The following is a 115343-nucleotide window of genomic DNA, read 5'->3' as shown; positions in this document are numbered from 1 at the left end:
TTGTTGATGATGTAGCATCAACCATGCGGATGTTGCCGGCAACTGCAAGCTTATAGCCTGCCAAGGGTACAGTACCAATGGCAACCGAGCCATCAGATGCAATCTGCATTCTTTCAAGGTTGTTGGTAAAGAAGCGCAGCGGATTGGCATTCACTTCGGCTATACCCACAATGTTGTTTGAATTTGTGACGCTGGTGTTGCCACCTAAAAGCCACCCACCGGCACCCAGCCACGACAATGTAACATCCTGTCCACTTACTGCGGTTGCAGTAAGCACCTGATTTGCTGCCGGTACAGTTAACGGGAGGGTATATACAATGGTTGCACCCTGAGTTCCCGCTTTAAACGCACTGTAATCGGAACCACCGGCAACAGGCTCTGCAAACCGGAATTCACCGGCATCGTGGTTGGTTATTGCATTACTGGCTGCAACCAGGGTTAATCTGTTGTTTGAGCCCCCTCCGGCTATCAGGATAACATCATGGGCCGACGTAGAACCCAAACGGTTATCGGCAGGTCCGGCCAGGTTATTACCTCCACGCAACCACGCATTCGAAACCCCCGAACCTTCGTTCACCAGCAACGTCCCGCTACTTGCCGGCAACGTTAGGTTAATGTTGCTTGGCAACGGCGTGAACGGTGACAAGAACATTACATACGGTGTTGCAGCATCAAAAACCTGCAACTTGCCGCCGATGAGTGTCTGTGCGTACAGACCGGTTCCGGCCAGAAACAAGAACAGAGTTGTCGTAATTCGTACCGAAAATTGCATAGAATCCTCCGTAATGGAAATAGTATTCACGATGTTTACCACCGTAAATACGCCCTCGTGTATTTTGAAGCGAAACTATGCGAGGTATGAACAGTCCCTGTAATGATTTTAAGTGCGTAGAAATACGTATTTTTAGGTCGGGCGACCCTACGTGGTATGGTGGGCGATCATGCGGGGTCGCCCGTACGGGGTTTGATCATTTTTGTGATGTTTCGTGCGGGCGGGTTCGAAACCTGCCCATACGGTTTTACATCCCCCATCACCTGCCACACATTACAAGCCGACGCGTGCGTCGGCTTGTAATGTGAAAGTACGGGTGACCGCTGCTACAATACCATATATAGTACCCTACAACTCGTAGTAAGTGATATACGAGTTAGTTGCGTTGATAACTAAGTTTCGACTATTAGCACCACCACCAGCGGAGCGCCGCATTCTAAGCTGGAAGTTTGAATTAGCAGTCCCTGAATACATTATAATTCCAGTTATTCTTTCTGTTACAGTCTGCTGTCCCGCTGATGGAATATAAGCAATGTCCTGATTATCTGTAGTTCTTGTACCAGTTTCTCCAAGTGAGGTTACATAGTTTAAAACTGAAGTATTTGGTGTACCACCCCACTCGAGTTGACCCTCAACTGCATTTCCGCCAACATTATTCTTTGTCATCTCTAACACAATGGTAAATTTATAAAACTTACCCGGCTTCATTGTAAATCCAAGATCTGTAACATTAGCATATCCATTATTGCTAAATATCTGGTTGCTACTTTTCTCTACTGTTACAGGTGTCAACCCTCCACCACCACTAGGTGCTGCCCATCCGAGAGTTACATCGTTCCCCGATACGGCCGTGGCCGTAAGCACATCATTTGTACCGGGTGTGGCTGCAGGCAGCGTGTAGGTGATATCATTCCCCTGGGTACCGGCCTTAAAGGCAGAGTAGTTCGAGCCACCGGCGGTTGGTTCGGCAAAGCGGAGCTCGCCGCCATCGTGGTTGGTAATGGCATTTGTGCCGGAGAGTATTGTAAGTCTGTCATTAGCAGGGGCTGCTCCGGTGCCTGCAATCAGGACAACGTCATGCGCCGTTGTGGATCCAATTCTGTTGTCTGCCGGACCCGACAGGTCATTCCCGCCCAGCAGCCAGGCGTTTGATACGCCCGAACCACTGTTTACCAGCAATGTTCCGCTGCTTGTTGGCAGTGTGTAGGTAACGTTACCGCTTAGAACCGGCGGTGTTATTATTAGCGTGTGCGACGTTGCACCACTACTAAACAATTGGATCTTCCCGCCAATCAGCGTCTGTGCCTGTACGACAGTTCCTAAAAACAGTAGTGTGATACCGGCAACAATACATCGTAGTGCAATTTGCATACGTACTCTCCCTATGAAAAACAGCAGAGTGCTTGGCTCCTGTCCAAGCCCCTTTATTAAGTACCCGAAAGTAAGAGGTTATAATTAAAGTGTTGTAATGATTTTACGTACGTAGAAATATGGATTTTTTAGGTCGGGCGACCCTACGTGGTATGGTGGGCGATCATGCGGGGCCGCCCCTACGGTTCACATTTTTTTCGTTCCGTTTTTTATGATGTTTGCGGCGCCCACACGGGACCGCCATTCGGGTGGGCGGCCACGTGGGGCCGCCCCTACGGTTCACATTTTTTTCGTACCGTTTTTTATGATGTTTGCGGACGGGTGTCTACGCGGGGCCACCATACGCCGGGCGGCCACATGGGGCCGCCCGTACGGATTTGCATATCCAAAATTTTATAAACCTGCTCCCCCTCCCTAAACGCGCGTGCGCGTTTGGGGAGGGGGCCGGGGGTGGGGTCGGGCCGCCCGTACGGTCCACATTTTTTTCGTTTCGTTTTTTACGATGTTTGCGGACGGGTGTCTACGCGGGGCCACCATACGCCGGGCGGCCACATGGGGCCGCCCCTACGGTTAACGCGTTGTTTTGTGATTCGCTGGCGGGGGTGCAGGGTTGGGGGAGGGACCCGGGAGGGCCAGGGTCGCCCCTACGGGTTTATCCCGCCCACTGCGAACTGCATTGGTTCAAGGTCCTGGGGGGCATTCCCTGAATTCATAAACTTTATCATCACCACACAGTCGATGGGGGCCCAGGCGTATGCCGGGTGCAACGTACTATTCATTTCGCCGGCAGGTGATACGGTGATTGCGGCACCGGCGCGAATACCGGGGACGGCAACGCGGGCAATAAAGCTGCCGGTTGGCTCAATAACCGGAAGGTCGAGTTCGGTAAGAGCGTGAATCACCGAGGGGGCCGGCTGGCTGGACGTGGGTGATACCGATGCGTCGGCAGACGATAACGTCTGCGATGTAGCTGGTACATCATACGAGAGAACCGTGCCGGTATCGGTTCCCTGCGCCATAAGTTGCAGCACCATCTGCTGTCCGGGCGCCAGGGTAGGAATCTCGGGCAACTTAAGCACAAAGTTGCCCGAGGTGTTTGGATTCCGGATTTCTACGATACTGCTGCCATTGTGCAGCATGATACCGCTGGTAACAACCCGCTGAGCTGTGGCAGTGCCAACAGCAAGCAGGATTGTTAATAAAAGATAGGAAGCAGACCGTGAGCACATGGCATAGCCCCTTTCAATAATTATTTAGCAGTTTTCTTCTCCGTTGTGGTAACGGTTGGTTTTTCCGGTTTTTCACCCGGGTTTACAACTTCCACCATGCCCATGCATTCGTAATAATTAGTCAGTGCTGTAGCACGGCACGACGCTCCGGGAGTTTCACTCTGGGTGGTATTTGCATCCTTTGCACTGGTGACAGCAAATCCTTTTCCGGATTTTGACGGGTCAACCGCACCAGGTTCGCCCTGGCGTCCACAGTTACGCATATCGGCAACAAGCTGTCGAGCGCATTGCCGGGGCGATACAGGCGGACCTCCAGCCTGAATGGCGGCCGAGGCTACCAGCAGCGTGATGACCGTTGTCGCGAGAACATTCAGTTTCTTCATACAACATCCAATTGATAGTGTGTTGGTAAGTGTTATTCTGTGTTAAGGGGCTTATGGCTGACCAGTTATTGATACGAGCAGCCACTTAGTGCCGTTGTGGATTGCGGTAACTAAGACGGTTTGGCCTGAATTGGCAGATCCAAGTACAGCAACATTGTCTTCGTTACGAATGTTCAGCGTTTGTGTACCATTGTTAATGACTTCAACATAGACGATTTGTCCGGTGGTACCGGCCGGCATCGTGATGTAGTCACCTAATGTTGCGGTCGTTGATGTAACCTTTACGTACGATGCATCAAATGCGGCAAGGGTTGCATTCAATACTGTCTGTGCGGTCCCTGCACCTACAACTACCTTGCTGCCAAGTGTGGTGGTGTTAGCGGTATTGCCAATGGTTACGTTACCGGTGGCAGTACCGGTTCCAATGTTAGTAGCAGCAGCAAGTGACGTATTGATATTGGTTACACCGAGTATTGTATGCACGTCTGCAGCATTATCGCCAAGGTTTGTGCTTCCGGTAGAAGTAACTGTTCCGGCCAGCGAAATTGCACCTGCGTCCGTTTGCGTTAAACCGCCGGCTGCAGGAACTGTCCAGCGTGTTGTTCCGCCGGTCTCAATGTTTAATTCATAAGTGTCATTGGTGCCCAGTGTACCTGTTGTGCCAAAGCTGTTACCGCCATTTACCCAGGCACTACTGCCAAGCATGGTTGCAACACTGGTTGTGCGGAGATTACCTGACCCATCTACGGTTACTAAGTTGTCGGTAGCGGCACCGGCAGGGATATTGGGGGCGGTGATGGTAGGTGAGTTTATAGTCAGAGCGTTACCAGCAACGTTGTACCCAATGGTGGTTACCAATCCTGTATTAACGGTGTTAATGTTGGTTGTACCGGTAATGGTGTTGGTACCACCTTCTATAGTTACAGTATTGCTGCTATTGCCAACGAGTACGTTTCCAGTAGCACTGTTGGTAGCAATTTCTGTCATCGCTGAACCGCCAAAGTTGATCCGGGTTCTGCCTGTGAGAATGTTGAAATCACCGATCATGTTGTTTTGAAAAGCTTGAATGGTTACCTGATTATTTGTGCTACCAGTATTATAACCAATAACAGTTTGACCAGCTTGGTTTAGATTGTTAATTCCTACAGAAGGTGAAGTTACATTCAAGTTGCTAAGAGCATTGGTTCCGGTACTGAGCGATATCGTAGCGGCTGCTGTTGCATTTCCCAAAATACTTATTTGACTTCCGCTAATTGAGTGGGTTTTGTCTAAACCGCCAATATTGGTACTTCCGGTAGCAGCAATATCACCAGCGAGGGTAATAGCACCCGTACCGGTTTGGGTTAACCCGCCGGCTGCAGGAACTGTCCACCGTGTTGTTCCATTGGTTTCAATATTAAAATCGTGGTTGCTATTGGTACCAATTGTCTGGTTGTTATCGGCAACGGTATTCCCGCCCAGCAGCCAGGCAAGGTTACTAGCACGTACCCATTCGGGTGCCGTACCGGAGCTGTTCATTTGGAGTACTGTGCCTGGTGCTCCTGCTGTTAATACAGTAGGCACATTGCCGACACCATAGACCAGGCCCCCTGACCCTAAATCCAATGTGGCGGCATTACCAGAGCCATTGGTAACCATTAACCGGCTTGGGGTGAGTGTGCCCGTGGGCGACACAACCAAAGTGCCACCGGAATTTGGAAACACAATGTTATGCAATCCCGTAGGTGCAGTACCGGGCTTTAACAGCCAGGTGCCGCCTACAGCACCGGCATTGATATTGTGAACTTGAATCTGGGTTGGCTGTTGTGCAATGGCCGTGGTAACGACGAGTGCGGCTGCAGCAAAACCGGAAAGAAATTTTAGTATTCTGTTTTTCATGTGTTTGCCTTTCAATTTTCGTCGTTATTAGTTACCAATTACAAACCAGTTTGTACCATCGCTTACAAGTGTGCGGGATGTGTTACCGCCACCGGCTATGGTAATCGTTGCTACACCGTCAACCGTTACGGCACCCGGTGGGTCGATGGTAACATTATTTGTGTTGGCCGACTTGATAACCAACATGCGTCCGGCGGCTGCTGCGGGTAGGGTTACTGTAATATCAGCAGTGTTGTTACAGATCACAACATAGTCTGCATCTGTTAGTGTCACGTTTGCGGTTACTGTTTGTACCTGTACATTCACTGCCCGACCAAACGTGGTTACAGCACCCATCGAAACTGTGTTCGCACTGTTACCAATGGTTACAGCACCGGTTGAACCTGTACCAACGTTGGTAACTGCTGTTCCAGATGCGTTAATGTTGGCTGCTCCAACAACGGTTGTGGCACCAAGTGTTGAGAGTCCGGTAACGCCCAGTGTACCGGCTATTGTTGTGTTACCGGTTCCGGGTGCAACCGTAAAGTTTGAACCACCCACCGTGAGGTCTGCAGTTGTGACATCCAATCCGTTGGTTGCGTCAACATTACCGGTAAATGTTACCTGACCTGCGGATGCTGCTTGTGTTAGCGCCCCGCCAGAGGTCAGGGTGAAGTGCGTGGTGTTGTTCGTGCGAATGTCAATACCTGTTCCATTCAGTGTACCCAGGATGTTATTTCCGTCAGTAATGGTGTTACCTGTGCGCAACCATGCGAATGTGCCAATGAGAGTAGCTTCATCCCACTTGGTCATGTCGCCATTTGCATCGGCCGTCAGGATACCGTTATTGGCATCGGGGTGTGCGTATGCGTTTGTGATGGCAGCACCACCTAGGTGGTCAATACGTACGTTAGGTGTGGCAACTGCTGCTGTTTGTTGTGTACCATTAATGGTGAGCAGGTGCGTTCCAATGGCTGCTTCACCAATACCAACGTTGGCATTAGCACCGGTACCGTTTCCAATTTGGGTCGAGGCAGTACCGGTTGCATTGATATTGGTTAAACCGAGCACGGTGTTTGTGCCGGCAGCATTGCCGATGTTTACGTTACCTGAACCGGTATTTACGTTGGTAGTTGCCGAGGCGATGTTTGCCGTTGTTCCGGCTGTTAAGCCAACGGTTGTTGCACTCTGAGCCGAGAATGTACCGGCTGTTGCACTACCGATTGTAGTTGCTGCTGTAAGCGTGGTGTTGATATTCGTGGCACCAAGGATGGTGTGGCTGTCGGTTGCTGCATCACCAAGAGTGGTGCTGCCATCAACATCAAGGTCACCATCAGTGTGCGTGTTACCGGTTGCATCATCAACGGTGAAGCGCGTACCGCCAACGGTGAGGTCTGCGTTCGTGACATCCAGGCCGTTGGTTGCGTCAACATTGCCGGTAAATGTTACCTGACCTGCGGATGCTGCTTGTGTTAGCGCCCCGCCAGAGGTCAGGGTGAAGTGCGTGGTGTTGTTCGTGCGAATGTCAATACCTGTTCCATTCAGTGTACCCAGGATGTTATTTCCGTCAGTAATGGTGTTACCTGTGCGCAACCATGCGAATGTGCCAATGAGAGTAGCTTCATCCCACTTGGTCATGTCGCCATTTGCATCGGCCGTCAGGATACCGTTATTGGCATCGGGGTGTGCGTATGCGTTTGTGATGGCAGCACCACCTAGGTGGTCAATACGTACGTTAGGTGTGGCAACTGCTGCTGTTTGTTGTGTACCATTAATGGTGAGCAGGTGCGTTCCAATGGCTGCTTCACCAATACCAACGTTGGCATTAGCACCGGTACCGTTTCCAATTTGAGTTCCTTCGTTACCAGTTGTATTGATGTTTACCAAGCCGGTACCGTATGATTCGATACTTACTGCACCATTGGCACCGCCGGTAAGGGCTACAAGATTATTTGTACCGGCATTTGCGGTAAATGTTAAGTTGTTTGCGTTAAGGTTTACAAAGCGGTTAGCCGTAAATGGTACATCGGTGTTTGCCAAACCGCCAAGGCGCCAGCGGGTTGCACCGCCTTCAGGCGTAAGTGATACACCTTGTTCGGCTGCCGGGTTGAAGCCGCGGAGTACACCGTTGTTATCAGCGATTACGAACTGGTCAATTGTAGCATCATAGATTGGTGCAGAAGCTGCGCCCAGCGATGCAATGCGAACGTTCGGAGTTCCGGCAGAACCGTTAACGTCCAATACAACGTTTGCAACAAGCGGAACACCGTGACCCGATGAATACGGTCCTGCAGGTACCATGCCGATACCAACGTTTGAACCGCTACCCGTACCGTTGCCAAGCTGCGTTGTCGCATTGCCGGTTACGTTTACGCTGGTTACGCCAAGAATGGTGTGTGTATCCGTTGGAGCATCACCAAGAGTGGTGTTGCCATCAACATCAAGATCACCATCAGTGTGCGTGTTACCGGTTGCATCATCAACGGTGAAGCGCGTACCGCCAACGGTGAGGTCTGCGTTCGTGACATCCAAGCCGTTGGTTGCGTCAACGTTGCCGGTAAAGGTTACCTGGCCGGCACTTGCTTCTTGTGTTAGAGCACCTGTTGCTGACAGTGTGAAATGCTGTGTATTGTTTGTAATGAAGTGAATCGGGTTGTTTGAAATTGTACCAATCAGGTTATTAACGCCATCGGTAATCGGATGGTTATTACCAATCACACGCCATGCGAATGGATTCAGGAATGTATTTTCATCCCACTTAATCATGTCGCCGTTGGCATCGGCCGTCAGCACACCGTTGGTAGTATTGTCAGCATACGCTGTTGTATAGGCATCACCACCCAGGTGGTCAATGCGAACGTTTGGCGTTGCAACCGCTGCTGTTTGAGCTGTACCGTTGATGGTGAGCAGGCGCGAAGCAATGGCTGCTTCACCGATACCTACGTTGCCGTTGGAACCAATACCGTTACCAATTTGAGTTCCTTCGTTACCATTTGCATTGATGTTTACCAAGCCGGTACCGTACGATTCGATACCTACTGCACCGTTGGCGCCGCCGGTAAGGGTTACAAGATTATTTGCACCGGCATTTGCGGTAAATGTTAAGTTGTTTGCGTTAAGGTTTACAAAGCGGTGTGCGGTAAATGGTACATCGGTGTTTAGCAAACCGCCAAGACGCCAGCGGGTGTTGCCTCCTTCGTTTGCAAGGGAGACGCCTTGTTCGGCTGCCGGTGCAAATGAGCGGAGGACGCCGTTGTTATCGGCAATGACAATCTTGTCAATCAAGACATCAAACCCTGTCGGAGAAGCTGTTTGAAGCGAGGCTAGACGCACGTTCGGTGTTCCAAGGTTATCGCCATTAACATCAAGAACAGGATTTGCGGTGTAAGGTGTGGAATGACTAGAGGTGTAGCCTGAACCCGGTACCATGCCTATACCTACGTTTGTTGAACCGCTACCCGTACCGTTGCCAAGTGCAACATAGCCCCCTGACGTTGTTTGAGCATTAATCTCTACATTGCCAAAATAATTATCATTAATGTACACATCGCCTTCAGCGTCGATAGCTGTTGCACCGTTGGTGATAAGGAGTGATGTATTCGAAACATTATCCATCGAGATGCCTATTGTAGGCGTAGAGCCGCTTATACCAGGTATTAAAACACCAATGCCGGTAGCAGAGATTTCTGCACCGTTAATTGGTGAAGTGACAGAGCCAACAACGACACCGGCATCAGATGCATCGGCAGTGATTGCTACGCCGCCGGAGTTTAATGCAAATGCAGACAAGCCGACGCCGTTCGCTGCAGTGGTTTGAACGCCGAGTCCATTCGATGCAACGTTGTTTGTTACTTCTACCTGGAAGGTTCCCGTGGGCAGTGCGCCAATACCGAGTGTCTGGTCGGTGCCGGACATCGTCATTACAGGAAGATTGTTTGTAATGAAGTGTACATGGTCAGATGTTAGCGTACCCATCAGGTTATTAACGCCATCTGTAATCGGATGGTTATTACCAATCACTCGCCATGCGAATGGATTCAGGAATGTATTTTCATCCCACTTAATCATGTCGCCGTTGGCATCGGCCGTCAGCACACCGTTGGTAGTATTGTCAACATACGCTGTTGTATAGGCATCACCACCCAGGTGGTCAATGCGAACGTTTGGCGTTGCCGTACCTGCTACTTGAGGAATACCGTTAATTGAAAGAAGGTGTGTTCCGATTGCCGGTTCTCCGATACCTACGTTGCCGGTACCGCCGGTGCCGTTACCGATTTGGGTATAGTCATTACCGGTATTGTTTACAAAGGTCGGACCCATGATGGTGGTTGTACCGGTGCTGTTACCAATATTGGTGTTAAAGGCACCCACGGTGTTAATGTTTGAGAGTGCTTCTACAGTTACCAGCGGGGCACCGCCGTTATCGCCATCGAACTGTACAAAGGTTGTGCCCGGGTTACCAAGCGAGCCGTCGGTAAAGTTGATGCCGAAGGTATTCAGGTTTACATATCTGTCTTCCAGATAGTGTTTGGTTTCTGTCGGATTTGGTGTGGAAGCACCCGAACCCAGGCGGAAGGCACCGTTTTGATACTGGATGCCTTCGTCGGCCATGTCGGCCAGCAGTTTCTTCTTGACTTGTTCAAGTGAGTTTTCTGTTACCATGTACAGCGGCGTAGCGTCGGTCTTCATGTTGTGCATGTAGTATTCACCGGTTGTCGGACCCACTGCCATGATTAAGTTTTGTGCGCCTGCACCCGTACCCGGCTGATTGCCGATGCGGGTGTCGAAGTCGGTGCCGACGTTGATTTCGGTTGCGCCGATAATTTTTGTTACGTCCTGGATGACAACATCACCCACTGTGTTTTGGATAATGCCGCGCGGATCCAGCAGACCGCCAATAACGGTGTTGCTCGTTGGCGAACCGATGGTGGTGAGCTGTGCTCCGATTGTATTGATGTTGGTAGCAGCGGTAACCCGAAGTTCATTGCTGCCGGCATCCATAAACATCATTTCACCGGTACCGCCAAGGCGTGTAAAGGTTAAACGGTGAACGTCCAGGTTAACAAACCGGTCAACCAGGAATGGATTTGCTGTTGTTGTTGTGCCGCCCAGACGGAAGGCGCTGTTTTCGAAGACGATGCCTTCCTGTGCCAGACCTGATGCGGCTGCGGTCCGTACATGGTTCGAGGCATCAAGGAACAGGAAGTTGCTTGGCGGACCATTGACGATACCGTTCAGTGTAAGGTTGCCTGCAGAGCCAACGCTGATTGTTGTGCTTGAAGCAGGATTTGAGATGTTACCAATATTGGTTGCTGCATTGGTCAGGGTGTTGATGTTGGTTACACCGTGAATGCTGTTGGTTGCCGTTGGCGAACCAATGGTATTATTGGCATTGGCACCTGTACCAAAACCGTTCATGGTATTGGCGTTGGAACCTACCGAGCTGTTGCCCTGCAGATTTGTTGTGCCGGTTACAACAAGATCGGCTGCCGTGAGAAGGCCTGCTGCCGTACCGGTGATGTTTGCGTTGGGTACCCATTGCTGGTTCAGATGATCCCAGCGTACTGTTTGGTTATCTGCCGATCCCGGAAGGATACGGGCGCTGGTGCTGGCTACCACAAGGTTTGGTGCAGTGTAGGTAACACTGATACCGTTACCTGCTACAACGGTACCACCTGCCGGAGCCGTTGTTGGTGACGTGCCAATAAAGAACTGTCCGGCCGAGAGCGGTGGAGCTTCAACAATCTGACCGCTGCTTGACCACATCAGCCGGTTGTTAACAAGTGATGAACCGGAGTTTGTACCGCCATACTGGATGGGAAGGACACCTGAGGTGACATTATTGACGTTAAGGTTGGTAATCAGCGAACCGTTTGCGGCCGGGAGCCTACCTGAATTGTCCAGAACAACAACGTTGTTTGGCGTGTTAATATCGGTGTTACCGTTTAGGTAGGTGTTCCGAATACCGGTTACCATACGGCCACCGGCTGCTGCCGTCGGGTTTAATACCGGGTTGGGATAGTTACCTGCAAGGTCGCCGCCGGCGGGGCCTGCAGGGATGGCATTCATAATTGCCTGTTCTACGATGGTGGTAATTCTACCGTATTGGTCAACCTGCAGACTTGGTACCATGCCGGCAGTTCCGTTACCGTAGGTGCCGGGTGTAACACCGGAGAGTGCAAAGCGTGACAGGTTGATGGTACCGGTGGCACTGGTATTTAAGGCATTCAGAACGCTGTTGCCAGCGTTCACGTTAATTGTTGGTGCCGGGTAGGAGCCTGCAAGATCACCACTTGCCGGGCCTGACGGCGGTAATGTTGTTGGGATAACGCCCGAAGCAATATCGCCTGCCTGAATTGTACCATCCTGAATGATTGTGGATGTTACTGCACCGGTAGCAAGTTTTTGCTCTGTTACAGCACCATCGGCAATCTTGGGTGTGGTTACCTTGCCGGCGCCAATTTCCGGGTTGGGGTATGTGCCTGTAAGGTCGCCACCGGCAGCACCACTTGGCGTTGCCGATGAAATTGTTGTTGTGGTAACGCCGGTAATGCGGCCCTTTGCGTCGGTGGTAATCACCGGAATAAGTGACGATGAGCCGTAGGTGCCGGCAGTACCAACATTGCTCAGGCGTGCATCGGTTAAGGTACCGGTGGTTGTACCGGCATTTAATGCTGCCAGGACCTGATTGCCTGATGTGGTTGCCAGATCCGGATTGGGGTATGTTCCTGCAAGAACACCGCCGGCAGGGCCACTGGGCGGCAGAGTGGTGGGGATAACACCAGGAGCAATGTCAACGGCGCCAATGGTACCGTCCTTAATATCATCAGTTGAAATCGTTCCGTCAAGAACCTTGTCAGATGTTACAGCATCTGCAGCCAGTTTGGTATTGGTAACCTTACCATTGCCAATCATCGGGTTGGGATAGGTACCCGTCAGGTCACCGCCGGCAGGGCCGGTTGGTGTGGACGGTCCGAGTGTTGCCGTGGCAACATTGGTTACCCGCCCCTTGGCATCGGTGGTGATGATCGGAATTTGAGAAACGCTCCCGTAGGTGCCCGGGGTGCCAACGTTATTTAAACGGGCATCGCTCAGCGGGGTTGTGGTGGTACCGGCGTTGATGGCCGACATTACCTGGTTGCCCTGGGTAACGTTAAGTGACGGGTTGGGATAGGTACCTGCCAGAATACCGCCGGCGGGACCACTTGGTGGTAACGTGGTAGGAATTACACCAGGAGCAATGTCGGCGGCGGTAATAGTACCGTCAACAATGTTCGATGATGTTACCGAGTTCACGCCCAGCTTGCTGTTGGTAATAGCACCATTGGCAATCTTATCGTTGGTGACGATAAGGGGCTTGAGCACGGGGTTGGGATAGGTGCCGGTAAGATCACCGCCGGCAGGGCCGGTGTATGGGATGTCGGGGATCGACACCTGGGTTACGGAGGTGATCCGACCGCGGTCGTCAACCGTAATTCTTGGTACCAGCAGGTCAGAACCGTAGGTACCGGCTGTTACACCACTCGGTTGCAGTTTTGCGTTGGTCACCGAGAGGTCTGCAATTTTTGATGTGGTTACCGATCCGTCAATCAGCTTAGCCGTTGATACCGAGTTGTCGGCAAGGTCGGCAGTATTTACAGAGCCGTCGGCAATCTTGGCCGAGTTCACGGCATTCAGTGCAATTGTCGGGTTGGGATAGGTACCTGTAAGGTCACCACCGGCAGGACCGCTGGGTGGCAGTGTGGTCGGGATTACACCGGGAGCAATTTTGGTAAGTGTTATTGCTCCGTCCTGAATGTTGGTGGTTCCAACAGAATTCACTGCCAGCTTAATGGAGGTTACTGCTCCATCGGCCAGTTTGTTGGAGGTTATACCGCCGTCGGCAACATCCACGCTGGTGGTGGGGCCATTGGGATTTGTTATGGCCACCGTTCCCTGAGGCGAGTTAATGGTTTGAATGGCATTCACAACAATGTTGCTGCTCAGCACAATGGTATCGCCGCTTGATGTTACGGTGATACCGCCTTCGCCTTTAATGTGGACGTCGCCCTGCAACGTGTTCAGACTTTTCACAAAGCCCGAGGCATCGTCCGACAGTTTGTGTGCAACATCGGCATGCTCTGCATGGATGGCATAGGGCACAACTGCCAGTCTGGTGCGGGGTTCAAAGGGCCCGGAGCCCACAATGCCCACCTCAAGCCAGTACTGGGTGTCAAAGGTTATCGGGGCAAGTGACTGTACACTGCCTAAGTACACATTGAACAGACCCCGCGTAACCTGTACGTTAGCCTGTGTTTCTTCCCAGGCAAGGTTTCCGCCGGTGGCTGCATCGAATAGCCTGAAGTACAGTTGGTACTGTCCGTCGGCTACCGGCAAACCGGTGGGCTGCGTTAGCAGACCCTGATACGAGACCTGTCTGGTGATCTGGGCTTGCGCGGGAAGCGCTGTCCATAGTAACGCACTGCACAGGAGCATTACCAAACCAAGGCGAAGTATTCTTTTTGTCATAATAAATCCCAAAACGGCTGTGATAAATTAATTTCTTTTCTTGCTTGATAAACGGAAACGAATTACCGAACGATGGTGAGTCGCTGAATCTTACGGAACGGCTGGCCGTCGAGACCAATGCCGGTTACCTCGTAGAGATAGGTGCCCGACCCGAGGGGAGCACCGTTGTCGGTTAATCCGTCAAACACGATTTCCTGACCACCGGCAAGCGACAGCTCGGTGCGGATTGACCGCACACGGTTGCCGGCCAGGTCATAAACATTAACCTGGATGGCGCCCTCAAGAGGCGTACTGAACCGGATGGTGGTGGTACTGGAAAACGGGTTTGGATAGTTGGTAACATCGGCAGCCAGTTGGGTGCCGCCGTCACTTTCGGAAACTGAAACCAGGGTGTCAGGAATGGGGAGCCAGAAACCCTGACTAAGCTTGCTGCCATTGGTAACGGCAACAATGCCGATAAGGGGCTGGCCTATTGTCCCCGACAGCAGACGCTGTCCGGCCTGGGCTCCTATACCACCGCCACTGCCAACAACACTCCACGGGAGTTGTGTTTGCGCAAGTGCAGCCGTGGCAGCAAAGCAGAAAACGAAAAGAAAACGTAAACAAAGTTTGTTCATAGTCCCTCGCTTCAGTTATGATGGCAAGGCTCCGTGACGTATGTACCATAAATCTCAGGGCCCCCCCAAAAATCAGAGAGCAAATATTGAAAATTCAAAATCCCCAGCGTTCAGTATTTATACGCGTATTTTTCAAACAGTCCGTAACTTTTTTTCAAAGGCAGCCGGAAACCTGAAATTTCGGGTCATGACACAATACCCGAAAGGCGGTATTTTTACTGAAGCGTTCCGGTTTAGGGCTGATATACAATACTGTCGGTCATACCGGCAGCGGCGAAGCCTTTCAGGCGGAGCATGCAGGAGTCGCACGTGCCACAGGCATAGGTGTTGTTCTGGTAGCACGACCATGTTAGGTGCAGAGGAGCACTCAGGCCGATTCCCATTGTTACAATGTCGGCCTTGGTACGGTGGAGCAGCGGGGTGTGGATGCTTATGGTACTGCCGGTGGCAGAGCCGGTGGCAATAACCTGCTCAAAGGCGCGGAAGAAGACTTCACGGCAGTCGGGGTATCCGCTGCTGTCTTCCTCTACAGCACCAATAAAGATAGCGTCGGCGCCGAGAACTTCGGCCCAGCTTACCGCAATGGCAAGGATGTTGGCGTTCCGGAAGGGTACGTAGGTTACAGGGATGCGTGCAGATTCGGGGTCACCCGGCGGAACATCAATGCCGGTATCGGTAAGCGCAGAGCCGCCAATCTGGGCAAGGTGCGAGATGTTAACCACCAGGGTGCGGCTGATACCGTAGTATTCGCAGATATCGGTAAAGGCCTGAAGTTCGCGCTGCTGCGTGCGCTGGCCGTAGTTCACATGGAGTGCCGCGATACCAAAGCCCCTTTCAATGGCATGGGCAAGGGTTACACAGGAGTCCATGCCACCGGAGAGGAGTACAACGGCAAGTGGCGTGTTCGGAGTGCCGGCGTCCGACATGTTATTCGTTCATGACCTGCTGTTCTTTTTCGGCAAGCAGGTGGTCAATGTCTTTTACAAAGCGGTCGGTGTTTTTTTGGACGTCGTCTTCACCGCGTTTGCGTTCGTCTTCGGAGAAGTGCTCGGTTTTTTCGGCTTTCCTGAGGTCTTCGTTGGCATCACGGCGGACGTTTCGTACGGCTAATTTGGCATCCTCTGCCATTTTTTTGCACTGTTTAACGATGTCTTTCCGACGTTCCTCGGTCAGTGGCGGCACGGTAATGCGGATTATCTGTCCGTCGCTCTGCGGGGTTAAACCAAGGTTGGCCGCCAGGATGGCTTTTTCGATGGCCGATACGGTACCGGCATCCCAGGGCTGAATAACCAGTGTGCGGGCATCGGGTGTACTGATACCGCCCACCTGACTGATTGGCGTGGGCGATCCGTAGTAGTCCACGCGCACCGAGTCCACCAGTGCTGCCGACGCCCTGCCGGTGCGCACCTTGGCAAACTGTTGTTCTAAGTGTTCCACGGATTTTTTCATCAGGTCTGACGAAGCTTTTACAATATCCTGTACTGGCATGGTAGTTCCCTTTTATCGTTGACAGTAATCAGTAGGTGCGGGCGGGCTCAGAGGACGGTTGACCCAACGTCGTCGCCCGTAACCAACTTGCGCAGGTTCCCGCGCCCGTTAATGTTAAAAACTACAATGGGTTTCTTGTTTTCCTGTGCCATGGTGATTGCTGTAAGATCCATAATCCGGAGGCCGCGCTGCAGCGCATCGGAATACGAAATCGTGGTAAACTTCACGGCATCAGCATGCTTTTCGGGGTCTTTGTCGTACACGCCGTCAACCCGCGTCCCCTTGAGCACCACATCGGCATCGATTTCACTGGCACGGAGTACGGCAGCGGTATCGGTGGTAAAGTAGGGATTGCCGGTACCGGCGCCAAAGATTACCACCCGGCCTTTTTCAAGGTGACGCAGAGCGCGACGGCGAATAAAGGTTTCGGCCACCTGCTCCATTCTGATTGCCGTCTGCAGTCGTACCGGCACACTAAGAGCTTCCAGTGCATTCTGCAGTGCAATGCAGTTAATGACGGTGGCAAGCATGCCCATGTGGTCGCCCGATACCTGGTCGATCCCAGCAGCGGCAGCCTGTACACCTCTAAAGATATTGCCGCCGCCCAGCACGATTCCCACCTGAACGCCTAATTCCACGATTGAGCGGACCTCTTCGGCATAGCTGCGAATTACGATGGGGTCGATCCCAAAGGACTGCGACCCCATGAGTGATTCTCCGCTCAGTTTTAACAGTACCCTGCGATATCGTGGCTGCATCAGTGGTGGTTCCGGGTGTTAAACAGATTCGCCAACGTTATATCTGCGGAAGCTCACAACCGAAATGGTGCTGCCTTCCAGTTTGCCGATTTCAGCTACAACATCACTGACTTTTTTGGCAGAGTCTTTAATAAAGGTTTGCTCTACAAGGACGTTTTCTTCATAGAATTTGCCAAGCCTGCCCTGGGCGATGCGCTCGGCAATATCTTCTTTTTTACCTTCTTCCATTGCCTGTTGCTTGTAAATCTCGAGCTCCTTGGCAAGCACGTCGGTGTTTACCTGACTGCGTTCAACAAAGCCGGGAGCCATGGCGGCAACCTGCATTGCGATGTCACGGGAAAGGGGCTTGGCATTATCGTTCGATATTGCGGGTGCAAATTCTACCAGTACACCCAGGCGCGAACCCATGTGTACATAGTCGGTCAGGTAACCGCTGGTGGTAACGTGTTCAAACCGGCTCAGTTCGATCTTCTCAGAGAACTTTGCCAGAATTTCGTCACGCATATTCTTCAGGGGTGTTCCGTTGTAACTCAGCGCCCACACGTCGTCTTCGGTTTTCACCGGGTTATCCAGAACGCACTGTGCGATGGCATTGGCAAAGGCAACAAAATCTTCGTTGCGTGCCACGAAGTCGGTTTCGCAGTTAAGTTCAATTATTGATGCCGTCTTACAATCCGGCGTTGTTAATGTAACCACAACACCTTCTTTAGCCTGCCTGTCGGCACGCTTAGCCATCGAGGCAGCACCGCGTTTGCGCAGCCATTCGATAGCTGCCTGGGTATCGCCGTTCGATTCTTCAAGGGCTCGTTTACAGTCCGCCATTCCGGCGCCTGTTTTATCGCGCAGTTCTTTTACATCTGCTGCAGTTATTGCCATGGTAGTTATTCCGTTGTGATAATCGTTAAAACTTGTTGAAGAGTAATGCCGTGCCGGTGGTACGGGTTGCGGGTGCCGGCCCGGCGTTTGGGTCGGGGCTTAGCCCTCGGCTTCGCCCGACTCTGCCTTGCGTCGGCCGCGCATCTGACGGCGTACCTTGCCGTCATCTGTCTGCTCGGTTTCCTTGGCGAGCATTTCGCCGGAAGCTGCGGTATCGGCGGCTTTTACGCGGGCAATTTCCCTGCCCTGGAGCACGGCATCGGCAATCACCTTTGCCATGATGTCAATTGTATGAATCGAGTCGTCATTGGCAGGTATCGGATAATCAACTTCTTCGGGATCGCTGTTGGTATCAACGATGCCAACCACGGGGATGCCCAGGATTTTGGCTTCCTTGATTGCCAGGTGCTCACGCTTGGTGTCAACCACGAACAGCAAACCCGGGATCCGCGTCATGTCTTCGATACCGCCAAACACCTTACGTAAACGTTCGCGTTCGCGGCTCAGCATCAACCGTTCCTTCTTGGTAATCTTCTCAAAGGTGCCGTCAACTTCCATTTTGTCGATGGCGCTCAAACGTTTGATGGACTTGCGGATGGTGCTAAAGTTGGTAAGCATGCCGCCCAGCCAGCGCTCGCTGACGTAATTCGAACCACTCCGGCGTGCTTCTGCTTCAATGGCGGGACGCGCCTGGTTCTTGGTGCCTACAAAGAGAACACCGCGACCGTGCGATGCCACATCGTAGGCAGCCTCGCGTGCTATATCCAGCAAGAGCTGGGTTTTCCGTAAATCAATGATGTGGATCCCGTTACGCTCCATGAAGATGAAGTTGCGCATTTTGGGATTCCAGCGGCGCGTCAGGTGTCCAAAATGGGCGCCGGCTTCCAGAAGAGCTTCGACGGTGACAACCGCCATAGTAAACCTCGAGTAAATTGGTGGATAATCGTGTGCCTGCTTCGTCAACGCAGCCGCACCCCCGAGGGGCGTCCGTGGCTTTGTCTCCACAGGCATGGTGTTGTAATTTCTGTGTAAACGCACTGTCCGCAGGGAAACCCGGCGGACAGTGCAGGTAAGCATTACCGCTTGGAGAACTGGAAGCGCTTCCGTGCTTTTTTCTGACCGTACTTTTTACGCTCAACCATACGGGGGTCGCGGGTAAGTACGCCCGCCGGACGCAGCACGGTACGGAACTCTTCGTTGTAATCCAGCAGCGCCCTGGCAACGCCAAGGCGTACGGCTCCTGCCTGACCGGCCTTGCCACCGCCGCGAACGTTCACGTTCACGTCGAACTGCTTATTGGTGCCGGTTAATACCATGGGCAGCAGTGCGTCCTGCCTGTATGTTTCAATTGGAAAATAATCTTCCAGAGCTGACCGGTTAATCAGTACGTTGCCTGTACCGCTCATCAGCCGTACCTGGGCTACGCTTGTTTTCCGACGTCCGGTTCCTGAATATGTCTTCATGCTATTCTCGTTCAGTTAATGTCGGTATCAGGCCTTTAGGGCAAATGGTTTGGGCTGCTGTGCTTCGTGCGGATGCTCGCTGCTGCGGTACACCTTGAGCTTCTTGCCAATGGCACGGCCAAGGCTGGTTTTCGGCAGCATGCCACGTACCGCCAGTTCTACGATCTCTTCGGGTTTGTTTTCCTTAAGATCCTTAAACGTCCGCACCCTGCCACCGCCCGGGTATCCGGTATAGTGGAAGTACGTTTTCTGCTCGGCACGCTTCCCCTGCATAACAATCTGCTCTGCATTAATAACAACAACAAAGTCGCCGTTATCAACGTGAGGGGTAAAGTCAGGTTTATGCTTACCGCGTAAAAGTGTGGCTACCTGGGTTGCCAGGCGGCCTACTGTCTGCCCTGCAGCATCTACCACCCACCAGTTGTGCGTGGCATCTTCCTTGCGCAGTGAATTTGTGATTTTCTGGTTATGTGACATACAAGTCCTCCCCACGGGGAGCTTTGATAATACGTTGAAACGATTAGAGCCTGCAAAAGTACGGAAAGTTTGGATAATCGGCAAGGAGGGAAAGGAATTTTTGGAGGGGGCTATGGTTTCGTTACCATGACATCACGGCAAAGCTGACGGCGCTGCCGGTTTCGGCATCGTTCCATAGTGCATGGTGCATGGTTGTGCCGGTGCCGGCGTTGCAGGCTTGCAAACCTACCATCAGGGGTACGTAGCCGCAGATGTTGGTGTAGTTTCCGCTGTTGGAGATACGGGTATGGAAGCTGCTGGTATCACCGGATGCAAGCAGGTTCAGCAGTTCGGCGTCGGTATCGTGGACGCCTTGCACCATGGTTTCAGCGGCTTGGTTATGACCAAACCGGAGGCCATAGTGCGACATATCGCCGCTGATAAGCCAGCCAACTTTCCCGGTGCACCGGCCGGCAACGGTCCGGCATGCTTCGGCAACAGCCTGCATCTGTCGGGCTGCTTCATTAGGGTCCAGCCCGGTGTCGGCAACCAGGACGGGTACAACTCTGATCGGGCGTGACGGGTACACGTGCTGGAGGAGCACTGCGTGGAGTTCAAGTGAATGTTCGGGTTTATGGGCAACATCAGTGGAGGCAAGCCCAAGCCCCTTTCCCAAAAGTTCTGTGCGAAGTTCATCAACAACGTGGGTGTCGGTCTGCAGCGTCCCCAGCGGAGTGGTGTATGATTTGTTGGTAAGGATCACCATGGTATCGGCCCAGTAATGCGAGGTACCGATCATGAAAACAATGTCGGCATTCAGGCCACGAATTGCCTGAAGTCCGTGGGCGTATGCCTGGCCTGCTACCCGAAAGTCAATATGCGGGACAAGTGCGGCGGAGCAGGGCTGTGCGGGCTGACTGTTCAGGGAGTCCATGGTATCCAGCAGTTGTTTCAGCTCGTCGGGGTCTGCGGGATAGGTACTTCCGGCGCAAACGGGAGGTCTGAGAGAACTGCTGTTCCAGGCGTTTTCCATGTGTGTGCGGAGTTCAGCCAGACGGGGTGTTTCAAAGTAGCCCATGGTATCCAGTTGCCGGATAAACATCCTTGCATTGGCAATCTCGGCACTGTCGGCCGGGATTCCCATGGCGTCAGCAAATGCTTCCCAGGATGTTTCGCCATCGCAATGTTCCAGAATATGCACCATGTCGGGGTGCAGCATGATGGGTCCGTCGGCAATACCATACGGATCGTTCAGGATGAGCATCTGTTCCGATTCAGCAGTGTGAACGGATATGCTTACCTCAGATCTGAAATTGGGCAGCAGTGAATTCATTATATTTATTGTAACCTATTTTGTTTTTATCCTGGTATCGCTTACTTGTTCTTTTCAATGGTAGCCCGCAATGCCCTCACAACAAACACGCCGCTTACACCGCTAATTGCAAAGAGTCCGCCGGCCACAAAATACAGCCATTCACCGGTGTAGAAGCCGGCGAACGCCATTCCAAGCACACCGATGGCAGTAAAGATTAATATCGTGGTAAGTGCTCCGCCGAGCGATGCTTTTGTTTTTTTCATTGGTGCCCCCGTTGAGTTCTAACGTTGTAATGATTTCGGTAACTGTGAATGTAGTCGATATAGTTTTGCGCACTTTCATCAAGAAACGTACGTTCCTGCTGCGTAAGCTCACGGATGATCTTGCCGGGTACACCGGCAACCAGAACACCGTCAGGCACAACAAAGCCCTGCCGTACAACGGTACCTGCGGCCACCATGCTGTAATTCCCGATCACCGATCCATCAAGCAACGTAGCCTGCATGCCTACCAGAACACTGTTGCCAACGGTACATCCATGCAGCATCGCATGGTGTCCGATAGTAACGTTGTTGCCTATATGCAGCGGATGTTTGTTATAGGTGGTATGGCACATGGTAAGATCTTGGATATTGGTACGGCTGCCAATACGGATTTCGTGTACATCGCCACGCAGCACGCAGTTAAACCATACCGAGCTGTGTTCACCAATCTCAACGTCGCCCAGAATAACGGCGCCATGAGCCACAAATACCGATTCATGCAGTTTGGGAGTAATGCCACCGTACTCTATTATCGATGCCACGATATTCCTTCAGTGATTCTCACTAATCTGTTGTACAAAGCTACTTATCCGACAGAGTGAAGTGACTATAAACCCTCCGGTTTTACGCGTACAGTGTGACAAAAGTCATTGTTCCGGACAGGAGCAAAATCTAACTTGTAAGTATCGTTCACACACCAAAATCTCGCATGCGTACTACCATTTCCGCTTTTGCAATAGCGATAGCTGCACTGTTACTTACAGGCTGCCCCACCGACTCTCCGGTTTCACCTTCCGACCCGAATGCGGGCACGATCACCGTAGGCGACCGTGCGGCATCCGAATCGTTTTCGCTTCCGCCGGGAGGGGGCTCAGTTTCATCGTCACCAGCCGCCGGCGGTATTACCATCACCACTCCCGCAGATGCCTTTTCGCAGGGTGTCCATTTCACGGTTTCGGCGGCACCGGTAGTAAAGCATACGTTTGGTACCGCATTCAACCCGTTAACACCACTGATTCGGATTGATAACGGAGGGGGCTATGCCAAAAGCCCCTTTACCATCACCATTCCGATATCACTGCCGCCAAACCACTTTGCAATGGGCTTCTTTTATGACGAAGAAACAGGCGAGCTGGAAGGCATTCCGGCATCGTCACTCGCAAATGATGCCATCACCCTGCTCACGGCCCACGTAGAAGGCAGGCGTCTGTCTGATGGTACCAAGGGGGGAATTCAGGGCTCAAAGTCATACGTCGATCTTATTGTAGCCTCGGTAGATAAGAATGAACTCTCGGGAATCCAGAATACGAATTTTACGCCGGGTGTAGACGACTGGGAGTTCACCAACTACGGGTCGTATATCGCACCGGGCGGACACTGTGCCGGGCAGTCAATATCGGCAATGTGGTACTTCACGATGAAGAAACAGCGGGAACACCTGCCGGCACTGTATAACCGCTACAGTATGACTGAAAACCCGAAGCTGTGGCAGGACAACTCACGCGGTTACCGGCTCGCATCGGTTGTACAGTCGAAACTCGACTGGGATAACAGAGTTGTATGGCTGAAGCGGTTCGATAGTGTTGGTACGTCGGCGTACTCGGCCGACAGTTTGCACTACCTCTCGTTTGTGTATGGAATGAAGATTACCGGTAAGCCTCAATATGTGACAATTCGGGGCGAAGTGGGTGGTCACGCACTCATTGCCTACAAGGCGGGTCAGGGAAAGGTATGGGTTGCCGACCCGAACTATCCCGGAAAAACTAATCGCGAAATCACAATACCGGCCGGCAGTACCTTCTCACCTTATTACAGCGGGGCTAATGCAAGCAGCCTTGGACACCCCTTCCCAAGAATACGTTACGTAGCAAAGACGGCAATGATTAACCACGAGGGAATAGATGCCGAATGGAAGAAATTAGAAAAATCTACTATCGGAGATGATATCTTTCCGGAATGGCAGCTCTTCCAAAAAAACCCTGAAACAAACGAGTTTGAGGCAGCCGCTCGTGATACCCTGTTTACCGATGCCGACGGAAAAATCTCACTGCAGGTACGATGTCCGTCATGCGAGTACCAATACCCGTCCGACAACCTGATCGATGCCGTACTCTACACGCCTGACGGCAACAAATTTGGTTCGGCATCAGCCGGCACCATAACAGCAACTCTGACAAACACCGGCGAAAAACTCGTCGGCCTGTATGCGTATGGCTCGGTTAACGCCCCAACAAAGAAAAGTGATAAATATATTGATTTCAAGTGGTTCACAATTATGAGAAAGGGGCTTACCATAACGCCTGCAGATACGACTGTGGATGTCGGAGCCAAGGTAAAATTCATCGCCCGCACCAACGGCACTGCACCCAAACGTGCCAGATTCGACTGGTACTTCCCGGAATCCGAAAAACCAATATCGGTAACCGGCGACAGCACAATCAGCCACATCTTTGAGGAGGGCGGTCAGTTCACGATTGGCATTATTCTGCACGACCTTGACAAAGGCAAGGATATCGACACTGCAACCACAACCATCACTGTTGGTGCACCGTGGCGGTATCTCTTTATTCAGATAGCCGACTATTCAATTAAACCGACGGAAGAAAATAAGGGTCCGATTCTAATGTCCGACGGTAGCCGTTCCAACTTTTTAACCTTTCTCAATGCATACGCTCTGACTCGTGAACCATGCGATGCACTGGTCTGGAACGGAGATTCATTTTCGGCAACTATTGAGTGCAGAGATAGAATCACCAGTCAGATGACATCACTTAAAACCGGAACAATTTCCGGCACATTGTCGAAAGACAAAAAAATGATAACTACAGTAACGGTAACCATGTTGCAGGCAGTAGAGTTTACAGACGGTGACGTAGTCGAATCAATGAACTCATCAATCACTCTGAACAACATACCACTTGGTCCGGTCAACGACGAAGACGTACTCCCCGGCACCGGTGCCGTTATCTACGGTACCAAGGCGGTGCAGTACGTCAAGTCGCTCACCTACAACCTGCCGGCAAACAAATCATCGCTGGAACGCATTGACTGGGGCAGCGGAAAAACAAAGCTGATAGTAAATTTCCGGGATTAGGCCCCGGCCCCACCCCCGCCCTCCCCAAACGCGCAGGCGCGTTTAGGGAGGGGGAGCCAGATTCATTATTATTGACGAGGAAGACGTGCTGGCGCACGGCCGCACGCCAGCACTAGACAGTTCAATGGTTTTTAACCTGGTTTTTGATTGTGTTTCGTGAGGGCAACCACGTGGGGTCGCCCCTACGGTTTCGTGTGATTCACGGTGTGTACCGTACACGCTGGGCAACCACGTGGGGTTGCCCCTACGGTTTAATGGTAACATTGCGGTTTAACACAAACCATTGAACACAACCCATCTGCATATCAAAAACACGCCAACATTCCAAACGGACGGACTACGGCCCTTTGGGTCCCACCTCTTCCACCTTCATGCATCACCACCTACCTTCACAGCTCGGCCGTCCGGTTGCGTTGCGCAGCCTATAAAATAACTGACAGACAGTTCAGATCGTCAGCCGTGGCTAAGAACATTCACTCGTCCTTCATGGTTCTCAATAATCCGATATACGTTGGTATTTGATAACGTCAGGCACGTGCTATGATGAACTGCAAGTATCAAATCTTGCAATTCCTGATCATCTTCCATGAGGGTCACACAAATACCTAACTCGAGTAACTCAGCTATATGGATATGCCGATCATGAGCCATGTTTGCATCGGAGTCAGAAAGCTGAGTAACGATATGGTTGACCATAGTGTCAGCATCCGGACCTCTTCCCTCAAACATATTCGAAAGCAACCACTGGCGAACGTTTTCTTTTGCTCGCCGGACTGCAAGTTCTGCTTGATAAAACCAGGTTGCTGGATACTTAGCAAGGCGTATTTGCCAGTATGGCGTACGACTGGGATCCTGGCTCAGTTCCTGCTGCGCCTGTGTAAACTCCTTGATTATCAAGTTAGCAGGTATACCATTAAACTGTGGGTCTATAGGACCCAGACTGGACTGTTTTCCGAGGATAATTTCTTTTGATGCCAGGGCGATCATCGTTCCAGCCGACATGGCGATTTGTGGTACAATCACTCTGATATTGCAACCAAACATCTGGCGTAGATAATGAACAATAGCCTCAGTTGCGCCAATGCTACCACCCGGTGTATGGAGGATTAGATCAAGACCCGTTTCTTTCTTGGTGGCCAAACCGTGGCATGCGTTCATTAAACCTTCTATGTCACCATCGTTAATAGAGGCTGTAAATGGTAACGGACTTTTGGTAAATGCACCAGAATAGAATGTAATTGTATGTCTGCCCGTTTTTTGTTACAGTAACTGTAAATAGCGCTGCCTGGCGACATCAAATGGTGACCGAGATATATCGGTAAAAATCTCTGTCCAACCGTTGCTTAAGCTCATTGCTTTGCATATTTGTAGGTAACGGGGACACCGACGGTAGCGGATGCCCCTACAAGTACAGCCTGCTGCTCATCAAGTTCAAACAGCGATTGAAGGCGTAAGATCTCGTCGATTCGCCTCTGGCTGTCAATAAAATGGGGTTCATTGAGAATCTTCTCAACAAGAGGAATCTGACCACTTCCGTTATTATTTTCGATCATCTTTTCGTTCGTGTCGTTGTTCATACTTGTATCCCCATTAAAATTGTTTTCTTTGCTGGATTTTCTGCAAAAAACCAATTGCACTTTGTTAGCAATACTCTTTATACCACGCAATACTACGAAAATCAAGCAATCTTGGCTGTATCACTCAAAGTCCTCGATACCTTTTGGATATAGAGTGGTGAATGGCATGAAAATGTGACGTGAATCTATTCGAGCCCTGTCTTCACGTTCTTTTTCTAAAACAAGTTTATTGGGATTTTAAGACCAACTTACCATAATGTTAAGGCGCATGGCCGCTCCATACCCCAGCGGCTTTGGGGGGCAGGTTTACAGGATTTTGGATAAGAGGACCGTAGGGGCGCACGGCGGGCGCCCGGTGCCGGATGTGGTGGTGGTTTGTTTGGGCGACCACGCGGGGTTGCCCCACCGGATTATCGTTTTGTTGTTTTGTGGAGGGCGGATGCCATCCGCCCCTACGGGGTTTCGTGTGGGCGACCGCTACCCCCTGCGTGAAAACCGTGCGGTGGGGGCCTGTGCCATCCATGTGTCGAGATTTGCGAGCATGTACTTTCTTGCTGCATCGTGATCGTTGGGGATGATGCCATCTAAAATTGCTTCTTCGATCATCCACTTGATGTAGCCTACTGTGCGCGACGGATCCAGTCCGGTGATTTCCATGATTTCCTCTCCACGAACGGGGCTTTGGAAGGCGCGCAGGTTGTCGCGCTCTACAACATCGTGAACTTTTGCCTGGACAATGTCGTAGTTCTTCAGGTATTGCTGTGCCCGGCGTGGGTTTCTGGTGGTGACGTCGGCCCTGCAGAGCATAAACAAGTCATCAATAGCGTCGCCGGCGTTTACGGCAAGCCTGCGGATTGCACTATCGGTTACACCTTCGTCAACCAGTTGCATTGGACGCTGGTGCAGCATAACTAATTTCTTTACGTAATCAAGCTGGTCAAGCGGCAGTTTCATCCGCCGGAAAATTTTATCCTGCCACCGGGCTCCAAGGTCTTCATGCCCGTGAAATGTAAAGCCATGCCCATCTACAAATTTCTTGGTACGGGGCTTGGCAATATCATGCATCAGTGTTGCAAACCGCAGCCACAGGTTGTCCGACATACGGCTTACATTATCAACAACTTTAAGAGTGTGCAGGAACACATCCTTATGGGCGTATTCCTGAGCCCCCTTCATCACTAAGTCAACACCAGCAAGGTTGTGGACTTCAGGGAAGACGTGCTGCAGAAGACCTGTGTCGAAGAGAATTTTAAGTCCTACTGACGGACGTTCGGTTTGCAATATCTTTAATAACTCATCTGTTATCCGCTCCTGAGAGACGATGGTAATTCTGGACGCCATCATACGGATAGCTCTGAGAACATCGTCGTCAACATTGAACTGCAACTGAGAAGCAAAGCGTGCAGCCCGCATCATCCGGAGCGGATCATCGGACATGGTAACTTCCGGATCAAGCGGCGTTACCAGTAGCCCCCTGGCGAGATCTTCGGCTCCATGAAACAAATCAACAACATCGCCAAGGGAATCGGCCGAGAGCGAGGCTGCCATAGCGTTCACCGTAAAGTCACGCCGGCGCAGGTCGTCTTCAAGTGTCCCCTCTTTAACAATCGGCTTACGCGACCCCTCACGGTACACCTCCTGCCGGGTTCCAACAAATTCAATTTGCTTACCAAAGGCCGGAACCATCGCTGTCCGAAACCGCTCGTACTCCACCGTCTGCGACTTAAAAGCATCGGCCACCATCCGAGCGAACCGAACTGGATCACCAATAACCGTAATATCAATATCGCTACGATCTTTCTGGAGCAGGGCATCGCGTACAAAGCCCCCTACCACGTAGCATTGCACACCTGCATCGTGAGCAATTGCCGCGATACGCAACAAAACCGGATCTGTGATTGCGATGTTATTCGAAAACCGGGACATCTTTAATGGCCCGAACGCCGGTGCTGCCCTTGTCGCGACGCTGCATGGCTATCTTGGCCGAAGCCACGATTTCGCGCCAGGTAAGACCAAACTTCTCCATCAGCTCTTCGGGCTCGCCGGAGCCGCCAAACGTATCTTTTACGCCAACAAATTCAATTGGCACCGGGAAGTTCTTTGCCGTACATTCGGCAACAGCACCGCCCAAACCTCCATGGAGCTGATGCTCTTCGGCCGTGACAATACAGCCGCATTCGCGGGCTGCCGCAGTGATGGTTTCAAAATCAAACGGTTTAACTGACGGTGCATTAATGACCCGTGCCTGAATACCTTGTTTTGCCAGGTAATCGGCGGCGGTGAGGGCTTCCCATACCATCGCGCCATTGGCAACCAGTGCAACATCGGTGCCATCGCGGTACACGTATGCCTTACCAATTTCAAACGGAGTGTTCTCGGTGGTAAACATCGGCACCGGCGACCTGCCAAAGCGGATGTATGCCGGACCAACCATCTCGCCCATAGCCACCGTTGCCTTGCGGGCCTGCTCGTAGTCACACGGAACCAGCAGCGTCATGTGTGGCAGCGTACGCAGGAACGATACTTCTTCCAGAACCTGGTGGGTAGCACCGTCAGGACCAACGCTGATACCGGCATGTCCGCCGCCAATTTTAACATTGGCTTCGTTATAGCATACTGAAATCCGCAACTGGTCAGCATTCCGGAAGGCGCAGAAAGCACCGTATGAGGCAAAGAACGGAATTTTGCCGGTAAGGGCAAGACCCGCCGCAATGGTCGTTGCATTTTGTTCAGCAATTCCAACCGAAAAAAAGCGGTCAGGCCAGCGATCTTTAAACAGCGACGTCATCACCGAACCGGTGATATCGCCACCAAGTACAACAACGTTTTCATACTTTTCGCCCAGGTCAACAAGTCCGTCACCAAAGCCAAAGCGAGTAGGTTTTTGTCCAAGAAGTTCCATGATCAAGAATGAAGTAGGGAATAAAATCCGGTGAGGAGAAAATCAATCGTGTAAACCGTCATTATGCCAGTTCGGCAAGAGCTTGTTCAGCCTGTTCTTTTGAAGGGGGCTTACCATGCCACTCAAACTTGTCGTTCATAAAGCTCACGCCATGGCCCATGAATGACCGTGCGATGATGCAGGTAGGCTTGCCGGTTTCCTTTTTGTGGTTATCCAGGAAGAAATCAAAGCCCCTTACCAAATCGGCATGGTTGTGTCCGTCCACAACAATCGTCTCGAAGCCGAAGGCCTTACACTTGTCGTCGATGGGATACACATTCATCACATCGGGCAACCGTCCGTCGATCTGACAGTCGTTATTATCAATAATCCAGCAGAAATTGTCCAGATTGTAGTTCGACGCCGCCATTGCAGCCTCCCACACACTGCCTTCCTGCAGCTCACCGTCACCCGTTAATGCAAACACTTTCCGGCTGTTTCGATCCACCAGCTTATCGGCCATTGCCATACCCACGGCAATGGAGATTCCCTGTCCAAGCGAACCGCTTGATGTTTCGATACCCGGCAGATGCATATCACGTCCGGGATGCCCTTGCAGGCGCGACCCGAATTTGCGCAGTGTACCCAGCTCGTCCTTGGGGAAGCACCCGGCATTTGCCAGCGACGCATACAGGACCGGCGCCATGTGTCCTGCCGAGAGAACAAACCTGTCGCGGTCCGGCTGATTCATATCTGCGGGATTATAGTTCATCACACCGCCAAAGTAGAGTACCGCAAAGATGTCGGCCGACCCCATGGGCCCTCCGCTGTGCCCGGACCCTGCGCGCACCAGCATTTTAATGATGTCGCGGCGGATTTCCTTGGCAATTGGCACAAAATCTTCTGCCTGACGGCGTTTGTTTGGAAAAGTAATGGTAGAAAAATCCAGGTTTGATGCGGTATTTGTTTCCATGTCACTCACTAGAATAAACGTAATGTGAAAGCCAAGCACAAAGGTACGAAGTACCGGCCACCTAATAAAGTTTGCCGCACCCATTGAAATATCGTAACCCGAATGGAAACTTTTTGTTATAATGCACAATGGTGTGGTATTCCTAGCCCGTATACCCGGTGTTGAATGTAACTTATTCAGCGTCGGTGAATTATACTTTTGGCAGCATGGTGTAGCATCCGTAACTACAATCTGAAACCGGAGGATTTCTATGTTTCATAAAATGATACGCATTTTTATTTTTTGCATTTCCGTGGCGATTGCCGTTCAGGTGTCCGCACAAAAGAAGGACGACGGGCACATTCAGGTTGTTGGCGGCTCACAGGGGACAGAATTCTGGATAGCAATACCAGCCAACGACTTCCCGCAGCAACCGGTAACGTCACTCGACGTACAGATCGCATCCGCCTATTCAACCGAGGTAACGGTATATGATGCCGCCGGTGATAAAACCTACCGCCGAAATATTGAGCCGTATGTTGTTCGGATCCTGAACGACACACGGGGCGAAACCAACTGGTCGTGGGAAGTGCGCGAGATCGAACGCGTGGTAAAGAAAGGGATTCGCATTACGGCGCCGCAGCCGATTTCGGTGTACGTGCTGAACGGTAAATACGTTACGTCGGACGGGTTCCTCGCCATTCCTACGTCGGCGTTCGGCAAAAAGTACATAGTTACGTCGTACTATGACTTCGCTGAATACTACCAGTGGCCGGCAGGCTTCGTAATTGTCGCCAAAGAAAACGGCACCGTCGTCAACATTAAACTGCGCGGTACCGGTAAGGGTTATGCCAAAACCATGGGGGGCAAGCAGATTGGTGATGAATGGCAGGTTTCCATGGAAGAGGGTGACGTGTATTGCGTTACCGGTGATGGAACCACCCGTGGTCTGTTTGATATTACCGGCACCGAAATCACAAGCAACAAGCCTATCGGCATGCTCTCGTATCACAATCGGACCACCATGCCCAATCTCCTGGTAAACGGCAACGGTCGAGATCACATGGTTGAGATGACGCCACCGGTTGAAACCTGGGGTAAAAAATATGTTACCGTGGAATATGCCAGAAACGGCTCCAACCCTAAGGCAAAAGGCGATGTTTTCCGCGTAATCTCATCACAGCCCAATACAACGTGGACGCTGAAATACTACGATAAGAAGACAAAGAAATTACTTGGACAGGGTGGTGGCAAGCTGATGAGTGCCGGTGATTTTGCCGACCTTGCCCAGGCTACAGCACCATCGGTGCTAACAAACGGTTACAGCGTGTGGGAAGCCGACAAGCCCATCTTCGTGATGCAGTACGCTTGTTCTGCCAGCTTTGACGGCGATGATTTCCACGACCCGTTCATGATTAACGTGGTGCCACAGGAACAGTTTATCCCTAACACAATCTTCCAGTCGCCTACCGATCCCAAGTACATGGTTCATAAACTAAACCTGATTGTTTGGGCTGACACCGCTGACCCTAATTATGTTGACAACCTGAAAAGCCTTGAGATTGACGGGAAGGCCGTGTGGAATCACCCCCGCGCGGCAGCTCCGACACTGCTGTACAATCACATGGGCAATAACCTTCACTGGACCCAGATCGACTTCAACTCTGAAGCAACAGCTCACCACATCACAACAAACGGTAAAATTAAATTTGGCGGTTATATCTACGGCTTTGGTAATGTTGACTCGTATGGCTGGCCCGCAGCTTCAGGGTTCAGGCCTACAACATCCGTAGACACATTACCACCGCTTCTTACCTCAACAGATCTCTGCGGCGACTTCACCTACGAAGCCACCGAATTACGCAACATCCCGGATCCGCCACTTGCAACACCAAGGGACACCGATCAGGTGGAAACAGGCGTCTTCAGCATCGACACGGTGTTCGGTTCGAACAGTACAAACTACCGGCTTGTATATATCACCGCTGACCCGCCGCTGCCCAAGGACAACTCGTATAAGCGGTTTAGCTTTAAGTGGGAAGTGATCGATAAATCCAAGGATGCCTACTGCGAATTTGATGTAACTGACTGGGCAGGCAATTTCACCCGCGATACCATTCAGTACTTTGCACCAAAGCTCAGCTTTGAACCACCGATCCTGGACTTTGGCAAACTCCGACTCGGAACCAATAAAACATTACAGCTCACCATCCGGAACACTACGGGTGGTAACATTGAGCTCCGGCGCAGCAGAGTACTGGCAGGAACGTATTTCTCGATTACCGCTAATGGTATTCCGCCGGCGGTTACACTTAAGGACGGTGAAACCGTAACCCTCGACGTCACCTATCAGGGAACCCGCGAAACCACCAACCTGCTGTCTGACCTTGATATTGACACCATTGAAATCTCCACCGAATGTGCCCCCTTCCGGCTTCCCCTGGTTGGCGTTGCCGCCATACCACGCATCGAAGTTGACAACTTTAATGCCGGCATCGTTGGCGTAAACGAAAAAGTGTGCAAGCAGCCCGGCATTACCATAAAGAACCCCGGATCGGATACTCTTGTGGTAACCGCACTTACGGGATATAACGGACAAAACTTTACGGTATCGTCACCCACAACACCGCCATTGCCCATCCGCGTAGCACCCAAGCAGGAAGTTGTTGTCACAGAAATTTGCTATGAGCGTGGCTCTGTGGGAACCGATTCGATAGACGTTGTATTTGAAAACAACGGCGACGGACCTGACAGCGTAAGTACCTGGACAGGCCGTACGCAGGAGCCTGGACCGCGCATCACCGGTTACAACTGGCTGAAACGTCGGGTGAACACATTGCACCAGGCCCTGATTGAAGTACGCAACTCCGGTAACCAGGCAATTACACTTACCGATGTCACATTTATGGATGGCTCCAAATACTGGCCCGCCGGAAGTAATGATGCCAACTTTGTGTTTAAGATTAACGGTCTGATGCAGAACGGTACCCCCGTTACAAACCCCAAGGTATCGGTAGCCGATGTTATCCAGGTTCTTGTTGAATTCCGTCCGGCAGACCGGCAAACGTACAGCCAGGCCATCAGGCCCGTATGGCAGGAAAGCGGTATTCCTGACGTGTCTGCCCTGTTGGAAGGAGAAGGAATTCTTCCAGAAATCACCACGCAGGGGGCTTCGCTCTTGTGTCTGGAAACACCGCAAGGACAGCCTGTTAGCAGAAACCTGGTCATCACCAACAATGGCAATATGGACCTGACGGTGTCGGTGGCCTTAGCCCCCGGCTCAGACGCCGCATGGTCGTTTGCCACGCCCCCGGCCAACCCCTACACCGTTTCACATATTGCCGGGAACAACACCCTTTCAATCCCGGTTCAGTACACCCGCCCAAGCGGTTACAACGGTGGCAGCAACCTGGTTGTTGAAGTTACCCACGATGCCATCCCCGGTAACGGTACTGACAGTGTGCTAACAACCACGGCTCAAACCACGGAACGCTTTGATGTGGCAAGCTGTGCAGGACCGGACATTCGGGTTACCGACATTGATTACGGTCGGCAACTTGCCAATTGTGATCAGCCACTCATGGAATTCACCATTTCAAACACCGGCGGTGGTGTAAACAGGCTGGAAATCCGTGACCTGCAACTTGTTGACGCCGACGCAGGAGTATTCCAGATTGTTAACATCCTGGATGCCTCGAATGTGCCTGTCACCCTACCGTTCATGATTCCCGCACAGTCCACCTACCGTGTTGTGGTACGGTTTATCCCCAACGAGCCAAACACGGCACCCTGGCCTGACAGGTCGTTTTCGGCACGAATCAAGGTTGTGAACTACGAAGAAGGCCAGAATACCGAGTTCAACCCCGACGTTTACGTTCAGCTGCGAGGAATTGGATACGTTGTACCCTTTGCCTTTAAGCTCTCCAACAACCGTCAGGGATCTGTAACCGACCCCAATACCGACCCGTCGGCCAGATTTACTGTTTCCGCCAGCTCATCCAACTGGGCCGGCTCCGGCATCCTGTCGCTCACTGCCGATGTGATCTATGTAACCAATTCAATGGCATTTACGCCGGGTTCGATCACCAAACTGGACCTCCCGGGTGACTGGACGGTTAGCGATCCGGTACGGACCGACATTAACGGTACACAATCACGCCTACGCTTCTCGCTCAACGGTTTCACGCCATTAAGCGCTGATGGTAACTTATTCTCGTTTGGTACTACCCTGCTCCTGTCCGAAGAGTTCAAACAGAATCAGGACCTGGAAGTAAACCTGTTCCGTCCGTGCTTCATCACCACAACATCGGGGTGCAGCACCGAAATCACTAACTGTGCCCTTACCAAGCGTGTAGTTTCGCTCAGCAAGAACAAACACTTTGTCAAGCCCCCTTCACCCAACCCTGTAAGTTCTGACGTTGCCGTTGTTGAATTTGGTATCGGCGTTACGGCACCAACAACAATCGAACTGGTGAACACTGCAGGTCAGGTTGTGGCCACGCTGATTCGGCAATCTCTGGAAGACGGCGAATATTCGCTCTCTATTCCGGTACAGTCACTTTCGAACGGCGTGTACTCACTGCGCATCCAAAGCTCTGACTACGCCGAAGCAGTCCCGTTTGTGATTGCACGGTAAAAAACCGCCAGCCTGCAAACAAGGAAAACGGATCCCACGGGATCCGTTTTTTTTTGCACGTTATTTGCTTTATTGGTGTTCTGACAGCTACTTTTGCTGGCACGAGGTATAAAAGATGAAACAACGCCCGTACCATACCCGCACATTCCTTGCAGGCCTGATACTTTCAGTTCTGCTTGGGATTGCTGCATCGCCGGTAGTCCGGGCCGACAAAAGTGGGAAATCGGTATCGCCACCCCTTCGGGTGTTCAATGGCAACGGTCAGCTTTCAATCCCGTCACTCAACGCCGTAGAGATAATTCTGGCAGCAGCACAAAACGCACCGCGCAGCCGATCACGGACAGTGCTTGCGGCCGATACAAACAAGACTGAGAGCAAAATCATTGCCGTTCGGGCAACTCCCGACGTCCTGAACGTACGGGTAAATCTTGGTGCCGAACAGGACAAGCTGGAAGTAACCGTACTGAACCTGCTTGGCAAGGAAATGAAGAAAGTGTACAGCGGATATGCATCAAAAGGTGAGCATGAATACAGCTCATCGATTTCTGATCTGCCCGAGGGCGTGTATATCTGCACTGTTCAGGGCTCTAATTTCCGCAGAGCCGAAAAGTTTTACCTCAGCCGTTAACCACAAACCAACATCGTGAAATTTTCTACCAAGGCCATTCATATTGGCCAGGAACCTGACGAACTCACCGGTGCCGTTACCGTACCACTGTATCAAACCTCGACTTACGCCCAGGAAGAAATTGGCAAACACAAGGGGTGGGAGTATGCCCGAACCCAGAATCCAACACGATCGCGCTGGGAAACCTGCTTAGCCGCAATGGAACAAGCTGCCGATGCAATAGCCTTTGGCAGCGGGTCTGCAGCGGTTGACGCCGTCCTGCGGATGCTGAAAGCAGGTGACCACGTGATTATGGCCGAGGATATGTACGGCGGCACCTACCGCCTGGCTACGCGGATGCACGAAAAATTTGGTCTGCTGTTTTCGTTCGTGGATATGCGCAATCCTGACAATGTAGCCAGGGCACTCACTGCCACAACAAAAATGGTGTACACCGAAACACCAACAAATCCGATGATGACCATTACTGACCTTGCTGCCGTTGCTACCATCGCGCACGGGGCTGATGCACTAATGGTTGTTGACAATACGTTTGCTTCACCCTATCTGCAGCAGCCAATTACGCTTGGTGCCGATATCGTTGTGCACAGTGCCACAAAGTACCTTGGTGGTCACAGCGATCTGGTGCATGGCATTGTTGCCACAAAAACCTCTGAACTGGCCGAGCAGCTGCACTTTATTCAGAATGCCGCCGGTGCCGTGCCGGGTCCGCTTGAAAGCTGGCTGTGTTTGCGCTCCGCAAAAACATTACACCTTAGGATGGAAGCACACAGCAGCAATGCCCTTGCTCTTGCCGAAATTCTGGATACACATTCAAAGGTTCAGGCTGTACACTATCCCGGCCTGAAAAGTCACCCCCAGCATTCCATTGCCGCCCGCCAGATGAAGGCATTTGGTGGCATGATAAGTATTGAGCTTGGCTCGCTGGCGGCCGCACAGAAATTTACCGCCAAAACAAAACTCTTCACCCTTGCCGAAAGTCTTGGTGGCGTTGAGTCACTCGTTTGCCATCCGATAACGATGACCCATGCCAGTGTGCCCGACGAGCAGCGCAAACGCCTTGGCATTACCCAGGGACTGGTGCGGCTGAGCGTTGGTGTTGAAGATCCCGAAGATCTGATTGCAGATCTTGAGCAGGCATTGGCGTAAACCTCCCGTTAAAGGGGCTCAGGCAGATGCAGCCTGCTTGCGCACGCCAACCACATGGTAGCGACCGGTGATATATCCTAAATCCGAATACGATGCCGTTCCTGCCGGATTAGCACCGGTACCGTGAAAATCGGAATACGCTGCCGACTGGTTAACCCACACAAAACTGTTAAAGTTATAGGCTACCGGGGCTCCCGCTGATACCAGGACCTGTTCCGACTGCTCGGCTTTATCAGGATCGGTTGTGTAAATCAGGACCGACAGTGCGCCGGCTTCCCGAACGGTAGCGGCTACCTCGCGCACAGCATCACCAAACGATTGTGCGGTTATCACAAACGATATCGGACCAAACCACTCACGGTGATAGGTTGCAGCATCGGCTGCCGTTGCCATCAGCAGTAATGGTGATGCCGTACGGGCCGTATCGAAGCCTGCCTGGCCAACCTCTGCCGAGTCGCGGAGTACGGGCAGACCAGTTGTGCGCGCATCAGCAACGCGCTGTGCGGTTGCCGGATTCTGAATTGTCCCCAGCGTACCCGGACCCATCTTGGGGTTACCCACCAATGTATCAATTTTTACTTTCAATCTTTCGGCAACGTCACCTGCCGGTATCAAAGCCCCCTTCACCATCACTCCCTCGGCTGGAATATAAATATTTTGAGGAGCCGTACACATCTGACCGGAGTAAAGGGATACCGAGAATGCCAGGTTATCCAGTGCTGCATCAAGATCATCGGCACTATCGATAATAACGCTGTTCACGCCTGCTTTTTCGGAGTACACAACCTTACCCAGGCGTCGGGCCGTTTCTTCCACAATGTTTCCAAAGGCCGGACCACCGGTATAGTCAACAACCTGAATTGCGGGATGTTCCAGAAGCTTCAGCGCCACAGGATTATCGGCCGAATCGGCAGCAAGCTGTATTGTTAGCGGATGTACTCCAACATCACGGAGTGTTTTCTGAATCTCGGCCACGATGATTGCAATGGGCAGCACAGCCATCGGATGCGGCTTCACGATAACGCTGCTTCCGGTAATCAGGCCTGCAAAGATGCCGGGCAACGAGTTCCACACCGGAAACGTTGAGCAGCCGATGACCAGGTTAATACCCTTTGGGATCGTTCGGTAATGTTTTTGAATATGCACCTCGAACTTGCCCATGGGCTTAGCCCAGGTGGCACTGCTGCTAAATGTTTCGTGCGCTACAACTCCCAGCGCAACAGATTCCAGTGCTCTGTCAAACGCATGGGGTCCACTGGACTGAAATGCCATCACGAAGCCCTGGCCGGTAGTATGCATGGTGGCATACCCAATTTCGAAGAACCGCTGTGCTGCGCGTTCCAGAGCTTCAATCAGAATCATCGCCCGACTGCGTACCGGCACTCTCTGCCACGATGCCTGTGCCATCCGTGCCTGCTCGGTAAGCTCGTCCACCTTGGCACTCGGGTAGGTAATATGCAGCGGGAAGCCCCAGGGCGACAGTTCGGAACCCACCGGCTCGGCATCGTTTTGCAGGAGTTCCGTAAACGGTTTTCCAAGGTGAGCCTTAAAAGCTGCTTCACCGTCGGCATTAGCAGTCTCGCCATAAATTTTCCCTGAGGGGGCTTCCGGCCAGTGTGCAAAAAACGTACGGTTACGCACAGCGCTGATTGCCGATTCAAGTGTGGATGTGTGGTCGGGAATATTCGTCATAATGTTTAAAGATTACTGTTGCACAAGTGTAGGTTAACCTCCGGTTGGCTGGTACCGCCGGTTGCAGACCTGCAGGCCGGAGACTGCAAGTTACAAGAAATTAAAAACTCCAGTTAAACCCTACAGTGGGTATAAACTGTACGCCACCGTCAGCGGCAAGGAGTGCCTTGGGTTTTACGGTAAGATCTATGGCGCTGCCAAAATCACCGTCAGGAATTGTTTCCGACAGTCCATACCCAAACAGGAAGCCGGCAACAGAGCCCACATACGGGAAAAGGACAGCGGTATCTTCGTCCGACGCACCGGTTAAGCCATACACGCCCAGTCCGGCAAGAGCACCGGCACCGGCACCGGCAGCCATGTACGTTGTAGCGGGTGGCACAAGGTCATGATCCTGAACCACCTGTAACCCCAGCCACATTCCGGAAACCGTGGTAATCAACCCGACAGCGTACAGATACACCGATGATTCCAGGTCATGCGAAATTATCGGGGCAAATGCATACGGCAGTGCAGCGCCATATACAGAAATCAGGGTGTAGGCAACAGCGTCGGACGGTGTGAAGTGATAGGCCTCGGCAAGCATCGTCCCAGCCCAGATTCCTGCGGCTGATGTTGCCAGGATGATTCCGGATGCCACACGGGTGTCAAACGCTTCGTTTGTTCTAATGCCCGATAGCACCGTACCAGCAATCTGGGCCCCCGCAATACTTCCTGTGAATGCCGATGCGGTAATTGCCGAAGCATCGCCGGCTGACATGTTGGTTTTCGCGGCAATCAGATAGCCTGCGGTAGCTTCTGATAGGCCAACAATAACAGCCAAGGCATACGGGGTTCTAAAATCAATCGGATCATCGCCAAACAATGTACCGGTCAGCAGCAGCCCGTGCCCAAGCCCCTGAAACAGTCCACCAAGTGCAAGCTCACTGGAGGCAACAGAAACATGCCTTCCCCTTGTAAGCAAGGCAGGGACCATGTAGCCAACTCCAATGCCAATCAGACCACCGTAGCCCACGTACTCGTCGGCACCCAGGGCTGCGGTGGTATATAAGCCGTAAGCAAGGCCCCAAAAGGTAGAGCCAACCAGAAGGCTGGTACGCCCGGCATCCAGCGATGCAACAGATTCCGAACCGAAACCCGACGCTCCAGCCCCTGTTCCGGTCACGGCTGATGGTTTATTATGGTAAACAGCTGTAACACGTGCTCTGACTGAGCGGACTGCTCCTTCGGAGATAACTTCATTTACGGTTACAAGAGTACCGGTGGAATCCACCCGTGAAATTTCAAGCCGGTACTCTCCATCACTCCGCTTGAACAGCCGTGCTTCGGAAAACCCAGCAGTATCGGCTTGCAGAAACCAATGCGACTTCTGCATCTGTGCCGTGATTACCCACACCGTACTGCTGTCATCAAAAGCGGCACGCACCTCCTGTGATACCGCCCGTACCTGCCCTGCAAGCATAAGCGACACCCAGATCAGAACACTACAACAGAGGTTGCGCACCATAATGTAAAAACCTTTGATAATCCGTAACCAAACGTTACCAGCCCATCACATCGTTCAGATGTTTATACTCCATATCAAATGCATCGGCAACGGCCTTGTACACGATTGTATTCTTTACGATGTTTACTCCCAGTGCCAGTTCGTGACTTTCCTTAACAGCGGCTTCCCATCCATGGTTGGCAAGGTTCATGGCATACGGAAGCGTTGCGCCGGTCAGGGCAAGTGTGGACGTATAGGGTACAGCACCGGGCATATTGGCAACGCAATAGTGAACCACGCCGTCAACAACATAGGTAGGGTTATCATGCGTGGTTGGCTTCGTTGTTTCAACACAGCCGCCCTGATCTACGGCAACGTCAACAATCACACTGCCCGGTTTCATAGTGGACAGCATGTCGCGAGTTACCAGTCGGGGAGCCTTTGCGCCCACAACAAGTACGCCACCAATCACCAAATCAGCATCAATAATCGCTTCGCGGATGTTTGCCGGGGTTGACATCTGGGTTTCACAGTTCCTTGGCATAACGTCGTCAAGGTAGCGCAGACGGTACAGATTGTTATCAAAAATGGTAACGCGAGCACCGAACCCCGCAGCGATCTTTGCAGCGTTGGTACCAACAACACCGCCGCCAAGGACGATGACGTTGGCGGGTTTAACACCCGGGACCCCGCCAAGCAGTACTCCCCGTCCCCCCATTGGATGCTCAAGATATTTAGCACCTTCCTGAGCTGACATCCGGCCAGCAACTTCCGACATCGGGATCAGCAACGGCAGCGAACCGTCTGCACGCTGCACGGTTTCGTACGCGATACAAACGGAGCCGTTTGCAACCATTGCTTCGGTAAGCTCGCGGGACGCAGCACAGTGAAAGTAGGTAAACAAAACCTGGTCCTTCCGAATAAGAGGATATTCGGGGGCAATTGGTTCTTTAACCTTTACGATCATATCGGCACGACCATATACGTCGGCTGCCGAATCTACAAGTTCGGCACCTACGGCAGCATACTTCTCATCGGCAAAACCGCTGCCTTCACCGGCAGACCGTTGTACGACTACGGTATGACCATTACGAATCATCATATCGCATCCGCCGGGAGTCATACCAACTCTTTTTTCCAGCGGCTTAATTTCTTTTGGAACACCGATTATCATTACTTTCCTCTGATAAAACATTGTTGAATAACGAGTACAAAATTGCATTAAACATTTGGTATCAGCTAATTCGGTCCGAAAACCAATAAGTTTGTACTCCATGCAGGTACCCTTACTTGATTTACAGGCCCAGTTCCGACAGTTGCAGCCACAGCTCGAAGCAGCGTTAATCCGGGTGGCACAAAGCCAGGCGTATATCCTTGGACCTGAAGTTAGTGCTTTTGAGCGGCAGGCAGCCGAATACCTTGGTGTGGACCATGCCATTGGCGTCTCCAGTGGCACCGATGCCCTGTTGCTTGCGCTGATGGCTCTGGATGTAGGCGTTGGTGACGAAGTAATTGTACCAGACTTCTCGTTTTTTGCAACGGCGGGGTGTGTGGCACGTACGGGTGCAACGCCCGTATTTGTTGATGTGGACTCCCGCGGTTTTATGATGCAGCCCGAAGCTGTAGAGTGCGCCATTACGTCGCGGACGGCTGCGATTATCCCTGTTCACCTGTTCGGACAGGCGGCAGGTCTGGAAAAGATCATGGCAATTGCAGCTCAGCATGATATCCCGGTCATCGAAGATGCGGCTCAGGCCATCGGCACCCGGGCCTGCGGAGGAACACGCGTGGGTGGCATAGGTACAATGGGCTGCTTTTCGTTTTATCCTACCAAGAACCTTGGCGCCATGGGCGATGCCGGCATGGTAACCACAAACCACGGTCACCTGGCCGATAAGCTGCGTCAGCTTCGAAACCATGGTATGGAACCCCGCTATTACCACAAATATGTTGGAGGCAACTTCCGGCTGGATGCCCTGCAGGCTGCTGTGCTTAGCATAAAAATAGAACATCTGCAGTCGTGGCACGAAGCACGCCAACGGAACGCAGAGCTGTATAACACGCTGTTTATCAAGGAAGGCCTGGCCACGGCAGCCGGCGTAACCAGCTTCGACGAGTCCAACACCATACTCCTGCCGGCAACACTGCAGCCCGAAAACGGCGCCGACGCCCATATTTATAACCAGTACACAATCCGAACCCGGCACCGCGACGCCCTGCGTGCGTACCTAACGGAGCACCAGATTGGTACCGAGATTTACTATCCCCTCCCGTTGCACAGTCAGGAATGCTTCCGTCATCTTACACGTACCGATGACGCTTTTCCGGTAACCTGCAACCTTGCGCGTACCGTACTGTCACTGCCTGTGTACCCTGAGCTAACTCGCCAACAAATCGAATACGTGGTTACAACGATTTCTAACTTTATTCGTTCTACTGCACCACAACACTAACGGGGAGTTTAGTATGGACAATCCCAATACATCAGCTCAACACTCAGTTCACTTTCGGTTTGGTACCCGGAGCAGCGAGTTCGGACTTGGCTTCTGGCTGGGCATTATCCTTGTACTTGTGGGCACAGGGTGGCTGCTGAACTCACTTGGATTAAACTTTTACGGCGATGTTATCCTACGGTGGTGGCCGGTCTCGCTATCGGTTCTGGCCATCCTGCGCCTGATTTTCCGCTCAGGCACGATTGTCGGCAACGTTATTTTATTCAGCGTTGGCGCAATCCTTCAGATGAGCGAACTTGGCTATCTCCCAGGCGGATTCTGGAGCGCATTTTGGCCTGTGCTTCTTATCCTGATTGGGATTTCCTTTATTACCAAACGAATAAAAAAAAAAGGCGATCTCAGTACGGAGCCTCTGAATGGCACACGCAACTCCCAGACTGATTCCGATACCCTGGATACCGTTGCTCTGTTCAGCTCATTTAGAGCAAGGAGTACTTCACAGCAGTTCACCGGCGGTGATCTTACCGCAGTATTCGGATCGGTTGACTGCGACCTGCGGCTGGCCGGCTTGAGAAATGCCAGCGAAACTATTACAGCAACGGCTGTTCTTGGTGGTATTACAATTCGAGTACCGTCAACGTGGACGGTGATTGTACGCGGCACTCCCATCCTTGGGTCGATAGATGACACCAATGTTATCAACTCGTCAAGTGCCGATGCACCGGTTCTGTTTATCAACGCCACGTCTGTCCTGGCTGAAATTGAAATCACCTCATAAATGACGTTATCATCACTCCTCCATTCGTTCATGTCGCTACATCGTAATCATGTTTGTTTTCTCCACCAAACAATAAAAACGCTGTGCACCGGTTTGCTGCTGGCTGGCTTTAGTATAACTGTTACCGTGCCGGTCAGTGCCCAGAAACCAAAACAGAACACTATAGGTTCGGATACAGCAATTCAGCTTAAGCTCGGCCGCGAACTCAGACCGTTCGACGAGTACCTGGTAAAGGCAATGAATATCAGGATCTCCCGTTATGCGCTCCTGCACGGCAACAGGGAAGAAACCGTACAGGCCGATACAGTGCGCTCAACGTTTGCCGGAACTGTTACCGTAAACAACGTTACAGAGGACGGACAAGAGGCGGTGAAAACCGTCGTAGTCCGCAATGCAGAAACACGGTACCAGGGACAAAACACCACGATCGTGGCCACTGGGACCACCATTAAGGCCTTCTACTCGGATACAGGCTACGTTTATACTGTTAACGATGATACCCTGGCTGCCGCAGTAACTGCCGACCTTGTTGGACTCTTGCGCTCGGAGGGGGGCTTAAAAACCGGTGTTATCATGAATCCGCCTAAGCCAGTTCGTGTTGGCGATTCGTGGCACATTAATGCCGATGCCTTTGCCGCAACCCTGGGGAGTCCGCCCAAGAATAAAAAACGCATTGTTACCGGAAAGGCAACATTTAAAAAAGTTGACGTTTTGCACGATATTCCCGTAGCCGTTGTCAGCATGAAGGCTTCCGTTACCAATGCTGTGGATTCGTTGGAAGGTATGCCTGTGGAGAATGCTACGATTGAAGCAACGCTGGATATAGCCGTCCCTATTGACGAACGGTATCCAACGGTCTGGGTTGCCTCGAACACCCACTTCGCTGCTACCGTAGGTAAGGCACCTCAACAAATGCGAATTTCGTACACCGTTGACGATGAGTTTGATTTCCAGAGATAACCATTATGTCAAGCCCCTTCACACTATCACGTATTGCTTCTACGATTACCGAGAGTATCAGCACTAAACAGGAGTTGCTGCAAACACAGTCACAGAATATTTTGGACTGTGGTGAACTTCTGGCATCCGCCGCCGTCAGTAACGCACTTATCATGTTGTGTGGAAACGGCGGGAGTGCTGCCGATAGTCAGCATATTGCGGCAGAACTGGTGGTGCGCCTTCGCGGCTCAGTAGAACGTCGGGCTATTAAAGCCATGGCGCTGACTGTTGACTCGTCGGTTCTTACGGCCGGTGGCAACGACTACGGGTACAACAGAGTTTTCGAAAGGCAGGTAGAAGCCTTTGCCTCGCCCGGAAGCGTGCTTGTTGCCATCAGCACCAGCGGTACTTCGGCCAATGTGGTGCAGGCAGTTACACGGGCAAACATGCTTGGTGTTCAAACGGTTGGTTTGTTAGGGGGCTCGGGCGGAGTGTTAAACGGTCTCTGCACAAAAAGTGTTGTGGTTCCTTCAACCAACACTGCGCGGATTCAGGAGTGTCACATCATGATTGGTCACCTGTGGTGCGAAATGATCGAGGAGGCCGTTGCCCCGGAGTTGTTCCGATAGCAACACACTGTTTTTTTGAAGAATAGCCACTGCATTTGTATTTTTGTTGCTCTGCCGATGTAGCTCAGCTGGTAGAGCAGCTGATTTGTAATCAGCAGGTCACCAGTTCAAGTCTGGTCGTCGGCTCAGTAAACTCCACCGTAGGGTGGAGTTTTTTTTTACCAGGCGCTGTACCAGGCGCTGTTCATTAATCCCCGGATGTGTGGTGACGGTGTGTGACTGAGCCCCCTTCCGGATATTCATTATTCCTGTAATATCAGGCGGACATCCTGATGACTGCCACTGTGAAGTCTGAGCAGATAGAGGCCGGCGGGGAGGCTGGACAAGTGCACCGCGGACGGAACTGCTGAAATACGGACGGTATGGTTCTCTACAAGTGTTCCCTGAAGAGTGTACACCGAAACTGTTGCCAACGCTGCCGGGTTTCCGGAAATACTTACCCTGCCTGTCTGCTGTTCGTAACCGGTTATCTGCAGTGGAGTATTCAAAAACATAACAGCACGGAGGAGTTTCCCGCATGCAGTAACCGCAAACGTAGTGTCAGCGGTCCAAACAGGCTGACACGTCAGCGACGTTGCGCTCCGTAATGCAATCCGCACCGTATCGGTGAATAGCAATGCAATCCCTCGAATGCTGATCACGTTTTTATTATCCTTCAGTTCGGTTCTAACACCCAGAATCAGCGTGTCTGTCCCAGCAGTTCTACGGTACAGTTCCATCCCATGCGTAACCCGGACATCTGTTAGTGCCCTTGCAGGGATGCTAACTTCTGTTATGATCTCGGCAATTGGTACCCCATCGGTGACTGCAATCTGAATAACGGCTTCGGAGCCGGCTTCAGCAACCGATGGAACAACACTCAGAGTAACAGGAGGCATTCCGTGTGGGTAGCTGTAAACTATGACTGTATCAGTAGAGCTGCAACCGTGTTCGTTCCAACCGCGGACAACAAATGCGGTATGTGTGAACACCCGAACGATGGGGTCAGGAGAAAATCGGTTTCCAATACCCTGCTGTGCCTCCCATTCATAGCGTACGCCACCCGTTGCCGCTAACCGTCCCGATGCACTATCGCATAAAATCACATCCGCACCGGCACTAATTACCGGAAGTTGGTGAACCAGCACAAAGTGAGTGGCCGTATCGGCACCCCATTGATTCCTGGTGATTAGGCGTATGGCAAACCGACCGGCTGTCCGATAACATACCGCCGGAGGACTTTCACCGCTAAAGACAGCCGGCTCAGCGCCATCAAATGTCCATAACCACTGTGCTGGCGAGTTTGTGCTAATGCTGCTAACCTGAAGACACTCACCGGAACAGATAGCGGTATCGGCAGTGATCCTACTAACCGGTGGTGCACAACTGTTTAGCCGACCAAGCTTATAGAATGATGTAACGATGGTTGGCAAACCAACAACAATGTCGGATGACGGCAGCAGCACAACCTCATCGGCACGGAAACCGCAGTCCGGAGCTGCACTATCAGGACTGGCAATACTAACTACTGACGTTTCCATTGCCAGCCACAGCTTCCCGTCGGGTCCTGCCTGAATACCGCCATTGTAAAAGTCAGAAACGGCTGGTTTTAGTGACCCCACAACTACTGGGTTCACGGTATTGGTCACATCGTACTGTCTGACGACAGATCCGTTCTCGGTTCGGGTTGCCCATTGAACACCGTAAACATATCTACCATTTGGTGAAAAGCAGACTCCGTAGTTTCGGGATACCGGATCCAGGACGCGGGCATTTGAAACTATTCCGGTGGAAATATCAAAATCGAATACCTCTGTTGAATAGCTGAATGGTGTAGCCATTGCAAGCTTGGAACCATCCTGCGAGAAAGCCATCAGGCCTTGTCCGTACGCACCACCCAACACACTGTCGGCACGTGGTGTATTCACTGCACCCACAACACTCTTCACCGCCGGCTGAAGCCCCTTCCCGGATAGCTGGTATGCATAAAATGCCGGCTCGGACCGTGCGTGAACAACAAGCCAGAACGAACGTCCATCACAATGATGTGTAACAGCGAGTTTTTCTGCAAAGCCCGAGTCAACCACCACATTTTTCTGAACCACTTCCCATCTGCCATCCCTGTACTCAACCGTGTTCATGGTCAGTGCAGAATCGGGCGGCTGAATCGCCGAAGACTGGTCACCGATACAGAATATGTAGAACCGTGTTGCTTCGTGCGGGTACTTGAATACCGGATCGGGAAGGATAACTACGCAGCTCGAGCTGGAGTTGCCTCCGCGCAAACCGGCGCCGTTAGCAACAACAGCACCTGACGCATCGTACACTTGCTTACCATTCGAACTCAGGATTAGATTACCCGTTATGGGGTTACACCACATCGAACTCCCTTCGTCAGTGTAAAACGGAGCAGAAACTGGCGTGGGAGGAGCAGTGCGGAAATCTAATCCGGCAAAATTCCCGAACTGCCACACTGCATATTCGTTTTGAGTATGGACAGGAAGAGTTGCCCATAACACGGTAACGAAAAGCGCTATTGACCTGAGTACCGTCATACACTACTAACAATCTACAACACAAATCGTTTACTGAAGGTTATTTTTCATAATGAAAATTGCACGCTTAAAACCGCATAAGCATAAAAATCTGTACGGAGGCTACCAGTGGGTGTTCACTACAGAATTGGCCGAACCTCCGCAGGCTGCAGCCGGGGATATTGTAACGGTGATTTCTGACGCCGGTCGTGAGATTGGCATCGGTTTCTATAATCCTAAGAGCAGGATTGCCGTGCGCATCATTGGCACGTGCGATGACGTGGTGGACACCGGTTTCTTTGTTAACAGATTTCGGCAGGCACTTGCCCTGCGCACGCGTTTTGTTGGCAGCAGTCAGGCCTACCGGCTGGTGTTTGGCGAATCCGACATGCTCAGCGGACTCATTATAGATATTTTTAGCAACGTTGCGGTTGTGCAAACATTTAGTTACGGCATGGACATTCGTCTGACAGAGATATCCAACGCACTTCGAACCGTTCTGCCACATCTTACAGCAATCGTTGAACGCAATACCATGCAGGTACGTATCAAGGAAGGCCTTCCGCTCCGTGAAGGTGTACTGTGGGGTGCCGTATCCGGACCGGTAGAGTTTACCGAAAACGGAATCCGACTGTTTGCCAATGTGCTGGACGGACAAAAGACGGGGTATTTTTTGGATCAAAAAGTGAACCGACACTGGGTGCAGCAGTACTCCCGCGGATTATCAGTCCTTGATACCTTTTGCAATGTGGGTGGCTTTGCCCTGAATGCCGGTCTTGGTGGGGCAGTGCAGGTTCTGGGTATCGACAGTTCGGCATCTGCAATCGAAAGTGCGCGGCTCCATGCTGCAGCGAACGGCCTCACCACCGTGAACTTTGAAGTTGGCAATGTATTCGACGTGCTGAAGGATCAGGCGCTGAGTGGGCGCACCTGGGACATGGTCATACTTGACCCTCCGTCGTTTGCAAAAACCCGCTCCGCACTTGCGGGCGCGCGATCCGGCTACGCAACCCTGAACCGGGCAGCCCTGAAACTCATCCCTCCGAATGGCTACCTGGTAACCTCGTCGTGCACGCAGCTTGTAACCGAGCACGACCTCCTTGATATTGTGTATGCCGAAGCAGCACGATTAAACAAGTCATTACGTCTTATCCACCGTGGCAATCAGGCACCCGATCACCCGATTCTTCTTGCAATGCCCGAAACCCAGTACCTGAAGTTTCTCGTGTTCAGTGTTTATTAGTGAAAGGGGCTTTAACAGATTGTCCACATCCACCACTTTCTTAATCGTTCTCTTCCTGTTCATGCGTACATTGCATACAACAGCGGACAGATGTTTCACTTACTTTCGGGTACGTCATGCTGGAGTTTTTTAGTGACGACGATGCCGCCGATGAACCGGATGGTAAAAATTTAGATGAAACGTTGCAGCAGTTCCGGGAGTCACACCGCAGCGGACAATGGCAGAACGGTTTACCTGGTGCCGATGCACTGGAAGCGGTAGTTCACTACTGCCTTGAACTACGTAAGTTCGATGATGCCCTAACCTTTGCGCTCATGTGGTGTGATGTTACTCCCTACAGTGCCGACGCATGGCATAAACTGGGCGTTGCAATGTGTAGTCTCGGACGTTGGGCAGACGCCCTTACCGTGTACTCCAAGGCTGCTGAACTCGATCCGGTTGACACTGAAATCCAGGTGAACAAAGCAATTGCACTGGAGCAACTCGGCAACCTGGAGCAGGCAGGTCTGGTTGTGGATGCGGTTCTTGTATCCGACCCGGATAACTCCGACGCTCTGTTTACAAAGGCAATGATCCTTGCCAAAAAACTTCGGTTCGACGAGGCTCGTCGCCTGTTTGCCTACCTGAGCAAACAGGATGAGCTCGCACGCGATGCACTGTTCGAGCTGGCATACTGTCATGAAGCACTCGACGATTTCGCCTCGGCAGTACAGGTGTACGATAAACTGATTGATCTGGATCCGTACGACGAGAATGCATGGTTTAACAAGGGAGTAATAATAGGTAAGAGTCAGGCTTTTCGTGGAGCAATCCGGTGCTACGAAATGGCAACGCTCATTAAGCCTGATTTTGTTAATGCCTGGTTTAACATGGGTAACGCATATTCTGCAACGGGAAATGTTGACAGAGCAATTGAGGCATACTCCGAAGCTCATACTGCCGATCCGCTGGATGTTCCTGTTATGCACAACCTTGCCGCAACACTTGAAGACAGAGGACGATTCATTGATGCAATCGCCATGTTTACCAAGGCTATTCAGGCAGATCAGCAGCACGCTCCGTCGTACTTTGGCCGCGGCACGTGTCATGACGCCCTAGAGAGTTTTCATGATGCTCTTCAGGACTACAATGCAGCATTGGAACTGGACCCGACGGTTGCCGAAGTATGGTATGCAAAGGCCGACGTGCTGGCTAACATGAAACAGTACCAGGATGCCGTCGGCTGCTATCGTGCTGCTCTCGAATTGCAACCGAACGATGCCATGTGCTGGCTTGACCTTGGTGAAGCATTGCTTGATGCCGGCAACACTACCGATGCCATTGAATCGTTCTCATGCGCACTCTCGCTGGAACCAGACTGTGCAGACACTCATATTTCAATGGCTAAGGGGCTATGTATAATGGGGAAACCCGCTGAAGCTGCAGAGTATCTGAAAGCAGGTATTCAGTTGGATAGTTCCAAACGTGATACTTTTGAATCAGAATTCCCGCCAGTGGTTGGTCCGCTGGAAATGGAATATTTACGAACACTTCTTACTTAATATCCCAGGTTAATATTACTATGCCATACGATCCAATGTTTGTGCAGCCAATGCGCGAAGAACTTACCAGAGCCGGATTCCAGGAGCTTCTCACTGAAGCGGATGTTGATGCGGCTGTTGCCCGGCCGGGCCTTACCATGGTTGTTGTGAATTCAGTGTGTGGCTGTGCTGCTGCAGGCGCCCGCCCCGCAATTGTTAAAGCAATTCAGCACGCCAGTCGTCCTGACCACTTAGTTACCGTATTTGCCGGACAAGACCTCGAAGCCACAGAGCGAGCCCGGAGTTACTTCACAGGCATGCCACCGTCATCGCCCTCCGTAGCACTGCTGCGCGACGCCGAGCTGGTCGGCTTCATGCCACGTCACCAAATCGAAGGTCATACACCGGACCAAATTGCAACTGCTCTTACATCTGCATTCGAAGAGCTGAGCAAAACTGCATAATCTTCCAGGATACAAAATATGTAAGGTTGGAGTGTCTGGTACGCTCCAACCTTTTTTATTCCTGCACCTGCAGCGGCCGGGTGGTAACGGCGCCTCCACTGCCGGAAACCAGCAGGTACATGCCACAAGGGAGGTCACCCAATTGCAGCGGCACGTCGATGCTCTCCGATGCAGGCAGGCCGCGTGTGCGGGAACGCAGGTCGGCAACGGTACGACCCATGATGTCAATAATCTTTAGTACCTCTGCCTCGCCCTGCAGAAGCCCCGTGTTGTGCAGGCGCAGCGTGATTGTACTGCCGCCCGGGTTGGGGTAGCTCTCGGCCCAGAAGATACGTCCGCCGTCTTCGGCGGCCTCCACGCCCGACGGCTGCGCCGCCACCGTGTAGATCCCCTGATTGGTGCTGATGTACAGGTTGCCGTGAGCGTCGAACATCACATGTGAGACAGCGGTTTTGCCGGCGGGAAGACCCGATACTTCACGCCACGTTTGCCCTGCGTCATCCGACCACAGTACCTGGTCGAATGCAGCCCAGGCTATCGTCTGCTCACCGAAGAATGTTGCATTACTGATATTATCACGCCAGCCGGTCTTCCGTGGTGCGGAGGCTACCTCCCGCCAGGTGTTGCCCTGATCCCGTGAGTACAGCAAACGAAGATTGCTCATCTCAGCCGTTGTGCGATCAACACCGTCTGCTCCGGGCTCGGTATCTATGTGTACCGTAACATCGGCTGCCGTTACCCACAGGGAGGCATCAGAACGGCGGACGCTAACTGACAGTACCATTGGCGGGTTGCCGGGCAGCGTGCTTTGTGTCCACGTAGTGCCCTGATCTGCAGAGAGCCATAAGCCCCCTGCCACAGTACCGTCTGGTTCTAAGTCTTTTTCCCTGTACATTCCCCGCAAGCCTGCCACCAGGACGCCGTTGCTTTCCGCCAGGGTGCCAATAATTGCCGTCGTATCCCATGGCACCGGAAGAGGCTCATAGTCATCGCTGCCGGCACGGCGGATGCTCAGTCCGTGGTGGCCCGCAAGCTCATCACCCCACGAAGTGTGCACCCATGCGCTGGTGGAGTCTGCACGCTCCTGAATTATCCTTCCATCGGCAGTGACACGGTGCAGTGCCTCGCCACCGGCAACAACGCCGGCAGAGTCTGACCACAGCCTGTTCGTACCAGACAGAAGTGACGAAACATCTGTTTGACGGGAGAGTTTTCTGGCGACAAGATTGTTCCGGAGAAGCAGGCTTCTGTTGCTGCTGTCAAGCTCAAAGACATTACCCGTGGACTCGGCAAACACCAGGCGGCCATTGACCAGTACACCCTTGTCAACCGGTATGGCAACGGCACGGCCGTACGGATCGTTAATCGTGCCAAGAAGCTCTGTCTCTCCGGTAAAGATATTTACCGATGCGATAGCTCTCTTGTTGTCGAAATACAGAAGCAAACTGTCAGTTTGCAAATCAAACCGCGGCATGCTGAGCGACCGTACCGGCACATCACGAACCGACCGGGTTTCGGTATTCAGGACTACCACTTTATTGTTTCTGGTATCGTACGGATCATAGGCCGTAAGGGCAACAGTATTGTGATGTGATGAGTGGGGAACATCTACCGAGAGCATACCCGCTCCGGCAAAGTCTTCCGGCAGCAGCTGTGCCCTGTCACCGACAATGACAGCACACCGGTAAAACATGCCACTCAAATGCACAAAAAGAAACAGTGACCCGCCATCAAGATGATATGTCGTCTCTAGTGAGTATTTCTCCATCGGGTTACCATCCTCATCAACCAAGGTAAGGCGCTGATACTCACCGCTGTTGTTTTTCTGTACATACAGCTTTGAGCCCAACCCTATAACCGTGCTGTCGGATGTTCGATACACTTTATGAATCGAGGCAGGGACTGCGTCGGTTGGCACAAACCGCTCGCTATCCCAATCAAGTTCGTACCACTGACGCTGGTTACGGTGCCTGTACAAAAAACGGCCGTCGCCAGCATAACTGAAGTCATCATAGTCCAACTCACCCACAGGAAAGTCAAATTGCGCATCAAAAAACGTGTGGCCTGAATCCCGGGTAAAGCTCCAGCCCAGCCTGCCATGCTTGCCGTCAGGAAACAGATACGGAGAACGCGGGCCAAATCCCTGCGTCGTTAACGTCGGATGCTGCTCCCAGTGCAATCCGCCGTCATGCGAGACCAGAGTTTTGTAAGTATTATCCTGCAGTTTCGTAGAACCGCCGGCAATAAAATATCCCTGATGAACACTGGCACAGCCGTAATACTGTAAAAAATACGCTGCTACCTCCGGGGGGAATACGGCATCGAAGGTGCGGAACATATCCGTTGTACGCAGAACTCCCTCCTCACCTGTCATACACAGGCCCGTTATCCCGTCATACGCAATGGCCGGTGTGTTGCCAATGCCATTTAGCATAGAGGTTATCCAGTGCCGCACCGACACAACCTCGGCGTGTTGCCCAAAGCCCAGTGCAGGACCCAGCAACAAAACAACAAGGGCAGGAAGCAGAATGTTCCGAAAAAGAATAGTAAAACTAAGAATTCTCATGGCTGTACACACGATTCTATGCCTAGAAATTCACAGTTCGCCTGCAAGCATCCTAACGGGCACTGGACAAAGTCATGGTGTCCACAAACAGTAATAAAACACTGCGTGCAGTTACCACCCTGGTTGCAGTACCGCCACTCTGCAAAGCAGTACTGCTCACAGGCAGCCTCGTTGCACACCTCGATGCAGCCTGCTATCCAGCGGTAACAGCGCGGGAAGGCGATGATATGGCAGTACGCATCAATACTTGTTTGAGGCGTCCCAAGCGGGCACGGCCCGACAGAGCCGAGACTACAGTCCGGTATTGTTGCCCCGAAGCAGTTGTCGGTGCACAGGTTGGTGGCTCTGATGATACCGTTATATATCTTCTCTGCCGCTATGTTCTGGATTGCCGGTGGCACGCAAATGCGTCTGATCCAGGATACCTGGTCGAGTGGATAGATGCATAGAGGCCATCTGCAAGGATTACGAATCAGACCTTGAGTTGGCAGTTGCCGGTTATACTCAATGGTAATATCGTAATCGGTACCATCAACACAGATGGTATAGTCACATGTAAAATCGGGCAATGGAAACTGACAGTTTAAACTGTCTTGCCCGTTGCATTGAGCTTGTATTGTGATCGGCATAATGCATGCCAGCATCCCAATGAATGACAACGTAAGCAGTACGCGCTTCATGCCGTTTCTCCCCTTGATGAAGTATTGTTGCACCAAACATACAACACACTGCTATACATTGCAAATGGGTTGTGTAATCAGGTACACGGCACTGTTACAGAATAGTCCTACCATTCTCCGGCAATGTCATGAATAGTGTTTTCCTTTAAACATCTTATTCCTGCATCTGCAGCGGCCGGGTGGTAACGGCGCCTCCACTGCCGGAAACCAGCAGGTACATGCCACAAGGGAGGTCACCCAATTGCAGCGGCACATCGATACTCTCCGATGCAGGCAGGCCGCGTGTGCGGGAACGCAGGTCGGCAACGGTACGACCCATGATGTCAATAATCTTTAGTACCTCTGCCTCGCCCTGCAGAAGCCCCGTGTTATGCAGACGCAGCGTTATTGTGCTGCCGCCCGGGTTGGGATAACTCTCAGCCCAGAAAATACGTCCGCCGTCTTCGGCGGCCTCCACGCCCGACGGCTGCGACGCCACCGTGTAGATCCCCTGATTGGTGCTGATGTACAGGTTGCCGTGAGCGTCGAACATCACATGTGAGACAGCGGTTTTGCCGGCGGGAAGACCCGTTACTTCACGCCACGTTTGCCCTGCATCGTCCGACCACAGTACCTGGTCGAATGCAGCCCAGGCTACCGTCTGCTCACCGAAGAATGTTGCATTACTGATATTATCACGCCAGCCGGTCTTCCGTGGTGCGGAGGCTGCCTCCCGCCAGGTGTTGCCCTGATCCCGTGTGTACAGCAAACGAAGATTGCTCATCTCGGCCGTTGTGCGATCAACACCGTCTGCTCCGGGCTCGGTATCTATGTGTACCGTAACATCGGCTGCCGTTACCCACAGGGTGCCGTCAGCAGGGCGGACGCTAACTGACAAAATCATCAGCGGGTCACCGGGCAGTGTGCTCTGCCTCCACGTGGCGCCCTGATCTGCAGAGAGCCATAAGCCCCCTGCCATAGTACTGTCTGGTTCTAAGTTTTTTTCCCTGTACATTCCCCGTAGGCCTGCCACCAGAACACCATTGCTTTCCGCCAGGGTGCCAATAATTGCTGTCGTATCCCATGGCACCGGAAGAGGCTCATAGTCATCGCTGCCGGCACGGCGGATGCTCAGCCTGTGGTGGCCTGCAAGCTCATCGCCCCACGAAGTGCGCACCCACGCACTGGTGGAATCGGCACGCTCCTGCCGTATACTCCCATCGGCAGTGACACGGTGCAGTGCCGATCCACCAACAATAATGTCTGCAGAGTCGGACCAGGTGAAATTTGCACCCATACGTATGGATGAAAATATCGTATGATTGCCGAGGTTTCTGCCGATAAGATTTTTCCGGAGAAGCAGGCTTCTGTTACCACTGTCAAGCTCAAAGACATTTCCGGTATAATCGGTAAATACTAACCGGTCATTGGCAAGCACGCCTTTGTCAACCGGTATGGCAACGGTACGGTCATAAGAATCGTTGATCGTACCAAGAAGCTCTGTCTCACCGGTAAAGATATTTACCGATGCTATTGTCATTTTATCAAAATACAGAAGCAAACTGTCAGTTTGCAAATCAAACCGTGGCATGATGAGTGACCGTACCGGCACCTCACGAACGGACCGGGTTTCGGCATTCAGGACTACCACTTTATTGTTTCGGGAGTCGTACGGATCATAGGCCGTAAGGGCAACAGTATTGTGATGTGATGAGTGGGGAACATCTACCGAGAGCATACCCGCTCCGGCAAAGTCTTCCGGCAGCAGTTGTGCCTTGTCGCCGACAACGACAGCACTCCGGTTAAACATTCCGCTCAAATGCACAAAAAGAAACAGCGACCCGCCATCAAGATGACATGCCTTTGATAGTGAGTATTTCTCTACCGGGGTACCATCCTCATCGACCAAGGTAAGGCGCTGATACTCCGGGCTGTTATTTTTCTGTACATATAGCTTTGAGCCTAATCCTATAACCGTGCTGTCGGATGTTTGATACACTTCATAAATCGAGGCAGGCACTACATCGGTTGGCACAAACCGCTTGCTATCCCAATCGAGTTCGTACCACTGATTCTGGCTACGGTGCCTGTATAAAAAACGACCATCGCCGGCGTAATGATAGTCTCCTATGTCCAATTCATGGAGTGGAAAGTCATATTGTGCATCAAAAAACGTACGGCCTGAATCCCGGGTAAAGCTCCAGCCCAGCCGGCCATGCTTGCCGTCCGGAAACAGATATGGAGATCGGGGAACAAATCCCTGCGTCGTTAACGTTGGATGCTGCTCCCAGTGCAATCCGCCGTCATACGAGACCAGAGTCTTGTAAGCATCATGCAAGTTCGTACGACCGCCGGCAATAAAATATCCCCGATGAACACTGGCGCAGCCGTACTCATCGGCAAAATAATCTGCTACCTCCGGGGGGAATACGGCATCGAAGGTGCGGAACATATCCGTTGTACGCAGAACTCCAACTTCACCTGTCATACACAGGCCGGTTATCCCGTCATACGCAATTGCCGGTGTGTTGCCGTTGCCACTCTCTATAGAGGTTATCCAGTGCCGCACCGACACAACTTCGGCGTGTTGCCCGAAACCCAGTGCAGGACTCAGCAGCAAAACAACAACAGCAAAGAACAGAATATTCCCAACTAGAACTGTAACGTATAGACCTCTCATTGCTGCACACACGATGTTATACCGAGAAGATCACAATTAAATTTAGAGCATTCATGAGGGCATTGAATAAAAGAATGGTGGTCACAAACAGTAATAAAACACTGTGTGCAGTTACCACCCTGGTTGCAGTACCGCCATTCTGCAAAACAGTACTGCTCACAGGCAGCCTCGTTGCACACCTCGATGCAACCTGCTATCCAGCGGTAACAGCGCGGGAAGGCGATGATATGGCAGTAGGCATCAATGCTTGCCGAAGGTGACGGGCACGGTCCGGTAGAGGGGATACTGCAATCAGGTATTGTTGCTCCGAAGCAGGTGTCGGTACACAGGTTGGTGGCTCTGATGATACCGTTGTATATCTTCTCTGCCGCTATATTCTGGATTGCCGGTGGTACGCAAATACGTCTGATCCACGATACCTGGTCAAGTGCACGGTCGCATTGAGCCCAAGGGCAAGGATTACGAATCGGTCCCAGCGTTGGGAGTTGCCGGTTATACTCAATGGTAATATCGTAATCGGTACCATCAACACAGATGGTATAGTCACATGTAAAATCGGGCAATGGAAACTGACAGTTTAAACTGTCTTGCCCGTTGCATTGAGCTTGTATTGTGATCGGCATAATGCATGCCAGCATCCCAATGAATGACAACGTAAGCAGTACGCGCTTCATGCCGTTTCTCCCCTTGATGAAGTATTGTTGCACCAAACATACAACACACTGCTATACATTGCAAATGGGTTGTGTAATCAGGTACACGGCACTGTTACAGAATAGTACTACCATTCTCCGGCAATGTCATGAATAGTGTTTTCCTTTAAACATCTTATTCCTGCATCTGCAGCGGCCGGGTGGTAACGGCGCCTCCACTGCCGGAAACCAGCAGGTACATGCCACAAGGGAGGTCACCCAATTGCAGCGGCACGTCGATGCTCTCCGATGCAGGCAGGCCGCGTGTGCGGGAACGCAGGTCGGCAACGGGGTACGACCCATGATGTCAATGATCTTTAGTACCTCTGCCTCGCCCTGCAGAAGCCCCGTGTTATGCAGACGCAGCGTTATTGTGCTGCCGCCCGGGTTGGGATAGCTAACCTCTCTGGTTACAGAGCGTTCGAAGCACATTATTCCAGTACAAGAGCCCAAGCCTGCAAATCTTTATCTGCCTGAACATAATCCGGGTATAAACTCGATGCCAGGTGTTTAAACTGTCGTCCATGATTCATATAAACAAGATGGGCAAGTTCATGGGCAATTACGGCTTTAGAGCATCTGTCGGGTACTCGTATTAGCAGGGTGTTCAGCAGAACTGTGCCGTTAGCAGAGCACGAACCCCAGCGACGGCGCATCCGGCGAACTGCCAGCCTTTTAAACCTTAGCGCATGCACGCCTAGGCCGGGCAGAATATCGGTAAGAAATTCATTAAACACCAGTAGTGACTGCTTGCGTTCCCACCTGTCGCGCATGGCCAAAGCCCCCTCCCATACCTGTTCAGAGCCACGGTGATAGAAGCCATCAGGCTGCGTAAGTTTGGGCAGTGTGTTCCTGGCGGCAAGCAGTTGGCCAAGTTTGCTGTGTATCCACTGCTGCCGAGACAGGATAAACGATGTGATAGCTGATTCAGGTTCACGGAGAGGAGCACGCACAACTACAGCTCCCGAATGCTGAATCTCGACCGCCAGGGTGCGACGCTTACTGCGAACCACCGAATACGGGATATCGGTAACCTTTTGATCCATTTATTGTTACTATACAATGTGATGCGCCAGTTCAGCGAATATACCGACGTAGAGCTTTTCCGCCTCCTTGCCTCCGGCCAGAGCGAGGATGCCTTTGGCGAACTCTATGCACGCTATTCCGGCACAGTGTACAGCTACTGTATTCGACTAATGGGCGATAGAGAAAAAGCCCACGATATCTTCCAGGATACGTTCATGCACTTCTTGCAGAGCGCTCGCAGACATCAGCAACTTGACAATGTAAAAGGGTATTTGCTGACGATTACACGGAACCTGTGCTTTAACGAAAAAAAACGAGCATCATCCCAGAATCTTGAATTTGACGAGGAGCTGTATAACCCCGGATTTTCCCGTGAAGCGGACTACAATGAGATGATGCAGCTTATTGCCATGGCTTTGGAACTGTTGCCTGACGATATGCGCGAAGCGTTTGTACTCCGGGAATACCAGGGCTTAACCTACCAGGAGATTTCCGGGCTGCTGACAATAAAACTGGAAACCGCCAAGGTCAGGGTTTTCCGCGCCAGGCAACGTATTAAAGAAATTTTACAACCATACTTAGATGAATTTCAGCACGATTAGCTGTGAGATCCATTTATCGAGGGTACTATGGACTATTCTGAATTAATAAACCAGCTTATCGACGGTGAGCTTGACACAGCAGCCGAAGCTTCGCTGTACGCCAGACTGGCTGCCGATGCGGATTTGCGTACAAGCCTACGTGAACAACTGGCAATGCGGTTTGCAATCCAGGAAGACCGCGCCTTGCTAGTTCCACCTGCAGCGCTGACAAATAAAGTTTTTACGGGGCTGGGTTTTACGGCACCACTTGCAGGCTCTATTGCCGGCACAGCCGGAGGCAGTATGCTTGCACAATGGCTTACTCGTCTGGGTCTGCCTGTTGCATCTGCACTGATGGCTGCGGGTTTAGCTTTTTGGATTCAGCAACCAGCAACGCCAACACACGAACCGATGGCCGATTCCTATCGTAATATTCAAACCGCTCAAACCGGTGCACTGGCACTGGAATCACCGATTTCAGTTGCCCCAACGGCTCCGGTTACACAGACCATTGTTCGTACGGTAACGGCACCCGATAATACTCTGCTGCGGACAATTGCACAGCTCAAAGACGAAAACAATCGGCTGCGTGAAGCATTACGTGCGATTCAACATCATAATGAGGCTTATCGTGAAGAACAGCCGTCTATGGACAGCAGAGTGATACCGGTGACATCGGCCTATACCGTAACGATGCAACGCTCGCCGGAGCCCCTGCCCTTTGAACAACGCAGTCTGCTTCCCCACACATCGCCATTCCAGGCCGGACCAGTTGTTCAGCTTCGTGGCTTCCCACTGTCAGCTTCGACAGGAACAGCGGTGCAGGGCACCTCGGATTGGTACACTAATATCGGTCTGGCCTTCCTGTATCGGTTTAATCAAACCCACAGCGCCGGTATCGAGATGGGTAACGAAACATTTCCAATGGTTTTTGATGGCAACAGAAATGGTCAGCTGATTCGGTACGACCAGAATCCCGCAACGATGTGGTGGGGTGCTACATACCGGTACAGCGGTCCCCAATGGTCCGAGAGCGGTTTTGCTCCGTACGGCCAGGTTACCCTGGCAGGCTCACAACTAGGCCCGGTTGGGCGGACATCTGCCGGTGTTACGTACTCACCCGCCGGCAACCTGACGTTTGTACTCGGCGCCGAAGCTGCAACGCTGGCATACTCATTCCAAAATCAGTGGTATCTGTCACCCAAATTTGGTCTTACCTACGGACTCGCCATCCGCTTTTAATAATAATGATAATAATTTCTATTAAGATCATGCGCACAACTCTATCACTTCTCATACTAAGCATTGCAATAGCCCTGGTTGCCTGTACATCGCCGCTCGACGTGAACACAACACGTATCGAAACGCCTCTGACGGCCGCACCAAGGGTTGAACCGAGCTATGTTCAGCAGAGCTTTACATCCGGTGAGCTGCAGTACGCACTCGTTGGAACTCCGTCAATTAAGGTTGACACATCCGGCCCCACCATGTCGTTCTGGATCAACATCACAATGGCTGAATCGAACCCAGCTGCTGATACCCTGATTAAGGGCTTCACGATTCAGGTGGACTCGGTAGTTGCCAACGGGTACACTACCCGGCTTCAGACGGGTCAGGGAACAATACGAATGGACCTGGGATATGGCCCTGAAGATTTCCGTATCGATGGAAGCGTTAATACTGCAACCCTGCTTATCGAAGAACTGCCTGCCGCTGCAGGGATGCCCCGAACGGCAGAAATTACCATCCTTATTGAGGGGAATAAGGGACAGTTCGTGTCGGGCTTTGGTGAGCAGTTACTGCTGGGCAGGCTGCGCGTAGTGATGTAAAGGGGCTCAACGGTTTTTCTTCGTTGTTTGTAACGCTTTTCATAGTACCGGGTTATTCCTGCCATTCCGTGTTACCAACAACTTCACCGAAGGAGAAGAACCACATGAATATTTCATTCAACGTTTTTAAATCTGCGATCCTGGTGCTGCTGCTTTTCAGCACCGCCATAGCAGTACGCGCAGAAGCCCCGGACAGCCCGATTGAGTTTTCGGCAATGGCTGTTGAAGCTGATTCTGTCGGTGCAATGGCCAAGCTTTCATGGATGGCAAATCGGACTGGCGGAACGCCTTCCATGTTTGATATTTACATTGCTGAAGGCGAAACCGAGGATATGACGAAGTTCGAACTCCTTGACAGCGTGTCGGCAGCCGACCAAAAACACGGTACTTCATATTGGTACCTCACTGCACGCCTTTCACCAGGAGTATATACCTTTTACGTGATTGCCCGGAATGCCGATGGATCAAGTGAACGCTCGAAAATAAAGGTTGTTACGATTAAAAAGAAAGAAGCCGAAGCCCCCTCAATTACAATTATCTCCAAGTCGTCAGCCGGAACTGAAGCGGGCAGCGGATGGGATTTCCAGGTTAAGATTAAAGTAAATGGATCGCTTACCGATATTGAATACGACCTTGACGGTGCACCGGATGGTGTAACGATCGATGAAGAGACTGGTGTGATGACGTGGGACAATCCAAAGGAAGGTCGCTACGTATTCTACATCCTGGTATCGGGCAAGGACGCTAACGGCGAGACCGTAAAAACAAAGCAGAAGTTCGTACTCGAAGTTGGCGACGGTGAAGACGGTGAAACACCTGCCAAACCGTCAATCGCAATAGTATCAAAACGTGCGGATGCGGCACATGAAGGCAAGGAATGGGAGTTCGATGTTAAGATTGAAACAAGTGTTCGCTTCGTTAGCATTTCATACACCGTGAAGGATGCACCTGATGGCTTAACGATTGATGCCAAGACCGGCGAGATGGAGTGGGATAATCCTGTAAAGGGACGCTACGTCTTTATCATTGAGGTTACCGGCGTTACCGACGATGGCACTACGGTAACAACCAAACAGGAATTCGTGCTGGAGGTTGACAAAGGCGATACCGACCCGGCAAAGCCCTGCGTCGAAGTTTCCGGCAGTGTTGTGTTCGATTCCGGTGAACCGGTCCCGTCAGGCGTTGTTACCGCCTGGCGAATTAAGGACACACCCGGAACCTCCAACCAGAAAGATCGGATTGCCAAGGCAGAAATTCATAATGGCAAGTACGTTCTGAATTTGTCTGACGGCACGTATAAGTTCAGAGCAGAAGGCTATGCGTTCAAAGCAGAGTGGTATAACAATGCCGCCGAGCTTGTTGACGGCGAGAACGTCACCCTTACCTGTAACGAGCCGCGTAAATCCGTCAACTTTACTGTTACCCCCTTCGAAAAACCAGATGGCTTGATTATTGGCGGCACTGTTATTGATGCCGAAACCAGACAGCCGATTAGAGGTGCCGTGATTACGATATCAGCCGTAAAGGGTAGGCTCGATAAATCCAAACCCGACCTCTGGAACCTCCGTCGTGAAACCAATAGTAACGGGTTTTACGAAGCACGGGTTCCGGCAGGCACAACATACATTGTCCATGCAAAAGTCGTTAACCAGAATAATCATACCGAAGGCTACAAACAGCAGTGGTATCATAACTCGGATGATGCTACAACAGCTACGCCCATCACGCTAACAACTGAAGATCGGACGGATATCAATTTTGCGCTCACAAAACGCGAATCATACAACAACGGGTTCTCCGGGAAACTGATCGCGTTTGAAAGTGGCGAATCCGTCACCGGCGAAATCGTAGCCTATTTGCTGAAGCCGGCACATCCTTCAGATAGTAAAAAACAATACGTTGCCTCCACAAAAACCAACGATGACGGTGGCTTTACCTTCACCAATCTGGTGCCGGGTACTTACATCGTGTTTGCTAAATCCGTTATGGGTGACTGGACGCCCGGGTGGTACGTGCTTGATGCAGCGTCTGCCGACAGTTGGAAGCATGCTACCAGAATTGATGTTGGCGATAAAGTTCTGGAACATGAAATTGTAATTCTGCTGAAGAAGGCTGACCGTGAAAGAGGTAAGGGCCGGATTCGCGGGCATGTGTTCGATAAACAAGGTGGTGGCATTATTGTAAATAACGATAACAGCGTTCAAGCTGCAATGCCTATTTTTGGCGCTCTGATTGTTGCTACCGACAACACCGGCACCATCATTGATTTTAGCATTTCCGATGAAAATGGTGTGTTCGAAATGAATAATATCACCATTGGAACGATCCTGGTGCGGGCTGACAGAGTGTGGTACGACCAGGTTGTTGACGAAGTTGAACTCTCTGCCGATCAGCTTGACACCGAGGAATATCTCGGTATGAACAAGGTTGTTAGCTCGGTTGATGTTCCGGTACACCAAATTGGCTCAGACATCAATCTGTATCCCAATCCTTCCACCGGGAGCGCTACACTGTTGCTGCACACTGAACCAGGCACGGTAACAATTCGAATTACCGACCTAATGGGAACCGTTGTTTCATCACAAATCATTGCCACCCAGGGCGGACAGGTCAGCACCGAAGTCGCAGCCGATTCGTTGCCGTCCGGAAGCTTTATGATCCACGTCACCACTCCGTCATCCGTTTTTGCACTGCCACTGAACGTAGTCAGATAATTCAAAAAGTCATAAATCTCAGAGTCCGACAACGCTAAGTTGTCGGACTCTGCTATTTTTATGCATGACACGGTTTTGCATTCCCCTCTTTCTGATACTGACTGCATTAGTCAGTGCACAGATGCCCCCCATCTCGGGTCCAACCCACTATGTGCAGCAGCCCTTCGATATCGAGCATTACGAGCTGAATGCATTTATTGATAGCTTACCCACTGCACGCATCAGTGCTGAATGCACGATACAGTTGCGCTGGACGCAGAGTACAGCACAGCCATCAATTCCGCTTCACCTTCATGAGCTCACCATTGACTCCGTCCTTGTTAATGGTAAGCGTATTGACTATGTTCAGCATGGCGAACCTGTACTGGATACCTTCCACTACCGCGTTCCTCTTGAACATGACGTTGTTACAGACATCACGACCAGCCTTACCGTGTATTACCACGGACAGATGCAGAACGAGCACGGTGCCATGCCGTGGGGTGGAGTTCATTATGCCGACAGTGTTCTCTACACACTCGGTGTAGGATTTAACAGTCCGTACGTTAGCAACACAGCCTACTGGATGCCATGCTACGACCACCCTTCTGATAAGGCTACGTTTCGGGGAACATTCCGGATACGTCAGCCAACAGGTGCTGCACCATGGGAAGGCGGATTATGCGTTGTTTCAGTAGGCAAACTTGTGCACGAAGAAAACTTCGGCGATACGCTTTCGGAGTTTGTGTGGGAGCAGAATGAACCATGCGCAACATATTTGCTGACGTTTGCTGCCGGCCCCTTTAAAAGACTTGTTCTTACCAAACGTGGTACACCAGACATTGAAGTGTACAGCCTGGCACGAGATCTCGCTGCCTCTGAGCAGTCATATAAACTCCTCCCGGAAATGACAACCCTTTTTAGCAACACCTTTGGTGCCTATCCAATGGCCAAGGTCGGCTATGTTAATACTCAGAAAGGGGCTATGGAGCACCAGTCACTGGTAAGTTTCCCGGTATCGCTGGTAAAGCTGCGAGACACAATCAACACTACGGCAGCTCACGAGCTGGCACACCAGTGGTGGGGCGATCTTGTTACGCCGTTAGACTTTACGCATGTATGGCTGACGGAAGCCTTTGCAACATTTTGTGAGTCACTCTGGATTGAGCACCTGCTTGGACCGGACATCTATCTGACCACTCATGCTGAAGGTGCCACACGCTACCGCACCCGCGTTGCACGTCAGGAAGGCACACTGCCACTCTACAATTTTCCCAGAACTCCACCCTCGAGCAATTACCCGGAGACCATCTACCGTAAAGGTGCTATCGTGCTTGCAATGGCTCGAACGCTTGCCGGAGATAAAGCATTCTTTGCAGCACTGCAACGGTATCTGGACGACCACCGCTTTGGCGTTGCAACCACCACCAACATGATAGAAGCACTTACACCTGCCCTGGGCAGCATGGTGCAGCCCTTCTTTGACGAGTGGGTATTTGGTATTGGATGGCCCAAACTCTCGGTAGAATTCGTCAGCACCGCCGGTAACTGGAAAGCTATCATCCGGCAGACACAGAAGAGCACAAATCCCACCTGGCCGATTTTTACCACTCTTCCGCTAAACCTTGTGTACCGCAGTCCCGGCAGTGGCAACCTTGCTGATACTGTAATCATTATGCAGTCAGATTCACTGGTGCTGCCTGTATTCAGTCCGGATCAGTTCAGCATCAACAACGGCACAAAGTGCCGGAGCCTTGTAGAAGTTTCGTCAACCACTACATCGCTCACAACCCAGTCTGCCGCAGAGCGAATTCATGTTTACCCAAACCCGGCCGACAACATCGTATCGGTCCGGCTGGAAAATATTCAAGCCCGTTATATTAACATTTTTGACGTTGATGGAGTTCTCTGCATGCAGTTACCGGTACCTGACGGAACCTCGTACCATGTGTTCAACCTGCAGACGCTTGTACCCGGAATGTTTACAATGCAAACCGTATCAGAAACGGGCGTAACGTTTACCACCCCACTGATAATCTCTCGATAACCGGTCCAACACTGCACCTACAGCACTACTGCCCTACTCCAGCGGACAGTTAGCGTACAAACAACCAGCGGACAATCTGCTTCATACTTGGTTTCTTGCCGTATGACAGGATGCCAATCCGGTATATTCTTGCGGCAACCCACACGGCACCCATAAAGGTACCGATGCACAGAATCACTGACAACGACACCTGCCACCACGGAACATCGGTAGCTGCCACACGCACCGTCATAAGGATCGGCGTAAAAATCGGGATCAGTGAAAGGATCACTGACGTAACAGAATTCGGTGCAGAAACCACATTCCCAACAAACATAATCGTCAGTATAATCGGAAGCGTAATTGGCAACGTAAGGGACTGAGCATCCGACTCCTGGTCCACTGCCGAACCAACCGCAGCATACATGGTTGCGTAGATAAAGTATCCGGCCAGAAAGTAGAACACCAGAAGCAACAGAACGCCAACGTTGATTGCCGGCACCGCAACATCGCCAATCATGAACGGTTGCGGAGCAGACCCCATCATCTGCTGGCTTTCTGACATCTGCAATGCCGCAGACTGCATATCAAAACCACCACCAGCGAGCGACGAAATTCCAACAACAACCAGTGAACCCAGAACAATCCAGGCAACCACCTGGGTGAGTCCCACCAAACCAATACCCACAACCTTGCCCAGAAGCAGATCGTATGGCCGTACCGACGATGCAAGCACCTCGATTATCCGGTTGGACTTCTCTTCAACAACACCGCGCATTACCAGTGTTCCGTACAGCAGGATCAGCATATACATTGCAAACCCTGCCAGATAACCCAGAGCACCCGACACCATCGAGCTATCCTTCTCAATACCGCCATCGGTAAGCTTGAGAGATGACAGTGACACCTCTTTTTCAACCAGCGAAATCACCGTTGTGTCGGTACCTGCCCTTTGCAGACGAGCACGGACGACAACTGGCTGAAAGTCGGCCTTCACCCTCCCCTCGAACGACACGCCCAAGCCCCCTCTTGAATACAACGTCAAACTTCCCGAATCCAGCACATCTGGCGGAACAACCACATAGGCCTGAAGCTCTTCAGCAGCTACCTTTGTTTGAAGCTCGGCTGCCGAAAGATTACCCGCCGCCACATACCGTGAGGTATCTGACGCTACAACCAGGGGGCCGATCGTTCCCGTTGAATCTATAACGGCAACCTTTCCGATAGCTCCGTCACCCATCAGCAGCGTCATAACAACAGGGATCGCAATCATCACTGCAATGCCAACAGGACCGAGAAGGGTTGAGATAATGAACCATTTACTCCGAACCCTGGTACGGTATTCGTGCAGGAGAACAACTTTGATTTTGCTCATAAGAACTCGGAAAATACGAGTTGTTGCACAAATTCTACTCCTCTCAATTTCCTGCGTCGTAGTTTTGCACGCCCTAATGAACGACCATACCGGAGAAACACCATGAGTATACTACAAAATGCGTTAAACGAAGAAGCCATTCAGTTGCGTAAGCGTAAAGCAGAACTGCTGTCACACAATGCCGATGCAGTGCTTTCCACGGTAACACCCGGACACGTATTTGGAGGCATGCGGGGTACGCCGGCGCTGCCCTGCGAAACCTCCAGTGTTTCGGCTGACGAAGGTTTGCGAATCCGGGGCATTCCGGTTTTGGATCTTACCAACATCACACCGGAAGAAACATTCTGGCTACTGGTTACAGGCCGGCGGGCTACGGCCTCCGAGATCTCTGAATTGCAGGGTCACTTTGCCAAATACTATGCAATACCGCAGTATGTTGTTAATGTGCTAAAAGCAATGCCGGCTGACTCTCACCCGATGGCAATGTTCAGCACCGCACTGCTTGCAATGGAGCGTGAAAGTGAATTCCGGGCAGCCTACGATGCAGGCACCGGGAAGGATGACTTGTGGAAGTACTCACTGAACGATGCCGTCCGGCTTATTGCCTCGATGCCCGGCATTGCGGCTGCCATTTACCGTATCCGCTTCAATAAGGGTGATGTGATAGCCCCCTTGCAGAATGATAATGACATGAGTAACAACTTTGCCCACATGCTTGGCATCAGCGATGCAGCCTCGTGGAAGGAGCTGGTACGACTATACCTGGTTCTACACAGTGATCACGAGGGAGGCAACGTAAGCGCCTTCACCGGCTACGTTGTCAGCAGCGCCTTAAGCGATCCGTTCTACTCCGTCAGTGCTGCCCTGTGCGGTCTGGCAGGACCATTGCACGGACTGGCGAATCAGGAGTGTTTACGGTTTATCATTGGCGTGAAGGAAAAATTTGGTGGTGTTCCATCGGAAGACCAAATCAGGGAATTCGCATGGGAGCGTTTGAATAGCGGGCAGGTAATACCCGGTTACGGTCACGCTGTTCTGCGCGTAACCGATCCACGCTTTACGGCATTTCATGAGTTTGCAAAAAAACATAATATCACCGATGATAACGTTCAGATCGTTCAGCGAATCTTTACTGTAGTTCCCGGCGTTCTGCAGGAGCACGGCAAGGCTAAGAATCCCTGGCCAAACGTAGATGCCTACAGCGGATCTCTGCTGTATTCGTACGGGATGACTGAATTTGACTTCTATACCGTGATGTTTGGTGTTAGCCGCGCCATTGGCCTGTGCAGTCAGATGATTACAAATCGCATGATGAATCTGCCAATCGTACGCCCCAAAAGCCTAACCCTGGCAGAAATGTCTGCAGCTAAGTAACAATGAGTAATCAACGCCGAAGCCGGACCGTCCGTCAGGAATAGTCCGGCTTTTTTTATTTGAGCTCTGCGGACAGGTGGCGCACTGCCGTCACGGTAGGTCAGCCCCCTGCATTGGTGACGCGTTTGATGTAAATAGGCTGGGAACACAGGGCAAACCAACCGGAAAAAGGATGGCAGACGTCGCAGACGATAGGTAAACTCCTATCTTTGTTGCCTTGTGGGACGAGTGTGGACTCTACGGGATTCGAACCTGTGACCTCTACGATGTCAACGTAGCGCTCTAACCAACTGAGCTAAGAGTCCGTATTAGAACCGCAAAAGTACGCTTACTTATTCGAAACAACAAAGTATCTGGATAATAAATCAACAGGAACAACCCATGTTTATTGGTATCATCGCTGGAATTGGTGTACTGGCTCTGCTGGTTGCCATTGTTTTCCGTCAACGTGTTTTAGCCGTACGCATTGAAGACGGCGCTGCTTCGGCCGAAGAAGTAAGCAGGCTGAAAGAAATATCCGATGCCATTGCGGAAGGGGCTATGGCATTCCTGGGACGTGAGTACAGGGTAATGGCAATTTTCATGCTGTTGTTTGCGGTGTTAATATGGTTTACTGTTGACCATGGGATGTACACTGCCTTATCGTTCCTCATTGGTTCAGCCACGTCTGTCGTAAGCGGTTACATTGGCATGAAGATCGCCACCAAGGGAAACGTCCGTACTGCGTCGGCAGCCCGACTTTCCATAACAAAGGCCTTCAGGGTTGCGTTTGAGAGCGGGGCCGTAATGGGCTTTGGTCTAACCGGACTGGCCGTTCTTGGCTTGCTGCTGGTGTATCTTGGTATCGACGTGCTGATGCCGCTGTCAGATTCGATTACCAGAGAAATTCAAATGGAAATCCTGTCTGGATTTGGTCTTGGCGGCTCGTCGGTGGCTTTGTTTGGCCGGGTTGGCGGCGGTATCTACACCAAGGCGGCCGATGTTGGAGCCGACCTTGTAGGTAAGGTTGAAGCCGGAATTCCGGAAGATGATCCGCGAAACCCGGCTGTTATTGCCGATAACGTTGGTGACAATGTAGGCGATATCGCAGGTATGGGTGCCGACCTGTTTGGCAGTGTTGCCGAGAGCACATGCGCTGCATTGGTGATTGGCGCAGCAGCCTATGCAGCTACTCCCGAGACATCGCAAAACCTGGGAATACTCCTGTTTCCGATGATGGTGAATGCTGTTGGCATTGTTGCCAGCTTAATATCGCTGTTCTTTGTGAATGTGAAACATGAAGACAAGGTAGAGGGCGCTCTGAAGAGCGCTCTGATTATTTCTACCGTCCTGATGCTTGCTGCACTGTGGCCGGTTACACAGTGGGCCTTTGGATCGGAAAGCTTTATGATCGGGACAATTTCGGTTAACGCCGTCGGTGTATTTACCGCACTGGCTGCCGGTCTCATTGCCGGTTTGCTCATTGGCCTTATCACAGAGTTTTATACCTCGCACGCCTACAAGCCGGTACGTGAAGTAGCCGATGCGTCAAAAACCGGAGCGGCAACTAACATTATTTACGGGTTAGCTCTTGGATACAACAGTGCGGTGCTCCCAATGCTTCTGATTGCTGCCAGTGTTGTTGTAGGCTACGTTGCCGCCGGCATGTACGGTATTGCCTTAACGGCAATCGGAATGCTGGGAACGATTGCTGTGGGGCTAACAATCGACGCTTACGGTCCGACCTCCGATAATGCAGGCGGGATTGCCGAGATGGCCGAAATGGGTAAGGACATTCGTAAGCGCACCGATGCACTGGACGCTGCGGGTAATACAACCGCAGCCATCGGCAAGGGGTTTGCAATTGGCTCTGCTGCTCTTACCTCACTGGCATTGACCGGCGCCTTCCTTACTCGTGCTCAGGGCGTACTTGCCACACAGGGCAAAACTCTTGACCTGAGCATCACCGACCCCAATGTTCTTGCCGGTCTGCTGGTAGGCGGTGCGCTGCCCTTCGCATTCTCGGCAATGACGATGAAGAGCGTTGGCAAGGCTGCTTTTGATATGATTGAAGAGGTTCGCCGTCAGTTTAGAACCATACCGGGTCTGATGGAAGGCAAGGCCCGCGCCGAGTACGCAAAGTGCGTTGACATCAGCACCAAGGCATCAATTCGTGAAATGATTGCTCCCGGTTTACTCGTGATCTTAACGCCACTCATTATCGGCTTTCTGTTTGGTCCGCAAATGCTTGCCGGTGTGCTTATCGGCGCATTGGTTGTAGGCGTAATGCTTGCCGTTTCGATGGCAAACAGCGGCGGCGCCTGGGATAATGCCAAGAAGTACATTGAGACCGGCGTTCATGGTGGCAAAGGGAGCGATACTCACAAAGCTGCCGTTGTTGGTGACACCGTTGGCGATCCGTTTAAAGATACGTCGGGTCCGTCACTAAACATTCTTATCAAGCTGATGGCTATCATCTCTCTGGTTTTTGCAGGTACATTTGCAACGGTTGGCGGTATCCTGCTTCGGTAAGCAGGTGTTGCCGATACAACTCATCCAGAACAACACGGATTGAATACAAATCCATGGTGGTGCTTACTTAAGCACCACCATTTTTTTTGAGAAACAGGTACCGGACACTTCCCATTCTGCCAAATAAAATCCGGAGGGAAGGACTGTAAGGTCAATGAAAAACTTTTCGTTGGCAGAAAGCTTCGGGGTACGTACCGTCTGCACACAGTCGCCGTACACAGTTACGATCCGCAAGACGTCTTCGTTCAGGTCACGGCTGCCCGTAATAGCTATTGCGTTCAATGCGGGATTGGGCAGAATAGCCATGCCGGCTTCCGGCTCACCGTCGGTCACCGCAATCCCGGTTCCCTTCAGCCGGGGAATTCGTATTGTGGTAACCGACAGGACGGGGAGGTTAATTGTAATAACATCGCCAGCGATCGTAAACGGGATCGAGTCAGTATAGAAATCCGAACTATCGGCAGAACCGAACAATGTTTTCACCTCAGCCGTGCGTGCTCCCCACGATGCAGGAACCCGAACTGTAATGGTATTTGTTTTATTGTCATCACGATTAATAACCAGCAGGTTCACCGTATCTCCGTCCCCCACGCCCCCCCAGGCTTCGAGCGCCGGGATCTGTGCCGTGTCAGCAGGTGCATTTGTGAACACCGTTACTACAGGGGCGTTTTCGATATGTACAGGGAAAAACTGTGTTCCGATGGTTTCCATAACCATTGTGGCAGCTACGCCCTCAACACCCGGCGTATGACGAAGACCTGCAGCCTTGGTATGGAACAGGTGAATAAAGTTGTTTCCGGTTGCCACGAGGGCAAAATGGTTCAGGGCTGCCAGCCGGATAGAATCCTCAAGATGTCTGGCAATCATGTTGGCCCAGAAACTCGCCACATAGACACCGCTAACAATGCCGCGTATCGGATGATTCGCCGTACACTCATCACACAGGGCGCTATTCCATTCTGTTACTCCTATCCCTACCTTGTCCGGAAGTTGTCATGCAATTTGCCGTCCATCCCACCGGACTTGTTCCTGAACCAGGTTTGTAGCTGTACGCTCCGCCTGAAAAACTGCCTCGGTACGTAAACCCTTGTAAGCAGCCTGAACCGTAACGGACGGGTACGGATGCTTGATCATGAAGTCAGGCGGATGCCGGGCGAAGTCCAGCCTGAACGTGGCATCCGTTTCCAGATTCTCCACATCAACGTTATAGCCAACCATCACATTCGGGTCAGCAGCTTTAATGGAGTCCCTGAAAGCAAATGCACCGTCATGTCCAACCGACTTGTATTCGATCAGGATAACAGAGCCCCCTTCAATGGGAACTTCCGGGTGAATAATTACGACCGAATCAGTAAACGTAAAGTCACTCAACTCCAATTTATTATGCGGCTGCGAAATCGAATCGTACAACTGCTGCATTGATGCGGTTACGTTAGCCCAGTTGCGGTCGAAGTTCGGTGTATGATATACGTGGATACCATCCCGATTTTTAGTATCGAGTTTTGGATATTTGACACGAATGGTATCTCCGGTTACCGGATGCTGATACAATTTCACGTCACCCAAAACAGCCGTGATCTTATCCAGTCCGCCAACAACCCGTACCCAACCGCTACGATCAAACGAGCCACCGTAGTAGTACAGGCTGTCAATACTTTTCCTGGTGAGATGTCGGGACGGCTCTCCGCTACGGTAGAAGATGTTTTCCTGGTACGAGCAAACGCCCAGGCATAGGCATTTTCGTTGCCAATTTCCCACATCTGTACATCCAGCCGGGTCGAGTCGCCTAACAGCATCTTCTCTCGCTGTTGCCGGTACCAGTCAGATGTGCTGTTACAGAATCGGACAAGTTCGGCAGCATCAGCAGCGGATCCGGTGCCATAGTTGACAACGATTTGAGGCTGTGTACCGTACCTGGCTGACACCTGCTGCAACACGGCAATGGTTAACCGGCGATTGTCCTTTACATGCGCCTTCCAGTCGTAGTTGTTTGCAGTATTTCCACCGGGCCATCTGAAAACACCGGGTCTAAGACGGCTGATCACCTCTGTAGCCGACGGTGAAATGTACCACACCGCTTCATTTGAGGCTTCTGTATTATGACCCCGCAGAGTGTACGGAACCTGTTTCGTAGCAGGGTCCACAGGTAGCTCGATCACCGCCTGTCCCGCTGCCCTATACACACAGCAGATAAACAAACCAACGATCAAACAGCCACCGGATTTGAGTATCATCATACAAAGAATATTGCTTTTTTTTAATTCATCGACCAGACTTTACTGATCCAGCAACCGGCAATTATCCACGCAGGCGGACAAAGCCTCGAAATCCGCGACCCGCGTAATACGACTCGGCGGAGTTGTGATAAAAGAATATCCTGCCGAACCGGCAGGCACCGAAAAGTGCTCCTCCCCGTACTCTCATCTCAGGTGGCGTTTGAATCCAGCTTGAGGTTTTGGTATCAAACGGACCCAGGTGTTGCAGTGACAAATACATTGATTCAGTAAGTAACTCAATCCCCATCCTCTGGGCCATGCCCTCTGCGCTCCCTGCCGGTTTATTGGTCTTCCTGGCCTGCAATGCAGGATCATCGTAACATAAACTTCTGCGCTGAACAGGCGATTCAGCGGAACAATCGCACAGTATTATTTGCTGCTGCAAACTGTCAAGCACTACAACATCAGGCTCGCCACCTGTTATTTCCATACCATACACCGCGTTCAGTACCTCCGGCGTTTCTATAAGCATTGTTCTAACATCTGACCACGCAATCTCAGTGTGCCTTTCCGGATGTAATGCAAAACGTTGCCGAAGCCCTTCGATAAAATCATCTGTCGGCCCACTTGTATGGTTTGTTCTCATGCTGTTATCTGAATTGTGGCATTTTCAAATACCGATTTAAAAGTACAGCTTTATACGGTGTTCTTCACAACGTCCTGAAATGTCAGTAAAAATACGTAACCCTCACAAGCAGTGTCATATTGAGCTATTGCATGCTATTATGGCGTTTTTACGCAAACAGATTCTGCATATTTTCAGAATAACTAACAATTTGACTTGCATTGCATAAACAATATCTGCTATTTTGTCGCTCAATCATTGAATTATATGCCATTGTGGCGCCTCACTATCTGCTTTCAGTTTCACACGAAAGGGTAATTTAATGAAACATCTTTTAACTATTTTTATAGTTCTGCTTTTGTGGAGTACGGTTGGATCAAAAGTGTATTCGCAAACCTGTTGGGACCGGCAAGCCAGTTTTTACTTCAACTATTTTGTTGACACCAAAACCGGCAACCGCCTGTACTATTACAATGGTACTCCGTTAGTAGTTCTTCCCGGAGATGTAATCCAGCCACACATGTACCTGTATGCCTACACCTACTATAGGAACAACGGGAACCAGTTCCCTCCGAAGGATTCCAAATGGCATTTTGAAATTTCAAAGGATGATGGTGTTACCTGGAAGGTTTTAAAAACCTGGGAATATGATGACCTAAACAACAGAACCAATCCGCCGTGGTACACCCGATCCACCTATTACGGTTACTTTTACGACAAAATTACCCTGCCAACCAACCTGGCTCCAGGTGATTACGTTGTACGTGGACGTGAAGAAAAATCCAGCGGCTGTGGTGTGTCGAATGCACCCAACACCTATACCTATGGTAAGATGACGGTGAAACGTCCGTGTGTTACTCCGGTAATTAGTCCGCAGCCGTCGAACATTTCTATTTGTCAGGGCGATCCGCTCACAATGAAAATCGCAACTAAGGAAGAGTACGGTTACATCTTTTTTGAATGGTACCGCAATGGTACACTCGTAACCACCACGCTGGCTCCGACGCTGTCATTCCCCGAATCGTCAAAAGAAAATCATGAAGGCACCTGGTACGTAAACATTATTGACGTATGTGGTACAAAGGCACAAACGAACGAATTCAAGGTTACAATCGATATTCCAACCAAAATCACCCAGGAACCGCAAAACCGAACGGTGTGCCAGGGAAATTCACACACGATCAGCGTTTCTGCCGAAGGCACGAACCTTACGTATCAGTGGTATAAGGATGGCACCGCCATGCCGGGTGCAACAACGCCGACAATAAACATCCCCAGTGCCTCTTCCGATAACGAAGGTGTGTACCAGGTAATCGTTAACGGTACCTGCGGTGACCCGGACACAAGCGAGACAGCCACTATCGCAGTTCCGATTAAACCGCAGTTTACAACTCCGCTTGCCGGTGGAACTTTCTGTCCGGGCAGCAAGGCTACTCTCTCGGCGCAAACAACAGGCAATATCCTGGCCTATCAGTGGTACAAGGGCGATCAGCCAATTCTTGGCGCTAATCAGAGAACACTAACAATTGATAATATCTCAGAACACGACAATGGCTTCTACTGGGTGTACGTGGTCGTTCCCGGATCTGCCGAAACCGGCTGTTTGGCCGACGCTACCTCGGGCCGCGTCTATGTTGGCGTTTATGATGCACCAACCATTACCGAACAACCTACCTCCGCCAACGTTTGTGAAGGGTCCGACATTACTCTTACCGTAAATGCTGAAGGTGCAGATCTTCAGTATCAGTGGTTCTTTAAAGGGGCTCCGATTCCGCAGTCAAACAACTACGCTCTAGAGCTCAACAACATTACTCCCGCACAGCAGGGTTCATACTCGGTGCAGGTGAGCAGCATGTGCGGCTTCTTTACAACCAGTAAGGTTGCCGAAGTGAATGTGTACTCGCTACCGGTACTCACCTCGCAGCCTGCCGACGCGATTGCCGAGGTTGGTGAAACCGTAACGCTGACAGTAAACAATCAGGGTGCACAGGAAGTTGTATGGCTCCGTAACGGTAAGGAAGTGGCCAAGGGAACAGAAGCCACACTCACACTGACAGACGTTAAGCTCAGTGATGCCGGTTTCTATCAGGCTGTGATCACCAACGTCTGCGGCAGCATAAACTCTCGTCTGGCACGCGTTACCGTGATCGACCCCAACTCGCTGGTACCGACCATCGCTGTTTCGTCACCTACCCTTGACGCCGGCAACGTACCCTTTGGCTACAGCAATGAAATTACCTTCGATGCACTGGTCATGAATGCAGGCAACGTACCGATTACAGTAAACGGCTTAAGCTTCAGCGGTCCCAACGCCACAGACTTCGTTGTCACCGCTCCGGTTGCCAACACACTGAATAAAGGCGAGTCACTCACCGTAAAAATCAAATTCACGCCAAGCTCAGTGGGCGCCTCCACCGCCACACTGAACATCCAGTCCACCGCCACCGATGGCGAAAGCAGTGTTGAAATCAGTGGCAGTGGTGTTGTGCAGTACACAACTGACCAGACGGTAGAGTTTGGTACTGCCGACAAGAATGAAACACGGATCAAGTGCTTCACCATTAACAACACCTCGTCAACCAACATTACCATTGATGACATCCAGGTCAGCGGTACCAATGCTTCGCTGTTCCGAGTTACCACACCGCTACCGGTTAGCATCCCCGCCGGTACCACCAAGGAAGTATGCGCTGAGTTTACCCCGCACGAAGTAGGTAGCTACACTGCCAGCTTTGCCATCAAGTCCAGCACCGGCGGCAACTCTTCCGTCGGCGCCAATGGAACATGCGAAATCGCATCATCGGTTACTCTGGACGCCCTGAATGACGGTATGAGCATCTACCCGAATCCGGTAAATGGAAACGTCACCATCAACACTGGTGAAACGATAGCCTCTACCATCACCATTGTGGATGCCCAGGGCATTGTTGTAGCCACTCTTCATCCAACGCAGTCAGTTACTGCATGGGACCTGACAACTTCGTCAGGTCAAACGTTGCCGTCGGGATCATACACCATTATCATTGCCAATTTGACAGGCTCGTACTTCATGACGCTCTATATTGTCAGATAATCTGAAAATGTAATTTGTCGCCCTTTCACCATGCGGCTCCTCACGAATAGCGGGGAGCCGTTTTTTTTAAGGGGTTTGGATTACTGAGAAGACCTTGTGGCATTTTTTTGGTACACAGTCATTTACCGCTGCTGGCAAAGCCCCTTTATCAGCAAAAATGTGTCATAACAAGTACCAGTAATTCCGACGGGATGGCAGTACGCCTCGGGCACAGGTAGCGGTCGGTGACCTTTTTCCTTTTTATGTCACTACATAGTGGCATTTTGTCTTGACAAGGTAAGATTTTATCGTATTTTGTGCAAGATGTAGATATAGTAATACTCAAACAAGGCAAACAAACAACTTTTAACAACCAATTCATGGATGGTAGAATGAAATCGTTCTTTTCTACTTTAGTTCTTATAACCTTGCTTGCTATTTCCGGCGCAGCTGTTAAAGCTCAGACGTGCTGGAACTATCAGGGCTATACGTACTTTAACGGCTTCGGCGATCCCTCGTATAACTATTATTATGGTTTGGGGAACTCTATCACTGTCTATCAAGGCGATAAAATCCGTCCTGTGTTCTACATGTACTACCTGAATTACTACAACAGCTATGGTAAGCCCAAGAATACAGAGTGGAAGATTCAGATATCCGACGACAAGACAACATGGACGGACATTCGTACCGTATCTGTTGATACACTCACGTACTACACCACAACCAATCAGAGTAATTCCAATTCGCCGTGGTACTATTACTGGGGTGTGCTGTATGGCTATCATTTTGTTGACTATACAATCCCTACCACCATGAAGCCCGGAAGCTATTATCTGCGCATCTGCGAGAAAAACATTAAGGATGACGGGAGCTGTGGTATTGGATACTCGCCTGACTCATTTTCCGGCCAGATTGGGAACCTGACCGTCAAACGCAAGTGCGTCACTCCGGTTGTAAATACGCAGCCATCAAATATTGCCGTATGTCAGGGTGATCCGCTGTCCATGAAGATTGATACTAAGGAAGATTACGGATATGTCTTTTTTGAATGGTATCGCGACGGTTCGCTAATGACAACTACGCTGCAACCCACTCTCTCGTATCCGCAGTCTGTAAAGGCAAATCATGAGGGCACCTGGTACGTAAACATTATTGACGTTTGCGGTACCAAAGCACAAACGAAAGAATTTAGGGTTGCAATTGATATTCCAACAAAGATCACCCAGGAACCGCAAAACCGTACGGTATGCCAGGGGAACTCACACACGATCAGCGTTACTGCCGAAGGTACGAACCTTAAGTATCAGTGGTATAAGGATGGCACCGCCATGCCGGGTGCAACAACGCCGACAATCAACATCCCCAGCGCCTCTTCCGATAACGAAGGTGTGTACCAGGTAATCGTTAACGGTACCTGCGGTGACCCCGACACCAGCGAGACAGCCACCATCGCAGTGCCGATTAAACCGCAGTTTACAACTCCGCTTGCAGGCGGAACCTTCTGTCCGGGCAGCAAGGCTACTCTTTCGGCTCAAACAACAGGCAACATCCTGGCCTACCAGTGGTACAAAGGCGATAAATCAATTCTTGGCGCTCATCAGAGAACACTAACGATTGATAATATCTCAGAACGCGACAACGGCTTCTACTGGGTGTACGTGGTCGTTCCCGGATCTGCCGAAACCGGCTGTTTGGCCGACGCCACCTCGGGCCGCGTCTATGTTGGCGTATATGATGCACCAACCATTACCGAACAACCTGCCTCCGCCGACGTTTGTGCCGGATCTGACATTACCCTTACAGTTACGTCTGAAGGCGCAGATCTTCAGTATCAGTGGTTCTTTAAAGGGGCTCCGATTCCGCAGTCAAACAACTTCGCTCTTGAACTCAACAATGTTACTCCCGCACAGCAGGGTTCATACTCGGTGCAGGTGAGCAGCATGTGCGGCTTTTTTGCAACCAGTAAGGTCGCCGAAGTGAAGGTGTACTCATTACCGGTGCTCACATCGCAGCCCGCCGACGCAATTGCCGAGGTCGGTGAAACCGTAACGCTGACAGTAAATAATCAGGGTGCACAGGAAGTTGTATGGCTCCGTAACGGTAAGGAAGTGGCCAAGGGAACCGAGGCTACACTCACACTGACCGACGTCAAGCTCAGTGATGCCGGTTTCTATCAGGCAGTGGTCACCAACGTCTGCGGCAGCGTAAACTCTCGTCTTGCACGCGTTACCGTGATCGATCCCAACTCGCTGGTGCCGACCATCACTGTTTCGTCACCGACTCTTGACGCCGGCAACGTACCCTTTGGCTACAGCAACGAAGTTACCTTTGATGCACTGGTCATGAATGCAGGCAACGTGCCGATTACCGTAAACGGCTTTAGTTTCAGCGGTCCAAACGCAGCCGACTTCGTTGTCACCGCTCCGGTTGCCAACACACTGAATAAAGGTGAGTCACTCACCGTGAAGATTAAATTCACGCCCAGTTTTGTTGGCACCTCCACCGCCACACTGAACATTCAGTCCACCGCCGCCGAAGGCGAAAGCACGGCAGCGATCAGCGGCAACGGTGTTGTGCTGTACACAACTGACCCGACGGTAGAGTTTGGTACTGCCGACAAGAACGAAACACGGATCAAGTGCTTCACCATCAACAACACCTCGTCAACCAACATTACCATTGATGACATCCAGGTCAGCGGTACCAATACTTCGCTGTTCCGAGTTACCACACCGCTACCGGTTAGCATCCCCGCCGGTACCACCAAGGAAGTATGCGCTGAGTTTACCCCGCACGAAGTAGGTAGCTACACTGCAAGCTTTGCCATCAAGTCCAGCACCGGCGGAAACTCTTCCGTCGGCGCCAATGGAACATGCGAAATCGCATCATCGGTTACTCTGGACGCCCTGAATGCCGGTATGAGCATCTATCCGAACCCGGCAAGCGGAAGCGTTACCATCAACACCGGTGAAACTGTCGCATCAACCATCTCGATTGTCGATGCACACGGTGCCGTGGTTGCCACCCTGCACCCAACACAGTCTGCTACCGTGTGGAACCTGAGTGATGCAGCAGGCTTGCCTGTCCCATCGGGTGTGTACAACGTCATCATTGCCAATCCGGCAGGTTCGTTCTACATCAAGCTCAACGTTGTCAGATAACCCGTAACCATCAATCTGCCGATTTTACACACGGCTCTCCTCTGAAATCAGAGGAGAGCCGTTCTTTTTTATTTCTGAACATTGCTACTTACACTATGTGAATACTCTTCTTTCTGCCTTGACATGTTTTTTTCTTACTTCTTTTTTTGACCTCACTCAACTTCATTAACCGTAAGGGAACAACAGCCTTACCACAAAACACAGTGATGAGCAGCATACTCTGCACTTGTTGGTTACTCATAAACGTTGTAACCAAAACCCGCTTCAGGTGCTAACGATATTACGTTCAAGCTGTGTTACGTCTGGCTCGGGTGCTAACTTATTTTACTACCTGCCAGATTGTCGGGCACTTGACTGGTTGATTTTCTTCGTACAAGCTGTCAGATTGTCGGTGTTGCTCCACGTACAATTCTGAATTCAACCAGCATTCCGTATGGCACGCCTACAGCATTGGATGAAAAACTCTGTGCGGATTGAAAAAGTTTTCACGTAATCATTATTCAAGGTTTACACGATGTTGAAATCACTTGCTACATTGTTGGTGTTTACTGCCATCGCGCTTCAAACCCACACCGGTGCAAAAGCGCAAACGTGTTGGAATTACATGGGATATACGTATTTCCAGTACTTTATTGACACCCAGACGGGCCAGTATATTTATTCAGATGGTCAGGTTCAAACCTATCCGGGCGGAGTAATTGACCCATATTTTTACTTTTACTACTATTCCTATTATGCCAGTTACGGTACCTTTCTTCCCAAAAACGCCTCGTTTGTATTTGAAATTTCGGGCGATGGTGGTTCAAGCTGGACGGTAATAAAAACATATACTGCTGATGATTTAAGTACAAGCAGCAACCCACCGTGGTCATATAAATATGATTACTATGGAATGTTTCATGATCGCCTTACGCTCCCAAATGACTTAAAGCCGGGCGACTATTTCATTCGACTGAAAGAAGTCCCTACCGACGGCGGGTGTGCGCAATCGTATCCGCCAGACTACAACCAGCCGTACTGGTACGGAAAAATCAAGGTTGTACGCCCGTGTGTTACGCCGGTAGTAAAACCACAACCGTCGAATATTGCCGTGTGTCAGGGAGACCCGCTCACGATGAAGATTGCAACCAAGGAAGAGTACGGCTACATTTTCTTTGAATGGTACCGCAATGGTGAGCTTGTTACAACCACGCTGCAACCCGTCCTAACCTATGCGCAATCCGTAAAGGCAAACCACGAGGGAACGTGGATGGTTAACATCATCGATGTTTGTGGCACAAAGGCAAAAACAAATGAGTTTAAAGTATCGATTGATATTCCAACCAGAATCACTCAGGAGCCACAATCGAAAACTGTTTGCCAGGGCAATTCACACATAATCACCGTGGCTGCTGAAGGCACATCCCTGAGATACCAGTGGTATAAAAATGGTTCCCCAATCATGGGTGCTACAGGAACATCCATTAACATCCCCAGTGCATCTTCGGAGAATGAAGGCTTGTATCAGGTTATTGTTAATGGTACCTGCGGTGATCCCGACACCAGTGATGTTGCAACCATTGCTGTCCCTGTAAAACCAAGCTTTACGGTGCCACTCGCTGGTGGTACCTACTGTCCCGGTGCAAAGGTTACCCTTACGGCCAATACCACAGGCACCATCCTGGCCTATCAGTGGTACAAGGGCGACAAGCCAATGCTTGGCGAGAACCAAAAGAATTTAACAATTGACGCTATCTCAGAACGCGACAACGGCTTCTACTGGGTGTATGTAGTTGTTCCGGGTTCGGCTGAAACCGGCTGTCTGGCCGACGCCACCTCGGGCCGCGTCTATGTTGGCGTTTATGATGCCCCAACCATTACTGAACAACCTGCCTCGGCCGACGTTTGTGCCGGGTCTGACATTACCCTTACCGCGATTTCTGAAGGCGCAGATCTTCAGTATCAGTGGTTCTTTAAAGGGGCTCCGATTCCGCGGTCAAACAACTACGCTCTTGAACTCAACAATGTTACTCCCGCACAGCAGGGCTCGTACTCTGTGCAGGTGAGCAGCATGTGCGGCTTTTTTGCAACCAGTAAGGTCGCCGAAGTGAAGGTGTACTCATTACCGGTACTCACCTCGCAGCCTGCCGACGCGATTGCCGAGGTTGGTGAAACCGTAACGCTGACAGTAAATAATCAGGGTGCACAGGAAGTTGTATGGCTCCGTAACGGTAAGGAAGTGGCCAAGGGAACCGAGGCCACACTCACACTGACCGACGTTAAGCTCAGCGATGCCGGTTTCTATCAGGCTGTGATCACCAACGTCTGCGGCAGCGTAAACTCTCGTCCTGCACGCGTTACCGTGATCGATCCCAACTCGCTGGTGCCGACCATCGCCGTTTCGTCACCGACTCTTGACGCCGGCAACGTACCCTTTGGCTACAGCAACGAAGTTACCTTTGATGCACTGGTCATGAATGCAGGCAACGTACCGATAACCGTAAACGGCTTTAGCTTCAGCGGTCCCAATGCGGCTGACTTCGTGGTTACCGCTCCGGTTGCCAACACACTGAATAAAGGTGAGTCACTCACCGTAAAAATCAAATTCACGCCCAGTTTTGTTGGCACCTCCACCGCCACACTGAACATTCAGTCCACCGCCACCGAAGGCGCAAGCACGGCAGCGATCAGCGGCAACGGTGTTGTGCTGTACACAACTGACCAGACGGTAGAGTTTGGTACTGCCGACAAGAACGAAACACGGATCAAGTGCTTCACCATTAACAACACCTCGTCAACCAACATTACCATTGATGATATCCAGGTCAGCGGTACCAATGCTTCGCTGTTCAGCATCACTACTCCGCTGCCCGTTGAGGTCCCAGCCGGTAGCACCAAGGAAGTATGTGCCGAGTTTACCCCGCACGAAGTAGGTAGCTACACTGCCAGCTTTGCCATCAAGTCCAGCACCGGCGGCAACTCTACTGTCGGCGCCAATGGAACATGCGAAATAGCATCATCGGTTACTCTGGACGCCCTGAATGCCGGTATGAGCATCTATCCGAACCCGGCAAGCGGAAGCGTTACCATCAACACCGGTGAAACTGTCGCATCAACCATCTCGATCGTCGATGCTCACGGTGCCGTGGTTGCCACCCTGCACCCCACACAGTCTGCTACCGTATGGAACCTGAGTGATGCTGCAGGCTTGCCTGTCCCATCGGGTGTGTACAACGTCATCATTGCCAATCCGGCAGGTTCGTTCTACATCAAGCTCAACGTTGTCAGATAACCCGTAACCATCAATCTGCCGATTTTACACACGGCTCTCCTCTGATATCAGAGGAGAGCCGTTTTATTTATGGGGTATGCCCTTGTTATCCGGGTAAACACGCTGCATCAAATCGGAACCATGAACAGCACCGTTGCGTCGTAAGGACTTTAATTATCTAGTTGTTACAACATTTTGTAGTTTTAGTAACCGACCCCCAAAGTAACAATAATCCCTACTAAGTGTTATTGTTGTAAACTGGTTTCATAGCGTGTTGACAGATTCGTTGAATTACATTGCGTTTTCAGCTCCGGATGTGTTAATGCCAACAGGTGTTTTTTGAGCATACTGTATGAACCGCACAGTACCATTGAAAACAATTCAGGATTTAACCAACGAAGGGTTCTTTGTATGAAATCTTTTGCAACATTATTTGTGTTTGCAGTGTTGCTATTCCAGTCAAGCGTCGGGGTAAAAGCCCAGGACTGCTGGAACTGGAATGGCCAACTAGTTTTTGACTATTTCATTGACGCTAAAACCGGACAGTATGTTTGGAGTGACCAGGCTCTGACCGTTGCACCCGGTGACGTTGTAGCTGCTTACTTCTGGATCTATTATTATAGTGGAAGGTTTCCAGACTCGAAATTCGCGGTTGAGCTCTCGGGAGACGGCGGTACAACGTGGAAGAGTTTAAGCGACGACGTAACCACCTGGGATTATAAATATGACTACTATGGCGAACTTGTCTATAAGTTCACACTGCCAACCGACACAAAGCCTGGTGACTACTACATCCGGGTAAAGGAAGTCCCCAATAATACCAAGAGTTGTGCTGAATCGTACCCACCAGACTACAATCAGCCATACTGGTATGGCAAGATTAAGGTAATTCGTCCCTGCGTTACGCCTATCGTCAAACCGCAACCATCAAGTATTGCCGTATGTCAGGGCGATCCGCTGTCCATGAAGATTGCAACAAAGGAAGAATACGGATACATCTTTTTTGAGTGGTATAAAGACGGCGTGTTAATGACAACTACTCTGCAGCCATCACTTTCCTATGCACAATCAGTTAAGGCTGACCACGAGGGAACATGGATGGTTAACATTATTGACGTTTGCGGTACCAAGGCGAAGACAGATGAGTTTAGAGTAACGATTGACATCCCGACCAAGATTACGCAGGAGCCACAATCGAAAACTGTTTGCCAAGGCAATTCACACACAATTTCTGTGGCTGCCGAAGGTACGAACCTTAAGTATCAGTGGTATAAGGACGGCGTAGCAATGTCCGGAGCAACCGGAACTACAGTCAGCATCCCCAGTGCCTCTTCCGATAACGAAGGTGTGTACCAGGTAATCGTTAACGGTACCTGCGGCGACCCGGACACCAGCGAAGCAATTACCATTGCTGTACCCGTGAAACCGCGGTTTACAACTCCGCTTGCAGGCGGAACCTTCTGTCCGGGCAGCAAGGCTACTCTCTCGGCTCAAACAACAGGCAACATCCTGGCCTACCAGTGGTACAAGGGCGATAAACCGATTCTTGGTGCAAACCAGAGAACACTAACGATTGATAATATCTCAGAACGCGACAACGGCTTCTACTGGGTGTATGTAGTCGTGCCGGGATCAGCTGAAACCGGCTGCCTGGCCGACGCCACCTCGGGCCGCGTCTATGTTGGCGTATATGATGCACCTACCATTACCGAACAACCTGCCTCGGCCGACGTTTGTGAAGGGTCCGACATTACGCTTACCGTAAATGCTGAGGGCGCAGATCTTCAGTATCAGTGGTTCTATAAAGGGGCTCCGATTCCGCAGTCAAACAACTATGCTCTCGAACTCAACAACGTTACTCCCGCACAGCAGGGCTCATACTCGGTGCAGGTGAGCAGCATGTGCGGCTTCTTTGCAACCAGTGAGGTTGCCGAAGTAAATGTGTACTCATTACCGGTGCTCACCTCGCAGCCTGCCGACGCTATTGCCGAGGTCGGTGAAACCATAACGCTAACTGCAAACAATCAGGGTGCACAAGAGGTTGTATGGCTCCGTAACGGTAAGGAAGTGGCAAGGGGAACCGAGGCCACACTTACACTGACAGACGTCAAGCTCAGCGATGTCGGCTTCTACCAGGCTGTGATCACCAACGTCTGCGGCAGCGTAAACTCTCGTCTGGCACGCGTTACCGTGATCGACCCCAGCTCGCTGGTGCCGACCATCGCTGTTTCGTCACCTACCCTTGACGCCGGCAACGTACCCTTTGGCTACAGCAATGAAGTCACCTTCGATGCACTGGTCATGAATGCAGGCAACGTGCCGATTACAGTAAACGGCTTTAGCTTCAGCGGTCCCAACGCGGCTGACTTCGTGGTTACCGCTCCGGTTGCCAACACATTGAATAAAGGTGAGTCACTCACCGTGAAGATTAAATTCACGCCAAGTTTTGTTGGCACCTCCACCGCCACACTGAACATTCAGTCCACCGCCACCGAAGGCGAAAGCACGGCAGAGATCAGCGGTAACGGTGTTGTGCTGTACACAACTGACCAGACGGTAGAGTTTGGCACTGCCGACAAGAATGAAACACGGATCAAGTGCTTCACCATTAACAACACCTCGTCAACCAACATTACCATTGATGATATCCAGGTCAGCGGTACCAATGCTTCGCTGTTCAGCATCACTACTCCGCTGCCCGTTGAGGTCCCAGCCGGTAGCACCAAGGAAGTATGTGCCGAGTTTACCCCGCACGAAGTAGGTAGCTACACTGCCAGCTTTGCCATCAAGTCCAGCACCGGCGGCAACTCTACTGTCGGCGCCAATGGAACATGCGAAATAGCATCATCGGTTACTCTGGACGCCCTGAATGCCGGTATGAGCATCTATCCGAACCCGGCAAGCGGAAGCGTTACCATCAACACCGGTGAAACTGTCGCATCAACCATCTCGATCGTCGATGCACACGGTGCCGTGGTTGCCACCCTGCACCCCACACTGTCTGCTACCGTATGGAACCTGACAAATGCCAACGGTTTACCACTCGCTTCTGGTCTGTACAACATCATTGTAACTAACCCGGCCGGTTCATACTTCATGAAACTCAACGTGGCCAGATAGATATAATCTGTCGAATCCAATACTATTTAAAGCCCCTTTCTCCACCAGGAAAGGGGCTTTTGCATTTTTTATTGTTATTTTAACTTATTGCACAGGGTACCGTAACCGAAGCAGTGCATTAGCGTTATATAGCAACCTACTGATTACGTATTCAATATTTTCAGGACGTACACTATGAGTAAATTTTATACAACTCTCATTCTTGCCCTGTTTGTAACTTTGGGAGCAGTGCAGACCAAGGCACAGTGCGAGTACAACTACGGATACATCGGGATCGATTACTGGGATGCCAACGGAAAGTACCGCCCAACCCTCGTTGCAGCCGGTGACGTAATCTATCTGGAAGCATACTTTGAATTTTACGATGTTCAGGACTTCCCGATGGACCATTATTTCCCGATTCAGATCTCTACCGATGCCGGCCGGACGTGGACCACTGTTGCGTACTGCCAGTATCTGTATGGTCCGTACGATGACGGCTACGGCTATATCTACGGCTGGATCACCGGCGAATTTACACTTTCTAATTTTGGTTATGGGAAAAATTGTTACATTCGAGTGGGTGAGGAACTTCCCGACGGTTCCAAAGATTGTTTGTATGCCGGCAAGAATGACTGGTATGCCGACGGACCCTTCGAAATCAAGGCACCGTGCGTAACGCCTACGATTTTCAGTCAGCCAACCAATGTGACCGGATGCGAGGGATCGCCGCTGACAATGACGGTAAACGCATCATCAAACCCGGGTGTAATCACCTATGAATGGTACTGTAATGGCGGGCTTGCAGCAACGACCGGAACTCCGTCATATACCATTGCCTCAGTAGCCCAAAGCCAGCATCAGGGTACATGGTACGTGAAGATCAAGGATGCATGTGGCCTGTCAGCCAATACCTCTACCTACCAGGTAACTGTCCAAAAACCTGCTCTCATTACGGCTCATCCAACGGGAAAAACGTTGTGTGACGGACAGCAATACAGTCTTGCAGCAAACGCTACCGGTTCGCTGATTACGTATCAGTGGTATAAAAACAACATGCCAATCAATGGCGCAACCGGTAACTCTTACCTGATTGGATCTGCGAAACTCATTGATGAAGGAACGTATTTTGTGGTAGCTAAAGGGGCTTGTGGTAAACCCGACACCAGTCAGAGGGCTACTATTATCGTTGCTGCCAAACCGGTATTCACCCAAACACCTGTAGGCGGTTTGTTCTGTCCAGGTGCTACAACTACTCTTAACGGTGCGGCAACCGGCTCCACGCTTACCTATCAATGGTATAAAGATAATCAGCCTATCCAGGGCGCCAACAAGCCTTCGTTCACACTGGCAAACATGACCAGCGATGATAAAGGTTTTTACTGGGTACATGTTAGCGTGCCAGGGTCGGCCCAAACCGGCTGTAATGCCGAATCTATGTCAGACCGGGTGTATATCGGCGTTCACGGCGCCCCAACAATAAGTGCCCAACCACAGTCTGTTAACGCATGTGAAGGTACAACCGTAAAACTCACCGTAAGCGTGGAGGGATCCGACCTGCATTACAAGTGGTTTAAGGATGGCAACCCCATTAATAATTCTAACAGTTATCAGCTGGAACTTATAAACGCAAAGAGGCAGCATTCAGGTGTTTACACCGTAGAGATTACGGGTGTGTGCGGATTTACGGCCTCGTCCCAGCAGGCAGTTGTCAGCGTTGTTGGAGTTCCGGCAATCACGGTACAGCCTGCCGACAAAACTGCCGACGTTGGTAAGTCAGTTACATTCAACGTTACGGCTGATCATGCACAGGAAGTTGTTTGGATGCACGACGATCAGATTCTGTCCCGTGGTGCCGCCACATCGTTTACTATCCCAGCCGTTCAGTTGTCTGACGAAGGCTTCTACCGCATTGTTATCAACAGCGCCTGCGGAAGCGTCACTTCAAGGAGCGCCCGTTTAACAGTTGTTGACCCCGCATCACAAATTCCAACAATCACGATTTCATCGCCGTCCCTTGATGCGGGCAGAGTGCCTTTCGGATACAGTCGCGAAACTACGTTTGACGCCCTGGTACGCAATGGCGGTAATGTACCGATCACCGTAAACGGATTTAGTTTTAGTGGACCCAATGCTGCTGATTTTGTGGTTACTGCGCCTGTTGCCAACACTCTTAACAAGGGTGAGTCACTCACTGTAAAAATCAAATTCACTCCAAGCTTCGTTGGCACCTCTTCGGCTACACTTAACGTTCAGTCCACTGCAACTGCCGGGACAAGCTCGGTTGGGATTTCCGGCTCGGGCGTTGTTCTCTATTCGGTAAACCGCAAACTGGATTTTGGTACTGTTGATAAGGGCGAAGTTCGCTTAAAATGCTTCACGATCACCAATCCTACTGCAGCCGACATTGCAATTGAGGCCGTCACCGTCGGAGGTGCAAGTACGGCACAATTCGGTATCACCACCACATTACCGCTTACCGTCCCTGCCGGCGGCACCGCCGAAGTATGTGCCGAGTTCAAGCCCGTTAACCCGGGATCATATACTGCCGATTTACTCATTACATCTGCTGATGCTGGTAACACTACTGTAGTAGCCACTGGTACCTGCGAAATTGCTGCATCAGTAACCGATGCGTATTCGGTTGGCATGAGCGCGTACCCAAATCCGGCTTCAGGCACCGTTACCATAAGCACGGGAAGCACCATCGCCACATCGGTCACGATTCTCGATGCCCGCGGCAATGTAGTTACAACTCTGTATCCAACATCAACGTCAGCACAGTGGAATCTTACATCCTCCGACGGTAATGCAGCTCCATCCGGTATGTACACTATCGTTGTTGCTGCAACAGAAGGTTCGTACTTCATGAAACTGAACGTAATTCGTTAATCAAATTAACGTAGCTTACTACATCTCACAACTCACAATGGGTATGCTTGCCAGCATACCCGTTTTTTTTGCTGATAGGCTGGTCTTACATCCTCTGCATTTCACCACTGCCTGTCAGAATTGTAGCAGATGACGTGGTTTAATGCTGAAAATGTGCCGCAATGCTCCGCACAGTGTAACCAAATTTCTCCTGGAGCGCTATATGCTTATCACCAGCGTCATTTCGACAGCCGAATCCCGGCTTCTTTATCCATCGATATAACCACGGAGAGCACCTATGAAGGTACTGTATTCTTTCATTTTTTCCTGCTTGCTGATAGCAGCTTCTACCTCCAGAATGCAGGCGCAATGTGAATATGCCTATGGCTACATTGCAACGTATTCGTACTCGGCAAACGGGGAGTCAAACCCAAAGGCTGTTAAAGCAGGCGACGTGATGTCTGTAGAAGCCGAGATGTACCTGCGCGGTGCTGACTTCCCCAAAACCAGCGAGTTCCCGGTACAACTGTCAACAGACGGTACACAGACCTGGACCACCGTGACAACTGCTGAACTTCTGAAGTCAGACTATAATGGCAAGGAATTTTATGGTGTTCTGACGGCAAAGTTTACCGTACCGTCCGACTTCGGAACTGTTGACCAATGCTACATCCGCATCTCGGAAGCCGTCAAGAGCGGTGGGATAACCGGCACGAAAACATGTATCTACACCAGCAAGGATGCCTGGAAATACAATGGCCCGTTTGCAATAAAGGTTGAATGCACACCGCCGGTCATCGTTGCTGGTCCTAAAGACGTTAAGGCCTGTGAGGGCGATATTGTTAACCTGCAGTTTTCAATGGCTGATGCCAAGGGGCTTACGGTTCTCTGGTATCGAAATGGCGAAGCCTTTGCTAAAACTGCTGTGCCAATATTGCAAATTCCATCGGCTTCAAAAAGCGGACATGACGGAACGTGGTATGCTACCATCACGAATTCATGTGATAAGCAGGTTACCAGCCCGAAGTTCACGATAACAGTTCAGCAGCCCGCCGACATTACGGCTAACCCGGAAAGCAAGGCGGTTTGCGAGTCGAAGAGTGCCACGCTGACCGTTAAAGCCACCGGAACTGCACTTACCTATCAGTGGTATCACAACAACAAGGCAATCACAGGAGCAACATCTGCTACATATACCGTGAACAGCGCAACCATCAGTGATGATGGGAAGTACCATGTTGTTGTCAGCGGCGCCTGCGGGAAGCCGGTCACCAGCTCCACTGCCGTTCTTGCCGTTGCTGCTAAACCACAATTTGCTTCTCCTTTAGCAGGTGGACTCTTCTGTCCCGGTTCAACTACTACCCTACAGGCCAATGCCGTAGGCGCTACCTTAAGCTATCAGTGGTATAAAGAGAGTCAGCCCATAGCCGGCGCTACAGGCAGCTCACTCACACTTGCTAACCTGCAGGACGGCGATAAAGGTTTCTACTGGGTTCATGTGATTGTTCCCGGCTCAGTCCTAACCGAATGTCCTGCCGAGGTGTCATCCAACCGCGCATACGTGGGAGTGTACGGAGCACCCGTTATCAGTACTCAGCCTCAGTCTGCCGACGTTTGTGCCGGTACTTCGGGTATAAGCCTACATGTGAATGCCGAGGGATCCGACCTGCATTACAAGTGGTTTAAGGATGGCAATCCTATTAACAACTCCGATAACTACGAGCTGAAAATCAACAACGCAACAAAGCAGCATTCCGGAGTTTATACCGTTGAAGTTACCGGAACCTGCGGCTTTACCGTAACAAGCTCACAGGCTGTTCTGAACGTCCTTGACATGCCGGCTATCCCCGTAACGCCCGCAGATCAGATTGCCGACGTTGGAGCATCTGTAACGTTCGACCTGGGACAGACCACAGGTAGTCAAATCGTATGGATGCATAATGACCAGGTGGTGCAGCGAAGCACGAATACCCGATTTACCATTCCAAGTGTGAATCTCTCGCACGATGGTTTCTACCGCGTTACGATAAGTAACGTCTGCGGTAGTGTTACAACGAGAGCATTTAGGCTAACAGTGATTGACCCCGCCTCAAGCGTCCCGACAATTGCCCTTTCATCACCGTCACTCAATATGGGTAGAGTGCCTTTCGGATACAGTCGCGAAGTCACGTTCGACGCCCTGGTTCGCAATGGCGGTAATGTACCGATAACCATAAACGGATTTAATTTTAGCGGACCCAATGCTGCCGATTTCACAGTTACTGCACCCGTTTCAAACACCCTTAACAAGGGTGAGTCACTCACTGTAAAAATCAAATTCACTCCCGGCTCAGTCGGCGCCTCGACCGCTACCCTAAACATCCAGTCAACAGCTACTGCAGGAACAAGCTCTATTGCCATTTCAGGATCGGGTGTTGTTCTGTATTCGGCTGACAGGACGTTACCGTTTGGCACGGTTGACAAGGGTGAAGTGCGGGTAAAGTGCTTTAGCATCTCAAACCCGACAGCTGCCGATATTACAATTGACAACGTAACTGTTGACGGTACTAACGTATCAGAGTTTACAATTACCACTGCCCTGCCGCTCACGGTACAGGCAGGATCATCAGCAGAAGTATGCGCCGAGTTCAAGCCCCTTAACCCCGGCAACTACACTGCCAATCTGCTCATTACATCGGCAGAAGGTGGAAACAGCGCTGTTGCTGCCAGCGGTACCTGCGAAATTGCTGCATCGGTAACCGATGCATATTCGGCTGGCATGAGTGCGTACCCGAATCCGGCAACGGGAACGGTTACCATCAATACGGGAAGTACTGCTACTACGGTAATGATTGTTGATGCGCAGGGTAATATCGTTACAACACTGCATCCAACAACGCAACAAGTACAGTGGAACCTCACGTCCGCCACCGGAAGCTCGGTATCGTCCGGCTTGTACAATATCGTAATTACCACACCGGAAGGTTCGTACTTCATGAAACTGAACGTTATCAGGTAAGTGCCAGATTAACTTCTCCTGAAAAGGTCGCTGATTCACATCAGTGACCTTTTTTTTATTCCTGGTCTGAAACATTTCAAAAAAAAGTCTATTTTTGCGAGCTTCCTTAGCTCAGCTGGCTAGAGCAACTGACTCTTAATCAGTGGGTCCGGGGTTCGAGCCCCCGAGGGAGCACAATCATTGAAATTGGCAGGAACCACAGGAAGACGATTTGCGACGAACGAGCTCTTCTGGAGTAGTTTATGCAGACGAGAAAATCCACCGTGTTCCTGCCGTATTTCAGGCTGTTGTAAGAAACCGTCAGTAGGTTAGTTCAAATTTCAGGTAAGGCCTGTGCGCGAACACACTACTGACGGTTTCTTCGTTTATGCGTCCTTCATTCTATCTGAACAAACCACCGCCATCTGGCAGTGCTGTGATGATCAATGTGGCAGTTTTTGGCCAACGACTGCGATGTAGTTCGGGAATTTCTCTCAAACCCAAACATTGGAATGTTGACCGTCAAGCACTTCGTCCGACCGACCCGCACATCAATGTCAACACAAGACGCTTGAAGTCTATCGAATCCTTCATTGTCGAACTCTACCGCCAACCCCCCTTAAAAGCGTCGAAGTGCTGTTTCGATGTTGCGAAGTTTCGATTGTAGATTCAGTTATGCTTGATACCAGAACTCAAAGCGAGCGGAACTGGTGGCTGCGCGAACGACTTCAGCCGATTCATCAAGGCCTATACGCTGAGAAGTTCGCCCGGACTGGCCCACTCCATAGTGTAAATTTTTTTAGCGCATTGCCTCCGAGTACCCGGTGAGCACATTGGTTTTGATCTTTGTTAGGACCATGTATTTCAAAGCAGCAGTGGCTGTACTCCCGCCTCAGCCTGCAGCAGCGCAGCCTTACGTTCCAGGCCCCAGCGGTAGCCCCCTAACCCTCCATCCGTCCGCAACACACGATGGCACGGTACCGCAATTGCAAACATGTTGGCACCGCAGGCACTACCTATGGCGCGCGCTGCACTCGCAGGCAGGCCCAGTTTGGAAGCTATACCACCGTAGGTTTCGGTACCGCCTCGCGGAATGGTGCAAAGTGCCGACCATACCCGTTGCTGAAACGGTGTTCCCCGGATACACAGCCGCATCCTGTCAGCAGGCGTAACGCCTGTTATCAGCCCGGTAAGCTGACGTTTGAGGACAGCATTGGGGAGGGGGCTTGGGTTGATTGCTTCCGGCACCGAAGCCTCGGCCATTTCTACAAGCGAAGTGTAGGCTCCGTCAATTGATTCAGCAATCGTAATGGCATGCACACCCTCATGGTTGAAGAGAGCGGCAAGAATCCCAAAACGGGTTGATACTGTAATAAAATTGAACACAGAAACGTGTAGTTGAGTTGTTCAACACTCCGGCTGCTCAAAACTACTGCTGTCTGCAACCCGTCGCAAAGTCTTTCGGCATTGAGCGGTATTTTTACACACATGCTACTTCTACTCTTCTTACTCCTGCAAACCAGTACACCCGAAGTTCCGGTAGCCGGTATCGTGAATGGCGACACCATCCTGCTCGAAACGTATGCACGCGAGATCGGACGGAAATCCGAGCTGTATTCAATGACGCATTCAACGTCGGCCAGCATCATGCAGGATACCTGGAATGCCCTGGTGCAGACAGAACTGATTCGCCAAAAAACAAATGAACTCGGCATTGCCGTTTCGAGCGCACAGGTTGACTCGGTACTGCTGAATGCAACTCCCGACTATGTGAAACGCGGATTTACCGATAACAAGGGGCGGTTCGACAAAAAGCTTCTTGAAGCCATGCTGTATCGGCCGGATTCACTTGTTCGAGCACAAAATCCAAAGCTAAAGAATATTACTTCGGCAGTTGCATCGGTTACAAGTACTATGCACGAATTACGCAGCAGGCTTGCCGATGTGTTGCGCATGAATGCACTGCGGGCCTATCGGGAGGCTATCACCCCCCTTGATACGGCTGCTTTGGCCGAACTGTACAAGCAGGCAGCGTACCAGGCCGAGGCCGATGTGTACTTCCTGCCGTGTAAGGATGTGCGTTACACACCCACCGATGCAGAAATTCATGACTGGTACCAGAGACACACGGCTGATTACGTGTCGGATGTGCCGCTGCGACGCTTTGCCGCTCTGCGCTGGGAAACTGTTGCATCACACCTTGATTCATCAATGGTGCTCCGCGATATGCTGTCATTTGTTGCTGCCGTCAATGGAGAACATAATACCGAGAAACGAGACTCAATCTGGGATGGAATAGCGCAGCAGGTTAAGCATACGTCAACAATTCTGTCTGCCGATTCAGTTAGTCAGCGAGAGTTCTATAAGGCTGTTGCCTCTACCCGCAACGGCCGGCCCGGTACATGCGTTGGACCAATCCTGAATCCGCAGGGCTATCATATTATACTGGTTGACAGTGTGCTGCGGCGTCAGGATAAAACCTCACCCGATTACGCCATACGGATACTTGTTGCACCGGTTGAACCAGGCGCAGAAACTACCGACAGTGTTTTTGCAGATGTCCGGCAGGCAGCAAACATGTACTCCAATGGTACACCTATCGACGAGATCGAAGCACGATTTAACAAAAAAATTACAATGTCACCATGGGTTACGTCCACCGATAAAGTCTTTGGCAGCTACCGGGTAGTGCAGGCTGCCTTCGAAGTTCCTGTAGGGGGCTTGGCTCCGCCTGTAGATACGCCTGACAGCGGGGTGGTGCTGGTGATCGCAGCTGATTCGCTGCCTGCAGGCCTGCTTACTCTTGATGCCGCCCGCAGTCGCATTGTTGAAGACATCATTCGGAATAAGGCATGTTCACACCTAGAACCCAGGGCACGGACAATGTACGGACTATGCAAGGCGCTGCCTGACGGACGAATGTTTATTGCCGAACAACTCCCCACAACAAGCGTGTGGAGAGACCAGACGATTGATGCAACAGGGTTTGTTGGCCCCGAAGTGTACGACCCAACAGCATCACTGGCCATCCGCCGCGCCACCAGCGCAGGCATGATGGGTCCGTTCCGTGGTGATGCCGGCTGGTATGTTGTAAACATTATTAACACTAAAACCACCGACCTTCCTCCGTTTTCAGAGTGGCTACAAGCCGAGGGTGATCTGTACGTACAGCGTCAGCGCGAACAGCAATGGTCGGATTTTCTTACCCACATAACACGTACAGCCGATATCCGTGACTTCAGGTGGGTTTGTTTTCGGTACTAAACTATGACGCCTCCCGTTCAGCTTGTGATGCTCGATTTGGGCAATGTGCTTTTCAAGATTGACTTCAGGCGTACTCGGAACGCTTTCATGGCCCTACCCGGATACAACGGGACACCTGTCCAATTTGAAAACGATGAACAGAATCCGATTTTTGTCAGCTACGATAAAGGTATGCTCACCACTGCCGAATTCTATCAGGCGCTCCGGGATCACTTTGGGTTTACGGCATCCTCCGACCACATCAGTAATGCATGGAATGCCATTATCGTAGAACCGTTCTGGTTTGCGGAACAGATACCTACGGAACTTAAACACCACTACTTCTCGGTTCAGGGCAGCGTACCCAAGGTTGTGTTAACCTCGAACATCTCTGAGTTACACCTGGAGACTGCTCAGTCCATGCTGCCCGGGCTTGTAAGCCTTACACCGCTCAATCTAGATGCAGCGCATTACTCCTGCAAAGCCGGCCTCAGGAAGCCTGATGCCGAGTTCTTCATGCATGTATGTGAGGAGCATGGCGTACATCCTTCCCTGGTGGCGTTGTATGATGACAGTCCGCTGAATACGGCTGCAGCGGCAGCACTTGGTATTCGCACAAGCCTGGTTACGCCGGGCGACAGGCAGCTTGCATTCCGTGAGCTTCAGTAGCCACCACTACGTTTTACTGTTGTCTGATTTGTGCTGCACACGACCCACCATCCTCCTCCAGCGAACCAGCATTTGCAGACTGCGCCTCTTTACAATGATGTTAGGCTGATGGATCTCGTGCTCGTTAACTTCGTGTTTGTACGTGGCCAGGATATCGCGGTATGACAGTACGCCAACCACGACCATGTTGTCACCGGACACAACCGGCAACACGTCAACATTTTCGTTGGCCATGATTTCGACGGCAGAACGCAGCGAGTTGTTTGCATACACAAATACCGGACGTCGCTTAATCAAACTGGCAACTGATTTCTCCGGGTTATGATGTGCAGCAAACAGGTTCGACGAGCTGATAATTCCTTGATAGCTACCGTCGTTGTTGGTAACGATAAAGTAGTTTGAGTAGTTATCCGGCTCAGTGCTCAGCAGGTTCAGCACTTCAGCAATTGTATTCTCGGACTTAAGCACCGTACCATCACCCTTAAGCATTTGGGCTACGGTTACCTGCTCAAGCAAGTCAGCCTGATATGAATCGGGCGCTTTAACGCCACGCCGTGCAATCTTCTCTGTCATGATCGTGTGCTCCATCAGGAAGAACGATACCAGATATGCTGCCACACACGTTACCACCAACGGTATCAGCGCATTGGTCTGTGCCGTTGTCTCAAAGGCAAATATGATTGATGTTAACAGCGCACGTGAAGCACCGGCAAACATCGCCGCCATACCTACAAGTGCAGCCAATTGTATCGTAATACCGGCCGACGGGAACACAATTAGAATTCCCATGCCAATCAGTGCACCGGCCGTGCTTCCAATGGTTAGGAGTGGCGCAAGAGTCCCGCCTGAAGTGCCGCTGCCCAATGCAATCACCCACGAAACAAATTTCATGACGCAGAGGATGGCGATCATCTGTACGGTAAGGCTGCCCGACAGCACGTCTGTAATATTCTCGTATCCAACTCCAAGAGTGCGCGGCGCAAAATATCCAACCACACCCACCACCGCACCTCCGATGGCAGGCCACCACATCCAGTGTACGGGTAGTTTACTGAACAGTTCTTCAACATAATACACTGCCTTACTAACGAAAACTGACAGTATGCCAATCACGATACCCAGGCCACCATATACAACCAGCGCTGTGTTGGAGGCTGCGGCAATATCGCCCATTGCAAACACAGGCTGCTGACCAAACAACACATGGTGCCCAGCAGCACCCACCACACACGCAATAGCTACCGGTAGGAGCGACCTTGGCGAGAACTCAAACAGTAACATCTCGATGGCCAGGAGGACAGCCGCTATCGGAGTGCCGAAGATTGCAGCCATCCCCGCTGTAGCTCCGGCTGCCAGCAGAATCTTTCGTTCGTTATGCGTTATCCGTAGAATCTGTCCGATCGTTGATCCAAGGGCACCACCGGTGGCTATGATAGGTCCTTCTGCGCCAAATGGTCCACCAGTTCCAATCGTAATTGCCGACGCAAGAGGCTTCAGGTATGTTACCGCCGGTTTGATTTTACTCTGATTTGTTAATATCTGCTCCAGTGCTTCCGGAATACCGTGTCCACGTATTGCCTTTGACCCATACAATGCCATTACACCTACGATGAGCCCGCCTATTACCGGTACAACAACTACAAACACGCCAAGTGAATTCCCTGCCGGCGATGCATAATCGAATGTGGGACTTCCAAAGAACGACATGTTGGTAACAAAATCTATCAGATACATAAGCCCCTTAGCAATCACGCTTACCACTACGGCAATAACAAATGCGATAGCTGAGATTCTAAGAAGTCGCTTTTTATTCGATCGCGGCTGTTGCTGGTATTGTTCAGCCTCTAATGCCGGATACAGTGAAGGAGCAATAGAAATCCCCGACTGTATGTTGATGGTGTTCATTGTTGCTAAGTGTTTCGGACAACACGTCGTACGCTGCTGGGGTACGGCAAATGCCTGAGTGTAAAAAAGACTGCCGCAAAATTACGTCGTAGCGAGTTGTGTGTAGATTACACCTTAGAACGAGAATTTTAGCCGGAGGCTCGCGTTGTGGATCATGTTGTCGGATCCGGAATCAATCACTGCAAAACTTTGCAGGAAGGCTGATAGTTCCCATGCGTCGGCGAATGCATACGAAATTGTCGGGAACACATACAGCCCGTCGAGTTCAAAAAAGTACATTGCAGATACACCGGCAGAGAATACCGGGCTTGCAATGCTTCGTATTTGCAGGAATGCCGTATGGTTTGTCGGACTCAGTGTTTTTGAACTAACGTCAGTCCCTATATTCAGCATTTTTATAAATCCGGAATCTGGTATTGGCTGAACACTGCTGTTGAACAGATACGAAGCACACAGATACACCGTGCCGCCGATCGTGTAGTCAAGCTCCACTGAAGCGGCCAGAATTCCCGATGTGTCGTCAATGCTGGTTGTAGGATGAAAGTAGCTGCCTTCACCTTTAAACCCAACATCTCCGATACTACCGGCCCATCCGGCCCCCAGAACGAATTCATCGCGGAAGTAACCGGCAATAGCCTGGTAGTCATAGCCCTGGTAATTCGACCGGTACTGAGCGGCATATACGTTGGTGGTGCTGGTATCGGTGAACTTACAGGCAACTTCGATTGATGAGAGCTCGCCTGTATTCATTCTTAGGCGGACTGCGTCGGCACCCGGACGTTCTTCGTAGTCAAAGTCCACAAATGAATACGTGTTGAAAATATCATTGGGGTTCCAAACAAGATTAACGCCCCAGTTGATGCGCTGCCGTCCTACGGTAAGTTCGTAGTCTTCGTATGCAAATCGTCCCCACAGCCGTTCGATGCTTCCCATCACCTTTGCCGACGAAATACCGAACGGCCAGTCCGACAAGTCTTCGGGTTTATGTTTGGAATCAATAAAGTAGTACGAGTACAGGTTTGAGTTTACGGCATTGCCGTAGTAAATCCTATGCCTGAGCTCTACAGCACCCGTAAACCAGTCAAGGGGCTCCCACTTAACGTTCAGTCTGCCATGCAGCAAACCCCAGTGCATCCATTCCTCTTCGGGTATGGCAATCATGCCGTTCAGATTCTTTATGTATCCGCCAATTGTGAGAGCGGGCAGGGACTCTGATTCTGCCTGCACACTATCGACCTGAAAACTGTCGGCCAGCGTACCGTTCGTTTGTGACTGCACGGCTAACGGTGCAAGCAGTGTTGCCACGAAGATGATATAGTTCTTCATCGTCTGAAATCCTCCGTAACCAGGCCATCTTCAAGCGTGATTACCCGTCGCGCTCGTTCGATGACACGTTGGTCATGTGTTGAAAAGATGAAAGTAGTGTTTTCGATGCGGTTCAGCATCGCCATGGTATCAAGCAGCTTCCGGGTAGAAGCACCGTCAAGATTCGCTGTTGGCTCATCGGCCAGCACATACTGTGGTTTTGACGCAAGCGCTCGTGCCACGGCAACACGTTGCTGCTGTCCTCCCGACATTTCGGACGGCTTATTATCTGCCCTGTCGGCAAGACCAACTTCCTCGAGTAGCTCCATTGCTCGTTTCTCGCGTTCCTCTTTATCATGATTTTGCAACAGCATGATGAACTCAACATTTTCCTTTGCGGTCAGCACCGGTATCAGGTTGTACGCCTGGAACACGAAGCCAATGTATTTCAGCCTAAAGTTGATGAGTTCGCTTCCTGTAAAGTTTGTTATATCCATCCCCCCAATCCGGATACTACCTCCGGTGGCCGAGTCAAGTCCGCCAATCATGTTTAGCAGGGTGGTTTTGCCGGACCCTGAAGGCCCGACGATGGCGGTAAACTCGCCGGCCTCTACGGTAAGCGAAATACCGTTCAGTGCCTGTACCGGTATCGTTGTTGCATTGTAGGTCCGGTACAGGTTAGTGATTTGTATGAGTGACATAGTTTAACTCTTTCGAATAACTTCGGCAGGGCGCAGACGAACGGCTCGTGCCGAAGGGTAAACCGCCGCCAGAATTGATGTAAGAATTACAGTTACTGTGATGATGATGTACATCTGCAGGTCGAGTTGCGTGTAGATAACACTGCCAATGCCCAGGCTGTCAAGGCCACTGCCAACTGAGGAAAGATCTATCCCTTTTGCACCAAAGTAGCTGATGCCCAAAAATGCAGCAATAATCCCGGCCGGCCCTCCGATCAAAGCAATGCACAGTGTTTCTACAAGTATCATTGCAAAGACTCTTGCCTTACTCATGCCAATTGCCATGAGCATGCCAAGCTCACGCTGCCTCTCGAGCACTGCCATGAGCATGGTGTTGATAATGCCAAATGACATCGCGATGATGATGATGAGAATGAATACCGAGAGTGCGATAGACATGAGTTCGTTGGCGTAGCCAAGCTCCGGACTCACTTCGTCCCATGTGCGCACTGCGAGCTCAGGCATTTTACCGGCGATTAGCATTGCCGCCTGCTGCAGATCGGTGTTATCCAGCATTACAACCGCCTCATGAATACCCGAGGCTGACCCAATCAGATTATTGATATCGTGCCGGGAAACGAATACCGTGGATTCGTCAAACCGCGACGATGCAGTACGATAGATTCCTGTTACACGGAATGCATTCGAGATCATGTTGTCATTAGCATCCTGAAACGTTAGTACAATTTTGTTATTTAATTTTACTTTCAGTTTCCTGGCAAGCTGTTCACCAATAACAACCTGGTTGCGACGTGACGAACCAAAGTAACTGCCTTCCGTGATGCTTGATGCAATGCTCGTTACCTGCTGCTCCGTGAGTGGGTTAATACCAACCAGGCTGATGCCGTAGCCGCCGGTTGCCGAGGCAGCCATACCAAAACAGTTCCAGTGATACGTCCACTTCTTGTTACCCGGAATGCCGCTGAGCACCTCGGTAACGTAGGCAGTATCAGTAATCTGATACGCGGTACTTTTTTCGGCAATGTAATCGGGGTGATGAATCTGAATATGTCCGAGTCCGGAGCCAATTGCATTCTGGATTCGCTGTGTGTTCAAGCCCCTTGTCATCGCCATCAGGAATAAACCGGCTGAGATTCCCAGTGCAATGGAGCATATCAGGACACTACTGCGCAGTTTATTCCGCCACAGGTTTTTCCATGCGATTTTTAGTATCATGTTATTAACGCCTCGATGCTTTTAGTGGATCCAATTTGTAAACCGATACAATGGAATATGCAGAAAGAAGAACTGCAACGGTCAGTACAGCCGCTCCATGAGTAACCGGAATTGATAAACTGAGAAGCGTTGGCATAACAGGGTCGAAGCCGAAGTTTCGGAGAGTATCGGCTGCCCTGCCGGTTAGTGTTATTGGATTCTGATGAAAGTAGTGGATAAAGGGGCGGGAAATCACGATTCCACTCAACACACCAATTGTTGAAATCAACAGCGACTCAAGCACCAGTATCCGGCTTAGCCGTATCCGGCTCATGCCAACCGAGAGAAGAACGCCAAACTCATAGCGCCGTTCGGCTACCATCATCAAGACGGTGCCAAAGATGCCAAACGAGATTACCATGTACAGAATGAACACCATGATCTGTCCGCCTGCACTGTCAACCTGTATCATCTGAACCAGCTCGGGGAGCATTTCCTGCCACGACATAACCTCGTATTTTTTTGTATCCAGAGTGTGCTGAAGTGCTTGCACTGTTTCAGTAGCATCCGCGCCGGGTTTTAAAAGCAACGCCAGCGCCGTGAGTCTGTTATCCGTTCCGTAAAACGACTGTGCAGCGGCAAGCGGTAGGAATACGGACGCATTGTTGGCCTGTGTTGAAGCAAGTTTTACAACACCCTTCACACTGTATTTGCCTGCGGCAGTACTGGCATTAAACCCCATGCCGACCATTGCCAATGAATCGCCGGTGTGAATTCCAAGGTACCGTGCAAGCCCCTCTGACACGAGCACTGCACTGTCTGAGTCGGTTATGTAGGCTCCGCTGACAACCCGTTTGCGCAGCTCCGACATCTCGTCCTCTGCCGTGGGGTTGATCCCTGAGAGGTGAACTCCGCGTACCTTATCGGCATAGGTAAGCAAGGCAAAGCCTTCAAGTCTGGGAACAACACCGGCAACCGAGCTCTGTTTGAGCAGTTCAGACTCTGTTGCCACATCACGCGGGAACGTGTTATCAAGTGACTGTTCATCCCAGTATCCTTGCGCATGAACCTGAACGTAACCGTACCAGCTACGCACCACGGCATCGGTCATAGAGTCATACATCCCCAACTGCAGTGCGCGAATGAACACTGCAAAGAACACCGAGAACATGATTGACGCAACCGTGATCATACTACGCCGCTTGTTCCTCCAAACGTTCCTCCAGGCAAGTTTTACGTACAGCATACTATTTTACTTTTTCCATGTTGGAGGTTGAGAAAAACTTGTCGTCAATCGGCTTATCGTACTGCAGTGAGGCATAAATCATCACTGTTTTATGTCCGGGCTTCCCCTGCGGCGTCATCTCGATCCGGGAAGCCAGCACCTTACCCCCAAACTGCTTCAGGTTGGTCCCACGCAGAACGTTGATCAGTTCATTATCTTCATCGTAGTATTCAACTCGTCGCTGGACATATTCTTTTTTATCAATGTACGAGATAATCTTACCCCATACGACCGAGGCATTTGGTTTGGGAATCATGACGATTTTGTAGCACTTGCTGCCGTCCACATCTGCTTCCGACTCCAGAGTATGCGTATAATCTGTCACTACTGAACTATGTTTTACCAGATCATCGTTGGTGAAATCGGTCCCCATCCAGGCCTGTGACATCATTGACGGTGGAAGTTTGATTGTTTTCTCAATTGCCGGAACCCTGTTCCAAACCTCTTTATTCCGTTTCAGGAACACATTACCCTTCTCCCGAACCGGAGCAGTGATGTACACCATTGAGTAGTCGGACCCCTTGGTCCACACCCGCATCGACAGATCGCGCTGCCATGACGGACGGATTATTTGCACCGTAATCTCTGCCTGCGAGGTTTTCCCTTTTAGTTTTTCGTCCATCGTACGCACGATCTCTGTTGCATTGCGCGTATTCTGCATGGTCACAACTGAAACTGCTGCAACAAGCAGAGGAACTATGTACGCCATCATAATTATTTTTCCTTTGTTGATGTTGAACAGAACTCTTTAATAAACATTTCCAGTGTTTCGTCGAAGTGCAGGAACCGCTCATTGCCGAACATCAGAAGTTGCACCGCCATCCCGTCCATCACAGCACCATAGCGGAACGCCGTTTCCTGTGGATTCTTTACCCCCATTTCGGTGAAGATGGCAATAGCATTACTGAACATATTACTCCAGTAGCTGCTTACGATTGCGTATGCATTTGACTGCTTGTCAAGCTGGAGCGACAGTGTGATAAACATTTTCCATATTGCCGGATCTGATTTCAGCATTTCGAAACTTGTCCGGATCAGTGCTTCCAGCCGCTTGCACGGATCCGTCACCGCCAGTGCCGGAGCAAACACCTCGCTTACTCTGCCAAGCAGCATCTGCAGAACATGTTCAAGCAACTCGTCCTTACCTGCGAAATAGTTATACATCAGCCCCTTCGAAATCCCTGCTACCCCGGCGATATCACTTATCGACGTTGCCGCAAACCCCTTCCCGGCAAACAAGCCCAGGGCGGCCTCCATAATCCTGGTGCGGCTTACCTCGCGCAGGCTTTCTGACTGTTGTTTAGTACGTGGTGACATAGCTCTCCTATTTTTTGACTGAACGTTTGTTCAAAAATAAAGCTAAAATTCTGTTTGTCAATATATCAAACAGTTTTTTTTTGTATCAGTGCAGCCAAGCGTCAGCCAAAGCCCCCTACCCAACCCTACTTGGAATACCACGAAAATCACAGTGCAGATTATTCAATGTGTCCGTAAATTACATCTAATCAAGAACTTAGAGTTAGGGACATTGTGCAGTGCAAGGATAGTGAAGGGGCTGTGACTGCCGGTGGCGGCGATCGTCCGACGGCAAAAACCTATAAGCAGGCGTGTATTGAATATCTGACCACCGCCGAATGGGTTGCCTGCAATCGTGACCACATTTTAGCAGTCCTTTGGGACAGTTTTTTCTGTGACAAGGAGTACACCTCATCCGAGGACATTGGCTGGTACAGCCTGCGAGCCGACCCCAAAACCGGCAACTTCTTTGTGTTTGTAACCGGTCCCGACGGCAACAACACCCGTTTGTTCATCCAGCCCGGCACCCATCGCGGGATCATTGCAGCCGACAACACAATCAACAACGAGTTCATATTGCAAACCTGGTTAGAATTGTCAGAATCCCTCATCAGGGAGCAGATTCCAACCGGGTCAGCCAAACTCAAACATTGATCCAGCGCAAACCTGATCCGGTGTAGTTCACAGTTGCATATCCTTGCACGCTGTGCGCCACCCCCGCACCATGTACGTGTTTGCATACCTGTACAGCACCGTGCGCCTGCTTCTGCATCATTACCGTTAACAGTCCAAACCCCAACCGCATCTAGGCAGGGGTTAAAGTTTGACGCAGACCTATAACTATCCGCAACCTCTCCAAACCGATAAAACAGGTTAGCCTCCACCTTGACTAAGCATCCGGATAGTTTTCCCCTTATGTGGAGCAGGCACAATCGCCTTAGTAAAACGAATTTGACGGAGGGCTTGGGAGAGCTTGGGAGACCTCGCACCTACAGTATCTTGGTGGTTATAACAGAAACCGAGCCACACAATGATTCCAGTCCATGCCGCACACTCCAATACCATTCTTCACCAGGAAGCGTGTCGTTATTACAATAAACTTCAGTAGTGCTCAATGTTGCTCCAAAAGCATTGGTTGTTTTTGTAACTACCTTTGCCGTTGCAGCAACATGATAGTTTAAACTAGACTGTAGAGTAGCAGACTGCTGATCTCCCATACCCCCCGTTGCAGCGCCTGCATAAACATTCCCTGCAGGCTGATTTACTTTAATCGTGATTTGCCATATTTTCTTACTAACGGAGCCTGCCCAAAAACTTGATTCTTCCGCTGATTCTCCCTGAATCAAACCTACCACGGTATCAGCAAGAGTAATGTTAAAACCATGCATCACAAGCAAGCTCATTGCAGACCTGACCACGTCTGCACGAGTATGCTCTCCGCACGGAATTGTATGCTGGTGTACCTTTATCGTGTTGCAGGCAGTAATGCAACACGCAACACCTATTGCCATGAGTATCAATTTCATAATGCATTCCTTAAAATATTCCGGATACTTAAAACACACAAAAGCAGCTTGAGTGAATACCTGCAGCGCATCAGCGGACCCGGCATTTTTATTCTAACATGTTTTGCATGCAGTTCAGCACTGCACCAATTCCTGCCAATCGCTCATCAAGCTCCGACTTACATCCTCAGATACGCCTGATACTGTATCGTCGGCAATACACTCAACCTTGCAAGTATTCAAATGTCACCCAATACACGGCATATCATGTCGCGCTTCATGTATCTTTCAAAAACTGATTTTCTTCAGTTCTGACATTATAACCAGAGCAGCAGATCTTTGAAAGTGCGTTTTAGCTGTGGCTACGACCCACGCCGTTGTGAATTGGCTACTAGAGCAGATCTTTGAAAGTTGTATCAGCGTATACTACAACGGTTTTTTGTTGTGAATTGGCTACTAGAGCAGATCTTTGAAAGTTGATATGCAAGGATGCCAGCCCTTGCATCTGTTGTGAATTGGCTACTAGAGCAGATCTTTGAAAGTCAACCTTCAAATCCTCACGCAACAGCTGCGTTGTGAATTGGCTACTAGAGCAGATCTTTGAAAGTAAACCACTTCGCCCCTGTGCTACGTCTATAGTTGTGAATTGGCTACTAGAGCAGATCTTTGAAAGTTGCAGACGGCAGGGCACTACCACGCCTGTGTTGTGAATTGGCTACTAGAGCAGATCTTTGAAAGTTGAAGCACGAACTAATCACCATACGCGGTGTTGTGAATTGGCTACTAGAGCAGATCTTTGAAAGTTAGTTACTTGGCTTGCCGTACAACAGCTCGTTGTGAATTGGCTACTAGAGCAGATCTTTGAAAGTTCCTTCGCATTTGGTGTGAACTCGTTTATCGTTGTGAATTGGCTACTAGAGCAGATCTTTGAAAGTGGTGTCGTTGGTGCTGCCATCGGTGGCCTTGTTGTGAATTGGCTACTAGAGCAGATCTTTGAAAGTCGCTGTGCCACCCAATAACAGTTGCCTCCAGTTGTGAATTGGCTACTAGAGCAGATCTTTGAAAGTTTTCTGACGTGTAGGCTGATACGTCCTCGTGTTGTGAATTGGCTACTAGAGCAGATCTTTGAAAGTTTTTCGAATCCTGTTATTCAATCGCCAGGGTTGTGAATTGGCTACTAGAGCAGATCTTTGAAAGTACCAAAGAAACAGACACATCCACCTCACCAGTTGTGAATTGGCTACTAGAGCAGATCTTTGAAAGTCCCTATCGAGGGGATAGCTGTAACGTATCGTTGTGAATTGGCTACTAGAGCAGATCTTTGAAAGTCGTTAGCTGCATCGGCATCGATCAAACCCTGTTGTGAATTGGCTACTAGAGCAGATCTTTGAAAGTCGGTAGACATTGTCGCCACGATTGTAGCAAGTTGTGAATTGGCTACTAGAGCAGATCTTTGAAAGTAGTCGCGCATAGCTGCACCGTCGCCAGTAGTTGTGAATTGGCTACTAGAGCAGATCTTTGAAAGTCATCGACTTTGACCAAGCGTTGAACCTTGGTTGTGAATTGGCTACTAGAGCAGATCTTTGAAAGTCAGGAGCTGAAGCAGGACGTCGCCGTACTCGTTGTGAATTGGCTACTAGAGCAGATCTTTGAAAGTGCTCAACCCCGTGAATCCACGCAAGATCAGTTGTGAATTGGCTACTAGAGCAGATCTTTGAAAGTTCTTCGGCAGGCTCCCGCATTCGCGGTGGGTTGTGAATTGGCTACTAGAGCAGATCTTTGAAAGTAGTACAGCAAGAACACATTGCGTCCCGTGGTTGTGAATTGGCTACTAGAGCAGATCTTTGAAAGTGCAACTGTTATTGGGTGGCACAGCGTAACAGTTGTGAATTGGCTACTAGAGCAGATCTTTGAAAGTGTGAAGCATGAGCTTATCGACATACGCGGTGTTGTGAATTGGCTACTAGAGCAGATCTTTGAAAGTAAGAGACGGAAGCATACGCAGCCATCTACGGTTGTGAATTGGCTACTAGAGCAGATCTTTGAAAGTACGGTGGCATGCCGTTCGACTTCGGTACTGTTGTGAATTGGCTACTAGAGCAGATCTTTGAAAGTTACGTGTGAACATGGTCCCAACCTCCACCTGTTGTGAATTGGCTACTAGAGCAGATCTTTGAAAGTTATGTTGGTGCGTGATATGGGTGGTTGGATGTTGTGAATTGGCTACTAGAGCAGATCTTTGAAAGTCGGCAGTAACGAACGCCTCTCCCCACCCCGTTGTGAATTGGCTACTAGAGCAGATCTTTGAAAGTCGTGCGCGGACTATACTGGCCTGCCTTTTGTTGTGAATTGGCTACTAGAGCAGATCTTTGAAAGTACGACGTCGTGGACTCATGGGGCACGCGCTGTTGTGAATTGGCTACTAGAGCAGATCTTTGAAAGTAGGTCACCGTGACGAACCAACTGACCGTTGGTTGTGAATTGGCTACTAGAGCAGATCTTTGAAAGTCAGGCTCTTAGAGACATTGACGCCCTAGGCGTTGTGAATTGGCTACTAGAGCAGATCTTTGAAAGTTCTCTCGAAGAAGGCCGTGCAAAGGGCCGTGTTGTGAATTGGCTACTAGAGCAGATCTTTGAAAGTTGAAGCATGAGCTTATCGACATACGCGGTGTTGTGAATTGGCTACTAGAGCAGATCTTTGAAAGTGCAAACCAAGACCCATTGGCCGCACTACAGTTGTGAATTGGCTACTAGAGCAGATCTTTGAAAGTGGTTCCCCGTGTCATCCATAAGGAAATGTGTTGTGAATTGGCTACTAGAGCAGATCTTTGAAAGTCGTCCTGTCAATGACACGGTCCAACGTCCCGTTGTGAATTGGCTACTAGAGCAGATCTTTGAAAGTTCGCCCGTGCTTGCACCTGCCAACGAATCCGTTGTGAATTGGCTACTAGAGCAGATCTTTGAAAGTTTCGCTTGTGCCGTCGCCTCAAGCGTTGCCGTTGTGAATTGGCTACTAGAGCAGATCTTTGAAAGTTCCGCACCTTGGGGTACGTCGCACCTGTTTGTTGTGAATTGGCTACTAGAGCAGATCTTTGAAAGTGAGCCGTAGGCTATTATAGTCCTCCTGTTTGTTGTGAATTGGCTACTAGAGCAGATCTTTGAAAGTTACATGACCTTGCGGCCCTTCAGCACGACCGTTGTGAATTGGCTACTAGAGCAGATCTTTGAAAGTGCTGTCTTTGTCGGCAGTGACCTCGACTGGTTGTGAATTGGCTACTAGAGCAGATCTTTGAAAGTCATCAAGAAATTTACTGATTGGGTGCTGAGTTGTGAATTGGCTACTAGAGCAGATCTTTGAAAGTCGAAGCGGGGAGCTATCCCGTTTCGTTTGGCTACTAGAGCAGATCTTTGAAAGTCGAAGCGGGGAGCTATCCCGTTTCGTTTTGTTGTGAATTGGCTACTAGAGCAGATCTTTGAAAGTTGCCGCCCGAATACATGCGCACACCACCAGTTGTGAATTGGCTACTAGAGCAGATCTTTGAAAGTCCATTACTAACACACCATGACGCTACTAAGTTGTGAATTGGCTACTAGAGCAGATCTTTGAAAGTACTACGAGAAAAGGTTCACCCCTAACGCAGTTGTGAATTGGCTACTAGAGCAGATCTTTGAAAGTTCCGTTGCCAGTGTTTCGATTTTCTGTTTGGTTGTGAATTGGCTACTAGAGCAGATCTTTGAAAGTGCCGTTACTGCGTTGGCACGGAAGTCGGCTGTTGTGAATTGGCTACTAGAGCAGATCTTTGAAAGTCCAGAGAGGGAGGGCTGTCTATTAGTATGGTTGTGAATTGGCTACTAGAGCAGATCTTTGAAAGTTCGATGCCGAGAAACGTGCTAAGCATTACGTTGTGAATTGGCTACTAGAGCAGATCTTTGAAAGTTGGCAACGTACGTGCCCGGCAACAAGTACCGTTGTGAATTGGCTACTAGAGCAGATCTTTGAAAGTATCACGATGACCTTATTGACGCCCTTGTTGTTGTGAATTGGCTACTAGAGCAGATCTTTGAAAGTCAATCCTGATGCTGGCATGTTATGCGTCCGTTGTGAATTGGCTACTAGAGCAGATCTTTGAAAGTAAGATGCGATTGAGCCAACCTTCCTTTATCGTTGTGAATTGGCTACTAGAGCAGATCTTTGAAAGTTGTTGCGCGAGACTGCCAGCGCATCGGGCAGTTGTGAATTGGCTACTAGAGCAGATCTTTGAAAGTTGTCGTACCTGAAGACCGGATTCCCGAAGGGTTGTGAATTGGCTACTAGAGCAGATCTTTGAAAGTAAGCCGCATACCGAGCCGCATCCCGAGCCGTTGTGAATTGGCTACTAGAGCAGATCTTTGAAAGTCTGGTGAGCCCAAGCATCCACCGCGTAAACGTTGTGAATTGGCTACTAGAGCAGATCTTTGAAAGTGGGCATTCGCTCACGCTTCGGCGCGCTTGGTTGTGAATTGGCTACTAGAGCAGATCTTTGAAAGTGGGCATGCAGGTATCATTGCGCACCATTGGGTTGTGAATTGGCTACTAGAGCAGATCTTTGAAAGTGATTGTACGCGCTGGTCATAAGCTCGTTATGTTGTGAATTGGCTACTAGAGCAGATCTTTGAAAGTAGGAAGCCCAACAGGACGTGCTCAACTACTGTTGTGAATTGGCTACTAGAGCAGATCTTTGAAAGTGCTTGGCCAGCAGGTCACAGCCGTCGTTGGTTGTGAATTGGCTACTAGAGCAGATCTTTGAAAGTATGGCAGGGCAACACTCATGGCATCAGCGTTGTGAATTGGCTACTAGAGCAGATCTTTGAAAGTTGATCCCTGAAGAGGTGCGCAGCCGCGTTTGTTGTGAATTGGCTACTAGAGCAGATCTTTGAAAGTTCAAGCCACCAGTAACCATGACGGCAACGAGTTGTGAATTGGCTACTAGAGCAGATCTTTGAAAGTCTTGACGCATGGCATAGGCTGGCAGGTCTGTTGTGAATTGGCTACTAGAGCAGATCTTTGAAAGTCCAAAAGATATATGTTAGTGAAGACGGCCAGTTGTGAATTGGCTACTAGAGCAGATCTTTGAAAGTCAAGCCGCATACCAAGCAGCAGCCAGTTCTGTTGTGAATTGGCTACTAGAGCAGATCTTTGAAAGTTGTTCTTCGAGTCCCGCGAGCTGCTGTTGTGTTGTGAATTGGCTACTAGAGCAGATCTTTGAAAGTTGAAGTCAACATCGCAAATAACTACGTCCGTTGTGAATTGGCTACTAGAGCAGATCTTTGAAAGTGCATTGCCGCGTTAGTGTATCTCAGCGTGGTTGTGAATTGGCTACTAGAGCAGATCTTTGAAAGTACAAGCGGTGAAGAGGCACACAACAAAATGTTGTGAATTGGCTACTAGAGCAGATCTTTGAAAGTCGAAAGCTAGGTGCTCATACAGGTCGGCAGTTGTGAATTGGCTACTAGAGCAGATCTTTGAAAGTTGCGTAGCTTGTCTATTGCTGCCTTGGCTGTTGTGAATTGGCTACTAGAGCAGATCTTTGAAAGTTACAGACTATCCAAGTAGTAAACAACGTTAGTTGTGAATTGGCTACTAGAGCAGATCTTTGAAAGTCAGTCATGGCCCCATACAACGCGTGGAAGGGTTGTGAATTGGCTACTAGAGCAGATCTTTGAAAGTTGTTCGGTGGTATGGTCACTGCCATGAACGTTGTGAATTGGCTACTAGAGCAGATCTTTGAAAGTCGCTGATTGGTTAACCAACACGCGCGCCTGTTGTGAATTGGCTACTAGAGCAGATCTTTGAAAGTTCCCAGAGACCGAATACAAGACAATCCGTGTTGTGAATTGGCTACTAGAGCAGATCTTTGAAAGTACACCTCTGGCATGCTCGCCACGGGATAGGTTGTGAATTGGCTACTAGAGCAGATCTTTGAAAGTCTTTGCAGATATGGGTAGACCACCTTTGCAGTTGTGAATTGGCTACTAGAGCAGATCTTTGAAAGTCACGTGCGGGGCGTTAGATTGGTGCGCAGGTTGTGAATTGGCTACTAGAGCAGATCTTTGAAAGTCGTTTGGCGTCGATGTCAGCAGCAGCTTTGGTTGTGAATTGGCTACTAGAGCAGATCTTTGAAAGTACATAGCCACTACGCTATTGTGCAGTGCGTGTTGTGAATTGGCTACTAGAGCAGATCTTTGAAAGTCTACCGTGTCGATCCCTGCGCTGCTGTGTGGTTGTGAATTGGCTACTAGAGCAGATCTTTGAAAGTACGGCAGAGCCGAGTATGTCAACGCCACAAGTTGTGAATTGGCTACTAGAGCAGATCTTTGAAAGTATACGTTCGTCGCAGTCGATCCAAAAAACCGTTGTGAATTGGCTACTAGAGCAGATCTTTGAAAGTTGCTCATGAAACGACCAGCGCCCGTGTGTTGTTGTGAATTGGCTACTAGAGCAGATCTTTGAAAGTCGTGCGTTGCGTTCCAGCTTAGCCGTTAGTGTTGTGAATTGGCTACTAGAGCAGATCTTTGAAAGTATACGTTCGTCGCAGTCGATCCAAAAAACCGTTGTGAATTGGCTACTAGAGCAGATCTTTGAAAGTGTGGGGACTGAATTATATTCAAAGATTTTTGTTGTGAATTGGCTACTAGAGCAGATCTTTGAAAGTCCTAACCCATTATCATCCTGCGACTCACGCGTTGTGAATTGGCTACTAGAGCAGATCTTTGAAAGTCGATGTTTAACTTGTCGTCTTCGTCGGTTGTTGTGAATTGGCTACTAGAGCAGATCTTTGAAAGTTCGAAGCTTGGAAGCAGGCAACGAAAAAGGTTGTGAATTGGCTACTAGAGCAGATCTTTGAAAGTTCCATAGTAGTAGCTTATGCATCTTTTTTAGTTGTGAATTGGCTACTAGAGCAGATCTTTGAAAGTTGAATTTGGTCTTTCCGCTACCCAACAAGGTTGTGAATTGGCTACTAGAGCAGATCTTTGAAAGTATGATATGGCAACACATGACTGGGTTTTTTGTTGTGAATTGGCTACTAGAGCAGATCTTTGAAAGTTGATATCGGTGGCACCACTCATCGCACTCGTTGTGAATTGGCTACTAGAGCAGATCTTTGAAAGTACCACCACTGAGTGGGATGCCGTTTGTGGTGTTGTGAATTGGCTACTAGAGCAGATCTTTGAAAGTTTTGCCAGCCGCTTGGTTGCAGCGGTGTAAGTTGTGAATTGGCTACTAGAGCAGATCTTTGAAAGTAAGCGAAGAGGAACAGTTGGTACTTGTGTGTTGTGAATTGGCTACTAGAGCAGATCTTTGAAAGTGGTGTGGTCGGCGCTGCCATCGGTGGCCTTGTTGTGAATTGGCTACTAGAGCAGATCTTTGAAAGTTACGGGCTTATAGAACCGTACTACCAGCTGGTTGTGAATTGGCTACTAGAGCAGATCTTTGAAAGTAGAGTGAGATAACAAGGGCGTCAATAAGGTGTTGTGAATTGGCTACTAGAGCAGATCTTTGAAAGTTGTTGTACGTGCTAGTACTCATGCCCGCACGTTGTGAATTGGCTACTAGAGCAGATCTTTGAAAGTGACACGGCACGCACCAAAGGCACAACTGCGTTGTGAATTGGCTACTAGAGCAGATCTTTGAAAGTATGCACTGCTATATGAAGCAATGGAAAAGGTTGTGAATTGGCTACTAGAGCAGATCTTTGAAAGTTAGCCGCAGCCCTAGCAGCAGCCAGTTCTGTTGTGAATTGGCTACTAGAGCAGATCTTTGAAAGTTTTTCACACACACATAACAGGTACGCATGAGTTGTGAATTGGCTACTAGAGCAGATCTTTGAAAGTCGGCTTGCGTGGGTTTGAGTATCTGCAAAGTTGTGAATTGGCTACTAGAGCAGATCTTTGAAAGTTGCGCAAGGCTTCATACAAGGGCCGCTCTGTTGTGAATTGGCTACTAGAGCAGATCTTTGAAAGTTGCCGAAGTATACAACGAGGATGGCGATGGTTGTGAATTGGCTACTAGAGCAGATCTTTGAAAGTCGTTTGCGGGGCGCAGGGACTTCACGCCGGTTGTGAATTGGCTACTAGAGCAGATCTTTGAAAGTTCTCTCGCGATTTGCTCCGGCGTGGGTGTGGTTGTGAATTGGCTACTAGAGCAGATCTTTGAAAGTAATTAGCCCCGTCCTCAGCGTCGTCCAATGTTGTGAATTGGCTACTAGAGCAGATCTTTGAAAGTTTACCAACGTACATGACAACGGTTGATTTGGTTGTGAATTGGCTACTAGAGCAGATCTTTGAAAGTTGACCGACACTTTTGCCCAACTCGAAAGCCGTTGTGAATTGGCTACTAGAGCAGATCTTTGAAAGTAATCTCTTTGCTTATCATGCATTTGTTGTAGTTGTGAATTGGCTACTAGAGCAGATCTTTGAAAGTCAGCCCGCGCCATATCGCCGGCAAGGATAGTTGTGAATTGGCTACTAGAGCAGATCTTTGAAAGTAAGCCGCATACCGAGCCGCATACCGAGCCGTTGTGAATTGGCTACTAGAGCAGATCTTTGAAAGTCCCTACGCCCTTGTGCTGTGGATCGAATGCGTTGTGAATTGGCTACTAGAGCAGATCTTTGAAAGTTCACTAGCGTGGTCCCTGAGGTACGTGATGGTTGTGAATTGGCTACTAGAGCAGATCTTTGAAAGTGAGCTGCTGGTATATCCGCACCTGTATAAGTTGTGAATTGGCTACTAGAGCAGATCTTTGAAAGTTCATCAGTTGATGCGTAGATACTTGTCCCGGTTGTGAATTGGCTACTAGAGCAGATCTTTGAAAGTCGTCATCGAGCATTACGAAGGCTTCCACGGTTGTGAATTGGCTACTAGAGCAGATCTTTGAAAGTTCGCCGCTGGTGGTGTCAGCCGCTACTGTGGTTGTGAATTGGCTACTAGAGCAGATCTTTGAAAGTCATCTGGACACTAGACACACCGGACGCAATGTTGTGAATTGGCTACTAGAGCAGATCTTTGAAAGTATCGGAGTTTGCATTGCGCACTGTCGACGGTTGTGAATTGGCTACTAGAGCAGATCTTTGAAAGTCCATCGTGTAAGCACACCACTCGGCGAATGTTGTGAATTGGCTACTAGAGCAGATCTTTGAAAGTGTGTGGTCGGCGCTGCCATCGGTGGCCTTGTTGTGAATTGGCTACTAGAGCAGATCTTTGAAAGTTATAGCTGATGGCGTAGACAAGCTAAATAGTTGTGAATTGGCTACTAGAGCAGATCTTTGAAAGTCTTGGGCGGTTGTCACTCCCGAAGTGCAGGGTTGTGAATTGGCTACTAGAGCAGATCTTTGAAAGTTCCCCTTCTTGCTTGTACGACCCGCTTTGCGTTGTGAATTGGCTACTAGAGCAGATCTTTGAAAGTCGGCAAGGATATCGCCAATGCGGATGATTGTTGTGAATTGGCTACTAGAGCAGATCTTTGAAAGTAATTTCGTTAGTAATAGTGTGTTGATTTGCGTTGTGAATTGGCTACTAGAGCAGATCTTTGAAAGTACACGGTTACTAACGCTTTGCCCCGCATTAGTTGTGAATTGGCTACTAGAGCAGATCTTTGAAAGTATGCGCTCTTCCTCAGTAGCGTAAAGAAGTGTTGTGAATTGGCTACTAGAGCAGATCTTTGAAAGTCGAAGCGGGGAGCTATCCCGTTTCGTTTTGTTGTGAATTGGCTACTAGAGCAGATCTTTGAAAGTTCACGCCAGCGGACACGCACCACGCGCCCTGTTGTGAATTGGCTACTAGAGCAGATCTTTGAAAGTTCCGTTCGTCGCAGTCGATCCAAAACACCGTTGTGAATTGGCTACTAGAGCAGATCTTTGAAAGTCCGCGTGGCGCCACACCCCCAACGCCCCGGTTGTGAATTGGCTACTAGAGCAGATCTTTGAAAGTTGGTGGTAAGGGTGATGACACCGTTGGTCTGTTGTGAATTGGCTACTAGAGCAGATCTTTGAAAGTATACCGGCCAGCAAGCCGCCGCCAATGCCCGTTGTGAATTGGCTACTAGAGCAGATCTTTGAAAGTAGAAGCCACTGCACTTGAGTGTCCGTTCGGTTGTGAATTGGCTACTAGAGCAGATCTTTGAAAGTCCTTTTACGATTGGCATATTACCTCCACTTGTTGTGAATTGGCTACTAGAGCAGATCTTTGAAAGTCAGGCGCTTGTCGAAGATGCGCCCGCGCAGTTGTGAATTGGCTACTAGAGCAGATCTTTGAAAGTCCAGCATCGCCACGTTCAGCCCTACCTGCGGTTGTGAATTGGCTACTAGAGCAGATCTTTGAAAGTCTGCCGGATCTATTAGCCTACCGGTCTGGGTTGTGAATTGGCTACTAGAGCAGATCTTTGAAAGTCGGTGGTTATGGTTGTGGCTTCCTCATCGGTTGTGAATTGGCTACTAGAGCAGATCTTTGAAAGTCGTTTATGCTGTCACTGGCAACAAGGAACGTTGTGAATTGGCTACTAGAGCAGATCTTTGAAAGTCTGTCATCGCCGATAGTGTGCCGTACACCGTTGTGAATTGGCTACTAGAGCAGATCTTTGAAAGTCCTTGTGCTGCGCTCATGGCCTTGTTGAACGTTGTGAATTGGCTACTAGAGCAGATCTTTGAAAGTCGTCAATCGTACCTGTTACTTCTGTTGTCGTTGTGAATTGGCTACTAGAGCAGATCTTTGAAAGTCTTAGTATTACAGTGTTTATATTTTTATTGTAGTTACGTAGATTTTGCAGTGTATAAAGAGCCGTAAGAACTTACCTCTTTGTTCTTAAGGCTCTTTTTTTTTTAGAATAGTTCAAGCTGGAGAGGGCCACCGGGATTATCCTGCTTTACAGCGCCCCAGAATGTGCGGACCGATGCCATTTGCTTTTCTGTGATAACCAGGATTGATACCTTACCGGCCTTGGGCATCATG

74 protein-coding genes, 3 tRNA genes and 1 CRISPR repeat array (2 of these 78 running past the window's edge) are annotated in these 115343 nt (G+C 50.6%); of the genes, 29 read left to right on the top strand and 48 right to left on the bottom strand.

Annotated elements, in window-relative coordinates:
* From HRU79_08345 to HRU79_08265, 17 genes are all read right to left on the bottom strand, one after another.
* On the bottom strand, window positions 1-772 hold the 5' portion of the coding sequence (locus HRU79_08345) for a hypothetical protein (protein QOJ26656.1). 764 nt of this gene lie to the left of the window's left edge; only the first 772 of its 1536 coding nucleotides appear in the window; it begins with the start codon at window positions 770-772; its stop codon lies off the left edge, out of view.
* A gap of 348 nt (window positions 773-1120) precedes the next feature.
* Window positions 1121-2143: a hypothetical protein gene (locus HRU79_08340; GenBank protein QOJ26655.1), complete on the bottom strand. Its 1023-nt coding sequence runs from the start codon at window positions 2141-2143 to the stop codon at window positions 1121-1123.
* Between the two features lie 644 nt (window positions 2144-2787).
* Window positions 2788-3372, bottom strand: coding sequence for a hypothetical protein (locus tag HRU79_08335; GenBank protein QOJ26654.1), 585 nt, complete (start codon window positions 3370-3372; stop codon window positions 2788-2790).
* A gap of 20 nt (window positions 3373-3392) precedes the next feature.
* Window positions 3393-3755, bottom strand: a complete 363-nt coding sequence (locus tag HRU79_08330) for a hypothetical protein (protein ID QOJ26653.1) — start codon at window positions 3753-3755, stop codon at window positions 3393-3395.
* Window positions 3756-3806: 51 nt separating this feature from the next.
* Window positions 3807-5633 carry a hypothetical protein gene (locus tag HRU79_08325; protein ID QOJ26652.1) on the bottom strand — a complete coding sequence of 609 codons (1827 nt, stop codon included), beginning with the start codon at window positions 5631-5633 and terminating at the stop codon, window positions 3807-3809.
* Window positions 5634-5660: 27 nt separating this feature from the next.
* A complete protein-coding gene (locus HRU79_08320; GenBank protein QOJ26651.1) occupies window positions 5661-14120 on the bottom strand; it encodes a hypothetical protein in 8460 nt (2819 codons plus the stop codon).
* Between the two features lie 62 nt (window positions 14121-14182).
* A complete protein-coding gene (locus HRU79_08315; GenBank protein QOJ26650.1) occupies window positions 14183-14737 on the bottom strand; it encodes a T9SS type A sorting domain-containing protein in 555 nt (184 codons plus the stop codon).
* A gap of 233 nt (window positions 14738-14970) precedes the next feature.
* Window positions 14971-15663: a 7-cyano-7-deazaguanine synthase QueC gene (queC, locus tag HRU79_08310; GenBank protein QOJ26649.1), complete on the bottom strand. Its 693-nt coding sequence runs from the start codon at window positions 15661-15663 to the stop codon at window positions 14971-14973.
* A 1-nt stretch (window position 15664) separates the two neighbouring features.
* Window positions 15665-16225: a ribosome recycling factor gene (frr, locus tag HRU79_08305; GenBank protein QOJ26648.1), complete on the bottom strand. Its 561-nt coding sequence runs from the start codon at window positions 16223-16225 to the stop codon at window positions 15665-15667.
* Window positions 16226-16272: 47 nt separating this feature from the next.
* Window positions 16273-16986: a UMP kinase gene (locus tag HRU79_08300; protein QOJ27304.1), complete on the bottom strand. Its 714-nt coding sequence runs from the start codon at window positions 16984-16986 to the stop codon at window positions 16273-16275.
* A 15-nt stretch (window positions 16987-17001) separates the two neighbouring features.
* Window positions 17002-17859: an elongation factor Ts gene (locus tag HRU79_08295; protein QOJ26647.1), complete on the bottom strand. Its 858-nt coding sequence runs from the start codon at window positions 17857-17859 to the stop codon at window positions 17002-17004.
* Window positions 17860-17958: 99 nt separating this feature from the next.
* Window positions 17959-18774, bottom strand: coding sequence for a 30S ribosomal protein S2 (gene rpsB / locus HRU79_08290; GenBank protein ID QOJ26646.1), 816 nt, complete (start codon window positions 18772-18774; stop codon window positions 17959-17961).
* A gap of 161 nt (window positions 18775-18935) precedes the next feature.
* The gene (gene rpsI, locus HRU79_08285; GenBank protein QOJ26645.1) at window positions 18936-19322 is read right to left on the bottom strand and encodes a 30S ribosomal protein S9; all 387 of its coding nucleotides are present in this window, start codon (window positions 19320-19322) and stop codon (window positions 18936-18938) included.
* Window positions 19323-19349: 27 nt separating this feature from the next.
* Complete coding sequence (gene rplM / locus HRU79_08280; GenBank protein ID QOJ26644.1) at window positions 19350-19799, bottom strand: 50S ribosomal protein L13; 450 nt, start codon at window positions 19797-19799, stop codon at window positions 19350-19352.
* 121 nt (window positions 19800-19920) lie between these two features.
* Window positions 19921-21111 carry an AmmeMemoRadiSam system protein B gene (gene amrB, locus HRU79_08275; GenBank protein QOJ26643.1) on the bottom strand — a complete coding sequence of 397 codons (1191 nt, stop codon included), beginning with the start codon at window positions 21109-21111 and terminating at the stop codon, window positions 19921-19923.
* A 41-nt stretch (window positions 21112-21152) separates the two neighbouring features.
* Window positions 21153-21356 carry a hypothetical protein gene (locus HRU79_08270; GenBank protein ID QOJ26642.1) on the bottom strand — a complete coding sequence of 68 codons (204 nt, stop codon included), beginning with the start codon at window positions 21354-21356 and terminating at the stop codon, window positions 21153-21155.
* The gene (locus HRU79_08265; GenBank protein QOJ26641.1) at window positions 21353-21898 is read right to left on the bottom strand and encodes a gamma carbonic anhydrase family protein; all 546 of its coding nucleotides are present in this window, start codon (window positions 21896-21898) and stop codon (window positions 21353-21355) included. The genes HRU79_08270 and HRU79_08265 overlap by 4 nt, the downstream gene beginning before the upstream one ends.
* A gap of 167 nt (window positions 21899-22065) precedes the next feature.
* Between HRU79_08265 and HRU79_08260 the strand changes: the two genes are divergently transcribed.
* Window positions 22066-24450 carry a hypothetical protein gene (locus HRU79_08260; GenBank protein ID QOJ26640.1) on the top strand — a complete coding sequence of 795 codons (2385 nt, stop codon included), beginning with the start codon at window positions 22066-22068 and terminating at the stop codon, window positions 24448-24450.
* A gap of 453 nt (window positions 24451-24903) precedes the next feature.
* Here the strand turns inward: HRU79_08260 and HRU79_08255 are convergent, their stop codons facing one another.
* The 5 genes from HRU79_08255 to HRU79_08235 all read right to left on the bottom strand — a co-directional run bounded on the left by HRU79_08255 (window position 24904) and on the right by HRU79_08235 (window position 29881).
* Complete coding sequence (locus HRU79_08255) at window positions 24904-25608, bottom strand: ATP-dependent Clp protease proteolytic subunit (protein ID QOJ26639.1); 705 nt, start codon at window positions 25606-25608, stop codon at window positions 24904-24906.
* Window positions 25609-25799: 191 nt separating this feature from the next.
* Window positions 25800-26027, bottom strand: coding sequence for a hypothetical protein (locus HRU79_08250; protein QOJ26638.1), 228 nt, complete (start codon window positions 26025-26027; stop codon window positions 25800-25802).
* Between the two features lie 477 nt (window positions 26028-26504).
* On the bottom strand, window positions 26505-27953 hold the full coding sequence (locus HRU79_08245) for an HD domain-containing protein (GenBank protein ID QOJ26637.1): 1449 nt from the start codon (window positions 27951-27953) through the stop codon (window positions 26505-26507).
* The gene (locus HRU79_08240; GenBank protein QOJ26636.1) at window positions 27934-28929 is read right to left on the bottom strand and encodes a transketolase family protein; all 996 of its coding nucleotides are present in this window, start codon (window positions 28927-28929) and stop codon (window positions 27934-27936) included. Before HRU79_08240 ends, HRU79_08245 begins: the two co-directional genes overlap by 20 nt.
* A 61-nt stretch (window positions 28930-28990) precedes the next feature.
* A complete protein-coding gene (locus HRU79_08235) occupies window positions 28991-29881 on the bottom strand; it encodes a transketolase (protein ID QOJ26635.1) in 891 nt (296 codons plus the stop codon).
* 250 nt (window positions 29882-30131) lie between these two features.
* Between HRU79_08235 and HRU79_08230 the strand changes: the two genes are divergently transcribed.
* The 3 genes from HRU79_08230 (at window position 30132) to HRU79_08220 (ending at window position 36273) form a co-directional block, all read left to right on the top strand.
* On the top strand, window positions 30132-34496 hold the full coding sequence (locus HRU79_08230) for a choice-of-anchor D domain-containing protein (GenBank protein ID QOJ26634.1): 4365 nt from the start codon (window positions 30132-30134) through the stop codon (window positions 34494-34496).
* A 115-nt stretch (window positions 34497-34611) separates the two neighbouring features.
* A complete protein-coding gene (locus HRU79_08225) occupies window positions 34612-35124 on the top strand; it encodes a T9SS type A sorting domain-containing protein (protein ID QOJ26633.1) in 513 nt (170 codons plus the stop codon).
* Window positions 35125-35139: 15 nt separating this feature from the next.
* Window positions 35140-36273 (top strand): cystathionine gamma-synthase, encoded by a 1134-nt coding sequence (locus tag HRU79_08220; protein ID QOJ26632.1) that lies wholly within the window; start codon window positions 35140-35142, stop codon window positions 36271-36273.
* Between the two features lie 18 nt (window positions 36274-36291).
* Here the strand turns inward: HRU79_08220 and HRU79_08215 are convergent, their stop codons facing one another.
* From HRU79_08215 to ald, 3 genes are all read right to left on the bottom strand, one after another.
* Window positions 36292-37965 carry an aldehyde dehydrogenase family protein gene (locus HRU79_08215; protein QOJ26631.1) on the bottom strand — a complete coding sequence of 558 codons (1674 nt, stop codon included), beginning with the start codon at window positions 37963-37965 and terminating at the stop codon, window positions 36292-36294.
* A gap of 100 nt (window positions 37966-38065) precedes the next feature.
* Window positions 38066-39472 carry a hypothetical protein gene (locus HRU79_08210; GenBank protein QOJ26630.1) on the bottom strand — a complete coding sequence of 469 codons (1407 nt, stop codon included), beginning with the start codon at window positions 39470-39472 and terminating at the stop codon, window positions 38066-38068.
* 34 nt (window positions 39473-39506) lie between these two features.
* On the bottom strand, window positions 39507-40625 hold the full coding sequence (gene ald / locus HRU79_08205) for an alanine dehydrogenase (GenBank protein QOJ26629.1): 1119 nt from the start codon (window positions 40623-40625) through the stop codon (window positions 39507-39509).
* Window positions 40626-40725: 100 nt separating this feature from the next.
* On the opposite strand from ald, the gene HRU79_08200 reads away from it, so the two are divergent.
* The 5 genes from HRU79_08200 to HRU79_08180 all read left to right on the top strand — a co-directional run bounded on the left by HRU79_08200 (window position 40726) and on the right by HRU79_08180 (window position 44376).
* Window positions 40726-41904 (top strand): DegT/DnrJ/EryC1/StrS family aminotransferase, encoded by a 1179-nt coding sequence (locus HRU79_08200; GenBank protein ID QOJ26628.1) that lies wholly within the window; start codon window positions 40726-40728, stop codon window positions 41902-41904.
* Window positions 41905-41917: 13 nt separating this feature from the next.
* Window positions 41918-42682: a hypothetical protein gene (locus HRU79_08195; protein QOJ26627.1), complete on the top strand. Its 765-nt coding sequence runs from the start codon at window positions 41918-41920 to the stop codon at window positions 42680-42682.
* A 30-nt stretch (window positions 42683-42712) separates the two neighbouring features.
* Window positions 42713-43642: a hypothetical protein gene (locus tag HRU79_08190; GenBank protein QOJ26626.1), complete on the top strand. Its 930-nt coding sequence runs from the start codon at window positions 42713-42715 to the stop codon at window positions 43640-43642.
* Window positions 43643-43647: 5 nt separating this feature from the next.
* Entirely contained in the window at window positions 43648-44250 is a 603-nt protein-coding gene (locus HRU79_08185; GenBank protein QOJ26625.1) for an SIS domain-containing protein, read from the top strand.
* Between the two features lie 53 nt (window positions 44251-44303).
* A tRNA-Thr gene (locus HRU79_08180) sits at window positions 44304-44376 on the top strand.
* On the opposite strand, the gene HRU79_08175 is transcribed toward HRU79_08180, so the two are convergent.
* Complete coding sequence (locus HRU79_08175) at window positions 44350-44493, bottom strand: hypothetical protein (protein ID QOJ26624.1); 144 nt, start codon at window positions 44491-44493, stop codon at window positions 44350-44352. The two genes, HRU79_08180 and HRU79_08175, sit on opposite strands and share 27 nt — an antisense overlap.
* The gene (locus tag HRU79_08170; protein QOJ26623.1) at window positions 44493-46784 is read right to left on the bottom strand and encodes a hypothetical protein; all 2292 of its coding nucleotides are present in this window, start codon (window positions 46782-46784) and stop codon (window positions 44493-44495) included. The genes HRU79_08175 and HRU79_08170 overlap by 1 nt, the downstream gene beginning before the upstream one ends.
* Window positions 46785-46836: 52 nt before the next feature.
* Between HRU79_08170 and HRU79_08165 the strand changes: the two genes are divergently transcribed.
* From HRU79_08165 to HRU79_08155, 3 genes are all read left to right on the top strand, one after another.
* Complete coding sequence (locus HRU79_08165) at window positions 46837-48006, top strand: class I SAM-dependent rRNA methyltransferase (protein QOJ26622.1); 1170 nt, start codon at window positions 46837-46839, stop codon at window positions 48004-48006.
* A gap of 116 nt (window positions 48007-48122) precedes the next feature.
* On the top strand, window positions 48123-49547 hold the full coding sequence (locus tag HRU79_08160) for a tetratricopeptide repeat protein (protein QOJ26621.1): 1425 nt from the start codon (window positions 48123-48125) through the stop codon (window positions 49545-49547).
* A gap of 20 nt (window positions 49548-49567) precedes the next feature.
* Window positions 49568-49990, top strand: a complete 423-nt coding sequence (locus HRU79_08155; protein ID QOJ26620.1) for a BrxA/BrxB family bacilliredoxin — start codon at window positions 49568-49570, stop codon at window positions 49988-49990.
* Window positions 49991-50045: 55 nt separating this feature from the next.
* Here the strand turns inward: HRU79_08155 and HRU79_08150 are convergent, their stop codons facing one another.
* The 5 genes from HRU79_08150 to HRU79_08130 form a co-directional block, all read right to left on the bottom strand.
* On the bottom strand, window positions 50046-52556 hold the full coding sequence (locus tag HRU79_08150) for a hypothetical protein (protein QOJ26619.1): 2511 nt from the start codon (window positions 52554-52556) through the stop codon (window positions 50046-50048).
* Window positions 52553-53236 carry a hypothetical protein gene (locus HRU79_08145; GenBank protein QOJ26618.1) on the bottom strand — a complete coding sequence of 228 codons (684 nt, stop codon included), beginning with the start codon at window positions 53234-53236 and terminating at the stop codon, window positions 52553-52555. The genes HRU79_08150 and HRU79_08145 overlap by 4 nt, the downstream gene beginning before the upstream one ends.
* A gap of 154 nt (window positions 53237-53390) precedes the next feature.
* Window positions 53391-55895 (bottom strand): hypothetical protein, encoded by a 2505-nt coding sequence (locus HRU79_08140; GenBank protein QOJ26617.1) that lies wholly within the window; start codon window positions 55893-55895, stop codon window positions 53391-53393.
* Window positions 55892-56569 (bottom strand): hypothetical protein, encoded by a 678-nt coding sequence (locus HRU79_08135; GenBank protein ID QOJ26616.1) that lies wholly within the window; start codon window positions 56567-56569, stop codon window positions 55892-55894. Before HRU79_08135 ends, HRU79_08140 begins: the two co-directional genes overlap by 4 nt.
* Before the next feature lie 449 nt (window positions 56570-57018).
* The gene (locus tag HRU79_08130) at window positions 57019-57633 is read right to left on the bottom strand and encodes a DUF45 domain-containing protein (GenBank protein ID QOJ26615.1); all 615 of its coding nucleotides are present in this window, start codon (window positions 57631-57633) and stop codon (window positions 57019-57021) included.
* 18 nt (window positions 57634-57651) lie between these two features.
* On the opposite strand from HRU79_08130, the gene HRU79_08125 reads away from it, so the two are divergent.
* From HRU79_08125 to HRU79_08105, 5 genes are all read left to right on the top strand, one after another.
* The gene (locus HRU79_08125) at window positions 57652-58215 is read left to right on the top strand and encodes an RNA polymerase sigma factor (GenBank protein ID QOJ26614.1); all 564 of its coding nucleotides are present in this window, start codon (window positions 57652-57654) and stop codon (window positions 58213-58215) included.
* A gap of 27 nt (window positions 58216-58242) precedes the next feature.
* The gene (locus tag HRU79_08120; protein ID QOJ26613.1) at window positions 58243-59436 is read left to right on the top strand and encodes a hypothetical protein; all 1194 of its coding nucleotides are present in this window, start codon (window positions 58243-58245) and stop codon (window positions 59434-59436) included.
* Between the two features lie 5 nt (window positions 59437-59441).
* Window positions 59442-60023, top strand: coding sequence for a hypothetical protein (locus tag HRU79_08115; GenBank protein ID QOJ26612.1), 582 nt, complete (start codon window positions 59442-59444; stop codon window positions 60021-60023).
* Window positions 60024-60127: 104 nt separating this feature from the next.
* Complete coding sequence (locus tag HRU79_08110; GenBank protein QOJ26611.1) at window positions 60128-62737, top strand: T9SS type A sorting domain-containing protein; 2610 nt, start codon at window positions 60128-60130, stop codon at window positions 62735-62737.
* A 121-nt stretch (window positions 62738-62858) separates the two neighbouring features.
* Window positions 62859-64763 (top strand): T9SS type A sorting domain-containing protein, encoded by a 1905-nt coding sequence (locus tag HRU79_08105; GenBank protein ID QOJ26610.1) that lies wholly within the window; start codon window positions 62859-62861, stop codon window positions 64761-64763.
* A 49-nt stretch (window positions 64764-64812) separates the two neighbouring features.
* Here HRU79_08105 and HRU79_08100 read toward each other — a convergent pair whose 3' ends face one another.
* Window positions 64813-66117, bottom strand: a complete 1305-nt coding sequence (locus tag HRU79_08100) for an ABC transporter permease (protein ID QOJ26609.1) — start codon at window positions 66115-66117, stop codon at window positions 64813-64815.
* Between the two features lie 102 nt (window positions 66118-66219).
* On the opposite strand from HRU79_08100, the gene HRU79_08095 reads away from it, so the two are divergent.
* The gene (locus HRU79_08095; GenBank protein ID QOJ26608.1) at window positions 66220-67491 is read left to right on the top strand and encodes a citrate (Si)-synthase; all 1272 of its coding nucleotides are present in this window, start codon (window positions 66220-66222) and stop codon (window positions 67489-67491) included.
* A gap of 231 nt (window positions 67492-67722) precedes the next feature.
* Here the strand turns inward: HRU79_08095 and HRU79_08090 are convergent.
* Window positions 67723-67796, bottom strand: a tRNA-Val gene (locus HRU79_08090).
* A gap of 76 nt (window positions 67797-67872) precedes the next feature.
* Here HRU79_08090 and HRU79_08085 point away from each other — a divergent pair.
* Window positions 67873-70002, top strand: coding sequence for a V-type H(+)-translocating pyrophosphatase (locus tag HRU79_08085; protein QOJ26607.1), 2130 nt, complete (start codon window positions 67873-67875; stop codon window positions 70000-70002).
* 63 nt (window positions 70003-70065) lie between these two features.
* Here HRU79_08085 and HRU79_08080 read toward each other — a convergent pair whose 3' ends face one another.
* From HRU79_08080 to HRU79_08065, 4 genes are all read right to left on the bottom strand, one after another.
* Entirely contained in the window at window positions 70066-70869 is an 804-nt protein-coding gene (locus tag HRU79_08080; protein QOJ26606.1) for a hypothetical protein, read from the bottom strand.
* A gap of 126 nt (window positions 70870-70995) precedes the next feature.
* Window positions 70996-71559: a hypothetical protein gene (locus HRU79_08075; protein QOJ26605.1), complete on the bottom strand. Its 564-nt coding sequence runs from the start codon at window positions 71557-71559 to the stop codon at window positions 70996-70998.
* Window positions 71556-72239, bottom strand: coding sequence for a hypothetical protein (locus HRU79_08070; protein QOJ26604.1), 684 nt, complete (start codon window positions 72237-72239; stop codon window positions 71556-71558). The genes HRU79_08075 and HRU79_08070 overlap by 4 nt, the downstream gene beginning before the upstream one ends.
* A 61-nt stretch (window positions 72240-72300) precedes the next feature.
* Window positions 72301-72864 carry a DUF4256 domain-containing protein gene (locus HRU79_08065; protein ID QOJ26603.1) on the bottom strand — a complete coding sequence of 188 codons (564 nt, stop codon included), beginning with the start codon at window positions 72862-72864 and terminating at the stop codon, window positions 72301-72303.
* 301 nt (window positions 72865-73165) lie between these two features.
* Between HRU79_08065 and HRU79_08060 the strand changes: the two genes are divergently transcribed.
* The 7 genes from HRU79_08060 to HRU79_08030 all read left to right on the top strand — a co-directional run bounded on the left by HRU79_08060 (window position 73166) and on the right by HRU79_08030 (window position 91451).
* Window positions 73166-75916 carry an immunoglobulin domain-containing protein gene (locus HRU79_08060; GenBank protein QOJ26602.1) on the top strand — a complete coding sequence of 917 codons (2751 nt, stop codon included), beginning with the start codon at window positions 73166-73168 and terminating at the stop codon, window positions 75914-75916.
* 371 nt (window positions 75917-76287) lie between these two features.
* Window positions 76288-79059 carry an immunoglobulin domain-containing protein gene (locus HRU79_08055; protein ID QOJ26601.1) on the top strand — a complete coding sequence of 924 codons (2772 nt, stop codon included), beginning with the start codon at window positions 76288-76290 and terminating at the stop codon, window positions 79057-79059.
* A 514-nt stretch (window positions 79060-79573) separates the two neighbouring features.
* On the top strand, window positions 79574-82330 hold the full coding sequence (locus HRU79_08050; protein QOJ26600.1) for an immunoglobulin domain-containing protein: 2757 nt from the start codon (window positions 79574-79576) through the stop codon (window positions 82328-82330).
* Window positions 82331-82720: 390 nt separating this feature from the next.
* On the top strand, window positions 82721-85429 hold the full coding sequence (locus HRU79_08045; protein ID QOJ26599.1) for an immunoglobulin domain-containing protein: 2709 nt from the start codon (window positions 82721-82723) through the stop codon (window positions 85427-85429).
* Between the two features lie 174 nt (window positions 85430-85603).
* Window positions 85604-88300 carry an immunoglobulin domain-containing protein gene (locus tag HRU79_08040; protein ID QOJ26598.1) on the top strand — a complete coding sequence of 899 codons (2697 nt, stop codon included), beginning with the start codon at window positions 85604-85606 and terminating at the stop codon, window positions 88298-88300.
* 277 nt (window positions 88301-88577) lie between these two features.
* A complete protein-coding gene (locus HRU79_08035) occupies window positions 88578-91277 on the top strand; it encodes an immunoglobulin domain-containing protein (GenBank protein ID QOJ26597.1) in 2700 nt (899 codons plus the stop codon).
* Between the two features lie 100 nt (window positions 91278-91377).
* Window positions 91378-91451, top strand: a tRNA-Lys gene (locus HRU79_08030).
* A gap of 669 nt (window positions 91452-92120) precedes the next feature.
* Here the strand turns inward: HRU79_08030 and HRU79_08025 are convergent.
* On the bottom strand, window positions 92121-92519 hold the full coding sequence (locus HRU79_08025) for a methylated-DNA--[protein]-cysteine S-methyltransferase (protein QOJ27303.1): 399 nt from the start codon (window positions 92517-92519) through the stop codon (window positions 92121-92123).
* A gap of 225 nt (window positions 92520-92744) precedes the next feature.
* Here HRU79_08025 and HRU79_08020 point away from each other — a divergent pair, with 225 nt between their 5' ends.
* Both HRU79_08020 and HRU79_08015 read left to right on the top strand, forming a co-directional pair.
* A complete protein-coding gene (locus HRU79_08020; GenBank protein QOJ26596.1) occupies window positions 92745-94520 on the top strand; it encodes a SurA N-terminal domain-containing protein in 1776 nt (591 codons plus the stop codon).
* Between the two features lie 3 nt (window positions 94521-94523).
* Window positions 94524-95168 (top strand): hypothetical protein, encoded by a 645-nt coding sequence (locus HRU79_08015; GenBank protein QOJ26595.1) that lies wholly within the window; start codon window positions 94524-94526, stop codon window positions 95166-95168.
* A 6-nt stretch (window positions 95169-95174) separates the two neighbouring features.
* Here HRU79_08015 and HRU79_08010 read toward each other — a convergent pair whose 3' ends face one another.
* The 7 genes from HRU79_08010 to HRU79_07980 form a co-directional block, all read right to left on the bottom strand.
* On the bottom strand, window positions 95175-97073 hold the full coding sequence (locus tag HRU79_08010) for a chloride channel protein (protein ID QOJ26594.1): 1899 nt from the start codon (window positions 97071-97073) through the stop codon (window positions 95175-95177).
* A gap of 114 nt (window positions 97074-97187) precedes the next feature.
* Window positions 97188-98399 carry a hypothetical protein gene (locus HRU79_08005; protein QOJ26593.1) on the bottom strand — a complete coding sequence of 404 codons (1212 nt, stop codon included), beginning with the start codon at window positions 98397-98399 and terminating at the stop codon, window positions 97188-97190.
* Window positions 98396-99079, bottom strand: a complete 684-nt coding sequence (locus HRU79_08000; GenBank protein QOJ26592.1) for an ABC transporter ATP-binding protein — start codon at window positions 99077-99079, stop codon at window positions 98396-98398. The genes HRU79_08005 and HRU79_08000 overlap by 4 nt, the downstream gene beginning before the upstream one ends.
* Before the next feature lie 3 nt (window positions 99080-99082).
* Complete coding sequence (locus HRU79_07995; GenBank protein QOJ26591.1) at window positions 99083-100294, bottom strand: ABC transporter permease; 1212 nt, start codon at window positions 100292-100294, stop codon at window positions 99083-99085.
* A gap of 4 nt (window positions 100295-100298) precedes the next feature.
* Complete coding sequence (locus HRU79_07990) at window positions 100299-101519, bottom strand: ABC transporter permease (protein QOJ26590.1); 1221 nt, start codon at window positions 101517-101519, stop codon at window positions 100299-100301.
* Between the two features lies 1 nt (window position 101520).
* Window positions 101521-102219 (bottom strand): outer membrane lipoprotein-sorting protein, encoded by a 699-nt coding sequence (locus HRU79_07985; GenBank protein ID QOJ27302.1) that lies wholly within the window; start codon window positions 102217-102219, stop codon window positions 101521-101523.
* 53 nt (window positions 102220-102272) lie between these two features.
* Entirely contained in the window at window positions 102273-102875 is a 603-nt protein-coding gene (locus HRU79_07980) for a TetR/AcrR family transcriptional regulator (protein QOJ26589.1), read from the bottom strand.
* Between the two features lie 213 nt (window positions 102876-103088).
* Here HRU79_07980 and HRU79_07975 point away from each other — a divergent pair, with 213 nt between their 5' ends.
* On the top strand, window positions 103089-103508 hold the full coding sequence (locus HRU79_07975) for a hypothetical protein (protein ID QOJ26588.1): 420 nt from the start codon (window positions 103089-103091) through the stop codon (window positions 103506-103508).
* Window positions 103509-103843: 335 nt separating this feature from the next.
* Here HRU79_07975 and HRU79_07970 read toward each other — a convergent pair whose 3' ends face one another.
* Both HRU79_07970 and cas2 read right to left on the bottom strand, forming a co-directional pair.
* Window positions 103844-104380 carry a hypothetical protein gene (locus HRU79_07970; protein QOJ26587.1) on the bottom strand — a complete coding sequence of 179 codons (537 nt, stop codon included), beginning with the start codon at window positions 104378-104380 and terminating at the stop codon, window positions 103844-103846.
* Window positions 104381-104670: 290 nt separating this feature from the next.
* Window positions 104671-115110: a CRISPR direct-repeat array (repeat unit 35 nt; unit sequence GTTGTGAATTGGCTACTAGAGCAGATCTTTGAAAG).
* Between the two features lie 103 nt (window positions 115111-115213).
* Window positions 115214-115343, bottom strand: the 3' portion of a protein-coding gene (cas2, locus tag HRU79_07965) for a CRISPR-associated endonuclease Cas2 (protein ID QOJ26586.1). Its footprint extends 260 nt past the window's final position; only the last 130 of its 390 coding nucleotides appear in the window; the start codon falls outside the window, past its right edge; its stop codon occupies window positions 115214-115216.

The organism is Ignavibacteria bacterium, assembly GCA_015709655.1.
Taxonomy (GTDB): domain Bacteria; phylum Bacteroidota; class Ignavibacteria; order Kapaibacteriales; family Kapaibacteriaceae; genus OLB6.
The sequence above is the reverse complement of the archived record's forward strand: the minus strand, read 5'-3'. Positions and strand labels throughout refer to the sequence as shown.

What these genes read in the sequence shown, in the direction of transcription:
- HRU79_08170 (QOJ26623.1), bottom strand. Translation starts at nt 46,784, where the DNA reads ATGACGGTACTCAGGTCAATAGCGCTTTTCGTTACCGTGTTATGGGCA.
- HRU79_07985 (QOJ27302.1), bottom strand. Translation starts at nt 102,219, where the DNA reads ATGCAGAATACGCGCAATGCAACAGAGATCGTGCGTACGATGGACGAA.
- HRU79_08065 (QOJ26603.1), bottom strand. Translation starts at nt 72,864, where the DNA reads ATGAGAACAAACCATACAAGTGGGCCGACAGATGATTTTATCGAAGGG.
- HRU79_08230 (QOJ26634.1), top strand. Translation starts at nt 30,132, where the DNA reads ATGTTTCATAAAATGATACGCATTTTTATTTTTTGCATTTCCGTGGCG.
- HRU79_08015 (QOJ26595.1), top strand. Translation starts at nt 94,524, where the DNA reads ATGACGCCTCCCGTTCAGCTTGTGATGCTCGATTTGGGCAATGTGCTT.
- rpsB (QOJ26646.1), bottom strand. Translation starts at nt 18,774, where the DNA reads ATGGCGGTTGTCACCGTCGAAGCTCTTCTGGAAGCCGGCGCCCATTTT.
- HRU79_08215 (QOJ26631.1), bottom strand. Translation starts at nt 37,965, where the DNA reads ATGACGAATATTCCCGACCACACATCCACACTTGAATCGGCAATCAGC.
- HRU79_08035 (QOJ26597.1), top strand. Translation starts at nt 88,578, where the DNA reads ATGAAGGTACTGTATTCTTTCATTTTTTCCTGCTTGCTGATAGCAGCT.
- HRU79_08175 (QOJ26624.1), bottom strand. Translation starts at nt 44,493, where the DNA reads ATGAATATCCGGAAGGGGGCTCAGTCACACACCGTCACCACACATCCG.
- HRU79_08185 (QOJ26625.1), top strand. Translation starts at nt 43,648, where the DNA reads ATGTCAAGCCCCTTCACACTATCACGTATTGCTTCTACGATTACCGAG.
- HRU79_08110 (QOJ26611.1), top strand. Translation starts at nt 60,128, where the DNA reads ATGAATATTTCATTCAACGTTTTTAAATCTGCGATCCTGGTGCTGCTG.
- HRU79_08320 (QOJ26651.1), bottom strand. Translation starts at nt 14,120, where the DNA reads ATGACAAAAAGAATACTTCGCCTTGGTTTGGTAATGCTCCTGTGCAGT.
- HRU79_08155 (QOJ26620.1), top strand. Translation starts at nt 49,568, where the DNA reads ATGCCATACGATCCAATGTTTGTGCAGCCAATGCGCGAAGAACTTACC.
- HRU79_08055 (QOJ26601.1), top strand. Translation starts at nt 76,288, where the DNA reads ATGAAATCGTTCTTTTCTACTTTAGTTCTTATAACCTTGCTTGCTATT.
- HRU79_08315 (QOJ26650.1), bottom strand. Translation starts at nt 14,737, where the DNA reads ATGAACAAACTTTGTTTACGTTTTCTTTTCGTTTTCTGCTTTGCTGCC.
- HRU79_08085 (QOJ26607.1), top strand. Translation starts at nt 67,873, where the DNA reads ATGTTTATTGGTATCATCGCTGGAATTGGTGTACTGGCTCTGCTGGTT.
- ald (QOJ26629.1), bottom strand. Translation starts at nt 40,625, where the DNA reads ATGATAATCGGTGTTCCAAAAGAAATTAAGCCGCTGGAAAAAAGAGTT.
- frr (QOJ26648.1), bottom strand. Translation starts at nt 16,225, where the DNA reads ATGCCAGTACAGGATATTGTAAAAGCTTCGTCAGACCTGATGAAAAAA.
- HRU79_08095 (QOJ26608.1), top strand. Translation starts at nt 66,220, where the DNA reads ATGAGTATACTACAAAATGCGTTAAACGAAGAAGCCATTCAGTTGCGT.
- HRU79_08150 (QOJ26619.1), bottom strand. Translation starts at nt 52,556, where the DNA reads ATGAGAATTCTTAGTTTTACTATTCTTTTTCGGAACATTCTGCTTCCT.
- HRU79_08040 (QOJ26598.1), top strand. Translation starts at nt 85,604, where the DNA reads ATGAGTAAATTTTATACAACTCTCATTCTTGCCCTGTTTGTAACTTTG.
- rplM (QOJ26644.1), bottom strand. Translation starts at nt 19,799, where the DNA reads ATGTCACATAACCAGAAAATCACAAATTCACTGCGCAAGGAAGATGCC.
- HRU79_08145 (QOJ26618.1), bottom strand. Translation starts at nt 53,236, where the DNA reads ATGAAGCGCGTACTGCTTACGTTGTCATTCATTGGGATGCTGGCATGC.
- HRU79_08260 (QOJ26640.1), top strand. Translation starts at nt 22,066, where the DNA reads ATGCGTACTACCATTTCCGCTTTTGCAATAGCGATAGCTGCACTGTTA.
- HRU79_08115 (QOJ26612.1), top strand. Translation starts at nt 59,442, where the DNA reads ATGATAATAATTTCTATTAAGATCATGCGCACAACTCTATCACTTCTC.
- HRU79_08250 (QOJ26638.1), bottom strand. Translation starts at nt 26,027, where the DNA reads ATGAACAACGACACGAACGAAAAGATGATCGAAAATAATAACGGAAGT.
- HRU79_08135 (QOJ26616.1), bottom strand. Translation starts at nt 56,569, where the DNA reads ATGAAGCGCGTACTGCTTACGTTGTCATTCATTGGGATGCTGGCATGC.
- HRU79_08335 (QOJ26654.1), bottom strand. Translation starts at nt 3,372, where the DNA reads ATGTGCTCACGGTCTGCTTCCTATCTTTTATTAACAATCCTGCTTGCT.
- HRU79_08060 (QOJ26602.1), top strand. Translation starts at nt 73,166, where the DNA reads ATGAAACATCTTTTAACTATTTTTATAGTTCTGCTTTTGTGGAGTACG.
- HRU79_07990 (QOJ26590.1), bottom strand. Translation starts at nt 101,519, where the DNA reads ATGCTGTACGTAAAACTTGCCTGGAGGAACGTTTGGAGGAACAAGCGG.
- HRU79_07995 (QOJ26591.1), bottom strand. Translation starts at nt 100,294, where the DNA reads ATGATACTAAAAATCGCATGGAAAAACCTGTGGCGGAATAAACTGCGC.
- HRU79_08130 (QOJ26615.1), bottom strand. Translation starts at nt 57,633, where the DNA reads ATGGATCAAAAGGTTACCGATATCCCGTATTCGGTGGTTCGCAGTAAG.
- HRU79_08020 (QOJ26596.1), top strand. Translation starts at nt 92,745, where the DNA reads ATGCTACTTCTACTCTTCTTACTCCTGCAAACCAGTACACCCGAAGTT.
- HRU79_08105 (QOJ26610.1), top strand. Translation starts at nt 62,859, where the DNA reads ATGCCCCCCATCTCGGGTCCAACCCACTATGTGCAGCAGCCCTTCGAT.
- HRU79_08010 (QOJ26594.1), bottom strand. Translation starts at nt 97,073, where the DNA reads ATGAACACCATCAACATACAGTCGGGGATTTCTATTGCTCCTTCACTG.
- HRU79_08330 (QOJ26653.1), bottom strand. Translation starts at nt 3,755, where the DNA reads ATGAAGAAACTGAATGTTCTCGCGACAACGGTCATCACGCTGCTGGTA.
- rpsI (QOJ26645.1), bottom strand. Translation starts at nt 19,322, where the DNA reads ATGAAGACATATTCAGGAACCGGACGTCGGAAAACAAGCGTAGCCCAG.
- HRU79_07970 (QOJ26587.1), bottom strand. Translation starts at nt 104,380, where the DNA reads ATGAAATTGATACTCATGGCAATAGGTGTTGCGTGTTGCATTACTGCC.
- HRU79_08270 (QOJ26642.1), bottom strand. Translation starts at nt 21,356, where the DNA reads ATGAAAAAAACAAAAGCATCGCTCGGCGGAGCACTTACCACGATATTA.
- HRU79_08070 (QOJ26604.1), bottom strand. Translation starts at nt 72,239, where the DNA reads ATGATGATACTCAAATCCGGTGGCTGTTTGATCGTTGGTTTGTTTATC.
- HRU79_08325 (QOJ26652.1), bottom strand. Translation starts at nt 5,633, where the DNA reads ATGAAAAACAGAATACTAAAATTTCTTTCCGGTTTTGCTGCAGCCGCA.
- HRU79_08050 (QOJ26600.1), top strand. Translation starts at nt 79,574, where the DNA reads ATGTTGAAATCACTTGCTACATTGTTGGTGTTTACTGCCATCGCGCTT.
- HRU79_08245 (QOJ26637.1), bottom strand. Translation starts at nt 27,953, where the DNA reads ATGTCCCGGTTTTCGAATAACATCGCAATCACAGATCCGGTTTTGTTG.
- HRU79_08210 (QOJ26630.1), bottom strand. Translation starts at nt 39,472, where the DNA reads ATGGTGCGCAACCTCTGTTGTAGTGTTCTGATCTGGGTGTCGCTTATG.
- HRU79_08340 (QOJ26655.1), bottom strand. Translation starts at nt 2,143, where the DNA reads ATGCAAATTGCACTACGATGTATTGTTGCCGGTATCACACTACTGTTT.
- HRU79_08240 (QOJ26636.1), bottom strand. Translation starts at nt 28,929, where the DNA reads ATGGAACTTCTTGGACAAAAACCTACTCGCTTTGGCTTTGGTGACGGA.
- HRU79_08000 (QOJ26592.1), bottom strand. Translation starts at nt 99,079, where the DNA reads ATGTCACTCATACAAATCACTAACCTGTACCGGACCTACAATGCAACA.
- HRU79_08200 (QOJ26628.1), top strand. Translation starts at nt 40,726, where the DNA reads ATGCAGGTACCCTTACTTGATTTACAGGCCCAGTTCCGACAGTTGCAG.
- HRU79_08025 (QOJ27303.1), bottom strand. Translation starts at nt 92,519, where the DNA reads ATGGCCGAGGCTTCGGTGCCGGAAGCAATCAACCCAAGCCCCCTCCCC.
- HRU79_08295 (QOJ26647.1), bottom strand. Translation starts at nt 17,859, where the DNA reads ATGGCAATAACTGCAGCAGATGTAAAAGAACTGCGCGATAAAACAGGC.
- HRU79_08045 (QOJ26599.1), top strand. Translation starts at nt 82,721, where the DNA reads ATGAAATCTTTTGCAACATTATTTGTGTTTGCAGTGTTGCTATTCCAG.
- HRU79_08080 (QOJ26606.1), bottom strand. Translation starts at nt 70,869, where the DNA reads ATGATTGCCAGACATCTTGAGGATTCTATCCGGCTGGCAGCCCTGAAC.
- HRU79_08165 (QOJ26622.1), top strand. Translation starts at nt 46,837, where the DNA reads ATGAAAATTGCACGCTTAAAACCGCATAAGCATAAAAATCTGTACGGA.
- HRU79_08195 (QOJ26627.1), top strand. Translation starts at nt 41,918, where the DNA reads ATGGACAATCCCAATACATCAGCTCAACACTCAGTTCACTTTCGGTTT.
- HRU79_08100 (QOJ26609.1), bottom strand. Translation starts at nt 66,117, where the DNA reads ATGAGCAAAATCAAAGTTGTTCTCCTGCACGAATACCGTACCAGGGTT.
- HRU79_08190 (QOJ26626.1), top strand. Translation starts at nt 42,713, where the DNA reads ATGTCGCTACATCGTAATCATGTTTGTTTTCTCCACCAAACAATAAAA.
- HRU79_08120 (QOJ26613.1), top strand. Translation starts at nt 58,243, where the DNA reads ATGGACTATTCTGAATTAATAAACCAGCTTATCGACGGTGAGCTTGAC.
- HRU79_08140 (QOJ26617.1), bottom strand. Translation starts at nt 55,895, where the DNA reads ATGAGAGGTCTATACGTTACAGTTCTAGTTGGGAATATTCTGTTCTTT.
- HRU79_07980 (QOJ26589.1), bottom strand. Translation starts at nt 102,875, where the DNA reads ATGTCACCACGTACTAAACAACAGTCAGAAAGCCTGCGCGAGGTAAGC.
- HRU79_08225 (QOJ26633.1), top strand. Translation starts at nt 34,612, where the DNA reads ATGAAACAACGCCCGTACCATACCCGCACATTCCTTGCAGGCCTGATA.
- HRU79_08255 (QOJ26639.1), bottom strand. Translation starts at nt 25,608, where the DNA reads ATGAACGCATGCCACGGTTTGGCCACCAAGAAAGAAACGGGTCTTGAT.
- HRU79_08160 (QOJ26621.1), top strand. Translation starts at nt 48,123, where the DNA reads ATGCTGGAGTTTTTTAGTGACGACGATGCCGCCGATGAACCGGATGGT.
- queC (QOJ26649.1), bottom strand. Translation starts at nt 15,663, where the DNA reads ATGTCGGACGCCGGCACTCCGAACACGCCACTTGCCGTTGTACTCCTC.
- amrB (QOJ26643.1), bottom strand. Translation starts at nt 21,111, where the DNA reads ATGAATTCACTGCTGCCCAATTTCAGATCTGAGGTAAGCATATCCGTT.
- HRU79_08235 (QOJ26635.1), bottom strand. Translation starts at nt 29,881, where the DNA reads ATGGAAACAAATACCGCATCAAACCTGGATTTTTCTACCATTACTTTT.
- HRU79_08005 (QOJ26593.1), bottom strand. Translation starts at nt 98,399, where the DNA reads ATGAAGAACTATATCATCTTCGTGGCAACACTGCTTGCACCGTTAGCC.